This is a genomic window from Pseudomonas tructae, assembly GCF_004214895.1.
Lineage (GTDB): Bacteria > Pseudomonadota > Gammaproteobacteria > Pseudomonadales > Pseudomonadaceae > Aquipseudomonas > Aquipseudomonas tructae.
This window is the reverse complement of the sequence record NZ_CP035952.1, coordinates 625,269-740,611: the sequence shown is the minus strand read 5'-3', so window position 1 is coordinate 740,611 and position 115,343 is coordinate 625,269. Positions and strand designations below refer to the sequence as shown.

At 62.5% G+C, this 115,343-nt stretch carries 103 protein-coding genes and 2 pseudogenes (2 of these 105 cut by a window edge); 57 read left to right on the top strand and 48 right to left on the bottom strand.

Annotated features, from left to right (window positions below):
* From EXN22_RS03440 to EXN22_RS03430, 3 genes are all read right to left on the bottom strand, one after another.
* A protein-coding gene (locus EXN22_RS03440; protein ID WP_130262666.1) for a phasin family protein crosses the window boundary here: on the bottom strand, positions 1 to 404 show its 5' portion. It extends 352 nt beyond the left edge of the window; the window shows 404 of its 756 coding nt (coding positions 1-404); the start codon lies at positions 402 to 404; its stop codon lies beyond the left edge, outside the window.
* 10 nt (positions 405 to 414) lie between these two features.
* Complete coding sequence (locus EXN22_RS03435; RefSeq protein WP_130262664.1) at positions 415 to 834, bottom strand: phasin family protein; 420 nt, start codon at positions 832 to 834, stop codon at positions 415 to 417.
* 181 nt (positions 835 to 1,015) lie between these two features.
* On the bottom strand, positions 1,016 to 1,291 hold the full coding sequence (locus EXN22_RS03430; protein ID WP_130262662.1) for a polyhydroxyalkanoic acid system family protein: 276 nt from the start codon (positions 1,289 to 1,291) through the stop codon (positions 1,016 to 1,018).
* Between the two features lie 124 nt (positions 1,292 to 1,415).
* Here EXN22_RS03430 and ubiE point away from each other — a divergent pair, with 124 nt between their 5' ends.
* The 11 genes and pseudogenes from ubiE (at position 1,416) to EXN22_RS26580 (ending at position 9,385) form a co-directional block, all read left to right on the top strand.
* On the top strand, positions 1,416 to 2,186 hold the full coding sequence (gene ubiE, locus EXN22_RS03425; RefSeq protein WP_130262660.1) for a bifunctional demethylmenaquinone methyltransferase/2-methoxy-6-polyprenyl-1,4-benzoquinol methylase UbiE: 771 nt from the start codon (positions 1,416 to 1,418) through the stop codon (positions 2,184 to 2,186).
* On the top strand, positions 2,186 to 2,809 hold the full coding sequence (locus EXN22_RS03420; protein ID WP_130262658.1) for a ubiquinone biosynthesis accessory factor UbiJ: 624 nt from the start codon (positions 2,186 to 2,188) through the stop codon (positions 2,807 to 2,809). Before ubiE ends, EXN22_RS03420 begins: the two co-directional genes overlap by 1 nt.
* Positions 2,806 to 4,413: a ubiquinone biosynthesis regulatory protein kinase UbiB gene (gene ubiB, locus EXN22_RS03415; protein ID WP_130262656.1), complete on the top strand. Its 1,608-nt coding sequence runs from the start codon at positions 2,806 to 2,808 to the stop codon at positions 4,411 to 4,413. Before EXN22_RS03420 ends, ubiB begins: the two co-directional genes overlap by 4 nt.
* Positions 4,414 to 4,485: 72 nt before the next feature.
* Complete coding sequence (gene hisI / locus EXN22_RS03410) at positions 4,486 to 4,878, top strand: phosphoribosyl-AMP cyclohydrolase (RefSeq protein WP_130262654.1); 393 nt, start codon at positions 4,486 to 4,488, stop codon at positions 4,876 to 4,878.
* Position 4,879: 1 nt separating this feature from the next.
* Positions 4,880 to 5,215 carry a phosphoribosyl-ATP diphosphatase gene (locus EXN22_RS03405; protein ID WP_130262652.1) on the top strand — a complete coding sequence of 112 codons (336 nt, stop codon included), beginning with the start codon at positions 4,880 to 4,882 and terminating at the stop codon, positions 5,213 to 5,215.
* Between the two features lie 25 nt (positions 5,216 to 5,240).
* Positions 5,241 to 5,510, top strand: a complete 270-nt coding sequence (locus EXN22_RS03400; RefSeq protein ID WP_130262650.1) for a twin-arginine translocase TatA/TatE family subunit — start codon at positions 5,241 to 5,243, stop codon at positions 5,508 to 5,510.
* Between the two features lie 4 nt (positions 5,511 to 5,514).
* Positions 5,515 to 5,898, top strand: coding sequence for a Sec-independent protein translocase protein TatB (gene tatB / locus EXN22_RS03395; RefSeq protein WP_130262648.1), 384 nt, complete (start codon positions 5,515 to 5,517; stop codon positions 5,896 to 5,898).
* On the top strand, positions 5,895 to 6,686 hold the full coding sequence (gene tatC, locus EXN22_RS03390) for a twin-arginine translocase subunit TatC (protein ID WP_130262646.1): 792 nt from the start codon (positions 5,895 to 5,897) through the stop codon (positions 6,684 to 6,686). The genes tatB and tatC overlap by 4 nt, the downstream gene beginning before the upstream one ends.
* Positions 6,683 to 7,390 (top strand): 16S rRNA (uracil(1498)-N(3))-methyltransferase, encoded by a 708-nt coding sequence (locus EXN22_RS03385; protein ID WP_130262644.1) that lies wholly within the window; start codon positions 6,683 to 6,685, stop codon positions 7,388 to 7,390. The genes tatC and EXN22_RS03385 overlap by 4 nt, the downstream gene beginning before the upstream one ends.
* 24 nt (positions 7,391 to 7,414) lie before the next feature.
* Positions 7,415 to 8,482: pseudogene (locus EXN22_RS26585) on the top strand (methyl-accepting chemotaxis protein); the annotation flags it as partial.
* Positions 8,483 to 8,512: 30 nt separating this feature from the next.
* On the top strand, positions 8,513 to 9,385 hold the full coding sequence (locus tag EXN22_RS26580) for a methyl-accepting chemotaxis protein (protein ID WP_407691958.1): 873 nt from the start codon (positions 8,513 to 8,515) through the stop codon (positions 9,383 to 9,385).
* Positions 9,386 to 9,448: 63 nt separating this feature from the next.
* Here the strand turns inward: EXN22_RS26580 and EXN22_RS03375 are convergent, their stop codons facing one another.
* The 14 genes from EXN22_RS03375 to hutC form a co-directional block, all read right to left on the bottom strand.
* Positions 9,449 to 10,183: an amino acid ABC transporter ATP-binding protein gene (locus tag EXN22_RS03375; protein ID WP_038999651.1), complete on the bottom strand. Its 735-nt coding sequence runs from the start codon at positions 10,181 to 10,183 to the stop codon at positions 9,449 to 9,451.
* Positions 10,176 to 11,138 (bottom strand): amino acid ABC transporter permease, encoded by a 963-nt coding sequence (locus EXN22_RS03370; protein WP_130262640.1) that lies wholly within the window; start codon positions 11,136 to 11,138, stop codon positions 10,176 to 10,178. Before EXN22_RS03370 ends, EXN22_RS03375 begins: the two co-directional genes overlap by 8 nt.
* Before the next feature lie 79 nt (positions 11,139 to 11,217).
* Complete coding sequence (locus tag EXN22_RS03365) at positions 11,218 to 12,018, bottom strand: transporter substrate-binding domain-containing protein (RefSeq protein WP_165392270.1); 801 nt, start codon at positions 12,016 to 12,018, stop codon at positions 11,218 to 11,220.
* Between the two features lie 198 nt (positions 12,019 to 12,216).
* A complete protein-coding gene (gene mdoH / locus EXN22_RS03360; protein ID WP_130262636.1) occupies positions 12,217 to 14,790 on the bottom strand; it encodes a glucans biosynthesis glucosyltransferase MdoH in 2,574 nt (857 codons plus the stop codon).
* Complete coding sequence (locus tag EXN22_RS03355; protein WP_130262634.1) at positions 14,783 to 16,498, bottom strand: glucan biosynthesis protein G; 1,716 nt, start codon at positions 16,496 to 16,498, stop codon at positions 14,783 to 14,785. Before EXN22_RS03355 ends, mdoH begins: the two co-directional genes overlap by 8 nt.
* Positions 16,499 to 16,759: 261 nt before the next feature.
* Positions 16,760 to 17,197: a D-aminoacyl-tRNA deacylase gene (dtd, locus tag EXN22_RS03350; protein WP_130262632.1), complete on the bottom strand. Its 438-nt coding sequence runs from the start codon at positions 17,195 to 17,197 to the stop codon at positions 16,760 to 16,762.
* Positions 17,194 to 18,165 (bottom strand): prolyl aminopeptidase, encoded by a 972-nt coding sequence (gene pip, locus EXN22_RS03345; protein ID WP_130262630.1) that lies wholly within the window; start codon positions 18,163 to 18,165, stop codon positions 17,194 to 17,196. Before pip ends, dtd begins: the two co-directional genes overlap by 4 nt.
* A 159-nt stretch (positions 18,166 to 18,324) precedes the next feature.
* Positions 18,325 to 19,128 carry an N-formylglutamate deformylase gene (gene hutG, locus EXN22_RS03340; RefSeq protein WP_130262628.1) on the bottom strand — a complete coding sequence of 268 codons (804 nt, stop codon included), beginning with the start codon at positions 19,126 to 19,128 and terminating at the stop codon, positions 18,325 to 18,327.
* Between the two features lie 10 nt (positions 19,129 to 19,138).
* Positions 19,139 to 20,344: an imidazolonepropionase gene (hutI, locus tag EXN22_RS03335; protein WP_130262626.1), complete on the bottom strand. Its 1,206-nt coding sequence runs from the start codon at positions 20,342 to 20,344 to the stop codon at positions 19,139 to 19,141.
* A 15-nt stretch (positions 20,345 to 20,359) separates the two neighbouring features.
* Entirely contained in the window at positions 20,360 to 21,763 is a 1,404-nt protein-coding gene (locus tag EXN22_RS03330; RefSeq protein WP_130262624.1) for an amino acid permease, read from the bottom strand.
* A 130-nt stretch (positions 21,764 to 21,893) separates the two neighbouring features.
* The gene (gene hutH / locus EXN22_RS03325; protein ID WP_130262622.1) at positions 21,894 to 23,426 is read right to left on the bottom strand and encodes a histidine ammonia-lyase; all 1,533 of its coding nucleotides are present in this window, start codon (positions 23,424 to 23,426) and stop codon (positions 21,894 to 21,896) included.
* Between the two features lie 67 nt (positions 23,427 to 23,493).
* Complete coding sequence (gene hutU / locus EXN22_RS03320; protein ID WP_130262620.1) at positions 23,494 to 25,173, bottom strand: urocanate hydratase; 1,680 nt, start codon at positions 25,171 to 25,173, stop codon at positions 23,494 to 23,496.
* Between the two features lie 298 nt (positions 25,174 to 25,471).
* A complete protein-coding gene (locus EXN22_RS03315; RefSeq protein ID WP_130262618.1) occupies positions 25,472 to 26,041 on the bottom strand; it encodes a HutD/Ves family protein in 570 nt (189 codons plus the stop codon).
* Entirely contained in the window at positions 26,038 to 26,748 is a 711-nt protein-coding gene (gene hutC / locus EXN22_RS03310) for a histidine utilization repressor (protein ID WP_177414056.1), read from the bottom strand. The genes EXN22_RS03315 and hutC overlap by 4 nt, the downstream gene beginning before the upstream one ends.
* Before the next feature lie 143 nt (positions 26,749 to 26,891).
* Here hutC and EXN22_RS03305 point away from each other — a divergent pair, with 143 nt between their 5' ends.
* Complete coding sequence (locus EXN22_RS03305) at positions 26,892 to 28,256, top strand: formimidoylglutamate deiminase (RefSeq protein WP_130262614.1); 1,365 nt, start codon at positions 26,892 to 26,894, stop codon at positions 28,254 to 28,256.
* Between the two features lie 38 nt (positions 28,257 to 28,294).
* On the opposite strand, the gene EXN22_RS03300 is transcribed toward EXN22_RS03305, so the two are convergent.
* Both EXN22_RS03300 and bamE read right to left on the bottom strand, forming a co-directional pair.
* Positions 28,295 to 28,870 (bottom strand): lipocalin family protein, encoded by a 576-nt coding sequence (locus EXN22_RS03300; RefSeq protein ID WP_130262612.1) that lies wholly within the window; start codon positions 28,868 to 28,870, stop codon positions 28,295 to 28,297.
* Positions 28,867 to 29,121 (bottom strand): outer membrane protein assembly factor BamE domain-containing protein, encoded by a 255-nt coding sequence (gene bamE, locus EXN22_RS03295; RefSeq protein WP_130262610.1) that lies wholly within the window; start codon positions 29,119 to 29,121, stop codon positions 28,867 to 28,869. Before bamE ends, EXN22_RS03300 begins: the two co-directional genes overlap by 4 nt.
* Positions 29,122 to 29,355: 234 nt before the next feature.
* On the opposite strand from bamE, the pseudogene EXN22_RS26575 reads away from it, so the two are divergent.
* Positions 29,356 to 30,345: pseudogene (locus EXN22_RS26575) on the top strand (cache domain-containing protein); the annotation flags it as partial.
* 72 nt (positions 30,346 to 30,417) lie between these two features.
* Positions 30,418 to 31,248: a methyl-accepting chemotaxis protein gene (locus EXN22_RS26570; protein WP_407691957.1), complete on the top strand. Its 831-nt coding sequence runs from the start codon at positions 30,418 to 30,420 to the stop codon at positions 31,246 to 31,248.
* 74 nt (positions 31,249 to 31,322) lie between these two features.
* Here the strand turns inward: EXN22_RS26570 and EXN22_RS03285 are convergent, their stop codons facing one another.
* The 3 genes from EXN22_RS03285 to EXN22_RS03275 all read right to left on the bottom strand — a co-directional run bounded on the left by EXN22_RS03285 (position 31,323) and on the right by EXN22_RS03275 (position 35,526).
* On the bottom strand, positions 31,323 to 31,919 hold the full coding sequence (locus EXN22_RS03285) for a DUF924 family protein (protein ID WP_130262606.1): 597 nt from the start codon (positions 31,917 to 31,919) through the stop codon (positions 31,323 to 31,325).
* Positions 31,920 to 31,922: 3 nt separating this feature from the next.
* Entirely contained in the window at positions 31,923 to 32,933 is a 1,011-nt protein-coding gene (locus tag EXN22_RS03280; protein WP_130262604.1) for a class 1 fructose-bisphosphatase, read from the bottom strand.
* 142 nt (positions 32,934 to 33,075) lie between these two features.
* Entirely contained in the window at positions 33,076 to 35,526 is a 2,451-nt protein-coding gene (locus EXN22_RS03275; protein ID WP_130262602.1) for a glycogen/starch/alpha-glucan phosphorylase, read from the bottom strand.
* A gap of 199 nt (positions 35,527 to 35,725) precedes the next feature.
* Between EXN22_RS03275 and EXN22_RS03270 the strand changes: the two genes are divergently transcribed.
* Positions 35,726 to 36,133: a YkgJ family cysteine cluster protein gene (locus EXN22_RS03270; protein WP_130262600.1), complete on the top strand. Its 408-nt coding sequence runs from the start codon at positions 35,726 to 35,728 to the stop codon at positions 36,131 to 36,133.
* 137 nt (positions 36,134 to 36,270) lie between these two features.
* Here EXN22_RS03270 and typA read toward each other — a convergent pair whose 3' ends face one another.
* Positions 36,271 to 38,091 carry a translational GTPase TypA gene (gene typA / locus EXN22_RS03265; RefSeq protein WP_130262598.1) on the bottom strand — a complete coding sequence of 607 codons (1,821 nt, stop codon included), beginning with the start codon at positions 38,089 to 38,091 and terminating at the stop codon, positions 36,271 to 36,273.
* A gap of 128 nt (positions 38,092 to 38,219) precedes the next feature.
* Positions 38,220 to 39,674, bottom strand: a complete 1,455-nt coding sequence (gene thiI, locus EXN22_RS03260) for a tRNA uracil 4-sulfurtransferase ThiI (RefSeq protein ID WP_130262596.1) — start codon at positions 39,672 to 39,674, stop codon at positions 38,220 to 38,222.
* 330 nt (positions 39,675 to 40,004) lie between these two features.
* Here thiI and glnA point away from each other — a divergent pair, with 330 nt between their 5' ends.
* From glnA to ntrC, 4 genes are all read left to right on the top strand, one after another.
* Positions 40,005 to 41,411, top strand: a complete 1,407-nt coding sequence (glnA, locus tag EXN22_RS03255) for a type I glutamate--ammonia ligase (protein ID WP_130262594.1) — start codon at positions 40,005 to 40,007, stop codon at positions 41,409 to 41,411.
* 147 nt (positions 41,412 to 41,558) lie between these two features.
* Entirely contained in the window at positions 41,559 to 42,107 is a 549-nt protein-coding gene (locus EXN22_RS03250) for a chorismate mutase (RefSeq protein ID WP_130262592.1), read from the top strand.
* A 256-nt stretch (positions 42,108 to 42,363) separates the two neighbouring features.
* Complete coding sequence (gene glnL, locus EXN22_RS03245) at positions 42,364 to 43,449, top strand: nitrogen regulation protein NR(II) (RefSeq protein ID WP_130262590.1); 1,086 nt, start codon at positions 42,364 to 42,366, stop codon at positions 43,447 to 43,449.
* A complete protein-coding gene (ntrC, locus tag EXN22_RS03240; RefSeq protein ID WP_130262588.1) occupies positions 43,446 to 44,882 on the top strand; it encodes a nitrogen regulation protein NR(I) in 1,437 nt (478 codons plus the stop codon). Before glnL ends, ntrC begins: the two co-directional genes overlap by 4 nt.
* Positions 44,883 to 45,111: 229 nt before the next feature.
* On the opposite strand, the gene EXN22_RS03235 is transcribed toward ntrC, so the two are convergent.
* A complete protein-coding gene (locus EXN22_RS03235; RefSeq protein ID WP_130262586.1) occupies positions 45,112 to 45,549 on the bottom strand; it encodes a hypothetical protein in 438 nt (145 codons plus the stop codon).
* Here EXN22_RS03235 and EXN22_RS03230 point away from each other — a divergent pair.
* Positions 45,548 to 46,003 (top strand): tRNA (cytidine(34)-2'-O)-methyltransferase, encoded by a 456-nt coding sequence (locus EXN22_RS03230; RefSeq protein WP_130262584.1) that lies wholly within the window; start codon positions 45,548 to 45,550, stop codon positions 46,001 to 46,003. The genes EXN22_RS03235 and EXN22_RS03230 overlap by 2 nt on opposite strands.
* A gap of 79 nt (positions 46,004 to 46,082) precedes the next feature.
* Here the strand turns inward: EXN22_RS03230 and secB are convergent, their stop codons facing one another.
* From secB to EXN22_RS03215, 3 genes are read right to left on the bottom strand one after another with little or no spacing between them, the layout of a single operon-like run.
* Entirely contained in the window at positions 46,083 to 46,574 is a 492-nt protein-coding gene (secB, locus tag EXN22_RS03225; RefSeq protein ID WP_130262582.1) for a protein-export chaperone SecB, read from the bottom strand.
* A 40-nt stretch (positions 46,575 to 46,614) separates the two neighbouring features.
* Positions 46,615 to 46,869: a glutaredoxin 3 gene (gene grxC / locus EXN22_RS03220; protein ID WP_130262580.1), complete on the bottom strand. Its 255-nt coding sequence runs from the start codon at positions 46,867 to 46,869 to the stop codon at positions 46,615 to 46,617.
* A gap of 1 nt (position 46,870) precedes the next feature.
* Positions 46,871 to 47,287 (bottom strand): rhodanese-like domain-containing protein, encoded by a 417-nt coding sequence (locus EXN22_RS03215; protein ID WP_130262578.1) that lies wholly within the window; start codon positions 47,285 to 47,287, stop codon positions 46,871 to 46,873.
* Positions 47,288 to 47,504: 217 nt separating this feature from the next.
* On the opposite strand from EXN22_RS03215, the gene gpmI reads away from it, so the two are divergent.
* Positions 47,505 to 49,040, top strand: a complete 1,536-nt coding sequence (gpmI, locus tag EXN22_RS03210) for a 2,3-bisphosphoglycerate-independent phosphoglycerate mutase (protein ID WP_130262576.1) — start codon at positions 47,505 to 47,507, stop codon at positions 49,038 to 49,040.
* Between the two features lie 57 nt (positions 49,041 to 49,097).
* Here gpmI and EXN22_RS03205 read toward each other — a convergent pair whose 3' ends face one another.
* Positions 49,098 to 49,595, bottom strand: coding sequence for a sn-glycerol-3-phosphate transporter (locus tag EXN22_RS03205; RefSeq protein WP_130262574.1), 498 nt, complete (start codon positions 49,593 to 49,595; stop codon positions 49,098 to 49,100).
* Between the two features lie 255 nt (positions 49,596 to 49,850).
* Between EXN22_RS03205 and EXN22_RS03200 the strand changes: the two genes are divergently transcribed.
* The 3 genes from EXN22_RS03200 (at position 49,851) to EXN22_RS03190 (ending at position 53,336) form a co-directional block, all read left to right on the top strand.
* Complete coding sequence (locus EXN22_RS03200; RefSeq protein ID WP_218567658.1) at positions 49,851 to 51,137, top strand: murein hydrolase activator EnvC family protein; 1,287 nt, start codon at positions 49,851 to 49,853, stop codon at positions 51,135 to 51,137.
* An 87-nt stretch (positions 51,138 to 51,224) separates the two neighbouring features.
* Complete coding sequence (locus EXN22_RS03195) at positions 51,225 to 52,553, top strand: S41 family peptidase (protein ID WP_130262570.1); 1,329 nt, start codon at positions 51,225 to 51,227, stop codon at positions 52,551 to 52,553.
* Positions 52,554 to 52,562: 9 nt separating this feature from the next.
* On the top strand, positions 52,563 to 53,336 hold the full coding sequence (locus EXN22_RS03190) for a divergent polysaccharide deacetylase family protein (RefSeq protein ID WP_130262568.1): 774 nt from the start codon (positions 52,563 to 52,565) through the stop codon (positions 53,334 to 53,336).
* A 172-nt stretch (positions 53,337 to 53,508) separates the two neighbouring features.
* On the opposite strand, the gene EXN22_RS03185 is transcribed toward EXN22_RS03190, so the two are convergent.
* Positions 53,509 to 54,246, bottom strand: a complete 738-nt coding sequence (locus EXN22_RS03185) for a substrate-binding periplasmic protein (RefSeq protein ID WP_130262566.1) — start codon at positions 54,244 to 54,246, stop codon at positions 53,509 to 53,511.
* 145 nt (positions 54,247 to 54,391) lie between these two features.
* Between EXN22_RS03185 and EXN22_RS03180 the strand changes: the two genes are divergently transcribed.
* Entirely contained in the window at positions 54,392 to 55,897 is a 1,506-nt protein-coding gene (locus EXN22_RS03180; RefSeq protein WP_165392180.1) for a trypsin-like peptidase domain-containing protein, read from the top strand.
* A gap of 61 nt (positions 55,898 to 55,958) precedes the next feature.
* On the opposite strand, the gene EXN22_RS03175 is transcribed toward EXN22_RS03180, so the two are convergent.
* Positions 55,959 to 57,905 (bottom strand): BCCT family transporter, encoded by a 1,947-nt coding sequence (locus tag EXN22_RS03175; protein WP_233281711.1) that lies wholly within the window; start codon positions 57,903 to 57,905, stop codon positions 55,959 to 55,961.
* A gap of 479 nt (positions 57,906 to 58,384) precedes the next feature.
* Here EXN22_RS03175 and betI point away from each other — a divergent pair, with 479 nt between their 5' ends.
* The 6 genes from betI to selO all read left to right on the top strand — a co-directional run bounded on the left by betI (position 58,385) and on the right by selO (position 69,208).
* Entirely contained in the window at positions 58,385 to 59,050 is a 666-nt protein-coding gene (gene betI / locus EXN22_RS03170; protein WP_130262560.1) for a transcriptional regulator BetI, read from the top strand.
* Positions 59,051 to 59,081: 31 nt separating this feature from the next.
* Positions 59,082 to 60,554 carry a betaine-aldehyde dehydrogenase gene (gene betB / locus EXN22_RS03165; protein ID WP_130262558.1) on the top strand — a complete coding sequence of 491 codons (1,473 nt, stop codon included), beginning with the start codon at positions 59,082 to 59,084 and terminating at the stop codon, positions 60,552 to 60,554.
* Positions 60,555 to 60,632: 78 nt separating this feature from the next.
* Entirely contained in the window at positions 60,633 to 62,330 is a 1,698-nt protein-coding gene (gene betA / locus EXN22_RS03160; protein WP_130262556.1) for a choline dehydrogenase, read from the top strand.
* A gap of 226 nt (positions 62,331 to 62,556) precedes the next feature.
* The gene (locus EXN22_RS03155) at positions 62,557 to 64,299 is read left to right on the top strand and encodes a potassium/proton antiporter (RefSeq protein WP_130262554.1); all 1,743 of its coding nucleotides are present in this window, start codon (positions 62,557 to 62,559) and stop codon (positions 64,297 to 64,299) included.
* Positions 64,300 to 64,338: 39 nt separating this feature from the next.
* Positions 64,339 to 67,689: a mechanosensitive channel MscK gene (gene mscK, locus EXN22_RS03150; protein ID WP_130262552.1), complete on the top strand. Its 3,351-nt coding sequence runs from the start codon at positions 64,339 to 64,341 to the stop codon at positions 67,687 to 67,689.
* 58 nt (positions 67,690 to 67,747) lie between these two features.
* Positions 67,748 to 69,208, top strand: coding sequence for a protein adenylyltransferase SelO (gene selO, locus EXN22_RS03145; protein WP_130262550.1), 1,461 nt, complete (start codon positions 67,748 to 67,750; stop codon positions 69,206 to 69,208).
* Between the two features lie 10 nt (positions 69,209 to 69,218).
* Here the strand turns inward: selO and EXN22_RS03140 are convergent, their stop codons facing one another.
* Positions 69,219 to 69,704: a DUF4265 domain-containing protein gene (locus tag EXN22_RS03140; RefSeq protein ID WP_130262548.1), complete on the bottom strand. Its 486-nt coding sequence runs from the start codon at positions 69,702 to 69,704 to the stop codon at positions 69,219 to 69,221.
* Positions 69,705 to 69,774: 70 nt separating this feature from the next.
* On the bottom strand, positions 69,775 to 70,176 hold the full coding sequence (locus EXN22_RS03135; RefSeq protein ID WP_130262546.1) for a helix-turn-helix domain-containing protein: 402 nt from the start codon (positions 70,174 to 70,176) through the stop codon (positions 69,775 to 69,777).
* A gap of 234 nt (positions 70,177 to 70,410) precedes the next feature.
* Between EXN22_RS03135 and trxC the strand changes: the two genes are divergently transcribed.
* Entirely contained in the window at positions 70,411 to 70,845 is a 435-nt protein-coding gene (gene trxC / locus EXN22_RS03125; RefSeq protein WP_130262544.1) for a thioredoxin TrxC, read from the top strand.
* Here trxC and EXN22_RS03120 read toward each other — a convergent pair.
* A complete protein-coding gene (locus EXN22_RS03120) occupies positions 70,842 to 71,615 on the bottom strand; it encodes a ParA family protein (protein ID WP_130262543.1) in 774 nt (257 codons plus the stop codon). The genes trxC and EXN22_RS03120 overlap by 4 nt on opposite strands.
* 309 nt (positions 71,616 to 71,924) lie before the next feature.
* On the opposite strand from EXN22_RS03120, the gene EXN22_RS03115 reads away from it, so the two are divergent.
* The 22 genes from EXN22_RS03115 to EXN22_RS03010 are packed head-to-tail and all read left to right on the top strand — an operon-like array spanning position 71,925 to position 90,815.
* Positions 71,925 to 72,641, top strand: coding sequence for a beta-ketoacyl synthase chain length factor (locus EXN22_RS03115; protein WP_130262541.1), 717 nt, complete (start codon positions 71,925 to 71,927; stop codon positions 72,639 to 72,641).
* Positions 72,617 to 73,429 (top strand): lysophospholipid acyltransferase family protein, encoded by an 813-nt coding sequence (locus EXN22_RS03110; RefSeq protein ID WP_130262539.1) that lies wholly within the window; start codon positions 72,617 to 72,619, stop codon positions 73,427 to 73,429. The genes EXN22_RS03115 and EXN22_RS03110 overlap by 25 nt, the downstream gene beginning before the upstream one ends.
* On the top strand, positions 73,404 to 73,676 hold the full coding sequence (locus EXN22_RS03105) for a phosphopantetheine-binding protein (RefSeq protein ID WP_130262537.1): 273 nt from the start codon (positions 73,404 to 73,406) through the stop codon (positions 73,674 to 73,676). Before EXN22_RS03110 ends, EXN22_RS03105 begins: the two co-directional genes overlap by 26 nt.
* 9 nt (positions 73,677 to 73,685) lie before the next feature.
* Positions 73,686 to 73,940, top strand: a complete 255-nt coding sequence (locus tag EXN22_RS03100) for an acyl carrier protein (protein WP_130262535.1) — start codon at positions 73,686 to 73,688, stop codon at positions 73,938 to 73,940.
* Positions 73,937 to 74,482, top strand: coding sequence for a COG4648 family protein (locus EXN22_RS03095; RefSeq protein WP_130262533.1), 546 nt, complete (start codon positions 73,937 to 73,939; stop codon positions 74,480 to 74,482). Before EXN22_RS03100 ends, EXN22_RS03095 begins: the two co-directional genes overlap by 4 nt.
* Positions 74,479 to 76,158: an acyl-CoA synthetase family protein gene (locus EXN22_RS03090; RefSeq protein ID WP_130262531.1), complete on the top strand. Its 1,680-nt coding sequence runs from the start codon at positions 74,479 to 74,481 to the stop codon at positions 76,156 to 76,158. The genes EXN22_RS03095 and EXN22_RS03090 overlap by 4 nt, the downstream gene beginning before the upstream one ends.
* The gene (locus EXN22_RS03085) at positions 76,151 to 76,885 is read left to right on the top strand and encodes a glycosyltransferase family 2 protein (protein WP_130262529.1); all 735 of its coding nucleotides are present in this window, start codon (positions 76,151 to 76,153) and stop codon (positions 76,883 to 76,885) included. Before EXN22_RS03090 ends, EXN22_RS03085 begins: the two co-directional genes overlap by 8 nt.
* Positions 76,882 to 77,820 (top strand): LpxL/LpxP family acyltransferase, encoded by a 939-nt coding sequence (locus EXN22_RS03080; protein ID WP_130262527.1) that lies wholly within the window; start codon positions 76,882 to 76,884, stop codon positions 77,818 to 77,820. Before EXN22_RS03085 ends, EXN22_RS03080 begins: the two co-directional genes overlap by 4 nt.
* Positions 77,801 to 79,345 carry an HAL/PAL/TAL family ammonia-lyase gene (locus EXN22_RS03075; protein WP_130262525.1) on the top strand — a complete coding sequence of 515 codons (1,545 nt, stop codon included), beginning with the start codon at positions 77,801 to 77,803 and terminating at the stop codon, positions 79,343 to 79,345. Before EXN22_RS03080 ends, EXN22_RS03075 begins: the two co-directional genes overlap by 20 nt.
* Complete coding sequence (locus tag EXN22_RS03070) at positions 79,338 to 79,763, top strand: acyl-CoA thioesterase (RefSeq protein WP_130262523.1); 426 nt, start codon at positions 79,338 to 79,340, stop codon at positions 79,761 to 79,763. Before EXN22_RS03075 ends, EXN22_RS03070 begins: the two co-directional genes overlap by 8 nt.
* The gene (locus tag EXN22_RS03065; RefSeq protein ID WP_130262521.1) at positions 79,760 to 80,359 is read left to right on the top strand and encodes an outer membrane lipoprotein carrier protein LolA; all 600 of its coding nucleotides are present in this window, start codon (positions 79,760 to 79,762) and stop codon (positions 80,357 to 80,359) included. Before EXN22_RS03070 ends, EXN22_RS03065 begins: the two co-directional genes overlap by 4 nt.
* A complete protein-coding gene (locus tag EXN22_RS03060) occupies positions 80,349 to 82,661 on the top strand; it encodes an MMPL family transporter (protein WP_130262519.1) in 2,313 nt (770 codons plus the stop codon). Before EXN22_RS03065 ends, EXN22_RS03060 begins: the two co-directional genes overlap by 11 nt.
* Complete coding sequence (locus EXN22_RS03055; RefSeq protein WP_130262517.1) at positions 82,658 to 83,818, top strand: sodium:proton antiporter; 1,161 nt, start codon at positions 82,658 to 82,660, stop codon at positions 83,816 to 83,818. The genes EXN22_RS03060 and EXN22_RS03055 overlap by 4 nt, the downstream gene beginning before the upstream one ends.
* Positions 83,805 to 85,052 (top strand): NAD(P)/FAD-dependent oxidoreductase, encoded by a 1,248-nt coding sequence (locus tag EXN22_RS03050; protein ID WP_130262515.1) that lies wholly within the window; start codon positions 83,805 to 83,807, stop codon positions 85,050 to 85,052. The genes EXN22_RS03055 and EXN22_RS03050 overlap by 14 nt, the downstream gene beginning before the upstream one ends.
* Positions 85,049 to 85,792: a class I SAM-dependent methyltransferase gene (locus EXN22_RS03045; RefSeq protein WP_130262514.1), complete on the top strand. Its 744-nt coding sequence runs from the start codon at positions 85,049 to 85,051 to the stop codon at positions 85,790 to 85,792. The genes EXN22_RS03050 and EXN22_RS03045 overlap by 4 nt, the downstream gene beginning before the upstream one ends.
* On the top strand, positions 85,789 to 86,274 hold the full coding sequence (locus EXN22_RS03040; protein WP_130262512.1) for a hypothetical protein: 486 nt from the start codon (positions 85,789 to 85,791) through the stop codon (positions 86,272 to 86,274). The genes EXN22_RS03045 and EXN22_RS03040 overlap by 4 nt, the downstream gene beginning before the upstream one ends.
* Positions 86,271 to 87,470 carry a beta-ketoacyl-[acyl-carrier-protein] synthase family protein gene (locus tag EXN22_RS03035; RefSeq protein ID WP_130262510.1) on the top strand — a complete coding sequence of 400 codons (1,200 nt, stop codon included), beginning with the start codon at positions 86,271 to 86,273 and terminating at the stop codon, positions 87,468 to 87,470. The genes EXN22_RS03040 and EXN22_RS03035 overlap by 4 nt, the downstream gene beginning before the upstream one ends.
* Positions 87,467 to 87,937 carry a hotdog family protein gene (locus tag EXN22_RS03030; RefSeq protein ID WP_130262508.1) on the top strand — a complete coding sequence of 157 codons (471 nt, stop codon included), beginning with the start codon at positions 87,467 to 87,469 and terminating at the stop codon, positions 87,935 to 87,937. The genes EXN22_RS03035 and EXN22_RS03030 overlap by 4 nt, the downstream gene beginning before the upstream one ends.
* Positions 87,930 to 88,658, top strand: a complete 729-nt coding sequence (gene fabG / locus EXN22_RS03025) for a 3-oxoacyl-ACP reductase FabG (protein ID WP_130262506.1) — start codon at positions 87,930 to 87,932, stop codon at positions 88,656 to 88,658. Before EXN22_RS03030 ends, fabG begins: the two co-directional genes overlap by 8 nt.
* Entirely contained in the window at positions 88,658 to 89,884 is a 1,227-nt protein-coding gene (locus EXN22_RS03020; RefSeq protein WP_130262504.1) for a beta-ketoacyl-ACP synthase, read from the top strand. The genes fabG and EXN22_RS03020 overlap by 1 nt, the downstream gene beginning before the upstream one ends.
* Positions 89,885 to 89,909: 25 nt before the next feature.
* Entirely contained in the window at positions 89,910 to 90,353 is a 444-nt protein-coding gene (locus EXN22_RS03015; protein WP_130262502.1) for a hypothetical protein, read from the top strand.
* A gap of 15 nt (positions 90,354 to 90,368) precedes the next feature.
* Entirely contained in the window at positions 90,369 to 90,815 is a 447-nt protein-coding gene (locus tag EXN22_RS03010; protein WP_130262500.1) for an excinuclease, read from the top strand.
* Position 90,816: 1 nt separating this feature from the next.
* Here the strand turns inward: EXN22_RS03010 and EXN22_RS03005 are convergent, their stop codons facing one another.
* Entirely contained in the window at positions 90,817 to 91,716 is a 900-nt protein-coding gene (locus EXN22_RS03005) for a LysR family transcriptional regulator (RefSeq protein WP_130262498.1), read from the bottom strand.
* Between the two features lie 127 nt (positions 91,717 to 91,843).
* On the opposite strand from EXN22_RS03005, the gene EXN22_RS03000 reads away from it, so the two are divergent.
* Entirely contained in the window at positions 91,844 to 93,100 is a 1,257-nt protein-coding gene (locus tag EXN22_RS03000) for an MFS transporter (protein ID WP_407691956.1), read from the top strand.
* Between the two features lie 68 nt (positions 93,101 to 93,168).
* On the opposite strand, the gene EXN22_RS02995 is transcribed toward EXN22_RS03000, so the two are convergent.
* The 10 genes from EXN22_RS02995 to pilM all read right to left on the bottom strand — a co-directional run bounded on the left by EXN22_RS02995 (position 93,169) and on the right by pilM (position 107,751).
* A complete protein-coding gene (locus tag EXN22_RS02995) occupies positions 93,169 to 93,516 on the bottom strand; it encodes a YgiW/YdeI family stress tolerance OB fold protein (protein WP_130262494.1) in 348 nt (115 codons plus the stop codon).
* Between the two features lie 172 nt (positions 93,517 to 93,688).
* On the bottom strand, positions 93,689 to 94,753 hold the full coding sequence (hemE, locus tag EXN22_RS02990) for a uroporphyrinogen decarboxylase (RefSeq protein ID WP_130262492.1): 1,065 nt from the start codon (positions 94,751 to 94,753) through the stop codon (positions 93,689 to 93,691).
* Positions 94,754 to 94,943: 190 nt separating this feature from the next.
* A complete protein-coding gene (locus EXN22_RS02985) occupies positions 94,944 to 96,362 on the bottom strand; it encodes an FAD-dependent oxidoreductase (protein WP_130262490.1) in 1,419 nt (472 codons plus the stop codon).
* Between the two features lie 33 nt (positions 96,363 to 96,395).
* The gene (gene gltB, locus EXN22_RS02980) at positions 96,396 to 100,841 is read right to left on the bottom strand and encodes a glutamate synthase large subunit (protein WP_130262488.1); all 4,446 of its coding nucleotides are present in this window, start codon (positions 100,839 to 100,841) and stop codon (positions 96,396 to 96,398) included.
* 363 nt (positions 100,842 to 101,204) lie between these two features.
* Positions 101,205 to 102,809 (bottom strand): SPOR domain-containing protein, encoded by a 1,605-nt coding sequence (locus EXN22_RS02970; protein WP_130262486.1) that lies wholly within the window; start codon positions 102,807 to 102,809, stop codon positions 101,205 to 101,207.
* A gap of 16 nt (positions 102,810 to 102,825) precedes the next feature.
* Positions 102,826 to 103,923, bottom strand: a complete 1,098-nt coding sequence (aroB, locus tag EXN22_RS02965) for a 3-dehydroquinate synthase (protein WP_130262484.1) — start codon at positions 103,921 to 103,923, stop codon at positions 102,826 to 102,828.
* 99 nt (positions 103,924 to 104,022) lie between these two features.
* Positions 104,023 to 104,541, bottom strand: coding sequence for a shikimate kinase AroK (gene aroK, locus EXN22_RS02960; RefSeq protein ID WP_130262482.1), 519 nt, complete (start codon positions 104,539 to 104,541; stop codon positions 104,023 to 104,025).
* Positions 104,542 to 104,545: 4 nt separating this feature from the next.
* Positions 104,546 to 105,787 (bottom strand): type IV pilus secretin PilQ, encoded by a 1,242-nt coding sequence (locus tag EXN22_RS02955; RefSeq protein ID WP_130262480.1) that lies wholly within the window; start codon positions 105,785 to 105,787, stop codon positions 104,546 to 104,548.
* A 24-nt stretch (positions 105,788 to 105,811) separates the two neighbouring features.
* Entirely contained in the window at positions 105,812 to 106,648 is an 837-nt protein-coding gene (locus tag EXN22_RS02950; RefSeq protein WP_130262478.1) for a pilus assembly protein PilP, read from the bottom strand.
* The gene (gene pilM, locus EXN22_RS02945) at positions 106,645 to 107,751 is read right to left on the bottom strand and encodes a pilus assembly protein PilM (protein WP_165392179.1); all 1,107 of its coding nucleotides are present in this window, start codon (positions 107,749 to 107,751) and stop codon (positions 106,645 to 106,647) included. Before pilM ends, EXN22_RS02950 begins: the two co-directional genes overlap by 4 nt.
* 128 nt (positions 107,752 to 107,879) lie before the next feature.
* Here pilM and EXN22_RS02940 point away from each other — a divergent pair, with 128 nt between their 5' ends.
* The gene (locus tag EXN22_RS02940; protein WP_407691955.1) at positions 107,880 to 110,333 is read left to right on the top strand and encodes a penicillin-binding protein 1A; all 2,454 of its coding nucleotides are present in this window, start codon (positions 107,880 to 107,882) and stop codon (positions 110,331 to 110,333) included.
* 141 nt (positions 110,334 to 110,474) lie between these two features.
* Here the strand turns inward: EXN22_RS02940 and EXN22_RS02935 are convergent, their stop codons facing one another.
* From EXN22_RS02935 to rpmE, 3 genes are all read right to left on the bottom strand, one after another.
* Positions 110,475 to 111,743, bottom strand: a complete 1,269-nt coding sequence (locus EXN22_RS02935; protein ID WP_130262472.1) for a malic enzyme-like NAD(P)-binding protein — start codon at positions 111,741 to 111,743, stop codon at positions 110,475 to 110,477.
* Positions 111,744 to 111,921: 178 nt separating this feature from the next.
* Positions 111,922 to 112,743 carry a thermonuclease family protein gene (locus EXN22_RS02930; protein ID WP_130262470.1) on the bottom strand — a complete coding sequence of 274 codons (822 nt, stop codon included), beginning with the start codon at positions 112,741 to 112,743 and terminating at the stop codon, positions 111,922 to 111,924.
* Positions 112,744 to 112,745: 2 nt separating this feature from the next.
* A complete protein-coding gene (rpmE, locus tag EXN22_RS02925) occupies positions 112,746 to 112,961 on the bottom strand; it encodes a 50S ribosomal protein L31 (RefSeq protein WP_130262468.1) in 216 nt (71 codons plus the stop codon).
* Between the two features lie 171 nt (positions 112,962 to 113,132).
* Here rpmE and EXN22_RS02920 point away from each other — a divergent pair, with 171 nt between their 5' ends.
* Positions 113,133 to 115,343, top strand: partial view of a primosomal protein N' gene (locus EXN22_RS02920; protein ID WP_130262466.1) — the 5' portion only. Its footprint extends 9 nt past the window's final position; the window shows 2,211 of its 2,220 coding nt (coding positions 1-2,211); it begins with the start codon at positions 113,133 to 113,135; its stop codon lies off the right edge, out of view.

The following is a 115,343-nucleotide window of genomic DNA, read 5'->3' as shown; positions in this document are numbered from 1 at the left end:
ACCGATGCACCGGTCAGCTTCTCGATCTGCTTGGTCAGCGTGTCGACCTGCTTGTGCAGGGCGGCGACTTCATTGCGGCTCGGAACACCCAGGCGCGAGATGGCACTGTTCAGGCGCTTGTCGAAAGCCTCTTCGAGTTCGCCCCATTTACCCAGTGCGCGGTCTTTGACATCACTGACCCGAGAGGTCGCCGACTTGGCGGTTGCCGCAGCCGACTTGACCGAACCCTTGGCTTGCTTCTCAGCCTTCTCACCGTCCTTGACCAGGGTGTCGAACAGCTTGCTGCCATCCTGATCGATCTTGGAGTAGATACCCAAACCAGCCAGCCAGATCTTGCGGGAATACTTCTCGATCCCCCCGACCCAGGAGCTGCCTTCTTTCTCAGTAGTCTTCTTGCCAGCCATCCCGCTCTCCTTATTGTTTACGTGCGACACGTTCAAGCAATGCCGTGAGCTCATCGAGCTTGGCAGAGAGTGCCTCCACGTCATGTTTAGACGGAATGCCGATGCGATTCAAGGCACTTGCGACCCGCGTGTCGAAAGCCTTTTCGATTTTGTCGAGTTGAACCTCGACCTTGCCCCTGACACTGGTCAGCTCGCTCTTCACCGAATCGATCTCGGAGTTGGCGGCATCGAGCTCGGCATCCAGGCGCTTCTTGCCGCGTTTTTCTACCGACTCACCGGCCTTGACCAGCTCTTTGAGGTAGTCGGCACCTTCCTGGCCGGCCCGGGTGTAAGCCCCAAGGCCCGCCAGCCAGATCTTGCGCGCGTAGCCGCGCACCTCACCCAACCTGCGTTGGGCGTCGTCTTTTTTCTTCAGGATAATGTTGGCCATGCTCTACACCTCACGCGCTGAACGGAAATGGAGGAACTGCCCAGGAAAGTTGGGCTTGAGCACAAGGTAGGGGGAAAAATTAGAATTCTCACCCTAAGGGCAAGATCAGCTGATCCAAATCAGACCGGCTCACACAAATCCTGTGGGAGCCGGCCTTGCCGGCGATGAGGTCAACGCGCAATCAAGCCAACGCCTTGTCCAGCGCCCGCTCGATCTCGCTCTTGATGGTCGCGCTCATCATCGACAGCATCATGCCCAGCTTCAGCTCGACCTTGATGCTGTCCTCGCCGATCTGCACGCTGCCATTGGCACCGCTGCGCTTGACCTCGACCCGGTCGCCGTTCCAGCTGGCCTTGAGGTCGTATTCGCGGGCCAGCTTGTCGACCAGGGCTTGGGCCTTTTGCCGAGCCGCGTCGCGGCCCAGGTTGTGTTTGCGTTCAACGCTGATCTGGGTCATTCATTCAATCCTGGGTTCGAAGGCATACTTATATTATGCCCGCGCCCCACCTGCGACACACCCCGCCAAGACAAAACCGACCGTACGCCCTAGAATGGCCAGTAATTTTTTCCGGTGAAGCGATATGAACGATCAGCGCAAAGGCGACCACGCCGAACCCACCACCCACTTCGGCTACAAGAACGTGCCGGAAAGCCAGAAGGCCGAGAAAGTCGCCGAGGTCTTCCACTCGGTGGCGGCCAAGTATGACCTGATGAACGACGTGCTCTCCGGCGGCATGCACCGCCTGTGGAAGCGCTTCACCATCGAGCTGTCGGGTGTGCGCCCAGGTAACCGTGTGCTGGACATCGCCGGCGGTACCGGCGATCTGGCCGCCAAGTTCTCGCAACTGGTCGGCCCAAGCGGCCAGGTGGTGCTGGCCGACATCAACGAGTCGATGCTCAAGGTCGGCCGTGACCGCCTGCTCGACCGCGGCGTGGCCGGCAACATCGAGTTCGTCCAGGCCGATGCCGAAAAGCTGCCGTTCCCGGACAACCACTTCGACTGCGTGACCATTGCCTTCGGCCTGCGCAACGTCACCCACAAGGACGAGGCCATCCGCTCCATGCTGCGGGTGCTCAAGCCCGGTGGCCGGTTGCTGGTACTGGAATTCTCCAAGCCGACCAGCAAACTGATGTCCAAGGTCTACGACGCTTACTCGTTCGCCTTCATGCCACTGGCCGGCAAGCTGATCACCAACGACTCGGAAAGCTATCGCTACCTGGCCGAATCGATCCGCATGCACCCCGACCAGGAAACCCTCAAGGCGATGATGGTCGAAGCCGGTTTCGACCGCGTCACCTACCACAACATGACCAGCGGCATCGTTGCCCTGCACCGGGGAATCAAGCCCTGATGCTCCTGGCCGGCCTGCTCGCCAGCGTCGAACACGGCCTCAACCGTGTCCTGCGCCTGGACAGCACAGCGCTGCCGCGCCTGCGCCCGCTCGACGGCAAGGTGATTGCCATCGACTGCCGCCAACCGGCCCTGCAGCTGTTCATCCTGCCCGGCGACGAAGGCCTGATGCTGGCCGCACACTGGGCCAACGAGGCGGACTGCACCTTGCGTGCACCGGCCAGCAGCCTGCTGCGCCTGGCCCTGAGCCAGGACAAGAGCGCCGTGCTGCACAGCCCGCAGGTCGAGCTTGAAGGCGACAGCGCGGTGCTGCTCGACCTGGTCGCAGTGCTGCAGGACCTGGAACTGGACTGGGAGTACGAAGTCTCCCGCTGGCTCGGCCCGGTCGCCACGCAGCTGCTCAGCGGCCACTTGCGCAGCCGCGCCAACTGGACCCGCCAGGGCTTGGCCGCGCTAAACCAGAACCTCTCCGAGTACCTCGCCGAAGAGGCCCGGACCCTGGTCGGCCAGCGCGAAGCCGAAGCCCGCTTCAGCGAACTCGACACGCTCAAAGTCGATATTGAACGCCTTGAGGCGCGCCTCGAGCGCCTTGCCCGATCCCTTGATACCAGCGATAACGCATGAAGCTGCTTGCCGTCCGCCGTCTGTTGCGCATCCAGCGCGTCGTGATCCGTTACCGTCTCGATGACCTGCTGTTCGCCCTGCCCCTGCCCTGGTGGCTCATGGGCCTGCGTTATGCCATGCCCTGGCGCTGGCTGCCGCGCAAGCAGCTTGAACTGAGCCGCGGCGCGCGCCTGCGCCTGGCACTGCAGGATCTGGGGCCAATCTTCATCAAGTTCGGCCAGTTGCTCTCGACCCGCCGTGACCTGTTGCCCGAAGACATCGCCGACGAGCTGATGCTGCTGCAGGACCGGGTGCCACCGTTCGACTCGCAACACGCCATCGCCCTGATCGAAGAACAGCTCGGGGCGACCATCAGCGAGGTGTTCAGCCGCTTCGACGTCGAGCCACTGGCCTCGGCATCGGTGGCCCAGGTCCACGCGGCCAAGCTCAAGAGCGGCGAAGAGGTGGTGGTCAAGGTGGTGCGCCCGGGCCTCAAGCCAATCATTGCCCAGGACCTGGCCTGGCTGTTCCTGATTGCCCGTGGCGCCGAGCGGGTCTCGGCCGATGCGCGCCTGCTGCACCCGGTGGAAGTGGTCAACGACTACGAGAAAACCATCTACGACGAACTCGACCTGTTGCGCGAAGCGGCCAACGCCAGCCAGCTCAAGCGCAACTTCGAAGGCTCGGAGATGATGTACGTGCCCCAGGTCTACTGGGACTGGTGCCGGCCGAAGGTGCTGGTCATGGAGCGCATCTACGGCATCCAGGTGACCGATCTGGCGACCCTGGCCGATCAGCGCACCGACATGAAGATGCTTGCCGAACGCGGTGTGGAGATTTTCTTCACCCAAGTGTTTCGCGACAGTTTCTTCCACGCCGACATGCACCCGGGCAACATCTTCGTCAGCACGATAAAACCGTGGAGCCCGCAGTACATTGCCATCGACTGTGGCATCGTCGGCAGCCTGACGCCCGAGGACCAGGACTACCTGGCGCGCAACCTGTTTGCCTTCTTCAAGCGCGACTATCGCCGCGTGGCGCAGTTGCACATCGATTCGGGGTGGGTACCGGCGCAGACCAAACTGAATGAATTCGAAGCGGCGATCCGCACCGTCTGCGAGCCGATCTTCGAAAAACCGTTAAAGGATATTTCCTTCGGCCAGGTGCTGATGCGCCTGTTCCAGACCGCGCGGCGCTTCAACATGGAAGTCCAGCCGCAGCTGGTTCTGTTGCAAAAAACCCTGCTCAACATCGAAGGCCTGGGCCGCCAGCTGTACCCGGACCTCGACCTGTGGAGCACCGCCCAGCCGTTCCTGGAACGCTGGATGCGCGAGCGGGTCAGCCCCAAGACCCTGCTGCAGAACCTGCATGGCCAGGTCGAGCAGATTCCGCACCTGGCCGGCATGACCCGCGACCTGCTCGAACGCATGTCGCAGCCGCACCTGTCCGACCCACCGGCGCCCTGGCAGCACAAGAGCGATCACTGGGCCCTGCGCCTGCTCGGTGCCGGGTTGCTCGGCGGCGGCGCCACCCTGGCCGCCGGCGCGGTCAGCCTGAGCGCTCCCGCCGCCTGGCCGGCCTGGCTGATGCTCGCCGCCGGCCTCTACCTGATCGTGCGTCGATAGCCAGCCGCGCCGCTGGCTGGCACACTAGCGCAAGGGTTCGGCACAGGCTCGAACCCGGCTTTGGAGTCGAAGATGAAAGACTGGCTGGACGAGATCAACTGGAACAGCGATGGCCTGGTACCGGCTATCGCCCAGGATCACAAAACCGGGCGCGTGCTGATGATGGCCTGGATGAACCGCGAAGCGCTGACCCTGACCGCCGCCGAGCAGCGAGCCATCTACTGGTCACGTTCGCGTGGCAAACTGTGGCGCAAGGGCGAAGAATCCGGCCACGTGCAAAAGCTGCATGAAATGCGCCTGGACTGCGACGCCGACGTAATCATCCTGATGGTTGAACAACTGGGTCATATCGCCTGCCACACCGGCCGCGAAAGCTGCTTCTACCGGGTCTTCGAGCACGGTGAGTGGAAGACCGTCGACCCGGTCCTCAAGGACCCGCATGCCATCTACAGCGCAGGACACTGACATGAGCGACACCCTGACCCGCCTGGCCGAAGTACTCGAAGCGCGCAAAGGCGCCGAACCCGACAGCTCGTACGTGGCCAGCCTGTATCACAAGGGCCTGAACAAAATTCTGGAAAAGCTCGGCGAAGAGTCGGTCGAGACCATCATCGCCGCCAAGGACGCCGCCCACAGCGGCGACTGCAGCGATGTCATCTACGAGACCGCCGATCTGTGGTTCCATAGCCTGGTCATGCTTGCCCAACTGGGCCAGCACCCGCAGGCGGTGCTGGACGAACTGGACCGCCGTTTCGGCCTCTGCGGGCATGCCGAAAAAGCAGCGCGTCAGCCGTCGGCCTAACTGAATTATTTCGAGGGATTGCACCATGGGTATTTTTGACTGGAAACACTGGATCGTCCTGCTGGTCGTGGTGGTACTGGTGTTTGGTACCAAGAAGCTGAAGAACTTCGGCAGCGACCTGGGTGAATCGATCAAGGGCTTCAAGAAAGCCATGAACGAAGAAGAGTCCAAGCCCGACGAGCAGACGCCACCGTCGGTGCAACCCGCCCAACCGCAGGCCGCTTCGCCGCTGAACCAGCCGCAGACCTTCGAAGGCCAGGCCCACAAGGTCGAAGAACCGGCCAAGAAAGAGTAATCACATGTTCGGGATCAGCTTCAGCGAACTGTTGCTCGTGGGCCTGGTGGCCCTGCTGGTGCTCGGCCCCGAGCGCCTGCCGGGCGCCGCGCGCACCGCCGGGCTGTGGATCGGCCGGCTCAAGCGCAGCTTCAATGCGATCAAGCAGGAGGTCGAGCGCGAAATCGGCGCTGATGACATCCGTCGCCAGTTGCACAACGAGCACATCCTCTCCATGGAGCAGGAAGCGCGCAAGATCCTCAACCCCAACAGCGTAACGCCCGAGCCGCCTGCAACCCCGGCGGCCACCAGCGAAAGCGCCCCGGCGCCAGCCCCGAGCGGCAGCCACGCCACGCCGCCGGTCACCAGCGCGCCCACCGAACCGACACAGCCACCGCGAGCCCCATGAGCGAAATTCCGGAAAACGACCAGCCCATGCCGCTGGTTTCGCACCTCACCGAGTTGCGCACACGCCTGCTGCGCTGCGTCGCGGCCATCTTCCTGATCTTCGCCGGGCTGTTTTCCTTCGCGCAGCAGATCTACACCCTGGTCTCGGCACCGTTGCGCGAGCACTTGCCGGCCAATGCGACGATGATCGCCACCGATGTGGCCTCGCCGTTCCTGACGCCGTTCAAGCTGACCATGATCGTCTCGCTGTTCCTGGCGATCCCGCTGATCCTCCAGCAGATCTGGGGCTTCATTGCGCCGGGCCTGTACCGCCATGAAAAACGCATCGCCATTCCGCTACTGGTGTCGAGCATCATCCTGTTCTACGCCGGCATGGCCTTCGCCTACTTCTTGGTGTTCCCGCTGATCTTCGGCTTCTTCGCCAGCGCCACGCCGGACGGGGTGGCGATGATGACGGACATTTCCAGCTACCTGGACTTCGTCATGACCCTGTTCTTCGCCTTCGGCGTGGCCTTCGAGATCCCGGTGGCCGTGGTGCTGCTGGTGTGGATCGGCGTGGTCGACGTGAAGTACCTGAAGAAGATCCGCCCCTACGTGATCATCGGCTGCTTCGTGGTCGGCATGATCCTGACCCCGCCGGACATCTTCTCGCAGACCTTGCTGGCGGTGCCGATGTGGCTGCTGTTCGAGATCGGCGTGCTGTTTGGCGGGCTGATCCGCAAGCGCGGCGATCATCCGCAAGATACGGCCGACGATCATAACGACCAACCGCCAGCGACCCAGCCGTGAACCTGCTGTTACTTGAAGAGGCCGACTTCATCGCGGCCGACCGTGTGGTGCTGGCTGATCGGCGTTTTACCCACATGCAGGAGATCCATCGCGTCGCGGTGGGCGATACCCTGCGCGTGGGTCGTATCGGCGGGCTGATGGGCCAGGCCGTGGTGCTGCGCCTGGAAGGCCATGAAGCCGAGCTCAGCGTCAGCTTCGACCAGCCACCTCCGGCCAAGTTGCCACTGACCCTGGTGCTGGCCCTGCCACGGCCGAAAATGCTTCGCCGGGTGTTCCAGACCGTCGCCACCATGGGCGTACCGAAAGTGATTCTGGTCAACAGCTACCGGGTCGAGAAAAGCTTCTGGCAAACGCCGTTCCTCGAACCCGAGGCCATTCGCGAACAACTGATCCTGGGCCTTGAGCAGACCCGCGATACCGTCCTGCCCGAGGTGATCATCGAGAAGCGCTTCAAGCCCTTTGTCGAAGACCGCCTGCCAGCCATCAGCGCTGGCACCCTCGGCCTGGTCGGCCATCCCGGCCAGCACCCACCCTGCCCGCGCGGGCTGAATGAGCCGGTCACCCTGGCCATTGGCCCGGAAGGTGGCTGGATTCCCTACGAGATCGACCTGCTGGGCAAGGCCGGACTGAACCCGGTACAGCTCGGCGAGCGCATCCTGCGCGTGGAGACAGCGGTCACCGCGCTATTGGCACGCTTGTTCTGACTTCAGTTTTGCCGCTCGCGGCCGATGCATTGGCAACAGAACAATAATCGCCTCTGCCGATCGCAATGGAGTCCCACCATGTACCGTTGGTTAGCCCAGCATCTGGGTAATGTGAGCGTCAACCTCAAACTCGGCATTGGCTTCGGCCTGGTCCTGCTGCTGACCCTGAGCATTACCCTGACCGGCTGGCAGGGCCTGAACGGTATCACCGAGCGCGGCGACACCCTGGGCGGAATCTCCCAGGTGCACCAGGCCACCCTCGAACTGCGTATCGCCCGTCAGGGCTACCAACTCAAGGGCGACGAGGCGGCCGCGCAAAACCTCAGCAACGCCCTGGCGGCGCTGGAACGCCAACTGCAAACAGTCGACCAACGCATCGTCCTGCCCGAGAACCGCCGCCGGATCGAGCAGCAGCACGAAGCCGTGCGCCAGTATCGCCAGGCCCTCGACAGTGCCGACAAGGCCGCCCGGCAGCGTGAAGCCAGCCGCGCCGTGCTTGGCAACAGCGCCGACGAGGCCGCGGCGCTGATCGCCCAGGTCGAGCAACAACTGCTTGGCGGCAGCGACCTGAACCTGTTCAACAGCGTGGTCGGCGCCAGCAAGTTGTTGCAACAGGCGCGCTTCCAGGTTCGCGGCTACACCTACAGCGGCAAGGCCGAATTCCAGCAGACCGCGCTACAAGCCATCGAGCAGGCCACCGCGCAACTCAAGACCCTGGCCGAAGTGCTGCCCGCCAGCTACTCCAGCAACTTCAACCAGGCGGCGCGCGCCCTGGACAACTATCGCGGCGCGGTGATCGAATTCGGCAACGCGCAAAACGCTTCCGAGCAGGCCGCCCAACAGATGGTCGTGCTGGGCCAGAACCTGATCGAGCTCAGCCAGCAACTGTCCACCACCCTCACCGGCCTGCGCGATGAAGAGGCGCAGCACGCCAAGTCGATGCTGGCCCTGGCCACCGCGCTGGCCTTGCTGATCGGCCTGCTGGCCGCCTGGGCCATCACCCGGCAGATCATCATCCCCCTGCGCCAGACCCTCAACGCCGCCGACCGGGTTGCCAGTGGCGACCTGCGCCACGACCTCAAGGTCGAGCGCCGCGACGAACTGGGCCAGTTGCAGCGCAGCATGCAGCGCATGACCGTCAGCCTGCGCGAACTGATCGGTGGCATCGGCGACGGCGTCACCCAGATTGCCAGCGCCGCCGAAGAGCTGTCGGCGGTGACCGAGCAGACCAGCGCCGGGGTCAACAATCAAAAGGTCGAAACCGACCAGGTGGCCACTGCCATGAACGAAATGGCCGCGACCGTGCAGGAAGTCGCGCGCAATGCCGAGGAAGCCTCGGAGGCCGCAGTGATGGCCGACCAGCAGGCCCGTGAGGGTGATCGGGTGGTCGGCGAAGCCATCGCCCAGATCGAGCGACTGGCCAGCGAGGTCAACCACTCCAGCGAAGCCATGGGCCAGCTCAAGGCCGAGAGCGACAAGATCGGCAGTGTGCTCGATGTGATCAAGTCAGTGGCCCAGCAGACCAACCTGCTGGCCCTCAACGCCGCCATCGAAGCAGCCCGTGCCGGCGAAGCCGGGCGTGGCTTTGCCGTGGTGGCTGACGAAGTGCGCAGCCTGGCGCAACGCACCCAGCAGTCCACCGAAGAGATCGAACAATTGATCGCCGGCCTGCAGAACGGCACCCAGCAGGTGGCCTCGGTCATGGACGCCAGCCGTGGTCTGACCGACAGCAGCGTCGAACTGACCCGCCGCGCCGGTACTTCGCTGGAAACCATCACCCGCACCGTCTCGTCGATCCAGGCGATGAACCAGCAGATCGCCGCAGCTGCCGAGCAGCAGAGCGCGGTGGCCGAAGAGATCAACCGCAGCGTGATGAATGTACGTGATGTGTCGGATCAGACCTCGGCCGCCAGTGAAGAGACAGCGGCGTCGAGCGTTGAACTGGCGCGCTTGGGCACCCATTTGCAGACGCTGGTCGGCAAGTTCCAGCTTTAGAAAGCATCGCGGGGCAAGCCCGCTCCCACCTCTGTGGGAGCGGGCTTGCCCCGCGATACGGCCTCAAAGTACCTGACGCAAAAACGCCTGAGCGCGCAGGTCCTTGGGCGAGGTGAAGAACGCCTCAGGCGGCGAATCTTCCAGCAGCTTGCCATGGTCGAAGAACAGCACCCGGTCCGCCACTTCCCGGGCAAAGCCCATTTCGTGGGTAACGCAAACCATGGTCATGCCTTCCAGAGCCAGGGTCTTCATCACATCCAGCACTTCGCCGACCATCTCCGGGTCGAGCGCCGAGGTCGGCTCATCGAACAGCATCACCTTGGGGTCCATGGCCAGGGCGCGGGCGATCGCCACCCGCTGCTGTTGACCACCGGACAGGCGCGACGGGTACTCATTGGCCTTCTGAGCGATACCAACCTTCTCCAGCAAGGCCCGGGCCTTGGCCTCGCGCTCGGCCTTGCCGCGCTTGCGCACAACCTTCTGCGCAAGACACAGGTTCTCCAGCACGGTCATGTGCGGGAACAGGTTGAAATGCTGGAACACCATGCCGACTTCACGGCGGTAGGCGTTGACGTCGGTCTTCGGGTCGGCCAGTTGCAGGCCGTCGATGGCCACGGTGCCTTCATCGAACGACTCCAGGCCGTTCAGGCAGCGCAAAAACGTCGACTTGCCCGAGCCCGAAGGGCCGAGCACCACCAGCACTTCGCCCTTGGCCACGTCGGTGCTGACGTGATCCACCGCGCGCACGACCTGCCCACGGGTGTCGAAGACTTTTACCAGGTCACGGACTTCAATCACTTTGCGCAAGCCTCCGCTCAAGCCGGCTGGCCATGTGCGACAGCGGCAGGTTGATCAACAGGTACAGGCCGGCGACGCAGAACCAGATCTCGAACGTCGAGAACGAGGTGGTGATCGCCTCGCGACCGCTTTTGGTCAGTTCGGTGATGGCGATCACCGAGACCAGCGAGGTGTCCTTGACCAGGCTGATGAACTGCCCGGCCAAGGGTGGCAGCACGCGCTTGAAGGCTTGCGGCAGCACCACGTGGCGCATCGACTGGCCGGCGCTCAGGCCCAGCGAGCGGGCAGCCTCACCCTGACCCTTGGCGATCGACTGCACGCCTGCACGAACGATCTCGGCGACATAGGCACCGGTAAACAGCGCCAGCGCCGCCACCCCGGCAAACTCCCGGGACAGGTTGAGCACGGTACCGATGAAGAAGTAGAAGATGAAAATCTGCACCAGCAGCGGTGTGCCGCGCACCAGCTCGACGTAGACCGTCGACAGGTCACGCAGGGTCGGGTTGTTCGACAGCCGGCAGAGCCCGGCAAACAGGCCGATCAAGAGCCCCAGCACGCCAGAGGCGACCGAGATCCACACCGTGGTCCACAGGCCCCAGGCCAGCGGGCCGGCCGCCCAGTGATGGGTAACGCCGATCAGGTCGCCTTCGGCCACATCGTCGCCGCGCGACAACTGCACGCTGGCTTGCTCGACCTCGAAGACCTGCTCGCCGCCGCTCTCGTCACGTACGGTGACGCTGGCCATGTCGCCCTTGCTGACGATGGCTTCGATGGTGCCGTTTTCACTGATGCGCTGAGCGACTTCCGCCTGGTAGGCGAAGTATTGCGGCACCCGGTTCCAGCGCCACTCGTAGGAAATCATCGAGGTCGCGTAATACAGGCTGATCGCCAGGCCGATCAGGACCAGCGCGGTCAACCCGTGCCAGGGCCACTGGGCTTTCTTGTGTTTGATCACGTGAGGGTACTTCCGTAAAAGCGAACGCGCAGGGCGTAGCCTGCGCGTCGGGTTTCAAGCCAGGCGTGCTGCCGTGGCCTTATTCCATGTCCTTGAGCCAGGCGGTGTCCTTGAACCACTTGTCGTGGATTCGATCGTAGGTACCGTCGTGCTTGATCTGGTGCAGGAAGTTGTTGATGAAGTTGAGGCTGTCGTAGTCGCCCTTCTTCAGGCCGAAGGCCAAAGGCTCGAAGGTGAACGGCTTGTCGAGGAACAGCAGCTTGCCTGCGCCGGCCTTGTTCACCGCCACAACGTTGTAAGGCGCGTCGTAGACGAAGGCGTCGGCCTTGCCGTTGACCACGTCCATCACCGCTTCCTGCTCGTTATCGTAGCCGTGGTACTTGGCCTTGCCGATCAGCTTCTTGGCGACCATCTCACCGGTGGTGCCGAGCTTGGAGGTCAGGCGGTACTTCTCGTTGTTCAGGTCTTTGTAGGACTTGATCTCGCCCGCCAGCTCCTTGCGGATCAGCAGGGTCTGACCGACAACGATGAAGGGTTCGCTGAAGTTCAGCTTGAGGTTGCGTTCCTGGGTCAGGGTCATGCCGCTGCTGATGATGTCGAACTTGTCGGTCATCAGGGCCGGGATGATGCCATCGTAGGAAGTGGAGACCATCTCCAGCTTGACGCCCATGGACTTGGCCATGGCCTTGAGGATATCGACTTCGAAGCCGACGATCTCGCCACGCTTGTTAGTCATCTGGAACGGCATGTAGGTAGGGTCCATACCTGCTCGCAGGGTGCCACGCTTGACTGCCTCATCAATGGCACCGGCCGCCTGGGCGGCATTGACCGCAACAAGCGCCGTGACGCCGACCAGCAGCATCGACAGATACTTCTTAATCATCACCAGATCCCCCAGCAAGAAAGCTCGAATTTTATTTTTAGTGCGAACCGTCCTACTCAGACGGGTGCGAGATATTCGGGGAGGGATGCTAACGCATGGACAGCGTTGTGGGTATCGGAAAAAGGGCTGAAACCAATCGCGGGGCAAGCCCGCTCCCACAGTGTGGACTGTGGGATGGGCTTGCCCCGCGATCAGTCAGGCACTGGCCAGCACAGGCTGCACGGAAGGCTCCGGATGCAGGGGCAGCAACGGCGAGTGCGGATCGTTGGCGATCGACTGACGCCAGACACCCAGCCACGCCTCGTTCTGCTCGGCCCAGACCGCCGTGTGCAGGCGCGCCAGTGCTACTGGATCGCTGAGCAGGGCCAGCCGGGTATTACCGTCCAGGCCGCCAGGGCCAACCTCCAGGGCCTTGGCGATACGCTCGGCACGCAGCGTCTCGATCGGCGCGGCGACACCGTGGCGTGCAGTGGCCAGGGCACATGCCAGGGCGTTCTGCTGCGGGTCGACCACAGCACGCACGAAACCGTCGTGCATGGCATGCCAGCGGTTCTCGTGGGTGTACTGGTCGGTGGCCAGCAGCTCCTGCGGGGTGGCGTATTCCTCGGGAATCAGGAACAGGCTTTCGTCCTTGGCCCGCAGGCCCAGGTGCACGCGGCTGGAGATCACCGAAACCGGGATCGACAGCATCAAGGAACCTACGATCGGTACCAGCCACCACAGGAAGCTTGGGTTCAGCCATGCCACCAGCAACGCCCAGGCCACGCCCAGCAGGGTTTGCGGACCATGGCGGCGTACCGCTTCGCTCCACGGGGTGGAGTCGTCGTCACGCTGCGGCGAGTTCCAGGTCGCGGCCCAGCCGAGGAACGCGGCGAGCACGAAACGGGTGTGGAAGATCATCCGCACCGGTGCCAGGAGCATGGAGAAGAGCATCTCCAGCAGCATCGACACGGTCACCTTGAAGCGCCCGCCAAACTCCTTCGCGCCCTTGGCCCAGATCAGGATGACGCTGAGCAGCTTGGGCAGGAACAGCAGCACGATGGTGGTGGAGAACAGCGCGATGGCCTTCTCCGGGTGCCACTGCGGCCACAACGGATAGAGCTGGCGGGGTTCCAGGAAGTACTGCGGCTCCATCAGGGTGTTGGTCGCCAGCAATGCGGTCGACAGCACCAGGAAGAAGAACCACAACGGCGCCGACAGGTACGACATCACCCCGGTGAGGAACACCGCACGGTGCACCGGGTGCATGCCCTTGACCAGGAACAGGCGGAAGTTCATCAGGTTGCCGTGGCACCAGCGCCGGTCGCGCTTGAGCTCGTCGAGCAGGTTCGGCGGCAGTTCTTCGTAGCTGCCCGGCAGGTCATAGGCAATCCACACGCCCCAGCCAGCCCGGCGCATCAGCGCCGCTTCAACGAAGTCGTGGGAGAGGATCGCACCGGCAAAGGCACCCTTGCCCGGCAACGGCGCCAGGGCGCAGTGCTCGATGAAGGGCTTCATGCGGATGATCGCGTTATGACCCCAGTAGTGCGACTCACCGAGCTGCCAGAAGTGCAGGCCGGCGGTGAACAGTGGGCCGTAGACGCGGGTGGCGAACTGCTGCATGCGCGCATACAGGGTGTCCATGCCCGAGGCTTTGGGCGCGGTCTGGATGATCCCGGCGTCCGGGTTGGCCTCCATCAGGCGCACCAGGCTGGTCAGGCATTCGCCGCTCATCACGCTGTCGGCGTCGAGCACTACCATATAGCGGTAGTCGCCACCCCAGCGACGGCAGAAGTCGTCGAGGTTGCCGCTCTTGCGTTTGACCCGGCGACGACGGCGACGGTAGAAAATCCGCCCGAAGCCCTTGGCCTCACGGCAGACTTCCAGCCAGGCCTGTTGCTCGGCCACGGCGATGTCGGTGTCGTTGGTGTCGCTGAGCACGAAGAAGTCAAAACGGTCGAGGTCACCGGTCGCGGCGACCGACTCGAACGTCGCCCGCAGGCCCGCGAATACTCGTGGCACGTCTTCGTTGCAGATCGGCATGACGATCGCGGTGCGGGCACCGGCTTCGATCGGTTCGTTGCCGGCGCTGCTGCCGGAGATACGGTACTTGTCCCGCCCGGTGAGCAGCTCCAGAAAGCCCATCAATGCGGTCCAGAAACCCGCCGAGACCCAGCAGAACAGGATGCCGAAGAGGACCAGGATGCTGGTCTGCAATGCATACGGCCAGACTTGCGAGGCGGTCTGCATCAACGGTTGGTGCATGACTTCGTCAAGGTCGACGAACGACCAGCCCTGGTACGGCAGGATGCCCTTCATGTACCAGCCGGCGACGATAGTCTGACCAAGCATCAGCGCCAGCAGGATGTAGCGGCGCATCGAGCCGACCCAGCGCCAGCGCGCCTTGGGTAGCTCGCGCTTTTCTGGTGCCGGCGCGTTGGTGCGGCCGGTCAGGCGGCGCCAGGCGCGGATCAGAATATTGGTCCGCCACGGCTCGGGAATGACCCGGGTGCGACGAATTGGCGGGGTGGCCTTGAGGCACACCCGACCGCTGCCATCGACCGCGAGCATCTCGGCGTCTTGCAGTTCTTCAGCGCTGGCCAGGTGCAGGCGCTCGCCCACCGAGGCCTGGACGGCCTCGGCAGCGTTGGCGTCCGGCTGGGCAGACAGATGTTGGTGCAGCTCACTGAACGACGTGCAGCGGGCGAGTTCGGCGCGCTGTTCGTCGCTCAGTGGCAGGTGGGCCAGGTACTCGCTGAGCGATTCTGGCCGGGTTTGAGCATTACTCATCGGCAGGCAACTGATAGCTCCAGGTCTCGGTCAGCACCTGTTCGGTGGTGGCCGGTGCCCCGGTGGTGGACGCCGCGTCGGCGGCAGGTTGCTCGGCAGGCTTTTCAGCCTTGGCGTGTTTGGCCGCAGCCTTGTCCTGCTTGCTTGGTTTGGCAGGCTTGGCCGGCTCGACCGGAACGTCACGCAGCAGGGCAGCGCGCATTTCCACGGACTTGCTCGGATCCTTGACCTTCAACCGCAGGGTCAGGCGCCAGCCTTTGATTTCCGGGTTGTAGCGCAGGTTGTTCTCGACCACCTCGGCGTTGTCGCCGACGCTGACCTGGCTACGCACGGCGGTGTCTGCCGGCAGCTCGCTCAGTACCGGACCTTCGAAGTCGACCAGGAAGGCAACGCTGCCATCGGCCTGACGAATCAGGTTGGACTGCTTGACGTCACCGGTCGAGCGCAGGGTCTGCTTGACCCAGCCCAGTTTCGGCGAGTGCAGCTCGGACTCGTCGATGGTCCAGTGCAAGCGGTAGGCGTATTCGAACGGGGTACCTGGCTCCGGCAGTTTCTCCGGGCTCCAGAACGCCACGATATTGTCGTTGGTTTCGTCGGCAGTCGGGATCTCGACCAGATCGACGGTACCCTTGCCCCAGTCACCGACCGGCTCGATCCAGGCGCTTGGACGCTTCTGGTAGTTGTCGTCGAGGTCTTCGAACTGGCTGAATTCACGTTGACGTTGCAGCAGGCCGAAACCACGCGGGTTCTCGACGCTGAAGTTGCTCACGGCCAGGTGTTTCGGGTTGTTCAGCGGGCGCCACAGCCACTCGCCGTTGCCGGCGTGGATCGACAGGCCTTCGGAGTCGTGCAGGGCCGGACGGTAGTTGAGCACCTTGGACGGCTGGTTGCCACCGAACAGGAACATGCTGGTCAGCGGGGCAATACCCAGGCGGCTGACGTGGTCGCGCAGGAACACCTTGGACTGCACGTCGACAATGGTGTCGCTGCCCGGACGCAGGGTCAGGCGGTAGGCGCCGGTGGAGCGCGGCGAATCAAGCAGGGCGTAGATCACCAGTTGCTTGTCGGTGGCTTTGGGACGCACGATCCAGAACTCGCTGAAGCGTGGGAACTCTTCACCCGACGGCAGCGCGGTGTCGATGGCCAGGCCACGGGCGGACAAGCCATACACATGGCCCTTGCCGACCACGCGGAAATAGCTGGCGCCCAGCAGGGTCATGATTTCATCCTGCTTGTCGGCCTTGTTGATCGGGTAGAGCACGCGGAAACCGGCGTACCCCAGCTTCTCGGTGGCCTTGGCGTCGAACTGCAGGTCGCCGAAGTCGAAGCGGCTCGGGTCGTATTTGATCTCTTTCACGGCTTTCGCGGTGATTTCGTTGATCTTGACCGGCGTGTCGAAATGCATGCCCTGGTGGTAGAAGGACAGCTTGAACGGCGTCTTGTCCTTGGCCCACTCGGCTTTTTCATTGAGGAAGCGGATTTTCTGGTAGTCCGCGTACTTCATGTCACGGAACACCGCCGGCAGATTGCTTTTCGGCGCCTCGTACTTTTGTCCGGCAAGATCCTTTGCCTTGGCCGCGACATCGTCAAGGTTGAACGCCCAGAGCTGGCCTGCGCCGAGCAGGCTTACCAGCGTTGCGCCTGCCAACAGGGCCTTGCGCAACCGAATGCCGGGAGTTCTTGGTGCATTACAGGGACTTACAATCACGAGCAACCCTCGCCGAAAACAGATCATAAAACCAACGGCCAGCGACATATGCCAGGTTGGCGAGCACTGTTCGGACTCCGAAAGGGCGCAATGATTCCCCAAACGGTTCCGGACAGTCTCAAGTCAGAGTGAAACGAACCTGCGAACACAGGCTCACATAGCGCGCGATTATCCAGCAGGCCGCGTTACAACGCATCAGGCGGAACAAACTATTTCTGCTGGAAAACCCCTTGTTTTGCCGCAAACAGGGGTTTTTTGCCATCATATTTGTAACATAAATGTTACCGGGCCATCATTGACCAGGTGCACCTGCATGTCAGCCCCGAACTGACCACTGGCAACCGTCGCGTGCTGCGCATGGGCCTGAGCCAGCAAATAGTCGAAAAGTTCGGCGCCCAGCGCCGGTGGCGCCGCCGTCGAGAAGCTTGGGCGCAGGCCACTCTGGGTATCGGCGGCCAGGGTGAACTGCGACACCAGCAACAGACCGCCGCCGATGTCCTTGAGCGACAGGTTCATCTTGCCCTCGGCATCGCTGAACACCCGATAATTGAGCAGCTTGTGCAACAGTTTGTCGGCATGGACCCGGGTATCGCCAGGCTCGACCGCGACCAGCACCAGCAGGCCCTGGTCGATCGCGCCAACGGTCTTGCCCTCGACATCTACCCGCGCGCCGCGCGCCCGTTGCAGCAAACCCTTCATGCTTCTTCCAGAGGCAGGTCGAGCAGACGCCGGGCCATCTGGTCGGCGGCACGCACCAGCGCATCGGTGATACCCGGCTCGGAAGCCGCGTGACCTGCGTCGCGAATCACCTTCAGTTCACTGTTGGGCCAGGCCTGATGCAGCTCCCAGGCATTGTCCAGCGGACAGATCACGTCGTAGCGGCCATGCACGATCACCGCCGGCAGATGGGCGATCTTCGGCATGTCGCGGATCAGCTGGTTCGACTCCAGGAAGGCATTGTTGGTGAAGTAGTGGCATTCGATGCGGGCGATCGACAGCGCGCGCTGCGGCTCGGAGAAGCGATCGACCACCAGCGGGTTGGGCCGCAGGGTCGCGGTGCGCCCTTCCCAGGTCGACCACGCCTTGGCGGCATGCATCTGGGCAATTTGGTCGTTGCCAGTCAGGCGCTTGTGGAAGGCCTTGACCAGGTCGCCACGCTCTTCGGCCGGAATCGGTGCGATGTAGTCCTGCCAGTAGTCGGGAAACAGGCGGCTGGCGCCAGCCTGGTAGAACCATTCGATCTCTTGCGGGCGGCACAGGAAGATACCGCGCAGGATCAGGCCATGCACACGCTCGGGGTGGGTCTGGGCATAAGCCAGGGCCAGGGTCGAGCCCCAGGAGCCACCGAACAGTACCCATTTTTCGATGCCCAGGTGCTTGCGGATGCGCTCAAGGTCTTCGACCAGGTGCCAGGTGGTGTTGTTTTCCAGGCTGGCATGGGGGGTCGAACGGCCGCAGCCACGCTGATCGAAGGTAATGATGCGGTACAGGTTGGGATCGAAATAGCAGCGGCTTTGGGCATCGCAGCCGGCCCCCGGGCCACCATGGATGAACACCACCGGCAGACCCTCCGGCGAACCGCTTTCATCGACGTACAACACATGCGGTGCTTCCACGGCCAGATCGTGCCGGGCGTAAGGTTTGATCTGTGGGTACAAGGTCTGCATTACGCACTCCGTGTGGGAATTATTCTGCCGTTGGGCATCATAAACCTGAATTGCGCTTTGAGCATGTACCTGTGATGGCTTTGGGGCCTCATCGCGGGTCAAGCCCGCTCCTACATTTCTGTGGGAGCGGGCTTGCCCCGCGATGCAGGCGCCGCAGAATCAGCGTGAATAGCGCTCCTTGCCCCACGCCAATACCGTCTCCAGCAATTGCTTCAACACCACCTGGGTTGGAGCAGCCAGATCCTCGCGATACTTGAACGGCTCGACCTCTTCCATATAGGTACTCTGCGCCAGCTCCAGCTGCACTGCATGGATATGATTGGCCGGGTCGCCATAGTGCCGGGTAATGTGCCCACCCTTGAAACGACCATTGAGTACATGGCTGTACTGGTCAAATTTCGCACACACGCCCTGCAGCCTTTGCGCCAACTGCGGATCACAACTGGCGCCATTGAAGGTGCCGAGGTTGAAGTCTGGCAGCTTGCCGTCGAACAGGTGCGGGATGTGCGAGCGGATCGAGTGGGCATCCCACAGCAAGGCATAGCCAAACTGCTCGCGCAGGCGCTCCAGTTCGTTGCGCAGGGTGTCATGGTAGGGCCGCCAGATCGCTTCCAGGTACCCTGCCCGCTCCTGCTCTGTCGGCACCTTGCCGTCCTTGAACAGCGGCTCGCCCTCGAACAGGGTCGCCGGGTACAGGCCGGTGGTGGCACCGACGTACAGCGGCTTGTCGTCGTCCGGGCGGTTCAGGTCGATGACGAAACGCGAATACTCGGCCGCGACCACGCTGGCACCCAGCGTGCGGGCAAAGTCGTACAGCGTTGGAATGTGCCAGTCGGTGTCCGGCAGGCTTTGCGCCTGCTCGACCAGACCATCCTGCACCATCGAGGTCAGGCGTACGCCGGCGTGGGGCATGCTGATCAGCAGCGGCAGCGTGCCCTGGTGAAAATTCAGTACCTTGTCCATAGGCCCTCTCTTAATTGAATAGTTCATGGCCCAGGCGCACCACCCGCTTGGGCAGGTCGCCACCGAGCCAGTAGGCCAGGTCGGCCGGTCGTTCAATCTGCCAGGCGACGAAATCGGCGACCTTGCCCACCTCCAGCGAACCGTGGCTGTCGCCCAGGCCCAAGGCTGTTGCCGCATGCTGGGTAACACCGGCCAGGGCTTCTTCCGGAGTCATGCGGAACAGGGTGCACGCCATGTTCAGCATCAGGCGCAAGGACAGCGCCGGCGAAGTCCCCGGATTGAGATCACTGGCGATAGCAATCTTCACTCCATGCTTGCGCAGGGCGTCCATCGGCGGCAACTGGGTTTCACGCAGGAAGTAGAAGGCACCGGGCAGCAGCACCGCCACGGTGCCGGCCGCCGCCATGGCGATGGCGTCGTCTTCGGTCATGAACTCCAGATGATCGGCCGACAGCGCCTGGTAGCGTGCTGCCAGGCTGGAGCCGGCCAGGGACGACAGTTGTTCGGCATGTAACTTGACCGGCAGCCCCAACTCACGCGCCTTGATGAATACCCGTTCGACCTGGGCCGGCGAAAATGCCAGGTACTCACAGAAGGCATCGACGGCGTCCACCAGCCCCTCGGCAGCCAGGGCCGGGAGCATTTCATCGCAGATATGGCTGATGTAGTCGTCAGCCCGATCCTTGTACTCCGGCGGCAAGGCATGGGCGGCCAGGCAGGTGCTGCGCACGGTCAATGGCAGCTCCTCGCCCAGGCGGCGGATGACCTTGAGCAGCTTGCGCTCGCTGGCCAGGTCCAGGCCATAACCAGACTTGATCTCCAGCGTGGTGACGCCATCGCGCATCAGCGCCTGCACGCGCTGGCGGGCGCTGGCGAACAATTCGTCCTCGCTGGCTGCACGGGTAGCGCGCACGGTGCTGGCAATGCCGCCACCCTGGGCGGCGATCTCGGCATAACTGACCCCTTGCAGGCGCTGTTCGAACTCGCCGCTGCGGTTGCCGCCGAACACCGCGTGAGTATGGCAGTCGATCAACCCCGGAGTGACCCAGGCGCCGCCCAGGTCCACGGTTCTGTCAGCGACCAGATCCGGCAGCTGCTGGCGCGGGCCGATCCACTCGATACGGCCGGCGCTGGTGACGATCGCCGCATCCTCGATGATCGAGTAGGCGCCTTGCGCCATGCTTGCCACATGGCAATGCTGCCAGAGGGTTTTCATCCAGAATCTCCTTGATCAGAGTTGAGTAGGTTCCTGCACCAGCGGCTGCGCGCTGGCAACCACCTGCGGCTTGCACCAGAGCTTGTAGGCCACCACCAGGAACAGCACCCAGACCACACCCACCAACAGTGCTGCCTGGGTATCAGGGAAGTACCCGAGCACGCCGAAGACGAACAGCATGAAGGCAATCGCTGCGGCCGGGCCATAAGGCCAGAACGGTACCGGGAATTTCAGCTGGGCGACTTCGTCACGGCTCATGCTGCGACGCATGGCGACCTGGGTCACCAGGATCATCAGCCAGACCCAGACGGTTGCGAAGGTGGCGATCGAGGCAATCAGCAGGAAGACGTTTTCCGGGATCAGGTAGTTGAGCACCACGCCGCCGAGCAAGGCTGCCCCCATGACCACTACGGTCATCCACGGCACGCCGTGACGGGAGATCTTGGCAAAGCCTCTAGGCGCCTGCCCTTGCTGGGCCAGACCGTACATCATGCGCCCGGCGCCGAAGATGTCGCTGTTGATGGCCGAGATCGCCGCCGAGATCACCACGATGTTCAGCACGGTCGCCGCCGAGCCGATCCCCAGGTTGCTGAAGATCTGCACGAACGGGCTGCCCTGGCTGCCAATCTGCGGCCATGGGTACAGGCACATCAGCACGAACAGGGTCAGCACATAGAACAGCAGGATGCGCATCGGCACGGCGTTGATCGCCTTGGGGATGACGCGCTGCGGATCCTTCGCTTCACCGGCGGTGATGCCGATGATCTCGATGCCGCCGAAGGCAAACATCACCACGGCAAACGACGCGATCAGGCCACTAACACCGTTGGGCATGAAGCCACCATGCTCGAACAGGTTGCTGACGCCCACGGCGTTGTCGGCACCGGCATTGCTCAGGCCGAAGGCCATGATGCCGAAGCCTGCGAGGATCATCGCGACGATGGCGCCGACCTTGAGCAGCGACAGCCAGAACTCCATCTCGCCGAACACCTTGACGTTACACAGGTTCAGGCCGCCGATCAGGAAGACGATGCCCAGCACCCAGATCCAGCGCGCCACTTCCGGAAACCAGAAGCCCATATAAATGCCGAAGGCGGTGACGTCGGCCAGACAGACGATGATCATTTCAAAGGCATAGGTCCAGCCGAGGATGAACCCCGACATCGGCCCCAGGTAGGTGCTGGCGTAATGACCGAAGGAGCCGGCCACCGGGTTGTGCACGGCCATTTCACCCAGCGCGCGCATAACCATGAACACCGCTGCACCACCGATCAGGTAGGCCAGCAGTACTGCCGGTCCAGCCATCTGGATGGCCGAGGCGGAACCGTAAAACAACCCGGTGCCGATCGCCGAGCCCAGTGCCATGAAGCGAATGTGACGCGCGGTAAGCCCGCGCTTCAAACCTTGAGTTTGTTGCATGTCACGTCCTTATTGTTGTTCTGGTCGTGAAAATGATTGAGCTGCTTCATCGACCATCGCGGGGCAAGCCCGCTCCCACAGTAGGAGCGGGCTTGCCCCGCGAAGTCGCTCGCAGCCACCCCTTGGGGGATTACAGGCTAGGCAGGACCTTGGCCGGCAGCAGGCCGGTCAGTTGGCCTTCGGCCAGCAGGGCGATGGCCGCCTCGATGTCCGGAGCGAAGAAGCGGTCTTTCTCGTAGAAGGCGACCTTGCCACGCAAGGTCTGACGCGCCTGCTCCAGCTTCGGCGAAGTCTTCAGGCCTTCGCGCAGATCCAGGCCTTGCGCCGCAGCCAGCCATTCCACGGCGAGCACACCACGGGTGTTCTCGGCCATTTCCCACAGACGCTTGCCGGCAGCCGGGGCCATCGACACGTGGTCTTCCTGGTTGGCCGAGGTCGGCAGGCTGTCGACGCTGTGCGGATGCGCCAGGGCCTTGTTCTCGCTGGCCAGGGCCGCAGCGGTAACCTGGGCAATCATGAAGCCGGAGTTGACCCCGCCATTGGCAACCAGGAACGGAGGCAGCTGGGACATGTGCTTGTCCATCATCAGCGAAATGCGGCGCTCACTGAGCGAACCGATTTCAGCGATGGCCAGGGCCATGTTGTCGGCAGCCATGGCGACCGGTTCGGCGTGGAAGTTACCGCCGGAAATCACGTCACCTTCGGCCGCGAACACCAGCGGGTTGTCGGACACCGCGTTGGCTTCGACCACCAGTACATCGGCGGCCTGGCGCAGCTGGGTCAGGCAGGCGCCCATGACCTGTGGCTGGCAACGCAGCGAGTACGGGTCCTGGACTTTGCCGCAGTTCTCATGGGAAGCAGACACTTCGCTGCCGTCACCGAGCAGGTCGCGGTAGCAGGCCGCAACATCGATCTGCCCACGTTGGCCACGGGCTTCGTGGATACGGGCATCGAATGGCGAGCGCGAGCCGAGCACGGCTTCCACGGTCAGGGCGCCGATAGAGGCTGCGGCGGCGAACAGGTCTTCGCCTTCGAACAGGCCGCGCAAGGCATAGGCAGTGGATGCCTGGGTACCGTTGAGCAGTGCCAGACCTTCCTTGGCCGCCAGGGTCAGCGGCTCAAGGCCGGCAACCGCCAGGGCTTCGGTGGCCGACAACCATTGGCCGTTGTGGCGGGCCTTGCCTTCACCGAGCAGTACCAGCGACATGTGTGCCAGCGGAGCGAGGTCGCCAGAAGCGCCGACCGAACCCTTGAGCGGAATGTGTGGATAGACTTCGGCGTTGATCAGCGCGATCAGCGCGTCAATCACCTTGCGGCGGATGCCCGAGAAACCACGGCTCAGGCTGTTGACCTTGAGCACCATGATCAGCCGTACCAGGGCATCATCGATTGGTTGGCCAACGCCTGCGGCGTGGGACAGCACCAGCGAACGCTGGAGGTTTTCCAGGTCGTGGCTGGCGATACGGGTCGAGGCCAGCAGGCCGAAACCGGTGTTGATGCCGTAGGCGGTGCGGTTCTCCGCAAGAATCTGCTCGACACAGGCGACGCTGGCGTCGATCTGCTGGTTAGCGCTGGCATCGAGCTTGAGCTTCACCGGCTGCTGGTAGATCGCACGCAGTTGCGCCAGGGTCAGGGTGCCAGGCTTGAGGGTCAATTCAGTCACGTTAATGCTCCGTACTCGTGAGGCGTATGCGCCTGCATAGATATCAGTATCAACTATTTAACGAAGATCAGCCGGTGATCATCGGCAGGTTCAAGCCTTGATCCTTCGCACAATCGATGGCGATCTGATAACCGGCATCGGCGTGACGCATGACACCGGTGGCCGGGTCGTTGTGCAGTACGCGAGCGATACGCTCGGCCGCTTCATCTGTACCGTCGCAGACAATGACCATGCCCGAGTGCTGGGAGAAGCCCATGCCAACGCCACCACCGTGGTGCAGGGACACCCAGGTCGCGCCACTGGCGGTGTTGAGCAGGGCGTTGAGCAGCGGCCAGTCGGAGACGGCATCGGAGCCATCTTGCATCGATTCGGTTTCACGGTTCGGGCTGGAGACGGAGCCGGAGTCCAGGTGATCGCGGCCGATGACGATCGGTGCCGACAACTCGCCGCTGCGCACCATTTCGTTGAACGCAAGGCCAAGCTTGGCACGCAGACCCAGGCCGACCCAGCAGATACGTGCTGGCAAGCCCTGGAAGCTGATGCGCTCGCGGGCCATGTCCAGCCAGTTGTGCAGGTGGGCGTCGTCGGCGATCAGTTCCTTGACCTTGGCGTCGGTCTTGTAGATGTCTTCGGCGTTGCCCGACAGCGCAGCCCAACGGAACGGACCGATACCGCGGCAGAACAGCGGACGGATGTAAGCCGGGACGAAGCCTGGGAAGTCGAAGGCATTGCTCACGCCCTCTTCCTTGGCCATTTGACGGATGTTGTTGCCGTAGTCGAAGGTCGGGATGCCTTGCTTCTGGAAATCCAGCATGGCTTGAACGTGTACGGCCATGGACTGTTTGGCAGCCTTGACCACAGCGGCCGGCTCGGTCTGCGCGCGGTCGCGGTATTGCTCCCAGGTCCAGCCGGCTGGCAGGTAACCGTTGAGTGGGTCGTGGGCGCTGGTCTGGTCGGTGACCATGTCCGGACGCACGCCACGCTTGACCAGCTCAGGCAGGATTTCAGCAGCGTTGCCCAGCAGGGCGATGGAGATGGCCTTGCCTTCGGCGGTGTACTTGGCGATGCGTGCCAGGGCGTCATCCAGGTCCTTGGCTTGCTCGTCGACGTAACGGCTGCTCAGGCGGAAGTCGATACGGCTCTGCTGGCATTCGATGTTCAGCGAGCAAGCACCGGCAAGCGTTGCCGCCAGTGGCTGCGCGCCGCCCATGCCGCCGAGGCCTGCGGTCAGTACCCACTTGCCCTTGAGGCTGCCGTTGTAGTGCTGGCGACCGGCTTCGACGAAGGTTTCATAGGTGCCTTGAACGATGCCCTGGCTGCCGATGTAGATCCAGCTACCGGCGGTCATCTGACCGTACATGGCCAGGCCCTTGGCATCCAGTTCGTTGAAGTGTTCCCAGTTGGCCCAGTGCGGCACCAGGTTGGAGTTGGCGATCAGCACGCGTGGGGCGTTGCTGTGGGTCTTGAACACGCCGACCGGCTTGCCGGACTGCACCAGCAGGGTCTCGTCGTCGTTCAGGTTGGTCAGGCTCTCGACGATCTTGTCGTAGCACTCCCAGTTACGCGCGGCACGGCCGATACCGCCGTAGACCACCAGCTCTTTCGGGTTTTCGGCGACTTCCGGGTCGAGGTTGTTCATCAGCATGCGCAACGGCGCTTCAGTCAGCCAGCTTTTGGCGGTCAGCTTGTTGCCGCGCGCTGCGCGGATTTCGACGTCACGGAATTTCTTGAAATTGTTGTCAGTCACGGAAATAGCTCCTCAGCGATCGGTCCAGAGCAACCCAGGCATTGGGTGGGTCATGGCGCTTATACAAACACATCTTTACTTGTATGTACAAGCATAGGCAATTGAAATGCCAACTCCCCTCCGACGTCGCTAAAGCGCTGCCAAGGCAGGTGCTAGAGCCCCGCAGTGCGCGGGCTGTGGCGCGATAAAAAAATTCAGGGGAGATGAACGGTCAAGTCAAGGGGACCAGTGGCGTTGCACCACTTTGGGTCAATCGGTAACAGCCCCGGCCGCAGTGTGCGGCCGAGGTGTAACAACGTCAGCGCGGGGTCAACTCGATCAGGCAGCAACGCCCCTGAATGTTCAAGGTCCGCAGGCCCTGGTTGCCCTCCAGGTGCAGGCAATCATGACGCCCGAGCAACTGCGCGCTTTCGTCCAGCACCACCTCGACCTGAGCGGCCACGGCGAACAACAGCAGGGTCGAGGCCGAACTGAACACCCGCTGACTACCATCGAGCCACTGCAGGCGAGCACAGTAACGCTCGGGGGAATAGATCAGGTTGAAGTCGCGAATCGAGCCCCCGAGCAGGCTGCAACTGACCTGGCTCTCACCGCTGAAGGCGAAGGCATCGAACGGCAGCAGCGGCCGCGTTGGCTGGCCGTCAACCTGCAGGCGCATGCCCTCGCCCTCCAGCACAGTGATGATCCGCTGATACCCGGCAAAACTGGAAAAACCTCCCGACTCGCTGATATCGGCAATCGACAGGCGCCAACCAAAGCCATCCAGGCCGACTCCGGCATCGCGGGTGATTTCTTCGGTACTGCCACCGCCGTTCTTCCAGGGCATGCGGGGATAGTCTTTGGCGCGTAATACCTGCAACTGGCTCATTTGCTGAAGCGTCCTTCAAGACGATGACGGGATCCGGGGTGAATCAGACGAGCGGCAGTCACCGGCTGACGGCCCGACCAGGTACGGCGGCGGATCAGCAGGCACGGCTCGCCCTGTTCGATTTGCAGCAGGCGGCATTCCTCCGGCTCGGCGAGGATCGCTTCGACCACATGCTCGCCCTCGGTCAGGGGCGCCACCTGTGACAGGTAGGCATAGGGCGTCTGCCGGGTGAAGTCCTGGCGCAGGTAATCGGGCGCCACGGCGGCATTGACGAAGCGGTCTTCGATTTGTACGGCAACGTCGTTCTCGTAATGCACGATCAACGAGTGGAACACCCTTTGACCTTCACGCATGTCCAGGGCCAGGGCCCGCTCGGAGCCCGCGGCCTCTTCGGCGAGAATGACCACCTGGCAAGTATGCTGGTGGCCACGGGCGGCGATTTCATCGGCTATGTTATTGACCTCGAACAAGGCTGAACGGGTCTTGGGCTCGGCCACGAACGTACCGACGCCTTGCATGCGCACCAGCAGACCTTCGGCGGTCAGCTCACGCAGGGCGCGGTTGATGGTCATGCGGCTGAAGCCCAGCTGGTTGACCAGCTCGCTCTCAGACGGCACCCGATGATGCGGCGGCCAGCTGCCATTCTGGATCTGCTGGGCGATCATTTGTTTGACCCGGGCGTACAGCGGCGCCGGACCCTCGCCCATCTGGGCAACCAGCGCGGAGACAGGAGGTGTCGGCACGGAAAATATCCTTGTTCGGTTGAATGAACGGTAGCTTGCCGGAGTTTACCCAGCAGGCAAACGTCTGTATATGTATATACAAATAATCACAACGAGGTGCTGCGCCGATGTCCGTCTTCTTTGCCGAACGTGCTTTGCTGCCTACAGGCTGGGCCGAAAACGTCCGAATCGAGGTCGGCGCCGACGGCCTGCTGACCAGTATCCAGGCCAACGCATCGGCCGCAGGCACCGAGCGCCTGGCCGGGCCATTGCTGCCAGGCATGCCCAACCTGCACTCGCACGCCTTTCAGCGCGCCATGGCCGGGCTTGCGGAAGTGGCCGGCAACCCCAATGACAGCTTCTGGACCTGGCGCGAGCTGATGTACCGTCTGGTCGGCAAGATCAGCCCTGAACAGCTAGAGGTCATCGCCCGCCAGCTGTACATCGAGATGCTCAAAGCCGGCTATACCTCGGTCGCAGAATTCCATTATGTTCACCATGACACCCAAGGCCAGGCTTACGCCGACCCTGCGGAACTGTCCCTGCGCATCAGTGCCGCCGCCCGCGCAAGCGGCATCGGCCTGACCCTGCTGCCCGTGCTCTACAGCCACTCGGGCTTCGGCGGGCAAACGCCCAACGAAGGCCAGCGGCGCTTTATCAACAGCACACAACAATACCTCGACCTGCAGGCGCGTCTGGCGCCGTTGCTCGCCGCGCAGCCCGCACAAGCGCTGGGCCTGTGCTTCCACTCCCTGCGCGCGGTAACCCCGGAACAGATCGCCCAGGTCATGGCTGCCAGCGACCGGGCGTGCCCTGTACATATCCATATCGCTGAACAGCAGAAAGAAGTCGACGACTGCCTGGCCTGGAGCGGGCGCCGACCTTTGCAGTGGCTGTATGAAAACACCGAAGTCGATCAACGCTGGTGCCTGGTGCACGCCACCCACGCCGAGCCCGACGAGGTCACCCTGATGGCCCGCAGCGGCGCAATTGCAGGCCTGTGCCTGACCACCGAGGCCAACCTGGGCGACGGTATTTTCCCGGCGGTGGACTACCTGGCCCAGGGCGGACGCTTGGGTATCGGCTCCGATAGCCATGTGTCATTGAGCGTGGTCGAGGAATTGCGCTGGCTGGAGTATGGTCAGCGCCTGCGCGACCAGCGGCGCAATCGGCTATATCGTGGCGATCAGCCGATGGTCGGCCGTACCCTGTTCGACGCCGCCTTGAGCGGTGGCGCACAAGCGCTGGGGCAGCCGATTGGTGAACTGGCAGTGGGCAAACGTGCGGACTGGCTGGTGCTTGATGGCAACGACCCGTACCTGGCCACAGCCAGTGGCGATGGTATCCTCAACCGCTGGCTGTTTGCCGGTGGTGACCGTCAGGTGCGCGATGTGATGGTCAACGGCCAGTGGGTCGTGCGCCAGGGCCGCCATGCCCAGGAAGAAGACAGCGCTCGGGCATTTGCGCATGTGCTGCGCAGCCTGTTGGGCTGATGGCGCCATCGCGGGGCAAGCCCGCTCCTACAAGGACCTCAGGGCTTGTGCGCAACCATGTCCTTGTCCGCCACCCGCCAGATCAGCCGCTGGGTGTCATAACCCTGCTGGCGCGCCTTGGCCAGTAGGCTTTCGCGCTGCAACGCCGGGATGGTCGGGGTACGCGAAAGTATCCACAGGTACTTTCGATCGGGATTGCCGACCAGCGCGGTCTGGTATTTGTCATCGACATAGAGGATCCAGTAGTCGCCCTTGGCAACCCCCGGCAGCAAGGTCGAGAACCAGTTGTCGAACTCCACCCAGAGCTTGTCGGTCTTGCCCGGCACTTGCGCCGTTGCCGTGCCACTGGCCTCCTGCCATTCACCGGCAAGGGTGCGGCAGCGGTTGAGCACGCCGACGCTACCATCGGGCTTCAAGTTGTAATGGGCTTCGGACTGGGCGCAGTCACGCTGGAAGTACATCGGCAAGCGCGCCAGTTCATACCACTTGCCCTGATAGCGCTTGAGGTCGACCCGCTCGACCGTTTTCGGCGCAAGCGAGCCCGCGCCAGAGCTGGCGCAGCCGCCCAGGATCAACCCGGCACACAACACCAGCAGCAGTTGCAATCGCTTCATTTCAAGCCCTGCCCGGAATACATCAGCACTTTGTCAGCGGCGTACTGGATGCTGATGAAGGATTTCTCGTCGCCCCAGGTGCAGCTGGACATGCCCAGTGCGCCCGAGCAATCGGTCGGCGCGCCCAGCAGTTTCTCGACCTCGACCTTGGTCATGCCGGACTTGAGCTGTGAGTAGTTTTCCTGGTTGATCTTGTTGCACGCAGTAAGGAACACGCACAAGGACAGCAGGGCGAGGGAACGCAACGACATGAAAGGTCACTCCTGGACATGAGGGTGCAGGCGCGATGGCCTACCGACAGCTTAGAAGGGAAAAAGCCCCTCCGGTTCCCGAGCACCAAGGCTTTGTTGACGTCAAACCCCCGCCATTGGTCGACTGGTGGGTTCTGCTATTAATCTTTTGCCCATAACGGACGACATAGGAAGGCGCTGCGACCGATTGCCGCGCCCCACCCGTTGACCCGCCTTGTGCAGACAGACCTCGCAATGACAAAAAACCTGAAGTTCAGCCACAAGATTCTGCTCGCCGCCGCCCTGGTGGTCGCTGTCGCCTTCACCTGCTTCATCCTGTTCAACGACTACCGCCAGCGCCAGACCCTGCGCAGCAACACCGAAGCCTCGATGCAGGAGCTCGGCAGCCTGACCAGCAGCAACATCCAGACCTGGCTGCAAAGCCGCATGCAGCTTCTGCAGTCGTTGTCCCAGCAGGTCGCCGTCGATGGCGCCAACAAAGACAGCCTGACGCGCAGCCTGAACCTGCCGGTCTACGGCAGCAATTTTCTGCTGACCTACTTCGGTGGCCAGGACGGCTACATGCAATCGGTACCGCTGGGTAATCGCGCCGCCGATTACGATCCAAGGGTTCGCGGCTGGTACAAGGCCGCCACCGGTGCTGGCCAGACCATCGTCACCGAGCCCTACATTTCGGTATCCGCCAACAAACTGGTGATCACCCTGGCTACCCCGGTGCAGCACCAGGGCCAACTGATCGGCGTCAACGGCGTGGACACTGACCTGGACAGCATCAGCGCAATCATCAACGCACTGAACTTCGACGGCCACGGCCAGGCCTTCATCGTCAACGGCGCCGGCAAGATCCTCGTGCACCCCAAAGCCGACCTGGTGCTGAAAAACCTCAGCGACGCCTACCCGCAAGCCACCCCGCAGGTCGGCAGCGGCCTGAAGGAAGCCGAACGTGACGGCCACCAGCAGTTCATCACCTTCACCAAGGTCAACGGTGTGCCTTCGGCTGACTGGTACGTGGCGCTGGAGCTTGACCAGGATTTCGCCTTCGCCATGCTCAGCGAACTGCGCACCTCTGCCGTGGTGGCCACAGTCATCGCTGTGCTGATCATCATTGCCCTGCTCGGCCTGCTGATTCGCGTGCTGATGGAGCCGCTGCATGTGATGGGACGGGCAATGCACGACATCGCCGAAGGTGAAGGCGACCTGACCCGACGCCTGCGCATCCATGGCCAGGACGAGTTCGGCAGCCTCGGCCAGTCGTTCAACCGCTTCGTCGAGCGTATCCACGAGTCGATCCGCGAAGTGGCCTCGGCCACCGGCCAGGTCAATGAAGTGGCCCAGCGTGTGGTCAGCGCCTCGAACGCCTCGATCCATAATGCCGACCAGCAGTCGAGCCGCACCAGCAGTGTTGCCGCCGCGATCAACCAACTGGGCGCCGCCGCCCAGGAAATCGCCCAGAACGCCGCCCTCGCCTCGCAGCACTCAAGCGACGCACGCAACCTGGCCGAACAAGGCCAGCAAGTGGTCGAGCAGACCATCGAGGTGATGAACCAGCTGTCGGAGAAGATCAGCGACTCGTGCAGCAACATCGAGACCCTCAATGCCAACACGGTCAACATCGGCCAGATTCTTGAGGTAATCAGCGGGATCTCCCAACAGACCAACCTGCTGGCCCTCAATGCCGCCATTGAAGCGGCCCGCGCCGGTGAGGCCGGACGTGGCTTTGCCGTGGTGGCTGACGAGGTACGCAACCTCGCCCACCGCACCCAGGACTCGGCGCAGCAGGTCCAGCGTATCATCGAAGAACTGCAGGCCGGCGCCCAGGTGGCGGTCAGCACCATGACCCAAAGCCAGAGCCACAGCCAGCACAGCGTCGGCATCGCCAACCAGGCCGGTGATCGGCTGGGCAGCGTGACCCAGCGCATTGGTGAAATCGACGGCATGAACCAGTCGGTGGCCACTGCCACCGAAGAGCAGACAGCCGTGGTCGAGTCGATCAATGTCGACATCACCGAGATCAATACGCTGAATCAGGAAGGGGTAGCGAACCTGCAGACAACCTTGCGCGCCTGCAATGACCTGGAGAATCAGGCCAATCGGTTGAAGCAGCTGGTGGGCAGTTTCAGGATCTGATTTGAAACTGATCGCGGGGCAAGCCCGCTCCTACAGAATATGTGGGAGCGGGCTTGCCCCGCGATGAATTCAACTCAGAACCTTGAGCCCGGCTCCAGCAGAAAATCCATCTCTTTATCGGTACTCGGCCGATTCAGAACCAGGTTGCGATGCGGGAAGCGGCCAAAGCGGGCAATCACTCGCTGGTGCTGCTCGGCGTAGTCGAGGAAACCCTCGAACAAGCGCCGATCGGCTTCGGGCTGGGCATCGAGCAGCAACTGATAACGCTTGACGCTGATGTTCTGCCAGTCCAGCACCTCGGCATGCTCCAGCACCAGCAGGATGAACACCCGCTGGATCGGCAGCAGCTGGAAGTCCCAGGCCTTGTCCAGGCCCTGCATCACCAGCACCTGGGCACGCCGGTCGCCATCGAAGGCGCGCGGTGTGTCGCGGTGGATCATGCGCGGCAGTTGGTCGAGCAGTAACACCAGGCCCAACCAGCCCTGCGGGCTTTGCAGCCACTCATCGAGGCCGCCGGCCAACGCCTGCTCGACCAGGTCGCCGAAGCGCTCGCGCGCTTCGTCGTCGTGGTGCTTGCCGAACCACAAGGTGCTCTTCTCGTCAGCCACATCCTGGGGGCTGGTGCCCCAGCCAAACCACCACTCCAGCAAAGGCTGCCAAGGTGCGAGCATGATTTACTCCTTGTGATAACCGGTAACGCGCTCGACTTCCTGCTTGGAGCCCAGGAACACCGCCACGCGCTGGTGCAGGCTCTCTGGCTGGATGTCGAGGATGCGCTGTTTGCCGTCGGTGGAAGCACCGCCGGCCTGTTCGATGATGAAGGACATCGGGTTGGCTTCGTACATCAGGCGCAGCTTGCCCGGCTTGGACGGCTCACGGGCGTCGCGCGGGTACATGAACAGGCCGCCACGGGTGAGGATGCGGTGCACATCGGCAACCATCGAGGCGATCCAGCGCATGTTGTAGTTCTTTTTCAGCGGACCGGTCTCACCGGCCAGCAGCTCGCCCACATAGCGGGTCACAGGCGCTTCCCAGTGACGCTGGTTGGACATGTTGATGGCGAATTCGGCGGTGGTTTCCGGCACCTGGATGTTCTCGTGGGTCAGCACGAAGCTGCCCAGCTCGCGGTCCAGGGTGAAGCCTTTGACACCGTTGCCCAGGGTCAGGATCAGCATGGTCTGCGGGCCGTAGATCGCATAACCGGCGGCAACCTGCTTGGTGCCTGGCTGCAGGAAGGCCTGCTCGTTGAGGCTTTCGTTCTGGCTCAGGTATTCGTTCGGGCAGCGCAGTACCGAGAAGATGGTGCCGACCGAGACGTTGACGTCGATGTTCGACGAGCCGTCCAGCGGGTCGAATACCAGCAGGTAGGCACCTTTGGGGTATTTGCCCGGGATCTGGTAGGCGTTGTCCATCTCTTCGGAGGCCATGCCGGCCAGGTGACCGCCCCACTCGTTGGCTTCGAGCAGGATGTCGTTGGAGATCACGTCCAGCTTCTTCTGCACTTCGCCCTGCACGTTTTCAGTGCCCATGCTGCCCAGAACACCGCCCAGCGCGCCTTTGGAGACGTTGTGGCTGATTTCCTTGCACGCACGCGCCACCACTTCGATCAGGAAGCGCAGATCGGCAGGGGTACTGTTGCTGCGGGTCTGCTCAATCAAATAGCGACTCAGGGTAACGCGGGACATGTAAGGCTCCGAAGGAAGGGGGTAATAAAAACCCACGCAGTTTACAGGGAGAGTGAAGCGCTAGCGAGCAATCAGACACGCTTGGCCGATCAGACGGCACATCGGCCCGAGAGTTCACCCCTCCCGGGCCGGCCCTTGAAGCTTAGTCGAGGGCTTTCCAGATTTCGGTCGCGTACTCGCGGATGGTCCGGTCCGAGGAGAACCAGCCCATGCGCGCGGTGTTGAGCACCGCCATGCGCCACCACTGCCGGGGCTCCTGCCACAGCGCTTCGACGCGCAACTGCGCCTCCCAATAAGCGTCGAAATCGGCGCACAACAGAAAGCGGTCATAGGCCACCAACGAATCGACCAGGCCGACGTAGCGGGCCGGGTCATCGGGTGAAAACACGCCGCCGCGAATGGCCTGGAGCACATCGTTGAGCCGATGGGAGGCGCCGATCGCGGCACTGGCGCCAAAATCACCGCTGCGCTTGCGCGCCTCCACCTGCTGGGAGGTGAGGCCGAAGATGAACATGTTCTGCGCCCCCACCTGCTCGCACATCTCGACGTTGGCGCCGTCCAGGGTGCCAATGGTCAGCGCGCCATTGAGGCCGAACTTCATGTTGCTGGTGCCGGAGGCTTCGTAACCGGCGGTGGAAATCTGCTCGGAGAGGTCCGCCGCCGGGATAATGCTCTCGGCCAGGCTGACGTTGTAGTTGGGCAGGAACACCACCTTTAGCAGGCCGCGTACGGTCGGGTCGTTGTTGACCACCTTGGCGATGTCGTTGCTCAGTTTGATGATCAGCTTGGCCTGGTGATAGCTGGCGGCGGCCTTGCCGGCGAAGATTTTCACCCGCGGCGCCCAGCCGGTGCCGGGTTCGGCACGGATCGCCTGGTACAGGGCCACGGTGTGCAGCAGGTTGAGCAACTGCCGCTTGTACTCGTGGATACGTTTGACCTGCACATCGAACATCGCTTCGGGGTTGAGGGTGATGCCCAGGCGCTCCTGGATAAGGCTGGCCAGGGCCCTTTTGCTGTGCAGGCGCTGGGCAGCGAACTGCTTGCAGAACGATGCCTTGTCGGCAAACGGTTCAAGGTCGCGCAGCCGCCCTTGCGGGTCATCGAGTACCTCGGCGCCCAGGGCCTCGACCAGCATGCCGGTGAGTTGCGGGTTGGCCTGGAACAACCAGCGACGGAAGGTGATGCCGTTGGTCTTGTTGTTGATCCGCTCGGGGTAGAGCTTGTGCATTTCGGCGAACACCGTGCTGCGCATCAGCTTGCTGTGCAGCGCCGACACGCCGTTGACGCTGTGCGAACCGAGGAACGCCAGATTCCCCATGCGCACCCGCCGGCCGTTGTCTTCCTCGATCAGCGAAACCGCCCGCAACACGTCGAAGTCATGGATGCCCTTGGCGCGCAAGGCATCAATATGAAAGGCGTTGATCAGGTAGATGATCTGCATGTGCCGCGGCAGCATGCGCTCCATCAGGCCCACCGGCCAGGTCTCCAGGGCTTCGGGCAAGAGCGTGTGGTTGGTGTAGGCCAGGGTCTCGACGGTCAGTTGCCAGGCGGTGTCCCACGGCACTTCGTGCTGATCGACCAGCAGGCGCATCAGCTCGGCAACGGCAATCGAAGGGTGGGTATCGTTGAGCTGGATCGCTGCTTGCTGCGGCAGGTTGAGCAGGCTGTCGTGCATGTTCAGGTGCCGGCGCAGCAAGTCCTGAAGCGAGGCAGAAACAAAAAAATACTCCTGGCGCAGGCGCAACTCCTGGCCGGCCTCGGTGCTGTCGGCCGGGTACAGCACCCGCGAGATACTCTCGGCCCGCGCCACTTCGGCCACCGCACCGAGATGGTCGCCGGCGTTGAAACGCTCCAGGTGCAGTTCCTCCAGCGCCCGCGCCCGCCACAGGCGCAAGGTGTTGACGCTGGCGCCGCGCCAGCCGACCACCGGCGTATCGTAGGCCACCGCGCGCACGGTCTCTGCCGGCCACCACACCTGGCGTGGCTGGCCTGCGGTGTCGTGCACGGTTTCGACGCTGCCGCCAAAGCTGATCGGATAGATCACTTCGGCCCGCTCGAACTCCCAGGGGTTGCCAAAGTCCAGCCAGTTCTCGGTCTGCTCCTGCTGCCAGCCATCGACCACCGCCTGGCGGAACAGGCCATGCTCGTAACGAATACCGTAGCCATGGGCGGCAATGCCCAGGGTCGACATGCTCTCCATGAAACAGGCCGCCAGGCGCCCCAGGCCACCGTTACCCAGCGCCGCATCGGGCTCCAGTAGACGGATGCGCTCAAGGTCGACGTTGAGCCCGTCCAGCGCCTCGCGGGCGACATCCAGCAAGCCCAGGTTGCTCAGGCTGTCGTACAGCAGGCGGCCGATGAGGAACTCCAGCGACAGGTAGTACACGCGCTTCTGGCTTTTGCGGTAGATCTGCCGGGTGTGGTCCATCCAGTGATCGACCATGTGATCGCGGGCGGCCAGGGCAATGGCTTCGAACCAGTCGTGGTCGAAGGCGTGCTCCGGGTCCTTGCCGACCGCGTAGGTCAATTTATCCAGCACAGCGGTGCGAAAAGCGGCCACCTCTGCGTCACGAGCGAACGGTTCCTGAGACATGCGACGTCCTCGGGCAAGTTGACGAAAGCGGATGGAGATTTGTCAGCCTAGACCGTTCGACACAGAGCGACAGCGCGGGTTCTGGAGTTTCTGTGCAAAAGCGGCAGCCGTTGGCGTGGCAACCGGCAAATGGTTGTTCACATTTTGACCAACTCCGGTATGATCGCGCGCCAACTAGAACATCTAAAACCTGAGCCTGATGAAACCGACCCTGATTGCCGCCGCCGAAGTCGACCGACTGGAGACCTGGCAGAAGTACCAAAGCCATATGTGCGGGGGCTGCAATTCGACCTGCTGCACATTAGCAACAGAAGTGAAAATCAAAGACCTGATCCGCATGGGTGTAGTGGATGAGTTCGAGCAAGGCGACCCGCCGAAGAACATCGCCAAACGCTTGCAGAAGGACGGGATCATCCAGCGCTTCAACCAGAAGTCGGGCATTTTCACCCTGACTCAGTTGAGCAACGGCGATTGTCTGTACCTGGACCGCAAGAGCCGCCTGTGCACCATTTACGAGACACGCCCGGACACCTGCCGCAACCATCCACGGGTCGGACCGCGGCCGGGCTATTGCGCGTACATCCCAAAACCGGCAGCGCGCCGCTAGAAATCATCGCGGGGCAAGCCCGCTCCCACAGTGCTGAGCCTGTGGGAGCGGGCTTGCCCCGCGATTGTTTTACCAGACAAACAAAAACGCCCCCGGCCTTGCGACCGGGGGCGTTTTCATTCAGCTGGAACTAAGACTCAGTTCTTGGCTTTCTTGGCAGCGCGGGTACGCTCGCCTTCGTCGAGGATCTTCTTGCGCAGACGGATCGACTTAGGGGTCACTTCGCACAGCTCGTCGTCCTGGATGAATTCCAGAGCCTGTTCCAGGGTAAAGCGAACAGGTGGAACCAGGGCGATGGTTTCGTCTTTACCCGAAGCACGCATGTTGTCGAGCTTCTTGCCCTTGGTAGGGTTGACGCCCAGGTCGTTGTCGCGGCTGTTCAGGCCGACGATTTGACCGTTGTAGATCTCCTGACCGTGTTCAACGAACAGCTTGCCGCGCGCCTGCAGGGTTTCCAGGGAGTAGGTCAGGGCCTTGCCGGTTTCGACCGAAACCAGTACGCCGTTCTGACGACCGGACATGTGGCCGGACTTCATCGGAGCGTAGCGATCGAAGATCGAGGTCAGGATGCCTGCACCGTTGGTCAGGGTCAGGAACTGGTTACGGAAACCGATCAGACCACGGGCTGGAATGTTGTATTCCAGACGTACACGGCCCTTGCCATCCGGCACCATGTTGGTCAGGTCGCCTTTACGCAGACCCATTTCTTCCATGACCTTGCCCTGGGAATCTTCAGGGATATCGATGGTGACGTTCTCGAACGGTTCCTGCTTGGCGCCGTCGACTTCACGGATGATCACTTCCGGACGACCAACGCCCATTTCGAAGCCTTCGCGACGCATGGTTTCGATCAGAACCGACAGGTGCAGCTCACCACGGCCGGAAACCTTGAACTTGTCAGCCGAGTCGCCTTCTTCAACGCGCAGTGCAACGTTGTACAGCAGCTCTTTGTCCAGACGTTCCTTGATGTTACGGGAAGTCACGAACTTGCCTTCTTTACCGCAGAACGGCGAGTCGTTGACTTGGAAGGTCATGGAAACGGTTGGCTCGTCAACGGTCAGCGGCTTCATCGCTTCGACCGCGTCCGGGGCGCACAGGGTGTCGGAGATGAACAGCTCGTCGAAACCGCTGATGCAGACGATGTCGCCAGCCTGGGCTTCTTCGACGTCAACGCGATGCAGGCCGTGGTGACCCATCAGCTTGAGGATACGACCGTTACGCTTCTTGCCGTCGGTGTCGATGGCAACAACCGGAGTGTTCGGCTTGACACGACCACGGGCAATACGGCCAACGCCGATAACACCGAGGAAGCTGTTGTAGTCCAGCGCCGAGATTTGCATCTGGAACGGGCCGTCACGGTCAACCGCTGGCGCTGGTACGTTGTCGACGATCGACTGGTACAGCGGGGTCATGTCTTCGGCCATTTCGGTGTGGTCCAGACCGGCAATGCCGTTCAGGGCCGAGGCGTAGACGACTTTGAAGTCCAGCTGTTCGTCGGTAGCACCGAGGTTGTCGAACAGGTCGAAGATCTGGTCCAGAACCCAGTCAGGACGCGCGCCTGGACGGTCGACCTTGTTGATGACCACGATTGGACGCAGGCCGGCTTCGAAGGCCTTCTTGGTCACGAAACGGGTTTGCGGCATAGGGCCGTCTTGGGCATCGACCAGCAGCAGTACCGAGTCGACCATCGACATTACACGCTCAACCTCGCCACCGAAGTCGGCGTGGCCGGGGGTGTCGACGATGTTGATGTGGTAGCCGTTCCAGTTGATGGCGGTGTTTTTCGCCAGAATGGTAATACCGCGCTCTTTTTCCTGGTCGTTGGAGTCCATGACGCGCTCGTCGTTGAGCTCGTTACGCTCCAGAGTGCCGGACTGACGCAGGAGTTTGTCGACCAGGGTGGTTTTACCATGGTCAACGTGGGCGATGATGGCGATGTTACGCAGATTTTCGATCACGTGTGTATCTCGATCAGAGGATTCGGGTTGCCGCCCAGTCTAGGCGGCCAATATGAATGAATGGCGCTCAACGGGCCCGTAGGTCGGGAGGGCGATGGCGGATGCTCCCGCCATATAGCCCCGGCGTCTTATGTCGGACGATAAACGCGCACATTGGCATGTCCCTCACTGAGCAAATGGTGGGCATGCAGGCGACTCATTACCCCCTTGTCGCAATACAGCAGGTACTGGCGCGTGGCATCCAGCTCCTTGAAGCGACTGTTCAGGGCGTAGAACGGCAAGGCCTTGACCTCGATGCCGTCCAGTTCCAGGGGCTGGTCTTCCTGGGCATCGGGGTGGCGAATGTCGATCACCACCTGCCCGGCCAGCGCCTGGCTGACTTCTTCGATCTGAATATCTTCGCTGAGTTCATCGATCACGTGGTCGATGGAGATCAGGCGGGCGCGCTCCAGGGCGCGCTCGAGCACCGCCATGTCGAACTGCTTCTCTTCATAGTCGAGGCGATGACGCTTGGCGCAGGTGGTCGGGTTCACCGAGATCACGCCGCAGTATTCAGGCATGTGCTTGGCAAACTCGGCGGTGCCGATCTGCTGGGCCAGGTCGATGATGTCCTGCTTGTGGCTGGCCAGCAGCGGGCGCAGTACCAGCTTCTCGGTGGCCGAATCGATCACCGCAAGGTTGGGCAGGGTCTGGCTCGACACCTGGGAAATCGCTTCACCGGTCACCAGGGCGTCGATCTGCAGACGGTCGGCGATGTTGGTCGCCGCACGCAGCATCATGCGCTTGAGGGTCACGCCCATGTAGCTGTTGTCGACCTTGCCAAGGATCTCGCCAACCACTTCTTCGAACGGCACGCTGACGAACAAAACGCGCTGGCTGCTGCCGTACTTCTTCCACAGGTAGTGAGCGACTTCCATCACCCCCAGTTCGTGGGCGCGGCCGCCAAGGTTGAAAAAGCAGAAGTGGGTCATCAGGCCGCGGCGCATCATCTGGTAGGCGGCGACCGTGGAGTCGAAACCACCGGACATCAGCACCAGGGTCTGTTCCAGAGCACCCAGCGGGTAGCCGCCGATGCCTTTGTGCTGGTTGTGGATAACGTACAGGCGCTTGTCGCGCACCTCGATACGCACCTCCACTTCCGGGGTACGCAGGTCAATACCGGCGGCGCCGCACTGCTGGCGCAACTGGCTGCCAACGTAGCGGTCAACGTCCATCGAGCTGAAATCGTGGTGGCCGCCGCGCTTGCAGCGTACGGCAAAGCGCTTGCCGGCCAGCAGGTGGCCAAAGTGCTGCTTGCACTTGGCGACGATGTCGTCGAAGTCACCCAGCGGGTATTCGTCGACCTGCAGGAAGTGGGCAATGCCCGGCATGCAGGTCAGACGCTCGGTCATCTCGCGCAGGACTTTCTCGTCCTCGATGTGAGTGATCACTTCGAGGTTATCCCAGACACCATTAACCGCGAGCGCAGGATCGAGGTCCTTGAGCACGTTGCGGATGTTGCGGGCCAGCTGACGGATGAAGCGCTTGCGAACCGGCCGGCTCTTGATGGTGATCTCTGGGAAGACTTTTACGATTAGTTTCATGAAAAACAGCGCGCGCGATGCCGACTAAAAAAGTGGGGCGCGGATTATAGCGGAAATCGCTCACGTTTTGAGCAACTTTTGTACAGAAGGTTTTTCATGCGCCAAAATGGTGCATTATGCCCGCTTGACGCATCTTTAGAGTGCAGAAAAAAGCCGGGAATTGGCGAAATCGACCGCAAACGCTTGGGTTTGAGGCAAAGATTCCAACTCGGGGCACTGGCATGCAATTTGCTCCCTTGTGAGGCAGGTTGCCTTGGCCGACTATTCGCGCCCGGCATCACCCAAATTAAAGGGCTGCACAGGCAAGCTCTACCCCACCCGGAGGACACTATGTCGAAGTCGGTTCAACTCATCAAAGATCATGACGTTAAATGGATTGATCTGCGCTTCACTGACACCAAGGGCGTCCAACACCACGTCACCATGCCTGCCCGTGACGGCCTGGACGAAGACTTCTTCGAAACCGGCAAGATGTTCGACGGTTCCTCCATCGCCGGCTGGAAAGGCATCGAAGCCTCCGACATGATCCTGATGCCGGACGACTCCACCGCCGTGCTCGATCCGTTCACCGAAGAGCCGACCCTGATCCTGACCTGCGACATCATCGACCCTGCCAGCATGCAGGGCTACGATCGCGATCCACGTGCCATCGCCCGCCGCGCCGAAGAGCACCTGAAAAGCACCCTGATCGGTGACACCGTGTACGCCGGTCCCGAGCCTGAGTTCTTCATCTTCGACGAAGTGAAGTTCAAGTCCGACATCTCCGGCTCCATGTTCAAGATCTACTCCGAGCAAGGCTCGTGGATGTCCGACCAGGACGTCGAAGGTGGCAACAAAGGCCACCGTCCAGGCGTCAAAGGTGGTTACTTCCCGGTCCCGCCGTTCGACCACGACCACGAAATCCGTACTGCCATGTGCAATGCACTGGAAGAAATGGGCCAAACCGTCGAAGTTCACCACCACGAAGTGGCAACTGCCGGCCAGAACGAAATCGGCGTCAAGTTCAACACCCTGGTGAAGAAAGCCGACGAAGTTCAAGCCCTGAAATACGTCGTGCACAACGTTGCCGATGCTTACGGCCGCACCGCCACCTTCATGCCTAAGCCGCTGTACGGTGACAACGGCTCGGGCATGCACGTGCACATGTCGATCTGGAAAGACGGCAAGAACACCTTTGCAGGCGAAGGCTATGCCGGCCTGTCCGACACCGCGCTGTACTTCATCGGCGGTATCATCAAGCACGGTAAGGCCCTGAACGGCTTCACCAACCCGGCGACCAACTCCTACAAGCGTCTGGTACCAGGCTTCGAAGCGCCGGTCATGCTGGCCTACTCGGCTCGCAACCGTTCCGCCTCGATCCGCATTCCTTACGTGTCGAGCCCTAAGGCCCGCCGTATCGAAGCACGCTTCCCGGACCCGGCTGCCAACCCGTACCTGTGCTTTGCCGCCCTGCTGATGGCCGGCCTGGACGGTATCCAGAACAAGATCCACCCAGGCGATGCCGCCGACAAAAACCTGTACGACCTGCCGCCTGAAGAGGCGAAAGAGATCCCACAGGTGTGCGGCAGCCTGAAAGAAGCCCTGGAAGAGCTGGACAAGGGCCGTGCGTTCCTGACCAAGGGCGGCGTGTTCTCCGACGACTTCATCGATGCCTACATCGAGCTGAAATCGGAAGAAGAGATCAAAGTGCGCACCTTCGTGCACCCACTGGAATACGAGCTGTACTACAGCTGCTGATTCAGTGACGCCCGCACAAGCGGCGTAGTGTGACAAAGGCCTCCTCCGGGAGGCCTTTTGTTTTTCTGACATTCTTGTCGGCATTGACCGACAGGTAAAAGCCGCGCAAAGCTGCACACTACTGTTTTGCCGCTACGGACCCTCGCCATGCGCACGCCCCTGCTTCCCCTGCTGCTGACGTCAACTCTGCTCTTGCACGGTTGCGCCACAACGCCTGCACCGCCAACTGCCCTGTCACGCCTGCTTGAGAGCGTGAATCAACGCCTGGACATCGCCGAAGCGGTCGCCCTGAACAAGTGGGACTCGGGCCAGCCGGTAGCTGCGCCGGAGCGCGAGCAGCAAGTCATTGCCAATGCCCAGGCGCAAGCCGTGCGCTTTGGAGTGGATGGGCAACGGGCCGCCCGTTTCTTTGCCGACCAGATCGAAGCCAACAAGCTGTTGCAGTACAGCGCCCTGTCTCGCTGGCATGCCGTTGGCAGTGCGCCAGACACACAGCGCATTGACCTCGGAAAACAATTGCGCCCACAACTGGACCGCCTGCAACGCACATTGCTCAGCCAACTGGCGGAGTTTGATCGCAACCGCCCAGTGCAGTGCCAGGCGACCCTCGCCCGCAGCATCGATCAACTGGATAAAAACCCGCAGCAATCCCTGGCCCTGATCCGCGCCACCACGCATTTGTGCTCGCCGCTGTAATCCTTCCTCTATGCTCTATATTGGTGCACGCATCTGCCTGCACTTGAGCAACTCAGCCCATTTTGGTTCACACAAAGCGCTACCTCAGGACTTTGTAGGTATTTCTCGCGCAAATACAGGTCTTAATCCGGAAATTTCGCTTCTTTTCGGAGCCTTGGTTTGCTTTTTGCATTTTCTTCATATCAGCGGATTACCAGCGACCGCGACTTGGGCCCAGGCCGAGGTTGTATGAGCCAAAAGAGGTCACCGACGCCCCATGACCATCAGCGATGCACTGCACCGACTGCTACTGGACAACCTGACCACCGCCACCATCCTGCTCGACGCCCAGTTGCGTCTCGAATACATGAACCCGGCGGCGGAAATGCTCCTGGCCATCAGCGGCCAGCGCAGCCATGGGCAGTTCATCAGCGAGCTGTTCACCGAATCGCCCGAGGCGCTGAACTCCCTGCGCCAGGCGGTGGAACAGGCGCACCCCTTCACCAAGCGTGAAGCCCAGTTGACCTCGCTGACCGGGCAGACCCAGACCGTCGACTACGCGGTGACGCCGATCCTCAGCAAAGGCTCGACCTTGCTGCTGCTGGAAGTGCACCCGCGCGACCGACTGCTGCGCATCACCAAGGAAGAGGCCCAGTTGTCCAAGCAGGAAACCACCAAGATGCTGGTGCGCGGCCTGGCTCACGAAATCAAGAACCCGCTCGGCGGCATTCGCGGCGCCGCCCAGTTGCTGGCCCGCGAGCTACCCGAAGAAGGCCTTAAGGATTACACCAATGTGATCATCGAAGAGGCCGATCGCCTGCGCAACCTGGTGGACCGCATGCTCGGCTCGAACAAGCTGCCGTCGCTGGCCATGACCAACATTCACGAAGTGCTGGAGCGGGTCTGCAGCCTGGTCGATGCCGAAAGCCAGGGTGGGATCACCCTGGTGCGCGACTACGACCCGAGCCTGCCGGATGTACTGATCGACCGTGAGCAGATGATCCAGGCGGTACTGAACATCGTGCGCAACGCCATGCAGGCGATCAGCGGCCAGAACGAGCTGCGCCTGGGGCGCATCAGCCTGCGCACCCGGGCCATGCGCCAATTCACCATAGGCCACACCCGTCACCGCCTGGTGGCCCGCATCGAGATCATCGACAACGGCCCCGGCATCCCTGCCGAGCTGCAGGAAACCATCTTCTACCCCATGGTCAGCGGCCGTCCGGACGGTACCGGGCTGGGCCTGGCCATTACCCAGAACATCATCAGCCAGCACCAGGGCCTGATCGAATGTGACAGCCACCCTGGCCACACCACTTTCTCGATCTTCCTGCCGCTGGAACAAGGAGCCAACGCCTCATGAGCCGAAGTGAAACTGTCTGGATCGTCGACGATGATCGTTCCATTCGCTGGGTACTGGAAAAGGCCCTGCAGCAGGAAGGCATGACCACCCAGAGCTTCGACAGTGCCGACGGGGTCATGAGCCGCCTGGCCCGGCAACAGCCGGACGTGATCATTTCCGATATCCGCATGCCCGGCGCCAGCGGCCTGGATTTGCTGGCGCAGATCCGCGAGCAGCACCCGCGCCTGCCGGTGATCATCATGACCGCCCACTCCGACCTGGACAGCGCGGTGGCGTCCTATCAGGGCGGTGCCTTCGAATACCTGCCCAAGCCGTTCGACGTTGACGAGGCGGTATCGCTGGTCAAGCGCGCCAACCAGCACGCCCAGGAGCAACAAGGGCTGGACGTGGCACCCAGCCTGACCCGCACTCCGGAGATCATCGGCGAAGCACCGGCGATGCAGGAGGTGTTCCGCGCCATCGGTCGCTTGAGCCACTCCAATATCACCGTGCTGATCAACGGCGAATCCGGTACCGGTAAAGAACTGGTGGCCCACGCCCTGCACCGCCACAGCCCGCGTGCGGCATCGCCGTTCATCGCCTTGAACATGGCGGCTATTCCGAAGGACCTGATGGAGTCGGAGCTGTTCGGCCATGAGAAAGGCGCCTTCACCGGCGCCGCCAACTTGCGCCGCGGCCGTTTCGAGCAGGCCGATGGCGGCACCCTGTTCCTCGACGAGATCGGCGACATGCCGGCCGACACCCAGACCCGTTTGCTGCGGGTATTGGCCGATGGCGAGTTCTACCGGGTGGGCGGGCATGTGCCGGTCAAGGTCGATGTACGGATCATCGCCGCCACCCACCAGAACCTGGAAACCCTGGTGCAAGCCGGCAAATTCCGCGAAGACCTGTTCCACCGCCTGAACGTGATCCGCATCCACATCCCGCGCCTGGCCGACCGTCGCGAAGACATCCCGACCCTGGCCCGGCACTTCCTCGGCCGCGCCGCCCAGGAGCTGGCAGTGGAGCCCAAGTTGCTCAAGGCGGAAACCGAAGAATTCATCCGCAACCTGCCGTGGCCGGGCAACGTCCGGCAGTTGGAAAACACCTGCCGCTGGATCACGGTGATGGCCTCGGGACGTGAAGTGCACATCGGCGACCTGCCGCCCGAGTTGCTCAACCTGCCGCAAGATGCCGCACCGGTGACCAACTGGGAACAAGCCCTGCGCCAATGGGCAGACCAGGCCCTGGCCCGCGGCCAGTCGAGCCTGCTCGACAGCGCCGTGCCGAGCTTCGAGCGGATCATGATCGAGACTGCACTCAAGCACACCGCCGGCCGCCGCCGGGATGCCGCAGTACTGCTGGGCTGGGGACGCAACACCCTGACGCGCAAGATCAAGGAGTTGGGGATGAAGGTCGATGGCGGTGACGAGGACGGCGACGAAGAGGCCTAAGCATCAGCCCGCCCCCACTCTGCGGGAGCGGGCTTGCCCCGCGATGCTTTTTGCACCGATGCTGTGCCGTGCGCACCGCAGCAAGGCACAAATCCCCTCAAAAACCCTACCCACCCCCTCAAAACCTGCCATTTTGCGCACTGCAATAAAACTGGCACACACCCTGCCTTAGTATCAGTACTTCCAGTTTTGGGGGCCTTGGTACAGGCAGGCCGGGGAATCCCCTCTTTTATTCACGCAGCTTCACCTGCACCCGCCAGCGTCCGCCCTCCTCTGCACCGATCCACTCGCCGTGCAGGGGGCGGGCCGCGACCAGGGTCACGAGCAAGCCGCCATCGCTGTGCTGCACCCGCCAGCTCACCGGCTTACCCTGCAACTGCAACTGCCCGCGCGCAGCCTTGCCCTCGGCCTCGAACAACAGCGCCAGGGTGCCTTCGACCTCTTCGCCGTGCAGCTTGGGCTCTTCGTTGAACCACAGGTTCAACCCCGCCTCGAACACCTCTACCTGCTCCAGCACCCGCGGCTCGGGAGCAGTAATACGACCGATCATCAGCCCCACCAGCATGCCGAACAGCGCCAGGGAAAACAGTACGCGCGGCCATAGCTGCGAACGCGGGTCCGGTTCAGGAGTAGAATGCTCACCATCTTTATGTTCGGAGCCGTGCATGTTTCACGTCATCCTCTTTCAACCAGAGATTCCGCCGAATACCGGCAACATCATCAGACTGTGTGCCAACAGCGGCTGCCACCTGCACCTGATCGAGCCGATCGGCTTCGAACTGGACGACAAGCGCTTGCGCCGGGCCGGTCTGGACTACCACGAGTATGCCACGCTCAAGCGCCACGTAGACCTGTCCAGCTGCCTGGAAAGCCTGGGCCAGCCACGCGTGTTCGCCTTCACCACAAAAGCCTCGCACCCGTACCATGAAACCGCTTTCCAGCCGGGTGACGCCTTTCTGTTCGGCCCGGAAAGCCGCGGTTTGCCTGCCGACGTGCTGGACAGCCTGCCCACCGAGCAACGCCTGCGCCTGCCGATGCGCCCGGGCTGCCGCAGCTTGAACCTGTCCAATACTGTCGCGGTGACGGTGTATGAAGCGTGGCGTCAGCAGGGCTTTGCCTGAGCCAAGCCCACAGCCGCTCCCACAGACTCCCAAGAAAAAAGCGCCCCTGAGGGCGCTTTTTCATTACATCGCAACAGGCTTATTGCAGCGAAGGCGCTTCGCCAGCTTCCTGCATGCGTTGCATTTCCTGAGCGTACAGGGCGTCGAAGTTGACCGGCGAGAGCATCAGCGCCGGGAACGAACCACGGGTCACCAGGCTGTCCAGCGTTTCACGGGCGTACGGGAACAGGATGTTCGGGCAGAACGCGCCCAGGGTGTGGCTCATCGATGCCGCGTCGAGGTTCTTGATCAGGAAGATACCGGCTTGTTGCACTTCAGCGATGAAGGCTACTTCGTCGCCGTTCTTCACGGTCACCGACAGGGTCAGCACGACCTCGTGGAAGTCGCCTTCCAGGCCTTTCTGCTTGGTGTTCAGGTCCAGGGCAACGCTCGGTTCCCACTGCTGACGGAAGATCGCCGGGCTTTTCGGCGCTTCGAACGACAGGTCGCGCACATAGATGCGCTGCAGGGAGAATTGCGGAGTGTTGTCGTCGGCTGCTGCGGCGGCATCGTTGTTCTGTTGATCAGTCATGACAGATCCTTCTTTCCAGAGTCTTTAACGGGTTTCTGATTCAGGCCTTGAGCAGCGCGTCGAGCTTGCCGGCGCGCTCCAGGGCATACAGGTCGTCGCAACCGCCGACGTGGGTGGAGCCCACCCAGATCTGCGGCACCGAAGTACGGCCGGCCTTCTGGCTCATTTCGGCGCGCAGCTGAGGCTTGCCATCGACCTTGATCTCTTCGAAGGCCACGCCTTTGCTGGCAAGCAGGTGCTTGGCCCGCGAGCAATAAGGGCAGTAGTCGCTGGAGTAGACGATGACCTGGCTCATGTCACTTCACCAGCGGCAGATTGTCGGCCTTCCAGCTCGACACGCCGCCCGAAAGCTTGGCAGCGGTGAAGCCGGCCTTGAGCAGTTCGCGAGCGGTGGTACCGGCGTGCTGGCCCATGGCGTCGACGATGATCAGGGTCTTGTTGGCCTTGTGCTTCTCCAGCTCGCCGACGCGTGCGGCGACTTTATCCTGGGGAATGTTCACGGCGCCAACGATATGACCTGCGGCGTAGTCCTTGCTCGAACGGATGTCGATCACCAGGCCTTTGTCGGCGTTGACCAGCGCAGTCAGCTCGCCGGTGCTCAGGCTGCGGCCGCCCTTGCGCGCTTCGGTGACGATCAGCAAAACCAGCAGAACGACGAAGATACCGACCAGCAGATAGTGATTTGTTGCGAATTCAATCAGGTGAGCAACCATCGGAGGGTGTTCCAGGCCATTAAAAATGTTGGCCAGTATACACAGCCCCCAAGGTCGGCCAAAGCCCGCCGGGCAGGGTTATCGCCAGTAATTCTCATTGCCGGCTTGCAGCCCGTCGGCCAGCGCCGCCGGGCGCGCAAGGTTAATTCGTCATTCGTGGCCAATTTGCCCTAAAATGCGTGTCTTTATCATCTGAACAACCGTGAGTGTGGGATTGATGACGAGCACGCCAAAACCCTTGGTCCTGATCATCCTGGATGGTTTCGGTCACAGCGAAAGCCACGAATACAACGCCATCTATTCGGCCAACACGCCGGTCTACGATCGCCTGCGTGCTACCCAGCCGCATGGCTTGATCTCCGGTTCGGGCATGGATGTCGGCCTGCCGGACGGGCAAATGGGCAACTCCGAAGTCGGCCACATGAACCTGGGTGCCGGCCGCGTGGTGTACCAGGACTTCACCCGGGTGACCAAGGCGATCAAGGACGGCGAGTTCTTCGACAACCCCGTACTGTGCGGCGCGGTCGACAAAGCCGTCGGTGCCGGCAAGGCCGTGCACATCCTCGGGCTGCTCTCCGATGGCGGCGTGCACAGCCACCAGGACCATCTGGTAGCCATGGCTGAACTTGCCGCCAAGCGCGGTGCCGAGAAAATCTACCTGCACGCCTTCCTCGATGGCCGCGACACCCCGCCCAAAAGCGCGCAGTCGTCGATCGAACTGCTCGATGCCACCTTTACCAAACTCGGTAAGGGCCGTATTGCCAGCCTGATCGGCCGCTACTACGCCATGGACCGCGACAACCGCTGGGACCGCGTATCGGCAGCCTACAACCTGATCGTCGACAGCAGCGCCGAGTTCAGCGCCGACACGGCCCTTGCCGGCCTTGAAGCAGCCTACGCCCGCAACGAGAGCGACGAATTCGTCAAGGCCACGCGCATTGGCGAGGCGGTCAAGGTCGAAGACGGCGACGCGGTGATCTTCATGAATTTCCGCGCCGACCGCGCCCGCGAGCTGTCGCGGGTGTTCGTCGAGCCGGACTTCAACGAATTCCCACGGGCACGCCTGCCAAAGCTCGCCGCCTACATCGGCCTGACCCAGTACTCGGCAAAAATCCCCGCCCCGGCGGCGTTTGCCCCGGGCAGCCTGGACAACGTGCTCGGCGAATACCTGGCGAAAAACGGCAAGACCCAGCTGCGCATCGCCGAAACCGAGAAGTACGCCCACGTCACCTTCTTTTTCTCCGGTGGCCGTGAAGAGCCGTTCGAAGGCGAAGAGCGCATCCTTATCCCGTCACCGAAGGTCGCCACTTACGACCTGCAGCCGGAGATGAGCGCGCCGGAAGTGACCGACCGCATTGTCGAGGCCATCGAGCAGCAGCGCTACGACGTGATCGTGGTCAACTACGCCAACGGCGACATGGTCGGCCACAGTGGTGTGTTTGACGCGGCGGTCAAGGCGGTCGAAGCACTGGATGGCTGCGTCGGGCGCATCGTCGAGGCGCTGGACAAAGTTGGCGGCGAAGCGCTGATCACCGCCGACCACGGCAACGTCGAGCAAATGGAAGACGAATGCACCGGCCAGGCGCACACCGCGCACACCACCGAGCCGGTACCGTTCATCTATGTCGGCAAGCGCAAGGTGCAGGTCCGCGAAGGCGGTGTACTGGCCGATGTGGCACCGACCATGCTCAAGTTGCTGGGCCTGGAAAAACCCGCCGAAATGACCGGCATCTCGATTCTGCTCGACGCCTGAGTCACGCTACGCGAAAAAGCCCGATGCCATGACATCGGGCTTTTTCATTCGGCAGGCTTACTTGAAGCGATAACCGGCGTTCACCATCATTGCATTGCCCCCCAGCAGCACAGCTTCCAGGCCGACAGGCCCCAGGCGTATACCCAGCGACGGAATGATCGATGGCGCCACACCGAAGCGGTTGAGCAGAATATTGTCGCGATAATCTCCGCGATAACCGTGCAGCAATCCGCCGCTGACCTTGGCATAGACAGGCCAGTGGCCATGATTCCAAACTTTGCCGCCATAGGCATACACCGAGCGTTGGCGGTACGAGTTGCGAAAGGTCGCCGCGCCATAGAGCAGGCCATCGGCACGATTGCGCTCCAGGCCGATCAGCTCCTGACGCTCGAGGTGCTCGGGCTTGGGATTGAAATGCCGGGTGTAGAGGCTGGTCTGTAGATACCAACTGCCCTCCTCAGCCACGGCGGCAGATACCGGGGCTATAGCGGCGACTGTCAGCATGGCGCGGAACAGCCAGCGGCATGGCAGGTTGAAGCGTTTGAATATTGGCATGCATGGGGTCTCGTACAGCTATTTTCGGGCTGTGACCGTCCCGACAAGCCTTTGCCGGACGGACAGGAGGACAGTACAAGGGTAATGAACAGTCCCTAGGCAACCAGGTAGTACGTTTCTCGTTTTTTCAGGGTTAAATCCGGTTTTCCATAGGACTTCCTGACAAACGCTGGCCCCGAAGCGCCCGGAGGCGTTTTTTTTGCATGCTCAGGCGGGCATACTAGGCCAGTCTCCATCCTTGGTACGCTCGATTCCATGCGCCGCGCCCTTATGCTTCTAGCCCTGTCATGCCTGCTCAGTTCGGTGTTCGCCGACGAGCGCGCGCAAACCCAGCAGCAACTGGACGCCACACGCCAGGACATTGCCGAGCTGAAAAAAATGCTTGGCAAGCTGCAGGAAGAAAAATCCGGCGTGCAGAAAGACCTGCGCTCGACCGAAACCGACATCGGCAAGCTGGAAAAGCAGGTGGAGGCCCTGCAACACGAACTAAAAAAGACGGAAGGCGAACTGGAGCGCCTTGATACCGAGAAAAAAAAACTCCAGAGCGCCCGCATTGAACAACAACGACTGATCGCCATCCAGGCCCGTTCGGCCTATCAGAACGGTCGCGAGGAATACCTCAAGCTGCTGCTCAACCAGCAGAACCCGGAAAAATTCGCCCGTACCCTGACCTATTACGATTACCTGAACCAGGCGCGCCTGGAACAGTTGCGCAACTTCAATGAGACGTTGCGCCAATTGGCCAATGTGGAAAAAGACATCAGCCTGCAGCAAGCCCAGTTGCTGGCGCAGCAAGGCACCCTCGACACTCAGCGCCAGGAGCTGGAGAAAGTGCGCACCGAGCGAACACAGGTGCTGGCCAAGCTCAACAATGACGTCAAGGCCCGCGACCAGAGGTTGCTGGCCCGTGAACAGGATCAGGCCGACCTGAGCAAGGTGCTCAAGACCATCGAGGAAACCCTCGCCCGCCAGGCTCGTGAAGCCGAAGAGGCACGACAGAAGGCTCTGCTCGCCGCTCAAGAAGCGGAAAAACAGCGCCAGCGCGAGGCCCTGGCTGCCAGCGACAGCGACGAACCGAAGAAGCCTCGGGCGATGCCCGGCCCGCTGGTTTCCAGCAGCGGCGAAACCTTCGGCGGGGCCTTTTCTGCCGCACGGGGAAAACTTCCATGGCCGGTCAATGGTCGATTGCTGGCACGCTTTGGCGAAACCCGTGGCGGCGACGCCCGGGCCAAGTGGGATGGGGTGATGATCAGCGCCTCGCCGGGCAGCCAGGTGCACGCCGTGCATGGTGGCCGCGTGGTATTTGCCGACTGGTTGCGCGGCGCTGGACTTCTGGTCATTCTCGACCATGGTAATGGTTACCTGAGCCTGTACGGCCACAACCAGAGCCTGCTCAAGAGCGCCGGCGACGTGGTCAAGGCCGGTGAGGCCATCTCCACCGTCGGCAACAGCGGTGGCCAGGACAGCTCCGGGCTGTATTTCGCCATCCGCCAGCAGGGCCGCCCCAGCGACCCCGCACAATGGTGCCGTGCCCAGGGATAGGCACTACCCCCTATTTGACGGCGCAGCGTGACTTCAAGCTGCGCCGATGCTCTACGGAGCGCTACCAGGATCAGGAGTTCGTTCGACATGCTGCAATCGCCTCGCCTCACCTCGCTGGCACTGACCATCGCCATGGTCCTTGGCGCGCCCCTGGCCCGCGCGGCCGAGCCGGCCAAGCCCGCAGCGATTCCAGCGACGACGGTCTCGGCACCGTCGGCCAAGGCGCCGTTGCCGCTGGAAGAGCTGCGCACCTTTGCCGAGGTCATGGACCGCATCAAGGCCGCCTATGTCGAACCGGTAGACGACAAGACCCTGCTGGAAAACGCCATCAAGGGCATGCTCAGCAACCTTGATCCGCACTCGGCCTACCTCGGCCCGGAAGATTTCCTCGAACTGCAGGAGAGCACCAGTGGCGAGTTCGGCGGCCTGGGCATCGAAGTCGGTATGGAAGACGGCTTCATCAAGGTGGTTTCGCCGATCGACGAGACCCCGGCCTCGCGCGCCGGCATCGAAGCCGGCGACTTGATCGTCAAGATCAACGGCCAGCCGACCCGCGGCCAGACCATGACCGAAGCGGTCGACAAGATGCGCGGCAAGGTCGGTGAAAAAATCACCCTGACCCTGGTGCGCGACGGCGGCAACCCGTTTGATGTGACCCTGGCCCGCGCGGTCATCCAGGTCAAGAGCGTCAAGAGCCAGATGCTCGAAGACGGCTACGGCTACATCCGCATCACCCAGTTCCAGGTCAAGACCGGTGAAGAAGTCGGCAAGGCCCTGGCCAAACTGCGCAAGGACAACGGCAAGAAACTGCGCGGCCTGGTCCTGGACCTGCGCAACAACCCGGGTGGTGTACTGCAGTCGGCGGTGGAAGTGGCCGACCACTTCCTGACCAAGGGTCTGATCGTCTACACCAAGGGCCGCATCGCCAACTCCGAGCTGCGCTTCTCCGCCGACCCGGCCGATGCCAGCGAAGGCGTGCCACTGGTGGTGCTGATCAACGGCGGCAGTGCCTCGGCCTCGGAAATTGTCGCCGGCGCCCTGCAAGACCAGAAACGCGGCGTGCTGATGGGCACCGACAGCTTCGGCAAGGGCTCGGTGCAGACCGTCCTGCCGCTGAACAACGACCGCGCGCTGAAAATCACCACCGCCCTGTACTTCACCCCTAATGGCCGCTCGATCCAGGCCCAGGGCATTGTCCCGGACATCGAGGTGCGCCGCGCCAAGATCACCGCCGAGCAGGACAGCGAGAACTTCAAGGAAGCCGACCTGCAGGGCCACCTGGGCAATGGCAACGGCGGCGCCGACCGACCGTCGGGCAAAGGTGGCAGCGCCAAGCCACGCCCACAGGACGATGATTACCAGCTCAGCCAGGCGCTGAGCCTGCTCAAGGGCCTGAGCATCACCCAGGGCAAGTAAGGCCAGCCAATGCGTTACCTGCTATTGACCCTGTTGTACCTGATGAGCGGCGTCGCCCTGGCGGCGCCGGCTCAAGCGGGCAAGGCCTACCTGACGCTGATCATCGATGACCTGGGGCAAAGCCCCGGGCGTGATGCACGCACCCTCGCCCTGCCTGGCCCGGTGACCCTCGCAATCATGCCCGACACCCCCCATGCCAGCGACTTCGCCCGCCAGGCGCACCGTGCCGGCAAGACCGTGATCCTGCACATGCCCATGGACCCGGCCACCGGCCCCTACGCCTGGCACCCCGGCGCACCGCTGCCGGAGCTTGCGCAACGGCTTGACGCGGCACTCGCCAAAGTCCCCTACGCGGCCGGCATCAACAACCACATGGGCAGCCGCATGACCGCCGAGCCTGTGGCCATGGCCTGGCTGATGGGCGAGCTGCAGCGCCGCGGCCTGTTTTTCGTTGACAGCCGCACCAGCGCAGCCACCGTGGCTGCCGCCAAGGCCCAGGCGATTGGCCTGGCGCATGTCTCACGGGATGTATTTCTCGACGATGTGCGGACCAGCGAAGCCATTGCCGGCCAGCTGCAACAGGGCATTGCCCTGGCCCGTAAGCAGGGCTCGGCGGTGCTGATCGGCCATCCTTATCCACAGACCCTGGACGTACTCGAACGCGAACTGCCCAAGCTCAAGGCTCAGGGCATCGAATGGATCGAGATCCGTCAGATGATCGCCCAGCGCGGCAACCGGGCGATGCAGAACCATGGCAAGGCGGGGCTGTACAGCCCCCGCTAGCACCCTCAAGGCTGGAAGTTGAGGATAGGCTCGACGTGCGCCAACTTAAGGTCGGCACGATAGACCTTGATCAATGCCTGATTATTATTTTTGCCGCTTCCAACTCTGCCTTTCGCCCCTGCCCCCGTTGTGCCCACAGTTTGTTCATGGCTGCGCCGATAGTTGGCAGACGCTAAAGGTAGCGGGCAAACACCGCCTCGACGAAACCATCGGCACGCATCTGTTCCAACGCCCCCTGCAAGCGCGCCACCACCTCGTCAGGCACCTGCCGGTTGAGCGCCAGGTACAGTTCACTGCCGTGAAAGCGCAGCACAGTCATGAGCCCGTGGATATTGTCCTGGCGTGCCAGGTAACGTCCAGCCGGATCGCCGCTGGCCCAGAGGTCGATCTCGCCGCGCTGCAGCTTTCTGGCATTGTCGCGGTCGCGCAGCATCAGTTCGGGGGCGAATCCCTGGGACGTCAGGTAAGCGGCGATGGCATCGCCCTTATAGGCACCGATACGCAGACCTTTGGCCTGCTCCAGATGCTCCAGGCGCAAGGTGCTGCCCGCCGGCGCCAACAGAATCCAGTCATCCGGGCCAATCGGACCGACCCATTTGAACAGAGCCTCACGCTCCGGCTCGCGAGCAAGTACGAAAATCCCGTGATCGGGCGTATCCAGCGCCTTTTGATAACTGCGCGCCCACGGAAAGCGCAACGTAATGCTGTAGGGCACTTCAGCTCGCCGAAACATCTCGCGCACGATGTCGGTTGCAATTCCGTTGATGCCTTCGTCGCGGGCAAAGCTTTTGCCGTTTTTGGCCATGTTGTATGGCGGGAAATTCTCGGTCAGCAGTACCAACGGCTGCGCGGCATGCGCCAAGGCACCACAAAGCATGAGCAGGCTCGAGAGGACGATACGCTGGAACATGAGCAACACCGGTTTCCTGGATTGGCCAGGCCAAGAGTGCCGAGGCCTGCGAGGGCTGTCCAGGCTTTGTGCAATAGCACTATGTACCACCCACCCTGAAACCTCCCGCCCGATAGTAGCGCCTATTCAAACAAGGAGGTTCACTATGTTCAAACCCTTCGAGTCGTGCCTGGCCGCCACCCTCGCCGGCATGGCGTTTCAAGTGCTGGCAATCGACCAGGGCCAGGGACTGCCAAGCCCATCGGAACCGCTCACGCTAGCCAACGCCAATGGCCAGAATGCGCACTGGAGCGGCGTGGGCCGCCTGCTGGATGACCTGCAGTGCATGGCTTCGTTGATCGATAGCCGCGACCCCTGGAATCCATCCGATGGACCTGCCTACGTCGTCACCAGCGGGCATTGTGTTGATAAGCGCAATGGGGTGATCGGCCATGACCTGCCACTGACTGGAAAAATTGCCTTCAACTACTTCGCCGACACCCTCGAACAACGCCGGGAGTTCCCGCTCAAGCGACGGGTCTGGAGCAGTATGCAAGGTGTGGATCTGGCCCTGCTGGAGCTGGATGCCAGCTTGAAGGAGGTAATGGCACAAGGTGTCGAACCGCTGAAGCTGGGCAACGTTACCGAGTCCGGCGTCGAGGTATTGGTGCTGGGCGACCCGATCAACCCTGGGCAAGGCCTGCGTCTTGCCACCTGCACACAACACAACGCAACTCAGGTAATCGAGTATCCCTGGGTCTGGCGCAACGTGAAGAGCAATGATTGCAGAGGTATTGACTCTGGATCATCGGGAAGCCCGGTGATCGAGCGTTCGAGCAACCAGATCGTCAGCGTACTCAACACCACGACCGACACGCGCTTCGGCACGCCCGCCTGTGGTCTCAACAATCCTTGCCAACAAGTCGACGGCAAGCGTGTCAGTGTGGAAAACCTGAATTACGCCATACCGGTGCAGCGGCTGGCAGGGTGTTTTCGTGAAGGGCACGCCGACCTGCGCTTGAACAGCTGCCAACTACTGCCGGGCTTCCAACTCGAGCAACAGGAGCTCTACTCCCTTAAACCGATCAACAAGATCGCAACAAAAGCCGATGGCAGTGAAGAGCTACCCCTATGGAACTTCACTTTCACGCTGGATACACCCAGATATCGGTACAAAACAGTCCGCGATCCATTGGCTTGCGAGAACCCCGTGGGTTACAGCGGCACCATAGCGGCCACCGATAACCACATCAATGATTCGATTGGCCCGCAGACCGGCTGGCACTTTCTCTGCCTGGTCGGTGTCGACTCCGCCGCACAGCGCCCTTCGCTGGCACTGATGGGCAACAGCCTGAGCATTGCCGTTGAACTGTTGCCCGCAGCCGCAGTGCCTGAGCCGGATATCTCGATCAAATATCAGGACAATGGCGACATCAAAGTCACCTGGCATATCGACCCGCCCAACCTGGAAGGCTACCGGGTCAAACGCGGCCCACCCGGCACCACCGACTGCGACGACGACAAAGGCTACGGCAACTTCCACCATGATCGGACCTTCACCTTCAAAGCCGCCAAGCTGCCGCTCACCTTGTGCAGTCAGGCCCAGGATGTCATAGGCCAACGTTCGGCGGTGCGCAACGACTTGCTCCAGGCGCCGGAAACATCAGGCTGAAGGCTCAAACAAAAAGGGCCCCGTTGTCGCCAACGGAGCCCTTGTTGTCACTCAGACAGGATCAGCTGTAGACCCGGCCAAGCAACTGCCGGTGGCTTTCGAACTGATCGAGTACATCACGGGTGATCTGCTCCGGGGTGAAGCCCATCAGGTCGTACTCCTGGCTGCCGTTGTGCAGGTACACCTCGGCGCGGTAGAAGCGTTGACGCACTTCCGATTCGCCTTCCACCGGTGCCTCGCTCGGCGCCGCCAGGTAGCCGTCCAGGCTCACTTCGTAGACGAAAGGATTACCCTCTTCCATCATCACCCGCAGGCCCATGGTCGAGCGCGACTGACCGACGCGTGTCTCCACCTCAACACCCAGGTTGCGCAGTTGTCCAGCAGCTTCCTTGAGCGCCGGGCTGACCTGCTTGTCCATGAAACGCTGGACGATCGCCTGGGTCGGCTGCAGGTCCAGCTGGCTCAGGCGCTCGCTGAAGCCGCGACGGCCGCGGGCGGCCAGCTCGGCTTGCTCCTGCTCGACCTGGCTGTCCTGCTTCATGGCCTTGTACAAGCCGAACATGAACAGCACCAGCACTACCGAGAACGGCAGGCCAGCCAGCACTACCATGGTCTGCATGGCGGCGAAGTTGCCGGCGAACAGCAGACCGATGGTCACCAGCGTGATCACCACCGACCAGAACACCACCATCCAGTGCGGCGCGTCCTCGTCGACCTGGCCGCCTTTGCACGACAGGTTGGCCATCATCACCGCGCCCGAGTCGGCCGGGGTGAGGAACAGCACGAAGCCGACGAACACTGCCACGCCAATGACAATCTTGGCCGCCGGGAAGAATTCCAGCAGTTGGTAGATCGACATCGACGGCTGCTCGAGCGCGGTCTTGCCCAGCTCCACGGCGCCATGATTCATTACCAGGTCCAGCGCGGTGTTGCCGAAGATCGACAGCCAGGCCAGGGTGAAGCCCAGCGGGATCAGCAGCACGCCGGCAACCAGTTCACGCACGGTGCGGCCTTTGGAGATACGCGCGATGAACATGCCGACGAACGGCCCCCAGGAAATCCACCAGGCCCAGTAGAACACGGTCCACAGGCCCAGCCAGCGCTCGGACTTGCCCGCCTCGCTTTCGTAGACGTAGAGATCGAAGGTCTTGAGCACGATACCGTTGAGGTAGTCGCCGATGTTCTGTACGAAGCCGTTGAGCAGGTGCAGGGTGTCACCTGCCAGCAGGACGAAGATCAACAGGCCGCTGAACAGAATGATGTTCAGGTTCGACAGGCGACGGATACCGTTCTCCACGCCGGAGACTGCAGCCACAGTGGCCACTGTGGCCATGACCAGGATCACGATCAGCAGGTTGGTCTTGCTGTGGTCCATGCCGAACAGGTATTCCAGGCCCGAAGACACTTGCATCGAGCCGATACCGAGGTTGGTCACCAGCCCCAGCAGCGTCACGAACATGCCGAAGATGTCCACCGCATGACCGGCGCCACCCTTGACCCAGCGCTCACCCATCAGCGGGTACAGCGCCGAGCGCAGTGCCAGCGGCTGGTTGTGACGGTAGGCGAAGTAGCCAACGGCCAGACCGACCAGGGCATAGATCGCCCAACCGTGCAGGCCCCAGTGCAGGAAGGTCAGTTGCAGGCCCTGGCGCGCAGCCTCGGCACTGGCCGATGCGCCTTCTGGCGGGTTGAAGTAGTGATCCAGTGGCTCGGAAGCGCCGAAGTACAGCAGCGAGATACCGATACCCGAAGAGAACAGCATGCCGGCCCAAGCGCCGTAGCTGAAGTCGGGTTTGTCGTCCTTGCCGCCAAGCTTGAGCTTGCCGAAATTGGAGAAGGCCAGGACGACCACGAATACCAGATAGCCGCCGATCACCAGCATGTAATACCAGCCGAAGCTGCGTGTCAGCCAGGTCTGGGCGAGGTTGAGCACTTCGCCGGCTTTTTCAGGTACAGCGATAAGCAAGGCAGTCAAAACGAGGATCAGCAACGCCGAGGTGAAGAACACCGTGCGGTTGACCCGGACCCTCTCGGTGGGGGTCTTGGTAAGGGAGGCAGAACTCATTGCACATTTGCTCCGGGCAGTGCGAGAGAAACACGAAACGACCTATCCCTGCGCAAATGGTGCAATAGCCCCACTGCCACAGGTGTTATAAAAGCACCTTGAAAAAACCGTGATCCCGAATCGATTGCATTGAAAAAAACAGGCCGAAAACCCCGTCCCGAGGGTTGTCCGCGCGGTGTGATGCCGCTCGGCAGATCTGTTCAACGCGCCGTTTACACCCGCCAACACCTTGTATTACGGGGGTTTCACGTCTTTTTGGGGTGCCAATTTGTGTCAACCGCAGGTAAGAAAAACCTGTCAATGGCACAGATTGTCGCAGAGGATATTCTTTGTTGATTGAACGTTCAATCAAAACAAAATAGACTGGCCTTCGCCGAGGCAGCCGCTCGTCGACTGCTCGCAGGCCTGAGGAGATTTGCAAGATGCCCAAGGTCGGTATGCAACCCATCCGCCGCCAGCAGTTGATCGAAGCCACGTTACTGGCCATCGACCAGGTCGGCATGGGTGACGCCAGCATTGCGCTGATCGCCCGTTTGGCCGGTGTGTCGAATGGCATCATCAGTCACTACTTTCAGGACAAGAACGGCCTGATCGCAGCGACCATGCAGTACTTGATGAGCGTGCTGAGCGAGAACGTCGCCGCCAACCGGCAGACGCTCAAGGACAACAGCCCGCGTGCCCACCTGCAGGTGATCATCGAAGGCAACTTCGACGCCAGTCAGGTCAACGGCCCGGCAATGAAAACCTGGTTGGCCTTCTGGGCCTCCAGCATGCACCAGCCGTCTTTGCACAGGTTGCAGCGGATCAACGATCACCGCTTGTATTCCAACCTGTGCTGCCAGTTCCGCCGCACCCTGCCGTTGCCCGAGGCACGTAGCGCGGCCCGGGGACTGGCAGCGTTGATTGACGGTCTGTGGCTGCGCGGTGCGCTGTCAGGAGACGCTTTCGACACCGACCAGGCGAAGCAAATCGCTTACGAATACATGGATCTACAACTGGCTAAACAGACGAGCCCGGACATGCAAATCCGGGCCTCTGAACCACCGCGCGCCGCGATTGCCCAAAAAGCAGGAGCGCTGCACGGATAGCCAAACACACATATGCACTTGCGAGGACACTATGGCCCGTTTCGAACTGCAAAAACTCTACATTGATGGTGGTTATGTCGACGCTTCCAGCGACGCTACTTTCGACGCCATCAACCCGGCCAACGGCGAAGTCCTCGCCCAGGTGCAACGTGCTACCCAAGCTGACGTCGAGCGTGCGGTAGAAAGCGCCGAACGTGGCCAGAAAGTCTGGGCTGCCATGACCGCCATGCAGCGTTCGCGCATCCTGCGCCGCGCTGTCGACATCCTGCGTGAGCGCAACGATGAGCTGGCCGCCCTGGAAACCCTGGACACCGGCAAGTCCTACTCCGAAACCCGCTACGTCGACATCGTCACCGGCGCCGACGTGCTGGAATACTACGCAGGCCTGGTACCGGCCATCGAAGGCGAGCAGATCCCGCTGCGTGACAGCTCGTTCGTCTACACCCGCCGCGAACCGCTGGGCGTGACCGTCGGTATCGGCGCCTGGAACTACCCGATCCAGATCGCCCTGTGGAAATCCGCACCTGCCCTGGCGGCCGGTAACGCGATGATCTTCAAGCCGAGCGAAGTCACCTCGCTGACCACCCTGAAACTGGCCGAGATCTACACCCAAGCCGGCCTGCCGGACGGCGTGTTCAACGTCCTGACCGGCAGCGGCCGCGAAGTCGGCACCTGGTTGACCGAGCACCCGCGCATCGAGAAAATTTCCTTCACCGGCGGCACCACCACCGGCAAGAAGGTCATGGCCAGCGCCTCGAGCTCGACGCTCAAGGAAGTCACCATGGAACTGGGCGGCAAGTCGCCACTGATCATCTGCGACGACGCCGACCTCGACCGCGCCGCCGACATCGCCATGATGGCCAACTTCTACAGCTCGGGCCAGGTCTGCACCAACGGTACCCGCGTGTTCGTCCCTGCCTCGATGAAAGCGGCTTTCGAAGCCAAGATCGCCGAGCGCGTTGCCCGCATCCGCGTTGGCAACCCTGAGGACGAAAACACCAACTTCGGCCCACTGGTCAGCTTCGCCCACCTGGAAAGCGTGCTGGGCTACATCGCCAAGGGCAAAGAAGAAGGTGCTCGCGTGCTGTGCGGCGGCGAGCGTCTGACCGAAGGCGAATTCGCCAAGGGCGCGTTCGTCGCGCCGACCGTCTTCACCGACTGCCGTGACGACATGACCATCGTCAAGGAAGAAATCTTCGGCCCAGTGATGAGCATCCTCTCCTACGAGAGCGAAGAAGAAGTCATTCGTCGCGCCAACGACACCGAGTACGGCCTGGCTGCAGGCGTGTGCACCAACGACATCAGCCGTGCCCACCGCATCATCCACCAGCTCGAAGCCGGTATCTGCTGGATCAACGCCTGGGGCGAGTCGCCGGCCGAAATGCCGGTCGGCGGTTACAAGCAGTCTGGTGTCGGCCGTGAGAACGGTGTCAGCTCGCTGGCTCAGTACACTCGCATCAAATCGGTACAGGTCGAGCTGGGCAACTACAACTCGGTGTTCTAAGCACCCCTTGTAGACACGCCCGTGCCCTTGTGCACGGGCGTTCCCGCTCCCTGCTCACTGCCAATGAGGGTACTTAACATGTCCCATGAATTCGATTACATCATCGTCGGTGCCGGCTCTGCCGGTAATACCCTGGCGACCCGCCTGACCGAAGACGAAGGCGTTACCGTCCTGCTGCTCGAAGCCGGTGGCCCTGACTACCGCGCCGACTTCCGCACCCAGATGCCGGCCGCCCTGGCCTTCCCGCTGCAGGGTCGCCGCTACAACTGGGCCTACGAGACCGATCCGGAGCCGCACATGGACGGCCGCCGGATGGAATGCGGTCGCGGCAAGGGCCTGGGCGGCTCGTCGCTGATCAACGGCATGTGCTACATCCGCGGCAACGCCATGGACTTCGACGGCTGGGCACAACTGCCGGGCCTTGAGGACTGGACCTACCTGGACTGCCTGCCGTACTTCCGCAAAGCGGAAACCCGCGACATCGGCGCCAACGACTTCCACGGCGGCGAAGGCCCGGTCAGCGTGACCACGCCTAAAGCCGGCAACAACCCGCTGTTCCACGCCATGGTCGAAGCCGGCGTGCAAGCCGGTTACCCGCGCACCGAAGACCTGAACGGCTACCAGCAGGAAGGTTTCGGCCCGATGGACCGTACCGTCACGCCAAAAGGTCGTCGCTCCAGCACCGCCCGCGGCTACCTGGACACCGCCAAGAAGCGCTCGACCCTGACCATCGTCACCCACGCCCTGAGCGATCGCGTGCTGTTCGACGGCAAACGTGCCGTAGGCGTGACTTACCTGGTTGGCGCAAGCGAAGAGCGCGTCGAAGCCCGTGCACGCAAGGAAGTCATCGTCTGCTCTGGCGCCATCGCCTCGCCGCAATTGCTGCAGCGCTCCGGCGTCGGCCCGCGCGCCCTGCTTGAAGGTCTCAACGTCCCGGTGGTCCACGACCTGCCAGGCGTCGGCGAAAACCTGCAGGACCACCTGGAGCTGTACCTGCAGTACGCCTGCACCCAGCCGGTCTCGCTGTACCCGTCGCTGCTCTGGTACAACCAGCCGGCCATCGGTGCCGAGTGGCTGTTCAAGGGCACTGGCATCGGCGCCAGCAACCAGTTCGAAGCCGGTGGTTTCATCCGTACTCGCCCTGAATTCGAGTGGCCGAACATCCAGTACCACTTCCTGCCGGTAGCGATTAACTACAACGGCAGCAACGGCGTACAGGAACACGGCTTCCAGGCCCACATGGGTTCGATGCGCTCGCCTAGCCGCGGCCGTATCCAGCTCAAGTCCAAGGATCCGCGCCAGCACCCGAGCATCCTGTTCAACTACATGGCTACCGATCAGGACTGGCAGGAATTCCGCGACGGCATCCGCCTGACCCGCGAAATCATGGCCCAGCCTGCGCTGGACGCCTACCGTGGCCGCGAGATCAGCCCGGGCGCAGACGTGCAGACCGACGAGGAACTGGACAAGTTCATCCGCGAGCACGCCGAAACCGCGTTCCACCCATCCTGCTCGTGCAAGATGGGCGACGACGACATGGCGGTAGTTGACGGCCAGGGCCGCGTGCACGGCATGCAGGGCCTGCGTGTGGTCGATGCCTCGATCATGCCGATCATCATCACCGGCAACCTCAACGCCACCACGATCATGATCGCCGAGAAAATCGCCGACAAGATCCGCAACCGCCAGCCGCTGCCACGCAGCACTGCCAAGTACTACGTGGCCAACGGCGCGCCGGTGAAAGGCAAAGCGATGCGTGAAGTGAAGCAGGCGTAAGCCTTTTCGCGGGGCAAGCCCGCTCCCACAGCAATTGCACATAACCTGTAGGAGCGGGCTTGCCCCGCGATAGCTTCAACAGCAAAAAGGCACCTTGCGAGGTGCTTTTTTTGTACCCGCGATTAACCCTTTACAGCCCGCCAACCCCTCAGGTTAGAATCCTTGGCACGCGACCTGCTTATCGAAAAGCTCACCGCCCCTTCCTGTTTTTCCCGGAGTACTGCCTTTGGATGCGTCCACCATCAATAGCCTGTTCTTGATCGGCGCATTGCTGGTAGGTGCAAGTATTCTGGTCAGCTCGCTGTCTTCACGCCTGGGCATCCCGATCCTGGTCATCATCCTGGCGGTCGGCATGATCGCCGGTGTCGATGGCGGCGGTATCATCTTCAACAATTACCCGACCGCCTACCTGGTGGGCAACCTGGCGCTGGCGGTCATCCTGCTCGATGGTGGCTTGCGCACCCGCGTGGCAAGTTTCCGTGTAGCCCTGTGGCCGGCGCTGTCGCTGGCGACCGTCGGCGTGCTGATCACCACCGGGCTGACCGGCATGGTCGCCGCCTGGCTGTTCGACCTGAGCCTGATCCAGGGCCTGCTGATCGGCGCCATCGTTGGTTCCACCGACGCCGCAGCAGTGTTTTCGCTGCTCGGTGGCAAGGGCCTGAACGAGCGGGTGACGGCAACCCTGGAGATCGAGTCGGGCAGCAACGACCCGATGGCGGTGTTCCTTACCGTAACCCTGATCGAGATGATCGCCAGCGGCCAGACCGGCCTGCACTGGAGCCTGCTCACCCACTTGCTGCGCGAGTTCGGCATCGGCGGCCTGCTGGGTCTGGGCGGCGGCTGGTTGATGCTGCAACTGGTCAACCGGATCAACCTCGCCGGCGGCCTGTACCCGATCCTGGTGGTGGCCGGCGGCCTGGTGGTGTTCTCGCTGACCAACGCCTTGCACGGCAGCGGCTTCCTCGCCGTGTACCTGTGCGGCCTGGTGCTGGGCAACCGGCCGATCCGCAGCCGCCATGGCATCCTGCACATGCTCGACGGCATGGCCTGGCTTGCGCAGATCGGCATGTTCCTGGTCCTCGGCCTGCTGGTAACGCCGCACGACCTGCTGCCGATCGCTCTGCCGGCGCTGGGCCTGGCCCTGTGGATGATCGTCGTGGCCCGGCCGCTGTCGGTGGTCGCCGCCTTGCTGCCGTTCAAGGCCTTCCATGGCCGCGAAAAAGCCTTTATTTCCTGGGTTGGCCTGCGCGGCGCGGTACCGATCATTCTTGCGGTATTCCCGCTGATGGCCGGGCTGCCCGATGCCCAGCTGTTCTTCAACCTGGCGTTCTTCATCGTGCTGGTCTCGCTGCTGGTGCAAGGCACCAGCCTGCCGTGGGTGGCCAAGCTGCTGAAAGTAACGGTACCGCCCGACCCCGCGCCCATTTCCCGTTCGGCCCTGGAAGTGCACGTCACCAGCGAGTGGGAGCTGTTCGTCTATCGCCTGGGCGCGGAAAAATGGTGCATCGGCGCCGCCCTGCGGGAACTGAAAATGCCCGAAGGCACCCGCATCGCGGCACTGTTTCGCGGCCAGCAACTGCTCCATCCGTCGGGAAGTACCACCCTGGAAGTCGACGATCTGCTCTGCGTGATCGGCCACGAACACAACCTGCCGGCCCTCGGCAAGCTGTTCAGCCAGGCACCGCAGCGTGGCCTGGACCTGCGCTTCTTTGGTGACTTCGTGCTCGAAGGCGACGCAGAACTGGGGGCTGTAGCGGCGTTGTACGGTTTGAAGCTCGACGGCCAGGACCCGCACATGCCGCTCAGCCGCTTCATCACGCAGAAGGTTGGCGGCGCGCCAGTGGTCGGCGACCAGATCGAATGGAACAGTACCTTGTGGACGGTTGCGGTGATGGAAGGGAACAAGATCAACAAAGTGGGCGTCAAATTCCCCGAAGGTACTCGACCCGGCCCAGGGTTGTTCCTTTAAACTCCGTTCTTCGCCTCTGCCTGTACGAATTTTCTGCCTATGTCCCTGCGTACTTTTTTAAGCGCAGCCCTCTTCGGGCTGTGCCTGTCACTCTCCCCGGTCTGGGCGGCGGAGCCGCCAAGCACCGCATCGATCCAGCAAAGCCTGGACAAGATCGCCGAACGCAAGCTGCCCGAGGCTGAGCAGAAAGCCCTGCAGCAGGTGCTCGAACAGACCCTGACCTTGCTCGGCAACAAAGAGGACAGCGAAAAAAAGCTCACGGCCCTCAAGCATCAGCTCAATGACGCGCCGCGCCAGACCAGCGAAAACCAGCGCGAGCTGGTCAAGCTGCAAAACAGCAAGGTCATCCCCGTCGCCCAGCGCTATGCCGCCTCCAGCGTGCCACAGCTGGAGCAACTGCTGGCCGAGCGCACCACCGAGCAGGGCGCACTGCAAAAGGCGCTGTCCGAGGCCAACAGCCTGACCATCACCGCGCAGACCCGGCCCGAGCGGGCCCAGGCAGAAATCAGCGCCAACCAGACCCGTGCCCAGCAGATCAACACCAGCCTGAAGATCGGCAAGGACGGCGGCAAGCCGCTGAGCGCCGATCAGCGCAACCAGCTCAATGCCGAACTGGCCGCGCTCAATGCCCTGACCCTGCTGCGTCGCCAGGAACTGGCCGGCAACAGCCTGTTGCAGGACCTGGGCAACAGCCAGCATGACCTGCTGATCGAGCGCGCCGCGCGCCTGGAACAGGAAATCCAGGACCTGCAGACGCTGATCAACCAGAAGCGCCTGGCCCAGTCCCAGCAAACCGTCACCGAGCAGTCGATCGAAGCGCAGAAGGCCGGCGGCAGCACCCTGCTGGCTACCGAAAGCGCTGCCAACCTCAAGCTTTCCGACTACTTGCTGCGCAGCACCGACAGCCTCAACGATCTGACCCAGCAGAACCTCAAGACCAAGCAGCAGCTGGACACCCTGACCCAGAGCGATCAGGCCCTGGACGAGCAGATCAGCGTGCTCAAGGGCAGCCTGTTGCTGTCGAAGATCCTCTACAAGCAGAAGCAGGCGCTGCCGCACCTGAAGCTCGACCGCGACCTGGCCGACCAGATCGCCGATATCCGCCTGTACCAGTTCGAGATCAACCAGCAGCGCGAGCAAATCAGCAGCCCGAGCAGCTATGTCGACAAGCTGCTCACCGCGCAACCGCCCGAGACCGTCACCCCGCAACTGCGCAAGGCCCTGCTGGAAGTGGCGATCACTCGCAGCGACCTGCTTGAACGTCTTAACCGTGAACTGAGCGCACTGCTCAATGAATCGATCACCCTGCAACTGAACCAGAAACAACTGTTCAGTACCGCCCAGAACCTGCGCGCGACCCTCGATGAACAGATGTTCTGGATTCCCAGCAACAAGCCGCTGGACCTGGAATGGCTGCGCACCGTGCCCGAGCGCCTGCAGAAGCAGGTGGTCAGCCTGCCCTGGGGTTCGGGCCTGAGGGAGCTGACCGACGGTCTGGGCCAGCGGCCGCTGCTGTTCCTGCCCTTGCTGTTGCTGATCGGCGCCCTGCTGTGGCGGCGCAAGTACCTGTATGCGCGCCTGACCAAGGTTCACCAGGATGTCGGCCACTTCAAGCGTGACAGCCAGTGGCACACGCCCCAGGCAATTCTGGTCAATATCCTCCTGGCCATGCCGCTGAGCCTGGGCCTGGCTTTGTGCGGCATTGCCTTGCAGATCGATGCCCGCGGCCAGAACGCCAACCTCGGTTCCGCCCTGTTCCAGGTCGCCCAGGCCTGGCTGGTGTTCTACACCGCCTACCGGATACTGGCCCCGGGCGGCGTGGCTGAACTGCATTTCCGCTGGGAAAAACCCCAGGTCGAATTCCTTCGCGGCTGGATCCGCCGCCTGGGTACCGTGGTCCTGGCACTGGTAGGTGTGGTAGCGGTAGCCGAGCATCAACCTTCGGCACTGGCGGAAGACGTGCTCGGCATCGGCGTGGTGCTGACCTGCTACGCGCTGATGGCCTGGTTGCTCAGCCGCCTGCTGTTGAGCAGCCCCACCCACCGCAACACTTCACTGTTTCGCAAGGCCGTGGGCGTGGCGTTCACCGTGCTGCCGGTAGCGCTGTTCATCGCCGTCTGCTTTGGCTACTACTACACCGCGCTCAAGCTCACTGATCGTCTGATCGACACCCTGTACCTGCTGATGTTCTGGCTGGTGATCGAGGCCGCCTTCGTCCGCGGCCTGGCCGTGGCCGCACGGCGCCTGGCCTACCAGCGGGCGCTGAGCAAGCGCCAGGCTGCCAAGGAGGGCCTGGATGGTGAAGTGGTGGTGGAAGAGCCGACCCTGGACATCGAGCAGGTCAACCAGCAGTCCCTGCGCCTGATCCGCCTGGCCCTGCTCGGTGGCTTCATCGCCGCCTTGTACTGGGTCTGGTCGGACCTGATCAGCGTGTTCGCCTACCTCGACAACATCACCCTGTACGAGTACACCAGCGGCACTGGCGCGGCCATGAGCATGGTGCCGATCAGTCTGCGCGACCTGCTGGGCGCACTGGTGATCATCGGCATCACCATCGCCCTGGCCGGCAACTTGCCGGGCCTGCTCGAAGTGCTGGTGCTGTCACGCCTGAACCTGGCCCAGGGCAGCGCCTACGCCACCACCACTTTGCTGTCCTACGTGATTGCCGGGGTCGGCTTTGTCTCCACCCTGTCAGCCCTGGGCGTGAGCTGGGACAAGCTGCAATGGCTGGTGGCGGCGCTGTCGGTGGGCCTGGGTTTCGGCATGCAGGAGATCTTCGCCAACTTCATCTCCGGGATCATGATCCTGTTCGAGCGTCCGGTGCGTATCGGCGACACCATCACTATCGGTAACCTTTCGGGCACGGTCAGCAAGATCCGTATCCGTGCCACCACCATCACCGACTTCGATCGCAAGGACATCATTGTCCCGAACAAGACCTTCATCACCGGGCAATTGATCAACTGGTCGCTGACCGACACCATCACCCGGGTGACCCTCAAGCTGGGCGTCGACTACGGCTCGGACCTGGACCTGGTGCGTACCCTGTTGCTCAAGGCGGCCAACGACAACCCGCGAGTGCTCAAGGAGCCGGCACCGATCGTCTACTTCCTCAACTTTGGCGAAAGCACCCTGGACCACGAACTGCGCATGCATGTGCGTGACCTTGGCGACCGCAACCCGGTGCTGGACGAGATCAACCGTTACATCAACAAAGAGTTCAAGAAGCAGCACATCAACATCTCCTTCCGGCAGATGGAGATCTACCTGAAGAACATGCAGGGCCAGGAGTACAAGATGGTCCCGGTAGAAAACCTCGACAAGACCGTGCTGCCAACCACCGCCAACGGCGCCAAGCCCGACGACGAGGCCACGGGCAAACCGGCCTGACTGGACGTCAACGGCCATACCCTTGCAGAATACTCAGGTTTTCTTCAGGAGATGGCCGTTGAAAGCCCTCGACGAACTGACTTTCGATAACCGTTTCGCCCGTCTGGGCGACGCCTTCTCCACCTCGGTGCTGCCCGAGCCGATTGCCGAGCCACGCCTGGTGGTGGCCAGCGAAGCGGCCATGGCGCTGCTTGACCTGGAGCCTACCCAAGCCCACTCCCCGGTGTTTGCCGAACTGTTCAGCGGCCACAAGCTGTGGGCCGAGGCCGAGCCACGGGCGATGGTCTATTCCGGGCATCAGTTCGGCTCCTACAACCCGCGCCTGGGCGATGGCCGTGGCCTGCTGCTGGGCGAAGTGCGCAACGATGCTGGCCAATCATGGGACCTGCACCTCAAGGGCGCCGGGCAGACGCCGTACTCGCGCATGGGCGATGGCCGCGCGGTACTGCGCTCCTCGATCCGCGAGTTCCTCGCCTCCGAAGCCCTGCCAGCCCTGAGTATCCCCAGCAGCCGGGCGCTATGCGTGATCGGTTCGAGCACGCCGGTTTGGCGTGAAACCCAGGAGCGCGCGGCCATGCTGCTGCGCCTGGCGCCAAGCCATGTGCGCTTTGGTCATTTCGAGTATTTCTATTACACCCGCCAGCCCGAGCAGCAGCGCATCCTTGCCGAGCATGTACTCAACACCCACTTTGCCGAATGCCGCGACGCGCCAGAACCATACCTGGCGATGTTTCGCAGCATTGTCGAGCGCAATGCCGACCTGATCGCCCGCTGGCAGGCTTATGGCTTCTGCCATGGGGTGATGAACACCGACAACATGTCGATCCTGGGCATCACCTTCGACTTCGGCCCCTATGCGTTCCTCGACGACTTCGACGCCAATTTCATCTGCAATCACTCCGATGACCAAGGGCGCTACAGCTACAGCAACCAGGTACCCATCGCCCACTGGAACCTCAGCGCCCTGGCCCAGGCCCTGACGCCGTTCATCAGTGTAGAAGCGTTGAAGGAAACCCTTGGACTGTTCCTGCCGCTGTACGAGGCCCATTACCTGGACCTGATGCGTCGGCGCCTGGGCCTGACTCAAGCTGAGGAAGACGACACGCAGCTGATCGAACGTCTGCTGCAGTTGATGCAACCGGGTGCGGTGGACTACACCCTGTTCTTCCGTCAACTGGGCGACCAGAGCGCCGAGCAGGCGCTGCAGGTGGTGCGCGACGACTTCATCGACCTGGCCGGTTTTGATCTGTGGTCAGCAGACTACCTGGCACGCCTGCAGCGCGAGCCCGGCAACGCCGAGGGCCGCCGCGAGCGCATGCATGCGGTCAACCCGCTGTACATCCTGCGCAACTACCTGGCCCAGCGCGCCATCGAGGCTGCCGAGGGTGGCGACTACGAGGAAGTACGCCGCCTGCACCAGGTACTGAGCAAGCCGTTCGAGGAGCAACCGGGGATGCAGGCCTATGCCCAGCGGCCACCGGAGTGGGGCAAGCATCTGGAGATCAGTTGCTCGTCCTGATGGGCACGGCTCAACTGTCGAGCCACCAGTCGAGCAGGGTTTCGTCTTCACTGTCGTCAAGGTTGCGGTAGATGTTGGCGTAATACCATTCGACGCCAGTGGCCTCGCGAAACCGGTCAAACACTGGGCGGATGGCAGCAAAACCGTTGCGCGCCGGAATGGCCAGAGTCAGGTTGCCCTTGTAGCGACCGTCCAGGGTACCGCCGAGCAGCGTCTGTACCTGGTCTTGCAGCGAATCGACGGCGTCCTGGGGCAGGTCGTCGGCATAGATATGGATGCAGAAGTTGCCGCCACGCTGCAACACCTCGGCGCGTTGCTCCGGGTGGTTGATGCGAATGGTGTCGCCACGGGCCAGGTCAAGGGCTAGCCCGGGCGACGACAGCAACTCGTATGTGTTCGCGTCGATCTCGCGTACCGGCACGGTCTCGAACACCGGCTTGCCATTCTTCCGGGTGTCGATATAAATGCGAATATGCGCTGAATGCTGGCAATCCATCGGGCACTCCATGGCCTGTTTATGAAGTGCACATCCTAAACCATTCATGGTGCGGGAACGGCCCTGGCTTTCAGCAGAACACATCCGCGGGTACGCAAAAGCGTCGAGCCAGCTCGCGTACCTGACGCAGGTTGAGCTGACGCTTGCCCGCCAGTATCTCCGACACCACCGATTGCGAACCGACCTCCGGCAGGTCGCTTTGCTTGAGACCATGCTCCTGCATCAGGTAGCGCAAGGTGTCGACCCCACTGGCTCGGGGCAAAGGCCGATGAACATGGTCATAGGCCTGCAACATATCCCCCAGATGTACGGCGAGGCTTGCCAGGGGATGGCTTTCATCCTCGCCGACCACCAACAGCAGTTCATCCAGCGATTGGACCAACGCGTCGTAGTCCGCTTCGCTGGCCGGCTTGCGCAGCAACGGCGAAACGAACTGCCAATGCGCTGCTGCTTGTTTGATCAGTGGGCTCATCGCCTTCACTCCTTCCACTTGCCTTTGTCGTACTCGCCATGATCGAGCACGTGCTTGATGTACAGGCGCTGCCTTCTTGTAATGCACTACGAAGAGCGTGGGAGCAGCACGCAAATATAGCAATATGCGATATTTATAAAAAAATTCCGGACGGTCGGCAAGCCGTCGCGGTATTTGTCTTTGCCGGAGAATGTTCTTAGTGTTGCAACAATCTCACCTTTCACAGGAACTCAAATGAGCGAGCCACTACTCATCCCCTGCCCCCACTGCAACGGCCTCAACCGCATCCCCGGCGAGCGCCTGGGCGACAGTCCGAAATGCGGCCGCTGCAAGAAGCCGGTCCTGCTGAGCACGCCGTTCGATTTGCAACAGGGTGATTACGCCAGCCAGATCAAGGGCGACCTGCCGCTGCTGGTCGATGTCTGGGCCGACTGGTGCGGGCCATGCAAGTCGTTTGCACCGATCTTCGCCCAGGCGGCCAGCCAGCTCAACGGGCGCTGCCGCCTGGCCAAGCTGGACAGCGAGGCCAACCCGCAACTGGCCGGACAATTGGCGATTCGTTCGATTCCCAGCCTGATCCTGTTCAGAAACGGCCGGGAAGTGGCGCGCCAAAGTGGTGCATTCCCACTCCAGCAACTGTTGGAGTGGCTGCGCAGCCAGGGCGTCTAGGCGTTTTCTTCGAGAAGGGCATGCAGTTCAACGAACTGCAGGGTCAGCTTGTGCCGAGGTTCAAGGTGAATCAGCGGCAGGCTGGCCTGGTGTGATTCGCGCATTTTCACCGAGCTGTTGAGGTACACCGGCAGTACCGGCAAGCCCTCGGCGATCAACTCGTCGAGCATTTGCTGGGGCAGACTGGCGCGGGCCTGGAACTGGTTGACGACGATACCTTCGACTTGCAGTTCGTCATTGTGATCCTCCTTGAGCTCGTCGATCTCGGCCAGCAGTCCGTACAGTGCCTGGCGAGAAAAACTGTCGCAATCGAAGGGAATCAATACACGATCAGCAGCAATCAGCGCCGAAACCGCATAGAAGTTGAGGGCTGGCGGGGTATCCAGGTAGATCCGGTCGTAGTCCTCGTCCAGTTCATCGAGCAGTTTGCGCAGCTTGTTGATCTTGTGCTTGGCCTCAAGCTTGGGCTGCAGGTCTGCAAGCTCCGCGGTGGCGGTCACCACATGCAGGTTGTCGAAGGGTGTTTCGTAGATATCGACCTTGTTCTTCTTGGCAAACGGCCCGGTGGACAGGGTCTGCTTGAAGAAGTCGGCAATGCCCATGGGAATGTCCTCGCCGGTCAGGCCGGTGAGGTACTGGGTCGAGTTGGCCTGGGCATCCAGGTCGATCAACAGGGTCCGATAGCCTTCATTGGCACTCACCGCTGCCAGGTTGCAGGCAATGCTCGACTTGCCAACGCCACCTTTCTGATTGAACACCACGCGCCGCATGGAATGACCTCCGTGTGTCAGGGGAAGTCCGAGTATGTGTGCCACGGCACGGCTTGACCAGCACCGTCTGGCTCAAGTTTGCCAGCAGGCGGCCGACAACCGCCACTGGTCGGGAAACCTCGGACTGATCCGACGAACTTTCAGGATCGCTGTCTGTTGCAGACGGCAATCCATACAACCAATATTTGCTACACATCCATTCCGACGGGATAATGCGCGCCACTCGGCGTTTGCGCCACACCCCTGTCAGGTCGATGTTCCGAGTCATTCCCTCGGCAAGGAAGTCCCTCAGGGCGGGAAGTACAGCAAGTGATCACATTCAACATCAGCCAGTGGCGCGCCTGGGCACCAGGCCTGCAGACGGCTGCCGACTGGCAAGCCTGGAGCCAGGCAGCCCAGCTGCCGGCCGTGGCCGAACAGGCACCGGATGTGTCGTTTTTACCGGCCATGCAACGCCGCCGTTTGAGCCGCCTGGCGCGCATGGCCTTTGCCGTGGGCTGGCCATTGGCCGAAGGTCTGCAGGACTTGCCGCTGGTGTTCGTCTCCCGGCACGGCGAAACCCCGCGCACCTTTGAAATCCTCAGCGACCTGGCCAATGAACAGCCGCTGTCGCCCACCCAGTTCAGTTTGTCGGTGCACAACGCGGTCATCGGCCTGTGGTCGATCATGCGCGGCGAAACCAGTGAAATGACCGCCCTGGCCGCAGCCGGTGACGGTTTTGAACTGGGCGTGATGGAAGCCGCCTGCCTGTTGGGCGAAGGCGCCCCTGCGGTGTTGCTGATTGTCACTGAAGAACAACCGCCCGCAGCCTACGAGCCATGGATCGATGACGTGCCCTTTGCCTATGCCCTGGGCCTGTTGCTGACCCCGGGCGACGACTGGCAGTTGGCCCTGGGCACAGCCGAGGCCGTCCTACCTGCAAGCGAACCCCATGCCTTGAGCTGGTTGCGTTGCCTGCTCGAGGGCAACAGCACCTTGACCCACACCTGGAAGAGCCGCACATGGAACTGGCAACACAAGCCATAGACAGACCGCGCGACGCCTATTGCTGGCGCCTGCTTGCTACCGCCGTCAGCTTTGTGCTGTTCGGTATTGGCGGCCTGTGCCTGCGCGTACTGGTGTTCCCGCTGCTGGCCTGCCTGCCCGGCAATGCCGTGCGCCATCGGCAACGAGCCCGGCACACCATCAGTTGGCTGTTCTGGCGTTTCATTCGCTTCATGGCCGCCAGCGGTGTACTTACTTACGAAGTACAGGGCGCCGAAAAACTCGGCCGCCCAGGGCAGATGATCATCGCCAACCACCCGTCGCTGATCGACGTGGTGTTCCTCATCGGCCTGGTGCGCCAGGCCAACTGCGTGGTCAAGCAGAGCCTCTGGCACAACCCCTGTACCCGCGGCCCGGTGCGTTCGGCCGCGTACATCAGCAACGACGGCAGCATGGACATGCTCGACAGCGCTGTCACCGCGCTACAAGGCGGCCAGACCCTGATCATCTTCCCCGAAGGCACGCGCACCCAACCGGGCCAGGCACCTGCCTTTCATCGCGGCGCGGCGGCCATCGCCCTGCGCGGTGCGAAAATCATTACCCCAGTCACCATCAAAGTCTCCCCCAGCACCCTGACCAAGGCCGAACCCTGGTACCGCATTCCCCAGCGCCGGGTGCATTTCAGCCTGCAGGTCGGTGCCGACATTGCCCCCCAGGCCTTTGCCGCCCAGGGTCCGGCACCACTGGCCTCACGCAAACTCAACGATTACCTGCATCAGCACTTCATCAAGGAGCTCGCCGAAGATGAGCGATCCACAGAACACCCTTAACCACGACATCAAACTGTTGATCATCGACGCCCTGGGCCTTGAAGACATCAGCGCCCAGGACATCGGCGACGAGCAGAGCCTGTTCGGCGAGGGCCTGGGCCTGGATTCGGTAGACGCCCTCGAGCTCGGCCTGGCGATTCAGAAAAAGTACGGCATCAAGATCGATGCCGACGCCAAGGACACCCGTAACCATTTCACCAGCGTGGCCAGCCTTGCGGCTTTCGTCACCGCCAAACAGGCAGCCTGAGACAGCCCCATGCAAACCCGCGAAGACATCTTCAACACCCTGCGCGACGCCCTGGTCGAACTGTTCGAACTGGAGCCGGCCAGCATCAGCCTGGACTCGAACCTGTACCAGGACCTGGAAATCGACAGCATCGACGCCGTCGACCTGATCGACCACATCAAGCGCCAGACTGGCAAGAAAATCGCCGCTGACGAGTTCAAGGCAGTGCGTACGGTCAATGACGTGGTCGAGGCGGTCTACCGCCTGGTCAACCCCGCGGCATGAAACGCCTGATCGGCCTCGGCCTGCTGCTGGCCGGTCTGCTGTACCCCTTTGCGGTGCATTTTGGCATGGCCCACTTTGCCCCTTGGCAATTCGGCCTGCTGCTTGGAGGCCTATGGCTGGGGCGCGCGCTGAGCGAACCGAGGCGGCCCGGTGGGCACTGGATGGCCGTGGCGGCAATCGCCTTCTGCGCATTGCTGGCGCTGTTCAACAGCCCGCAACTGCTGCGTTGGTACCCGGTGCTGATCAGCGCGTTCATGCTGGGCCTGTTCGGCCTGAGCCTGAAGTTCGGGCCGCCCGTGGCGGAGCGACTGGCACGGCTGCATGAACCGGAGCTGCCCGCCGTGGCGGTCCGCTACACGCGCCAGGTGACCAAGGTCTGGAGCCTGTTCTTCCTGGCCAATGGCCTGGTCGCCGCCGCCCTGACCCTGTGGGCGCCACTGAGCTGGTGGACCCTGTACAACGGCCTGATCGCCTACGGCTTGATGGGCCTGCTGTTTGCCATTGAATGGCTGATAAGACAACGCGTGCGAGGACGCTCATGAAATGGATTGCCCTTGAGCAACTGCTGCACCCGGCCAGCGCGCCGCGCCCGGTAAGCGTCGCCCCGGCGCTGGAGCACGCCACCTTGTGCGAACACGCTCTGCAACTTGCCGCAGGCCTTCAGCTTCGCGGCCTCAAGCGCATCGCCGTGCACCTGGAAGACGCCGCCCAGCTGGCCGTGGCCCTGCTCGGCGCCTGGCGCGCCGGGGTGCAGATACTGCTGCCGGCCGACCTGCAAACCCAAACCCGTCAGCGCTGGCTGGGCGAGGTGGAGCTGTGGCTCAGTGACCAACCCCAAGACACGGCGCTGCAAACCCTGTTCGAAGCGCCCCTTCCAGCCGCGGACCTTGACCTGGACAACTGCGGGCTGAGCCTATGCACCTCCGGCTCCAGCGGCGAACCCAAGCGCATCGACAAGACCCTGCGCCAGCTGGCCAATGAAGTTCAGGCCCTGGAGCAACTGTGGGGCGCCGAGCTGGGCAACGCCTGCATCATTGGCAGCGTCGCCACCCAGCATATCTACGGTCTGCTGTTTCGTGTGCTCTGGCCGCTGTGCGCCGGACGCCCGTTCGTGCGCCGCCAGTTGCCCTTCCCCGAGGACCTGCAACGCGCCAGCCGCGAACATCCTGCGTTTGCCTGGGTGGCCAGCCCGGCCCTGCTCAAGCGCATGGGCGACAACCTCGACTGGCCGGCCCTGAGCCAAGTCCGTCAGGTGTTCTCCTCGGGTGGCGAGCTACCAGCCAGCGCCGCCCAGGCCTTGCAGCAGCGCCTGCAGCAATGGCCAACGGAAATCCTCGGCAGCTCGGAAACCGGCGGCATTGCCTGGCGCCAGGGTGACAACCTGTGGCAACCCTTTGCCGAAGTACGCCTGAGCCAGAACGACCAAGGTGCACTGTGCATCGAGTCGCCGTATTTGCCGCCGAACCATATCGAACACAGCGCCGATGCCGTCGCGTTCAGCGCCGATGGTCGCTTTCGCTTGCTCGGGCGACTGGACCGCATCGTCAAACTGGAAGAAAAACGCATCTCGCTACCTATGCTGGAACACGCCCTGGTCGAGCATGCCTGGGTCGAGGAAGCCCGCCTGGCTGTGATCCAGGAAAACCGCGCCAGCCTCGGTGCCCTGCTGGTGCTCAGCGCGGCTGGCTTGCACGCCTTGCGCAACCAGGGCCGCCGCGCGCTGACCGAGGGCTTGCGTGAGCATCTGAGCCAGCACTGCGAAGCCCTGGCCCTTCCCCGACGCTGGCGCCTGCTGCGCCAACTACCGTTCAACGCCCAAGGCAAGCTGCCCCAGGCCGAGCTTCAGGCGCTGCTGCTTGCACCCCGGCCAAAAGGCCCGGAAGTCCTGAGCCAGACCGAGGTCGACGGCGAACTGCAGTTGCAACTGGCCGTGTCGGCGGATCTCGCCTACTTCAACGGCCACTTCCCGCAGACGCCGGTACTGCCGGGTGTGGTTCAGGTCGACTGGGCATTGGCCCTGGGCCAACAGCTACTCGACCAGCCGCGCCAGTTCGCCGGCATGGAAGTGCTGAAGTTCCAGCAACTGGTGCGCCCTGGCGACCCGCTGCAATTGACCCTGCGTTTCGATGCCGAGCGCGGCAAACTGTATTTCGCCTTCAGCAACGCCGGGGTACCCTGCTCCAGCGGTCGTATCGTGCTGGAGGCCATCGGTGAATAAGCCCTGCGCGGTAATCCCGGTGTACAACCACGAACTGGCCGTACCGGCGGTGGTTGCCGACCTGCTTGCCGCCGGCCTTCCCTGCGTGCTGGTCGATGACGCCAGCAGCCCCGCCTGCGCCACCGTGCTAGGCCAGTTGGCCGAACAGCAGCAGGTGTACCTGGTGCAACTGCAGGTCAACCAGGGCAAGGGCGGCGCGGTCATGGCCGGCCTGCGCGAAGCCTCTCGCCTGGGCTTCAGCCATGCCTTGCAGGTGGACGCCGACGGCCAGCATGACCTGGCCGATGTCAGTCGCTTTCTTGACCAGTCGCAGGATTATCCACAGGCACTGATCTGCGGTTATCCACAGTACGACGCCAGTGTACCCAAGGGCCGCCTGTATGCACGTTACCTGACCCACGTGTGGGTGTGGATCAACAGCCTGTCGCTGCAGATTCCCGATTCCATGTGCGGTTTTCGCATTTACCCATTGCCGCCGACCCTGGCGCTGATCGATGCGGTCAACCTCGGCAAACGCATGGACTTCGACCCGGAGATCCTTGTGCGCCTGGCCTGGCGCAACCAGCCAATGCGCTGGCTGCCAACCAAGGTGCATTACCCGGCCGATGGCCTCTCGCACTTTCGCCTGTTCCACGACAATGCGCTGATCTCGAAGATGCACACCAAGCTGTTCTTCGGCATGTTGCTGCGCGCCCCGGCCATCCTCTGGCGGCGGTGGCAGGCATGAGCCAGGGCGAGCAACACTGGGCCCAGCGCCAGGAGCGTGGCAGCTTCTGGCTGATGAAGCTCACCGCCCTGGGTATCAAGCTACTGGGCCGACGCCTGCTCAGCCCAGTGCTGTATGGCATCGTCCTGTACTTCTTCATCTGTGGCAGAAGGGCCCGGCAAAGCATCTGGCAGTACCAGCAGAACCTGGCCGACTGGAGCGGGCAAGCCAGCCTGCGTCCGAGCCTGCGGCGCGTGTTCGGCCAGTTCATGGCCTTCGCCGATGCCCTGCTGGACAAGCTCGATGTCTGGAACGGCAAGCTGCGCCTGGAGCAGATCGACATCATCGATCCGGGGCACCTGCACACCCAGCTGCGCGCCGAGCGCGGGCAGATGCTGGTCGGTGCCCACCTGGGCAACCTCGAAGTCTGCCGCGCCCTCGCCGAACTTGGCGAGCAAGTGACCATGAACGTGCTGGTGCATACCAAGCATGCCGAACGCTTCAATCGCCTGCTCGGTGAATCGGGGGCGACCAACCTGCGGCTGATCCAGGTCAGCGAGCTGGACCCGGCGATCATGCTGCAACTGAGCCAGCGCCTGGAACGCGGCGAGTGGCTGGCGATCGCTGGCGACCGCGTGCCATTGCAGGGCGCGCGCACCGTGGAGGTCGACTTCCTCGGCCACCGCGCCGCGTTCCCCCAAGGCCCATGGCTGTTGGCCGGGCTGCTCAAGTGCCAGCTCAACCTGTTCTTCTGCCTCAAGCAGCAAGGCCGCTACCAGGTGATTCTCGAACCCTTTGCCCAGGCCATCGAATGGCGCCGCGGCCAGCGCGATCAGGTGATCGCTGACTGGGCCGGGCGCTATGCCGAACGCCTGGGTCACTATTGCCTGCAAGCGCCGCAGCAATGGTTCAATTTCTACCCTTTCTGGAAGACCGATGACGATGCATCTGCATAAGCCCGTGACCTTCGGCGCGCTGCCGCTGGCAATCGAAGACGTCCTCGCCCTGGCCAACCGCCAGGCCGAAACCCGCCTGCAGGACGATGCCCAGTATCGCGCACGGATTGCCCGTGGCGCTCAGTTCCTCGACTCGCTGCTGGACAAGGAAGGGGTGATCTACGGGGTGACCACTGGCTACGGCGACTCGTGCGTGGTGGCAGTACCGCTGGAACATGTCGAGGCGCTACCCAAACACCTGTACACCTTCCATGGCTGCGGCCTGGGCCAATTGCTCGATGCACCGGCCACTCGCGCCGTGCTGGCCGCCCGTTTGCAGTCACTGTGCCATGGTGTCTCTGGCGTGCGCATCGAGTTGCTCGAGCGCCTGCAGGCGTTTCTCGCCCATGACATCCTGCCGCTGATTCCCCAGGAAGGCTCTGTAGGCGCCAGCGGCGACCTGACGCCGCTGTCCTACGTGGCCGCGACCCTGTCCGGCGAGCGTGAGGTCATGTACCGCGGCGAGCGCCGCAGCGCCGCCGACGTGCATCGTGAACTGGGCTGGCAGCCACTGGTGTTGCGGCCCAAGGAAGCCCTGGCGCTGATGAACGGCACCGCCGTAATGACCGGCCTGGCCTGCCTGGCATTTGCCCGCGCCGATTACCTGCTCAAGCTCGCCACACGCATCACCGCGTTGAACGTGGTCGCCCTGCAAGGCAATCCGGAGCATTTCGACGAGCGCCTGTTCGCCGCAAAGCCCCATCCAGGGCAAATGCAGGTGGCCGCCTGGTTGCGCCAGGACCTGGCCATTGACGCGCCGACCGCGCCACTGCACCGCCTGCAAGACCGCTACTCGCTGCGCTGCGCCCCCCATGTGCTGGGCGTGCTGGCCGACAGCCTGGGCTGGCTGCGCGGCTTTATCGAGACCGAACTCAACAGCGCCAACGACAACCCGATCATCGACGCCGACGCCGAACGCGTGCTGCACGGCGGGCACTTCTACGGCGGCCATATCGCTTTCGCCATGGACAGCTTGAAAAACCTGGTGGCCAACGTCGCCGACCTGCTCGACCGCCAGCTCGCGCTGCTGGTCGACACCCGCTACAACCACGGCCTGCCAAGCAACCTGTCGGGCGCCAGCGCCGAGCGGGCGATGCTCAACCACGGCTTCAAGGCGGTGCAGATCGGCGCCAGCGCCTGGACCGCCGAAGCGCTGAAAAACACCATGCCCGCCAGCGTGTTCTCGCGCTCCACCGAGTGCCACAACCAGGACAAGGTAAGCATGGGCACCATCGCCGCCCGCGATGCCCTGCGCACGCTGGAACTGACCGAACAGGTCGCCGCCGCAACCTTGCTGGCGGCGAACCAGGGTGTCTGGCTGCGCGGCCGCCAAGCCGACGCCCGCGAGCTGCCGCCGGCGTTGGCCCAGATGCACGCTGCGCTGCTCGAAGACTTCGCCCCGGTCATCGAAGACCGCGCCCTGGAAGGCGACCTGCGCCTGTGCCTGAGCCGAATTGCCGAACAACACTGGAGGCTGCATGCGTAGTCAGGGAGCGCTGCACGTCGATACCCAAGTGCTGGTGCCATTCTTCGATGTCGACAGCATGCTGGTGGTCTGGCACGGCCATTACGTCAAATACCTGGAAGTGGCGCGCTGCGCGCTGCTCGACCGCCTCGAGCACAACTACCTGCAAATGCAGGCTTCGGGTTTCGCCTGGCCGGTGATCGACCTGCAGCTGCGCTATGTGCGTGGCGCCACCTTCGGCCAGCGCCTGAACGTGCGCGCCAGCCTGGTGGAGTGGGAGAACCGCCTGAAGATCAACTACCTGATCAGCGATGCCGCGACCGGCCAGCGCATGACTCGCGCAAGCTCCGTGCAGGTCGCGGTCGAGATCGCCAGCGGCGAGATGCAACTGGCCTCGCCGCAGGTGATGCTCGACGCCGTGAACAAGGTGCTGCCATGAAGACGCTGCTGCGTGGCCTGCTGTGCCTTGGCCTGCTGGCCAGTTGTACCCTGGCCCAGGCATTTGGTCTGGATGACCTGAGCAAGCAACTGGGCGAACCTGCGGTCATCAAAGGCCCGTTCATCCAGGAGAAACACCTGCGCGCCCTGCCGCAGCCTCTGGTCAGCAAAGGCCAGTTCGTTCTGGCCCGCGACCATGGCTTGCTCTGGCTGCTGCAAACACCGCTCAAGCAGGACTACCGCCTCAACGCCCTGGGTATCGCCCGCCGCGACCCGTCCGGCTGGCAGATGCTGCCGGGCAAGAGCGCCGGTGCCGAACAAAACCGTCTGTTCTTCGCCGTGCTGCAAGGCGACAGCAGTGGTCTGCAGCGTGACTTCGAGCTGAACCTGCAAGGCGACACCGCGCACTGGCAACTGCGCCTGACCCCACGCTCGCTGCTGCTCAAGCAAGTGTTCAGCCAGATCGATATCGAGGGCGGGCGCTACGTCGAACGCATCCAGTTGCTGGAAACCCAGGGTGACAGCACCGTACTGCGCATGCCATCGAGCAACAGCGCCAGCCTGACCGACACGGAGCGCCACGATTTTGCCGAGTGAGCGCCTGATACTACGGCTGTTTCTGCTCCTGCTGATCGCGGTGCTGGCGCTGGCCGGCTGGCAGTGGCACCGCACTGCGCCCTTGTCTGCCGACCTGATGACACTGGTCCCCGGCGCCACCCAGGACCCACTGGTGCAGCGCGCCGAACAACGCATGCAAGAGCCGCTGAACCGCGAGATGCTGGTACTGGTCGGCCATCCCCAGCGGGATCAGGCCATCGCCCTGGCTCAACGCCTGGCGCAGCAATGGCAGGCCAGTGGCCTGTTCGAGAAGGTCCAGTGGAGCCTGCAGACCGACCTGCAGGCACTGCGCGAGCAGTTGCTGCAAGGGCGCCTGGCGATGCTTTCGCGCGCCGACCGAAGCGACCTGATCGACAACCCGCAAGGTTTCATCGAGCAGCGCGTGCAGAACCTCTACGACCCCTTTGCAGGGTTTAGCCTGGTGCCCAGCCAGGATGACTGGCTGGGCCTGACCGGGCGTATCCAGAACAGCCAGCCACGCCCTGCCGCCGTGCAGCTGGACACCGCCAGCGGCGCGCTGGTGGCCGAAGCGGATGAGCACAACTGGGTGCTGCTGCGCGCCCGCAGCCTAGGCAATGCATTCGACATGCAACTGCCGCTGCAGGTAGCCGACCTGCTCGCTCACAGCCGGATTGAAGCCGGGCAGAACGGCGCCCGCCTGCTGGCCGCCAGCGGCCTGCTGTACGCGGCCAACGGCCAGCGCCAGGCCAGTCAGGAAATCACCTGGGTTGGCGGCGGCGCCACAGTCGGCATCTTGTTGCTGTTGCTGCTGGCCTTCCGCCGTTTGCGCATCCTCCTGGCCTTCGTCCCGGTGCTGGTCGGCATGCTGTTCGGTGCGGTGACTTGCGTGGCGCTGTTCGGTCAGATGCATGTGATGACCCTGGTGCTGGGCTCAAGCCTGATTGGCGTGGCCGTCGATTACCCGCTGCACTACCTGTCGAAAAGCTGGAGCCTGCGTCCCTGGCAGGCCTGGCCGGCCGTACGGCTGACCCTGCCGGGTCTGAGCCTGAGCCTGGCCACCAGTTGCATCGGCTACCTGGCCCTGGCCTTCACGCCATTCCCGGCCCTGACCCAGATCGCCGTGTTTTCCGCCGCTGGCCTGATCGGCGCCTACCTCAGCGCCGTGTGTCTGTTGCCGGCACTGCTCAAGGGGATTGAACTGCAGCCTGCGCAATGGCCCCTGCAGATTGCCCAGTGGCTGGTGGACCTGCGGCAGAAGCTGTTGAGCAAGGTGCCCAGTCCGGTCTTGCTCGGTTTGCTGATCCTGTTCTGCGCAGCCGGCCTGTGGCAGTTGGACAGCCGCAACGACATCCGCCAGTGGGTCGGCAGCCCGCCACAACTGCTCGAAGAAGCCCAGGCGGTGGCACGCATTACCGGCTACCAACCCACCAGCCAGTTCTATCTGGTGCGTGGCGCCGACCAGGCCCAGTTGCTGGCACGCCTGCAAAACCTCGGCACGCGCCTTGATGAACTGGTCGCAACCGACAAGCTCAAGGGCTACATGGCCCTCAGCCAGCTGGTCGCCAGCGCCACCGAGCAGCAACAGGTACGCGATGCGCTCGGCAAGCTGCCGTTGCAACCGCTGCAGGCCCTGGGCGTACCGCAAAGCGCGCTACAGGCTGAACTGGCAAAGGTGCAGGCGCTGCCAACCCTCGACATCGATCAAGCCCTCAGCGGTCCGCTGGGCGAGCCCTGGCGCACCCTGTGGCTGGGCGCGGACACTCAGGGGGTCGCCGCCATCGTCAGCCTGCAGGGCTTGAACGACCCGGCGTTGCTGCGCCTGCAAGCCGACGACCTCGACGGCGTGCAACTGGTCGATCGCCTCGGTGACCTCAACCGGGTATTCGCCGCGACCCAGGTCAGTGCTGCCGAGCTCAAGCTGCTGTCGTGCGCGCTGATCGTGGTGCTGCTGATCCTGCCCTTCGGCCTCGGCGGCGCCTTGCGCATCGTCGCCCTGCCGCTGCTCGCCGCGCTGTGCAGCCTGGCCTGCCTCGGCTGGCTGGGCCAGCCGCTGACCCTGTTCAGCCTGTTCGGCCTGCTGCTGGTCACTGCCATCAGTGTCGACTACGCGATTCTCATGCACGAACAGATTGGCGGCGCTGCCGTCAGCCTGCTCGGCACCCTGCTCGCAGCGACCACCACCTGGTTGTCATTCGGCCTGTTGGCGGTGTCGAGCACTCCAGCGGTGAGCAACTTCGGCCTGGCGGTCAGCCTCGGCCTGGCCTTCAGTTTTGTCCTGGCGCCCTGGGCGGCAACGGCCGACAAGGAGCAGGTGGCATGAGCATTGTGCTGTTCTGGGCCCTGGCCCTGGCGCTGTTCTGGATTGCCAGTGAGCTGGGCCGGCGTCTGGGGTTGATCCCGATTGTCAGCCAGTTGTTGCTGGCGACCCTTGGCCTACCGTTGCTGATGCTGTTCTGGGTCGAGCCGCACTGGCAGCTCAGCGGCGCCGCGCTGGTGGCGCCGTCCTGGCTGAAAACCCTGTATGGCCTGAGTTTCGCCCTGCTGCTGGGGCACATTCTGGCTGATGTGGTGGAGCTTGCGTTCGACCGCCAGAGCCTGAAGATCGCCCTGCCGAGCTTTCTCGTACCCTTCGCCTGTGGCCTGGCCTGCGGCGCGTTGTTGTTGCCCGAGCAACCCTGGCTGAGTACCCTGGCGCTGGGCCTGGTGTTCGCTATTACCGCTATTCCGGTGCTGTACCTGTACCTGCGCAACATCGACTACCCGCCCGCCGCGACCCGCCGTCTGATGCAGTCGGCCATCCTCATCGACCTGACCTGCTGGCTGCTGTTCGGCCTGGGCAAGGGCAGCCTCGAACCGCTGAGCCTGTTGCTGCCACTGCTCGGCGCCTGCCTGCCGCTGGCGTTGTACGCCCTTGGTCTGCGTCGGCCCTGGGTCTACAGCCTGGGTTTCTTCGGCTTGCTGTTCGTTGCCGAGCACTACCGGCTCAACGCGTTGATCTTCGGCATTGGCTACCTGTGCTGCCTGGCCTGGCTCAAGATGCCGCTGCACATGCCGCTACCACCGCTGTGGATAAAGCGCCTGCAAAATGGCATTGCCATCCCGTTGATCCTGACCTTCGGCATCATCCAGATCGATGTCCACAACGTCCTGCAAGGTTTCGATGCCCTCCAGTTGAGTGCCTTGGCGCTGTTGCCGATCGTCAGCAAGCTGCTCGGCAACTGGCTGGGCCTGTGCTGGGCGACGCCGTCGTTCGCCGGCGCGAGCAAATGGCGGGAGAGCCTGCTGCTCAATATTCGCGGCTTGAGCGAGATCGTCTTTCTCAACCTGCTGCTGCAACAACAACTGATCAGCCCGGCGCTGTACTTCGCGCTGATGCTGATGAGCCTGGTCGCCACGCTGATGCCCGCGCTGGCCGGCCTGCACCGGATTCCATTGAAGACTGCCCAACCGCCAAGGAGGCCTTATGCCGAACACTGAACTGCAACAACGGCAGGTGCTGATCATCGGCGCCGGCCCGTCCGGCGCCATCGCTGGCGCCTTGCTCAAGCGCAACGGCCACGACGTGCTGATCATCGAGCGCCAGCGCTTCCCGCGCTTTTCCATCGGCGAGAGTCTGTTGTCGCACTGCATCGACTTCGTCGAAGAAGCCGACATGCTCCCGGCCCTTGAAGCTGCAGGGTTCCAGCGCAAGAACGGCGCAGCCTTCGCCTGGGGCGAGGAGTACAGCGCCTTTGACTTTGGCGACACCTTCAGCAACGGCAAGCCGAGCACTTTCCAGGTCCAGCGCGCCCAGTTCGACCAGTTGCTGGCCGACCAGGCCGCGGCCCAAGGCGTGGAAATTCGCTACGAAGAAGAGATCATCGCCGCCGACTTCGAGCGCGACCGCCCGCAGGTAGGGGTACGTCGCCTGGATGGCAGCGAGTACCGCGTCGAAGCCGAGTTTGTCCTCGACGCCAGCGGCTATGGCCGCGTGCTGCCGCGCCTGCTGGACCTTGAAGCGCCGTCGAACTTCCCGGTGCGCCAGGCAGTGTTCACCCATATCGAAGACCGCATCGACCACCCGGCTTTCGACCGGGAAAAGATCCTCATCACCACCCATCCACAGCACCGCGACATCTGGTTCTGGACCATTCCGTTCAGTAATGGCCGCTGCTCCCTGGGCGTGGTCGCCGCCGCCGAGCACTTTGCTGCAGCACCGGCTGACCTGGATGCCTGCTTGAAGGACTTCGTCGCCCAGACCCCAAGCCTGAGCAAGGTGCTGACCAACGCTGTGTGGGACACCCCGGCGCGGACCATCGGCGGCTACTCGGCCAACGTCAAGACCCTGCACGGGCCGGGCTTTGCCCTGCTGGGCAACGCCGCCGAATTCCTCGACCCGGTGTTCTCCTCCGGGGTAACCATCGCCATGCGCTCGGCGAGCATGGCCGCCAGCGTGCTGCACCGCCAGCTGCAAGGTGAAAGCGTCGACTGGCAGAGTGAGTTCGCCGAGCCGCTCAAGCGCGGCGTCGATACCTTCCGCGCCTATGTTGAAGGCTGGTACAACGGCAGCTTCCAGGATGTTATCTACCACCCGGCCAGCTCGCCCGAAATCCGCGCGATGATCAGCTCGATCCTTGCCGGCTACGCCTGGGACCAGCGCAACCCGTTCGTCAGCGAGCCCAAGCGGCGCCTGCGCATGCTTGCCGAAATCTGCGCCAGGACGGCGGCATGAGCCAGCAGCCCTTCCTCAGCGACAGCTACGTCGAGGAAACCCGCTTCGGCTTCTGGTTCCTGCGCAGCCACACCTGGCAGCACCATGTGCTGCGGGTGGCGATCAACGACCTGCGGCGGCTGTTCGACACGCCGTTGCCGCAAGCACCGGTGCTGCTCGATGCCGGCTGCGGACAGGGCAAGTCGTTCCAGTACTTGCAGCAGGTGTTCGCCCCCGGCCAGTTGCTGGGCACCGACGCCGACCCGCACAGCCTTGAACTGAGCCAGGCCGAAGCGGTGCGCCTGGGTCTGAATGTCGAGCTGCGTGGCAGCGACTGCGCATCCTTGCAGTTCGCTGACAACAGCGTCGATATCCTCTTCTGTCACCAGACCTTCCACCACCTGGTCGAGCAGGAACAGGCCCTGGCCGAGTTCTACCGGGTACTCAAGCCCGGTGGCTACCTGCTGTTCGCCGAATCCACCGAAGCCTACATCGACACCTGGGTGATCCGCTGGCTGTTCCGTCACCCCATGCACGTGCAGAAAAGTGCCGCGCAGTACCTGCAGATGCTTCGCGACCAGGGCTTCGAATTCGACGCGCAGAATGTCTCTTACCCTTACCTGTGGTGGAGCCGCTCCAGCGACTTCGGCTTGCTCGAACGCTTTGGCCTGCGCCAGCCGCCACCGGTTGGCCAGCGCGAAGAAACCCTGGTCAACGTGGTGGCCCGCAAACCCCTGAACGCCGCCGAGCCATGTGCATGAAACGCCTGTTGCTGATTCTCGCCTTCGCCTTGCTGAGCGCCTGTGCCAGCCGCCCACCGCTGCCTGCGCAGTTGCCGACACTGACGCTGCCAATGCAGTTGCATATCCAGCGCGAACAGGCCGGGCAGCATCAGGACTGGTTGCTGGTGATCCAGCGCGAAGACGCCAGCCTGCGCTGGTCATTGCTGGATTTGCTCGGTATTCCACAAGCTCGGCAGTTGCTTAACGACGGGCAGTGGCAAGCCGATGGTCTGCTGCCACCCAATCCGGCAGCACGAGAGCTGTTCGCCGCCGTACTCTTCGCCCTGACCCCGTCCGAGCAGTTGCAACCGCTCTACTCCGGCGCCCGCCAGCAAGGCCAACAGCGCTGGCTGGGTGAGCGCTGGCGTGTCGACTACCGACAAGCCGACGACTTCACCTTGAACCTGGGCCAGGGCCTGCGTTATCTAGTCAGCCCACTGCCCAGCGAGAACACGCCATGACCGCTTACCTCAATGCCCTGGGCCTGGTCTGCGCCCTGGGGCGCGGCCAGGCTGAAGTTGCCCGCAAGCTGTTTGCCGGTGACTGTTCGGGGATGCGTGTGGAGGGTGGCTGGGTACCCGAGCGTAGCCTGCCAGTAGCGGCCGTGCCAGGTGAGCTGCCTGCCTTGCCAGCCGCGCTGCAAGCCCATCACAGCCGCAACAATCAGTTGCTGTTCGAGGCCTGCTTGCAGATCGGCGCCGCGATCGAAGCAGCCATCCTGCGTTTTGGCCGCCAGCGCATCGGTATCGTCCTGGGCACCAGCACCTCGGGTATCAAGGAAGCCAGCGACGGCATTGCTCACTACCTGCGCGAACACCAGTTCCCGCCCAACTACGACTATGCCCAGCAGGAGCTCAGCGCGCCGGCCAATTTCCTCGCCGACTGGCTGCAACTGAGCGGCCCGACCTATGTGATTTCCACCGCCTGCACCTCCAGTGCCCGGGCCTTGATGAGTGCCCGGCGCCTGCTGGATCTCGGCGTTTGCGATGCCGTGATCTGTGGCGGTGTCGACAGCCTGTGCAAGCTGACCCTCAACGGCTTCAGCGCCCTGGAGGCGGTCAGCGCCGAGCGCTGCAACCCGTTCTCGGCCAACCGTAACGGCATCAATATCGGCGAAGCCGCGGTGCTGTTCCTGATGACCCGTGAAGCCAACCACGAAGGTACCAGCATCGCCTTGCTCGGTGCCGGCGCCAGCTCCGATGCGCACCATATCTCGGCGCCGGAGCCCGGCGGCAAAGGCGCCTTGCAGGCCATGCGCAAAGCGCTGGACAATGCCCACCTGCAAGCGCAACAGATCGACTACCTGAACCTGCACGGCACCGCCACCCGACACAACGACGCCATGGAAAGCCTGGCCGTGCATGAGCTGTTCGGCGGCCAGCTGGCCTGCTCGTCGAGCAAGCCGATGACGGGTCACACCCTGGGTGCGGCCGGCGCGCTGGAAGCAGCGTTTTGCTGGCTGAGCCTGGCCGCCGACAATGTCGACGGGCGCCTGCCGCCGCATGTCTGGGATGGCGTCGATGACCCGCAATTGCCGGCCCTGAACCTGGTCGAAACCAGCCAGCGCCTGCCGGCCAACGGCCCGCGGCACCTGATGAGCAACTCGTTCGCCTTCGGTGGCAACAACGTCAGCCTGATTCTCGGAGACACCCCATGATCACCTGGCCATTGGCCGAACTGCTGCCTCATGCTGGCGACATGATCCTTATCGATCAGGTCGAAGCCTTCGATGAGGAGCAGATCCACACCCACCTGACCGTGCGCCCCGGTGGCCTGTTCAACCGCGCGGACGGTAGCCTGCCGGCCTGGGTCGGCATCGAGCTGATGGCCCAGAGCGTGGCCGCCTATGCCGGTTGCCGCGCGCGTCAGCAAGGCCTGCCGGTGGAGCTGGGCTTTTTGCTCGGCACGCGCAAATTCGAATGCAATGTCGAACATTTCCCTGCCGGTGCCCACTTGCGCATCCATGCCCTGCGCTCGCTCGAAGACGACAACGGCATGGGTGTGTTCGAGTGTCACCTGCGCGGCCCGGGCATTCATGCCATGGCCCGTTTGAACGTTTTTCGCCCGCCGCAGGTCGCCAGCTACCTGGCCGAAGCGGGCCCAGAGGAGTCCCCCCATGACTGATACCATCCTGGTCACCGGTTCCAGCCGTGGCATTGGCCGGGCCATTGCCCTGCGCCTGGCGCGCGCCGGTTTCGACCTGGTCCTGCATTGCCGAAGCGGGCGCAGTGAAGCCGACGCCGTTGCAGAAGAAGTCCGGGGCCTGGGCCAGCAAGCCCGCGTGCTGCAGTTCGACGTCGCTGATCGCGCCGCCTGCGCCGCCATCCTCAGTGATGACGTGCAAACCCATGGCGCGTACTACGGTGTGGTCTGCAACGCCGGCCTGACCCGCGACGGCGCCTTCCCGGCGCTGAGCGAAGAAGACTGGGACCAGGTGCTGCGCACCAACCTCGACGGCTTCTACAACGTTCTGCACCCACTGATGATGCCGATGATCCGCCGGCGCAAAGCCGGGCGCATTGTCTGCATCACCTCGGTGTCGGGCATGATCGGCAACCGTGGCCAGGTCAACTACAGCGCCTCCAAGGCCGGGGTGATCGGCGCGGCCAAGGCCCTGGCGATCGAGCTGGGCAAGCGCAAGATCACCGTCAACTGCGTCGCCCCGGGGCTGATCGATACCGCCATGCTCGACGAGCACGTGCCAGTCGAAGAGTTGCTGAAGATGATTCCGGCGCAGCGCATGGGCACCCCGGAAGAAGTCGCCGGCGCGGTGAACTTCCTGATGTCGGCCGAAGCCGCCTACATCACCCGCCAGGTACTGGCAGTCAACGGAGGCCTGTGCTGATGAAACGTGTGGTCGTCACCGGCATGGCCGGTATCACCTCGCTGGGCAGTGACTGGCAAACCATCGCCGGCAACTTTGCCAGCAACCGCAGCGGCATCCGCCGCATGGATGAATGGGACCGCTTCGAAGAACTCAACACGCGCCTGGCTGGCCCCATCGATGACTTCAAAGTGCCCAGCGGCTGGACCCGCAAGCAACTGCGCAGCATGGGCCGGGTCTCGCGCCTGGCCGTGGCCGCAGCGCAAAACGCCCTGCGCGACGCCGGCCTGCTCGATGACCCGTCGATCCGCGACGGACGCATGGGCGTGGCCTGCGGCTCGTCCACCGGCAGCACCGACGAAATCAAGGCGTTCGGCAACATGTTGCTCAACTCGGTGGCCGAAGGCCTCAATGCCAATTCCTATGTACGGATGATGCCGCACACCACTGCGGCCAACATCAGCATCTTCTTTGGCCTGACCGGGCGCCTGATCCCCACCTCCAGCGCCTGCACCAGTGGCAGCCAGGGGATTGGCTACGCCTATGAGGCGATCAAGTTCGGGCGCCTGCCGTTGATGCTCGCCGGCGGCGCCGAGGAGCTGTGTCCGACCGAGGCCATGGTCTTCGACGCGCTGTACGCCACCAGCCTGAAAAACGACACCCCGCACAAGAGCCCGAGCCCCTATGACAGTGGCCGCGACGGCCTGGTGATCGGCGAAGGTGGCGGCATGCTGGTGCTTGAAGAACTCGAACACGCTGTCGCTCGCGGCGCGCACATCTATGCCGAGATCGTCGGTTTTGGCAGCAACGCCGACGGCCAGCACACCACCCGCCCGGAACAGGCGACCATGCGCCGGGCCATGGAGCTGGCGCTGGAAGACGCAAGCCTTGCGCCCGATGCCATCGGTTATGTGAACGGCCACGGCACCGCCACCGAGCAGGGCGATATCGCCGAAACCCTGGCCACCAGCAGCTTGTTCGGCCCACGCATGCCGATCAGCTCGCAAAAGAGCTTCCTGGGCCACACCCTGGGTGCTTGTGGCGCGCTGGAGTCCTGGTTCAGCATCGAAATGATGAACAGCGACCGCTATGTGCACACCCTCAACCTTGAGCACATCGACCCGCGCTGCGGTGAGCTGGACTACTTGAGCTGCGAGTTTCGCAGCATGAGTCACGACTACGTGATGAACAACAACTTCGCCTTTGGCGGGGTCAACACCTCGCTGATTTTCCGACGCTGGACCTGACCTAAAACTTGCTGGAGAGAAAGGAATGTCTTCATTGATTCGCGCCGCTGTCCTCGGCCTGGCCCTCGCGGGCCTCGCGGGCTGTACTTCGAAACCGGTACTGACCCCGCAAGAACAGCTTGTGGTCGGCCACAACTACAGCAACCAGCAAGTCCAGCAGGCCATCCTCAAGGCCGTGGCCGAGCGTGGCTGGACTGCACGCACGATCACCCCGAACCTGATCCAGGCCGACATCCTGGTGCGCAACACCTTCTACGCCGCCGTCGACATCCGCTACAGCGTCAGCAACTTTCGCATCAACTACCGCGACAGCCGCGAGATGGGCTACAAGGACGGCAAGATTCACCGCAACTACAACCGTTGGGTGAACAACCTCGACAAGAGCATCCTGCAAGAACTGAAGCGGGTGGAAGCGCAAAACATCGTGCAACGCGCCCTCAACGAACAGCATTCGAACACTGTTGAATAATCAAGGAACGACATAATGCGTCTTAAGACCTGGACCGCCACCACCGCCCTGCTGCTCTGTGCCCTGCCGGGTCTCAGCCAGGCACGTGACACTACCCACTACCTGCCGTTCGAGAAAGTCGTGGCGCAGATGACCGCCGAGCACAAGCTCGACGGTTCGGTGAAGTTCTACCTGGCCGGTGTGCAGCCCAAGGGCAAGGTCACCGTGATCAGCCCGGCGGCGATCACCAACAAAAAGACCAACGCCTTCAACAAGACTGACGAAGCGGCCTGCGAATGGGTCCTGCAATCGGCGCTGCTGAGCATGCAGGATGCCGCACGCAAGGTCGGCGCCAACGCCGTGACCAACATCAGCAGCTACTACAAGCGTAACGAACGCAAGGACGCCAGCACCTATGAATGCCACGCCGGCGCGGTCATGGCTGGCGTTGCGCTCAAAGGCGACCTGGCCAAGGTCCAGTAACTTAGGCGCGCTCCAGGGCCTGCCGGGTCAGCAACTCGGCAAAGGCCCTGGCCATCGCTGACGGCGCATCGCGGCGCTGCACCAGCCACACGGCAGTCACCGCATCGTCGTCGAGCAGGGTCCGGTACACCACCCCGTCGATGCGCATGCGCTGGAACGAGGCCGGCAATACCGACACCCCCAACCCTGCCGCCACCAGGCCGATGATGGTCATCGCCTCCCCCGCCTCCTGGGCAAAATGCGGACTGAACCCGGCTTGCCGTGCCAGGCTCAACAACTGCGCATGCAAGCCACTGCCGTAGCTGCGTGGGAAGAACACGAACGGCTCATGAGCCAGGGCCGCCATGTGCACCCCGGTTGCGCTGCCTTGGGCCAACGGGTGATCAGCATTGATCACCGCCACCAACGGCTCGCGAAACAGCTCGACGACATTCAGGCTCTCAGGCAACGCCAATGGCCGCATCAGGCCGACTTCGATCGACTCGTCGAGCAAGGCATCGGCCACATCGCGGCTGCTCATTTCCTTGAGGTTCAGGTGCACAGCCGGAAAACGCTGGCGAAAGGCGTGAATCGCCTTGGGAATACTCGAATTGAAGGGCGCCGAGGAGGTGAAGCCAATCTTCATCTCGCCCAGCTCACCCAATTGCGCACGCCGCGCCACATCGGCAGCCTTGTCCACTTGTGCCAGCACCAGCCGTGCCTCCTCAAGGAACAAGCGCCCGGCCTCGCTGAGCTCGACCCGCCGATTGGTCCGCTCGAACAAGCGCGCGCCAAGCTCCTGCTCCAGGGCCTGGATCTGCTGGCTCAACGGTGGCTGGGAGATCCCCAGGTTCTGCGCCGCGCGGCCAAAATGCAGCTCTTCGGCAACAGCGATGAAGTAGCGCAGGTGACGCAATTCCATGGCGGCTCCAATAGGTCGTAAAACCTCTTAAACAGGTCGAACAATATATTGGAAATGATCATTAGCCAGCTATATGCTTTTTTCACTGCCTGACAGGCCGTAGTGCCCACCGAGGTTCCCTGTGAAAATTGCTGTTGCGCCACACACCCACGAACTGCCCCCCGCTCCTCTCGACGAGATTGTCGCCACCCTCAACGAAAGCTGGATCGAAAAAGGCACCCCGGCCTTTTTACGCACGGTGCTGGCACTGTTCTGCGGCGGTTTTGCCACCTTTGCCTTGCTGTACTGCGTGCAGCCGATGATGCCGCTGCTGTCCCAGGAGTTCTCGATCAGCGCTGCGCAGAGCAGCCTGATCCTCTCGGTTTCCACTGGCACGCTGGCGTTCGGCCTGCTGATCACCGGGCCGATCTCCGACCGTATCGGGCGCAAGCCGGTGATGGTTTTCGCCCTGTTTTGTGCCGCGTTGTGCACTATCGTCAGCGCACTGATGCCCAGTTGGCACGCTGTGCTGCTGTCCCGCGCGCTGCTCGGGCTGTCGCTGAGCGGCCTGGCGGCGGTGGCCATGACTTACCTGAGTGAAGAGATCCATCCTCAGCACATCGGCCTGGCGATGGGCTTGTACATCGGTGGCAATGCCATTGGCGGCATGAGTGGACGGTTGATTACCGGGGTACTGATCGACTTTGTCAGTTGGCACACGGCGCTATTGGTGATCGGCGGCCTGGCGCTGATCGCTGCGGCGGTGTTCTGGAAAATCCTCCCGCAATCACGCAACTTCCGCCCGCGCTCGCTGCACCCGCGCAGCCTGCTCGATGGTTTTACCCTGCACTTTCGCGATGCCGGCCTGCCGTGGCTGTTCCTTGAAGCCTTCCTGCTGATGGGCGCATTCGTCACCCTGTTCAACTACATCGGCTATCGCCTGCTAGCCGAGCCCTATCACATGAGCCAGGCGCTGGTCGGCTTGTTGTCGGTGGTGTACCTGTCGGGCATCTACAGTTCGGCGCAAATCGGCGCCCTGGCCGACAAACTGGGTCGACGCAAGGTGTTCTGGGCAACGATTGTGCTGATGTTCAGCGGTTTGCTGATGACTTTGCTCAGTCCGTTACTGGTGATTATCGTCGGCATGCTGGTGTTCACCTTTGGCTTTTTTGGCGCTCATTCGGTGGCCAGTAGCTGGATTGGCCGCCGGGCGATAAAGGCCAAGGGCCAGGCATCGTCCTTGTACCTGTTCAGTTACTACGCAGGGTCGAGTGTGGCGGGGACTGCGGGTGGGGTGTTCTGGCATCAGGCGGGGTGGAACGGCATCGGGCTGTTCATTGGCAGCCTGCTGCTGGTGGCTTTGCTGGTGGCGTTGCACTTGAGCCGGTTGCCGGCCAAGGCCTGAAATGCAAATCGCGGGGCAAGCCCGCTCCCACAGATCCTGTAGGAGCGGGCTTGCCCCGCGATGCTTTATCAGTTGATTACTTCAACCCGATCAACATCCACTTCACGGCTCATCAGGTGCTTCTCGACTTCACCGGTCAGCTTGACCTTGGTCTTGTCGTTGAAGGCCACGGGCGGCAGGTCTTCATTGTCGATCTCGACGGTGATGGTGCCGGTGGTGTCCTTGAACTCGTACTTGTCATCGTTGTTCACCTTTTTCACCACGTAGCCTTGCAACACAACCGGGGTGTCATCAGCAGCGTCGTGGGCGGCGGCAACCGTGGTCACCGGCTGGGCGCCAGGGCCGGTGTAGCCGGTGGCCAGGGCAGCGGTGCTGAACAGCGGGGCAAGCAGCAGAGCGAGGTAGCGAGTTTTCATGGTGAAGATCCTGTCTGGGTTTCGATGGAGCCAGATTACCCGGGCAGGCTGAATTGAACCTTAACGACTGTGGGAGCGGCGGTGCGACGCCTCGACTTGCCCCGCGATGCGGTGGGGCTGATAGCCCCAAATCGCGGGGCAAGCCCGTTCCCACCGTACCGTGTAGCACTGTTTACTGGTGATACTGCGCCGACAGCTCGTGCACGGCGTTGATGAACGCGCCAGCGTGCTCCGGATCGACCTCCGGGGTGATGCCATGGCCAAGGTTGAACACGTGACCGGTGCCATGCCCGTAGCTGGCGAGGATGCGTCCGACTTCGGCGCGAATGGCCTCTGGCTTGGCATACAGCACGGTTGGGTCCATGTTGCCCTGCAGGGCGACCTTGCTGCCGACGCGCTGGCGCGCTTCGCCAATCTCGCAGGTCCAGTCCAGACCCAGGGCATCAGCGCCAGCGTCGGCAATGCTTTCCAGCCACAGGCCGCCGTTCTTGGTAAAGAGGATGACCGGCACCTTGCGCCCTTCGTGCTCGCGGATCAGGCCGCTGACGATCTTGCGCATGTAGGCCAGGGAGAACTCCTGGTATGCCGCCGCCGACAGGTTGCCGCCCCAGGTGTCGAAGATCTGCACTGCTTGCGCACCGGCGAGGATCTGCCCGTTGAGGTAGCTGATGACCGACTGCGCGAGCTTGTCGAGCAGCAGGTGCATGGCCTGCGGGTTGTCGTAAAGCATGGCCTTGGTCTTGCGGAAGTCTTTCGACGAGCCGCCTTCGACCATATAGGTGGCCAGGGTCCAGGGGCTGCCGGAGAAGCCGATCAGCGGCACGCGGCCGTTGAGCTCGCGGCGGATGGTGCTGACCGCGTCCATGACATAGCCCAGGTCCTTTTGCGGATCGGGGATCGGCAGCGCCTCGATGTCGGCCAGGGTGCTGATGACCTTCTTGAAACGTGGGCCTTCGCCGGTTTCGAAGTACAGGCCCTGGCCCATGGCATCAGGAATGGTGAGGATGTCCGAGAACAGGATCGCGGCATCCAGCGGGTAGCGGTCCAGTGGCTGCAGAGTAACCTCGCAGGCGAACTGCGGGTTCATGCACAGGCTCATGAAGTCGCCGGCCTTGGCACGGCTGGCGCGGTACTCCGGCAGATAGCGGCCGGCCTGGCGCATCATCCACACCGGGGTGACGTCTACGGGTTGCTTGAGCAGGGCGCGCAGAAAACGATCGTTCTTCAAGGCAGTCATGTCGGCATCCGGAAAAAAAGTGGGGGCATTTTCTCAGAGCCCAACGTAAAAGGCACGGTATCAACCGTGCCTTTTGTCTATCGACTTGTGACAGGTCAATAGATTTTGCTGAATTCATCGCGGGGCAAGCCCGCTCCCACAGAGATTGCATTGAACCTGTGGGAGCGGGCTTGCCCCGCGAAAAGTCTTGTCAGACTTCCAGGTAATCCAGAATCCCCTCAGCAGCATTGCGCCCCTCGAAGATCGCCGTCACCACCAGGTCAGAGCCGCGGACCATGTCGCCACCGGCGAAGATCTTCGGGTTGCTGGTCTGGTGCTTGTAGGTGTTCTTCTCCGGTGCCACCACGCGGCCCTGGCTGTCGGTCTGGATGCTGAACTGCTCGAACCACGGCGCCGGGCTTGGACGGAAGCCGAAGGCGATAACCACGGCATCGGCCGGGATGATCTCTTCGGAGCCCGGGATCGGCTCGGGGCTACGGCGACCCCGGGCGTCGGGCTCGCCGAGACGGGTCTCGACCACCTTCACACCCTCAACCTTGTCTTCCCCGACAATCGCAATTGGCTGACGGTTGTAGAGGAACTTCACCCCTTCTTCCTTGGCGTTCTTCACCTCTTTGCGCGAGCCCGGCATGTTCGCCTCGTCACGACGGTAGGCACAGGTCACGGCCTTGGCGCCCTGGCGGATGGAGGTGCGGTTGCAGTCCATCGCCGTGTCGCCGCCACCGAGCACCACGACCTTCTTGCCCTTCATGTCGACGAAATCTTCCGGCGACTTTTCAAAGCCCAGGTTGCGGTTGACGTTGGCCACCAGGAAGTCCAGGGCATCGTGCACGCCTGGCAGGTCTTCACCCGGGAAGCCACCCTTCATGTAGGTGTAGGTGCCCATACCCATGAACACCGCGTCGTACTCCTCGAGCAGCTGTTCCATGCTGACATCTTTACCCACCTCGGTATTGAGGCGGAACTCGATGCCCATGCCAGTGAAGACTTCGCGGCGATTGCTCAGCACGGTCTTTTCCAGCTTGAACTCGGGGATGCCAAAGGTCAGCAGGCCACCGATTTCCGGGTTGCGGTCGAACACCACCGGAGTTACCCCGCCGCGCACCAGCACGTCGGCACAACCCAGGCCCGCCGGGCCGGCACCGATAATGGCAACACGCTTGCCGGTCGGCTTGACCTTGGACATGTCCGGGCGCCAGCCCATGGCGAAGGCGGTGTCGGTGATGTACTTCTCCACCGAACCGATGGTCACCGCGCCGAAGCCGTCGTTGAGGGTGCAGGCACCCTCGCACAGGCGATCCTGTGGGCACACCCGGCCGCAGACTTCCGGCAGGGTGTTGGTCTGGTGCGACAGCTCCGCGGCGGCGAGGATGTTGCCTTCGGAGACCAGCTTCAACCAGTTGGGGATGAAGTTGTGCACCGGGCATTTCCACTCGCAGTACGGGTTGCCACAGCCCAGGCAGCGGTGGGCCTGTTCGGCCGACTGCTGGGGTTTGAAGGGTTCGTAGATTTCCACGAACTCTTTCTTGCGTTGACGCAACAGTTTCTTCTTCGGATCCTTGCGCCCGACCTCGATGAACTGGAAGTCATTACTCAGACGTTCAGCCATGTTCAAAACCTCATCAAACTCTTCAGGCGCATATCACTGCGGGTTGGCACGGGTGCTGGACAGCAGGTTCTTCAGGTTGGCCGCCTTGGGCTTGACCAGCCAGAAGCGCCGCACGTAGTCGTCCAGGTTTTCCCAGAGCTCACGACCCCATTCGCTGTTGGTTTCTTCGACGTATTCAGCCAGCACGCGCGACAGGTGGCTGCGATAAGCCTCCATGGCCTCGCCGCTGATGCGCTGGATCTCGACCAGTTCATGGTTGAGCTTGTCGACGAAGCTGTTGTCCATGTCCAGTACGTAGGCAAAACCACCGGTCATGCCCGAGCCGAAGTTGTAACCGGTCTTGCCCAGAACGCAGACAAAGCCACCGGTCATGTACTCACAGCAGTGATCGCCTGTGCCCTCGACAATTGCGTGGGCACCGGAGTTGCGCACGGCAAAGCGCTCGCCCGCGGTACCTGCGGCGAACAGCTTGCCGCCAGTGGCACCGTACAGGCAGGTGTTGCCGATGATGGCGCTGTGCTGGGTGGCGAACGGGCTGCCCACAGGCGGCACGATCACCAGCTTGCCACCGGTCATGCCTTTACCGACGTAGTCGTTGGCATCACCTTCGAGGTACAGGTTCAGGCCACCGGCGTTCCACACCCCGAAGCTCTGCCCTGCAGTGCCCTTGAAGCGGAAGGTGATCGGTGCCTTGGCCATGCCCTGGTTGCCGTGCAGGCGGGCGATTTCGCCGGATATCCGCGCGCCGATGGAACGGTCGCAGTTGCAGATATCCAGGGCGAACTCGGCGCCCGCCAGATCGCGGATGGCAGGCAGCGCCATGTCGACCATCTTCTCGGCCAGCACGCCTTTGTCGAACGGGGGGTTGCGCTCGACTTCACAGAACTGCGGCTTGTCAGCAGGTACGTGCGGGCTGCCCAGCAGCGGGCTGAGGTCCAGGTGCTTCTGCTTCTCGGTTTCGCCGGGGAGCATTTCCAGCAGGTCGGTACGCCCGATCAGCTCGCCGAGGCTGCGCACGCCCAGCTTGGCCAGCCATTCCCGGGTCTCTTCGGCGACGTAAGTGAAAAAGTTCACCACCATGTCGACGGTGCCGATGTAGTGATCCTTGCGCAGCTTGTCGTTCTGGGTGGCAACGCCGGTGGCGCAGTTGTTCAGGTGACAGATACGCAAGTACTTGCAGCCCAGGGCGATCATCGGTGCGGTGCCGAAGCCAAAGCTTTCGGCGCCGAGGATCGCCGCCTTGATTACGTCCAGGCCGGTTTTCAGGCCGCCGTCGGTCTGTACCCGGACCTTGCCGCGCAAATCGTTGCCGCGCAGGGTCTGATGGGTTTCAGCCAGGCCCAGCTCCCACGGCGCGCCGGCGTACTTGATCGAGGTCAGCGGCGAAGCGCCAGTACCACCGTCGTAGCCGGAGATGGTGATCAGGTCAGCATAGGCCTTGGCCACACCGGCGGCGATGGTGCCGACACCCGCTTCTGCCACCAGCTTGACCGAGACCAGCGCCTGCGGGTTGACCTGCTTGAGGTCGAAGATCAGCTGCGAGAGGTCTTCGATCGAGTAGATGTCATGGTGCGGCGGTGGCGAGATCAGCGTCACGCCAGGCACGGCATAGCGCAGCCGGGCGATCAGGCCGTTGACCTTGCCGCCAGGCAGTTGCCCGCCTTCACCGGGCTTGGCGCCCTGGGCCACCTTGATCTGCAGCACTTCGGCGTTGACCAGGTACTCGGGGGTAACGCCAAAGCGGCCGGTAGCCACCTGTTTGATTTTCGAGCTCTTGATAGTGCCATAGCGGGCCGGATCTTCACCGCCCTCACCGGAGTTGGAGCGCGCGCCCAGGCGGTTCATCGCCTCGGCCAGGGCTTCGTGAGCTTCCGGTGACAGCGCGCCGAGGGAGATACCGGCGGAGTCGAAACGCTTGAGGATGGCTTCCAGCGGTTCGATCTCGCTCAGCTCCAGCGGCTGCTCCAGGGTTTTCACCTTGAGCAGGTCGCGGATCATCGACACCGGGCGCTTGTCGACCAGCGCAGTGTATTCCTTGAACTTGGCATAGTCGCCCTGCTGCACGGCGGCCTGCAGGGTGTTGACCACATCCGGGTTGTAGGCGTGGTATTCGCCACCGTGGACGAATTTCAGCAAGCCACCCTGCTGGATCGGCTTGCGCGCGCTCCAGGCTTCGGCGGCGAGCAGCTTCTGCTCGTTTTCGATGTCGACGAAACGTGCGCCTTTGAGGCGGCTGGCAACGCCACGGAAGCTCAGCTGGACGACTTCCTCGGACAGGCCGACGGCCTCGAACAGTTGCGCCCCCCGATAAGAACCCACGGTCGAGATACCCATCTTCGAGAGGATCTTCAACAGGCCCTTGGAGATGCCCTTGCGGTAGTACTTGAACACCTCATCCAGGTCACCGAGCACTTCGCCAGTGCGGATCAGGTCGGACAGTACTTCGTAGGCAAGGTACGGATAGACGGCCGACGCACCGAAACCGATCAGTACGGCGAAGTGATGCGGGTCGCGGGCAGTGGCGGTTTCTACCAGGATGTTGCTGTCGCAGCGCAGGCCCAGCTCGGTCAGGCGGTGATGCACGGCACCCACGGCCAGCGACGCATGCACCGGCAGTTTGCCCGGGGCGATATGACGGTCGCTCAGTACCAGCTGGGTCTTGCCGCTGCGCACCGCTTCTTCAGCCTGGTCGGCGATGTTGCGTACCGCAGCTTCCAGGCCAAGGCCTTCGGCATAGTTGAGGTCGATCAGCTGACGCTCGAAGCCGGGGCGGTCGAGGTTCATCAGCGAGCGCCACTTGGCCGGCGAGATCACCGGCGAGCTGAGGATAACCCGCGAGGCGTGCTCGGGAGATTCCTGGAAGATGTTGCGCTCGGCACCCAGGCAGATCTCCAGCGACATGACGATCGCTTCACGCAGCGGATCGATCGGCGGGTTGGTGACCTGGGCGAACTGCTGGCGGAAGTAGTCGTAGGTCGAACGCACGCGCTGCGAAAGAATCGCCATCGGTGTGTCATCGCCCATCGAGCCGACTGCTTCCTGACCTTGCTCACCGAGCGGACGCAGGACCTGGTCGCGCTCTTCGAAGGTGACCTGGAACATCTTCATGTATTGCTTGAGCTGGTCAGCATCGTAGCTGGCCACGCCCTGGTCGTCGCTGAGGTCGGCCTGGATGCGCAAGGCATTCTGGCGCAGCCAGCGCTTGTACGGGTGGCGCGACTTCAAGCGGTTGTCGATGGCATCGGTATCGAGGATCTGCCCGGTTTCGGTGTCCACGGCGAAGATCTGCCCCGGTCCGACACGGCCCTTGGCGATCACATCTTCGGGCTTGTAATCCCATACGCCGATTTCCGACGCCAGGGTGATGTAGCCGTTCTTGGTGGTGACCCAGCGCGCCGGACGCAGACCGTTACGGTCGAGCAGGCACACCGCGTGCCGACCTTCGGTAAGAACCACGCCAGCCGGGCCGTCCCACGCTTCCATGTGCATGGAGTTGTATTCGTAGAAGGCACGCAGGTCGGCGTCCATGGTCTCGACGTTCTGCCACGCCGGCGGAATGATCATGCGCACGCCACGGAACAGGTCGATGCCGCCGGTGACCATCAGTTCGAGCATGTTGTCCATGCTCGAGGAGTCGGAGCCGACGCGGTTGACCAGCGGGCCGAGCTCTTCCAGATCCGGGATCAGGTCGTTGGCGAACTTGGTGCGACGGGCCTGAGCCCAGTTGCGGTTGCCGGTGATGGTGTTGATCTCGCCGTTGTGGGCGAGGAAGCGGAACGGCTGCGCCAGCGGCCATTTCGGCAGGGTGTTGGTCGAGAAGCGCTGGTGGAACACGCAGATCGCGGTTTGCAGGCGCTCGTCGCTCAGGTCCGGATAGAAGGCGGTGAGGTCCGCCGGCATCATCAGGCCTTTGTAGATGATGGTCTTGTGCGAAAAGCTGCAGATGTAGTGCTCGGTATCGGCGGCGTTGGCCACCGAGGAGCGCCGACGGGAGCTGAACAGCTTGATGGCGAATTCCTGATCGCTCAGGCCGTCGCCGCCGATGAACACCTGCTCGATTTGCGGCAGGCGCTCCAGGGCCAGGCGGCCGAGAACGCTGGTGTCGATCGGGACTTTGCGCCAGCCCACCAGTTGCAGGCCGGCGGCGAGGATCTCGCGGTTCATGTTGTCGCGCGCCGCTTCAGCCTTGGCGTTGTCCTGATTGAAGAACACCATGCCGACCGCGTACTGCTTGGGCAGTTCATTGCCGAACTGTTCGCGGGCCACGGCGCGCAGAAACTGATCGGGCTTCTGCATGAGCAGACCGCAACCGTCGCCGGTCTTGCCGTCGGCGTTGATCCCACCACGGTGGGTCATGCAGGTCAGGGCCTGGATGGCCGTTTGCAAAAGGTGGTGGCTGGGTTCACCCGTCATATGGGCGATCAGGCCGAAACCACAGTTATCCTTGAATTCTTCGGGATGGTACAGACCTGTTTTCATAGACACTTTCTCACCAGGTTCGCCTCTCACCAAGGCAAATCTTTTTTTAGTACAACCACTTACCATCCACGCCGAACGAATGCCAGCTTTGCGGGGGCAATAGGGGAGCCATTGTTGCACAGCGACAGGGAAGCCCACAAATTTACGACGAAATGTCGCAAATCCATGTCGCATTTTTGAATGTTTTTAAGCGTGCGCCGTGGTAACGGCATGGCTTGAGTCTGAAGCGTTTCAGCCTGGACTGCAAGATGGGCTTGTGGCCGGCAGTCTGGGACAGAAAAGCCTGCCGCGCAGTACGCAGCAGGCTTGACCGATGTTCAGGAGTCGCTCAGCAGGTGGCGGGGGTAGTGCCACCAGGCTAGGTCAGCGGGTCGAGGCCAGTTCTTGTTGGACGCTGGCGACGGTACGTGGCCAAGGTTTACCAGCCTGGACCTTGGCTGGCAAGGCTTTGATTGCAGCCAGGGCGGCATCACGGCTGGCGAAGTTGCCGTAGGTGATGACATACAGCGGCTTGCCCTGCAGGGTTTTCTTGAAGTAGCGATAGTCGCCACCTTGAGCCTTCACGTAGGCCTGAGCCGACGCTTCGGAACTGGTGCCGAGGATTTGCACGACATAATTGCCCGGCTTCTGTCCGGCATACCAGGTACCACCGGCTGCTGGCTTGGCTGCCGGCTTCTCGGCAGGCTTGGGTGCAGGCTTGGCAGTTGCAACCTGGGTTGGCGCAGGCTTGGCAACAGGTGCAACCGGCTTACTGACTACAGGAGCAACCGGCTGCGGCGCAGGTGCAACCGATTGCACCGGAGCAACAGGCTGTGCAGGTGCTGGCGCCGGGCCTGCGGCGACACCCGCTGGCGGTGCAATGGTCGTAACGGTCGGCGGCTGCAGCGCAGTTTCACCCGCCGGCGTAGACTCTTCGCCTTCGCCCATACCGGTCGATTCAGCCAGCGGGCCACGCATGACCGGTTGCGACTGGCCTACCAGCGGCAACGGCATCGGTTGCGAGTTGCCGGCAAATTCGATGGCCGGGCCGCCATTGTTTGACTGGGCGGCGCCCGGTTGGCCCTGGCCCAGCGGCAGTTGCGCCTGCTCGGCAGGAGCCGTTGGCGCCTGATCGCCCTTCTTCGGCATCAGCACGGCCGCCGCGACAGCGACCACGACAACTGCAGACAGCGCCAGCACATGTTTCTTTGGCATATTGAACCCCATAGATGGTCGCTTCGCCGTGGTCCGGCTGGCGATCATGGCTTCGATCAAGGTATCGCGGGCGACCTGGTTGATTGCCCCAGGCCAGCCGTCAGAGTTTTGGTGAATATCGACGATCTGTTCGTTGGTAAACACCTCGATGCCCCGCCCGGCACCTTCCAGGCGCTGCTCGAGGTACTCACGGGTTTCTTCTTCGCTGTAGGGCTCAAGCTCGATGACATGGAAGCGCTCCTGCTCGGCATTGAGCTCGTCCAGCCCGGCGATCAGCGATGACTCGCCAAACAGGAACACGTGCGGACGTCCTTCCGGGGTGCCCGCCGCCAACTCCAGCAAGGCTTGGAGTGCCGACTCGCCCAGTTGTTCCGCATCGTCAACCAGCAGATAGACTTCCTGCCCGGTCAATGCCAGTTGCACCACCTGGGCAAGGATCTCCGGCACTTCAGGCTGAGCCACGCCCAGCGACTGGGCGACCTGGCCGAGCACGGCGGCCGCATCGCTGGCGCCACGGGCGGAAACCACCACGCTCTGCACCGACTGCTTGTTGGTGCTGGCCACCAGAGCCTGGCGCAGCAAGGTCTTGCCGCTGCCCTGCGGGCCGGTAACCACCAGCAGCAAATGGCTGTAACGGGCCAGGTGATGCAGTTGGCCCAGCACCGGCTTGCGCTGGGCGGGGAAAAATTTGAAACCTGGCACCCGTGCAGCGAAGGGGTCATGGTTCAACTGGTAATGGCCGAGAAAGGCCTCGTCGGCATGCAAACTAGTCATCGGACGCTCATCAACCTCAAAGCTGGGCCACGATTGCGCGGTAATCCGCCGCCAACGTGGCCTGAAGAATCTCTTTCGGATAGTCGTCGGTGATCACCGCTTCGCCCATGCGGCGCAGCAGGACCAGACGCAGACGACCGTCGAGTACCTTTTTATCTACTGCCATGTGCTCCATGAACTGCGCCGGGGTCATTTCCTCTGGCGGCACCACCGGCAGGCCTGCGACCTGGAACAGACGGATACCACGGTCACGCTCCTGCTGGCTGATCCAGCCCAGGCGCGCGGACATTTCCAGGGCCATGACGGTGCCGGCCGCAACGGCCTCACCGTGCAGCCAGACACCATAGCCCATGTGGGTCTCGATGGCGTGGCCAAAGGTGTGGCCCAGGTTCAGGGTGGCACGCACCCCCGACTCGCGCTCATCGGCACCCACCACGGCAGCCTTGGCTGCGCAGGAACGGCAGATGGCCTCGGTCAGTGCTACCTGGTCGAGGCCGCGCAGGGCCTGCATATTCGCTTCGAGCCAGGTGAGGAAGGGTTCGTCACAGATCAGGCCGTACTTGATCACCTCGGCCAGGCCCGCCGACAGCTCGCGCGGCGGCAGGGTATTGAGGCTGCGGGTATCGATCAGCACCGCATTGGGCTGGTAGAAGGCACCGACCATGTTCTTGCCCAGCGGATGGTTGATGCCGGTCTTACCCCCCACCGACGAATCGACCTGAGACAGCAAGGTCGTCGGCACCTGGATGAAGTCCACACCGCGCTGATAGCAGGCCGCGGCGAAGCCGGCCATGTCACCGATCACTCCGCCGCCAAGGGCGACGACGGTCGTGCGGCGATCGTGACGGGCAGTCAGCAGCGCATCGAAGATCAGTTGCAGGGTTTCCCAGTTCTTGTGCGCTTCACCATCTGGCAACACCACTGGCAGCACCGAATAGGCACCCAGGGTCTTGCTCAGGCGTTCAAGATAGAGGGGCGCGACAGTCTCGTTGGACACGATGGCGACCTGCCGGCCAGCGATATGCGGCGCCAGCAGTTCCGGTTGATCCAGCAGGCCTTCGCCAATGTAGATCGGGTAGCTGCGTTCGCCCAATTCGACCTTTAGTGTCTGCATGTATCCCCACAATGAACTAAGCGCGGCATCGATGGTTCGAGCCGCGCGATAACGGTGTGCCCTGTCACGGCATGACTGGTCGCCGAGGATAGTCCTGGCTTAACGGGGCGGCAACTTCTGCAAGCGTTCGAGAATATCCAGCACCACCATCCGCGGTGGCCGTTCGTCGGTTTCCACCACCAGATCGGCAATCTCACGGTACAGCGGGTCACGAACCTCCAGCAGCGCCCGCAAGGTCGCCTCCGGATTGGCCGTGCGCAGCAGCGGCCGGTTGCGGTCGCGCGAGGTTCGCCCGACCTGCTGCTCGACCGAGGCGTGCAGGTACACCACGCGCCCGCCGGCATACAAAGCCTGGCGATTGGCATCGCGCATCACCGCGCCGCCACCGGTAGCCAAAACCAAGCCATCGAACGCGCACAGCTCGGCGATCATCGCCTGCTCGCGGTCACGAAAGCCCGGCTCGCCTTCCTTATCGAAGATCCACGGGATATTGGCGCCCGTGCGCAATTCAATTTCCTTGTCGGAATCCTTGAACGGCAGGCGCAGCTCTTTGGCCAGCAGGCGGCCGATGGTGCTTTTGCCTGCACCCATGGGCCCCACAAGTATCAAATTTCGCACAGAATCAACGACTCACAGCAATCGCCTGGTCACTCATGATACGCGGAGTCAGGAAGACCAGCAGCTCGGATTTTTTCTCTTGTAGAACATCGCGACGAAACAGCCGCCCAACATACGGCACATCGCCGAAAAATGGCACCTTGTCGACAACTTTACTTTGCACCGTCGAGTACACGCCGCCGATAACGATGGTCTGTCCATCTTCAATGCTCACCTTGGCATTGACCTCGTTCTTGCGGATCGCCGGCACATGCTCCAGGGCATTGAGATAGTCCGGCTCATCCTTGGTCACCTTAACCGCCATGATCACCCGGTTGTCCGGCGTGATTTGCGGAGTGACTTCCAGAGACAGCGATGCTTCGCGGAACGTCACGGATGTGGCACCGCTACCACTGGTTTCCTGGTAAGGCACCTCGGTACCCTTGAGGATCCGTGCGGTTTCCTTGTCGGCGGTGACCACCTTGGGCTGGGAGATAATCTCGCCATTGCCGGTCTTTTCCATGGCACTGAGCTCCAGATCGAGCAGCACGTTGTTGCGCACCAGGCCCACGCCGATGCTGGCCGCCGCCCGATCGACTCCGAGGTCGACGAAGGTATCGCCACTGCCCAGGCTCAGTCCCTTGCCCAACTGCACCGCCCCACCCCAGCGTACCCCCAGGGCCTTCTCGAAATCGACATTGGCCTCAACGATGCGCGCCTCGATCATGACCTGACGCACCGGCACATCCAGCTCACCGATCAGCCTGCGCAGCTCTTCCAAACGTTCCGGCGACTGGCTGGCGACCAGTGTATTGGTGCGCTCGTCGACACTCAGCGAGCCATGGCTGGCCCCACCCGCGTCGTGGGCCATCAGGGTATGAAAGAGCTCGGCAATATCAGCGGCCCTGGCGTGATGGATCGGAATCAGTGCACGCCGCGACGGTACTGCTCCAGCCATTTCGGCAAGCGGTGCGACCAGCAACACATTACCGTCCTTGCGCTGCTCCAGACCCTTGCTGCGCAGCACCAGATCCAGGGCCTGATCCCAGGGCACATCCTCCAGGCGCAGGGTCACGGTGCCCTGCACCGCGTCACTGGCCACCAGGTTGAAGCCGGAAAGGTCCGCCAGCACCTGCAGCACTGTGCGCACTTCGACATCCTGAAAGTTCAACGACAACGGCTCGCCACCGTACAACTGCTTGCCGGCAACAGCACCTGCAGACAGACAACCCCACAACAACACTGCAATGACAGCTCCCTTGCCCATCGATGACCTCCCTGGTCAGCACCTTCAACGCAGTGCGAGTGTTCGCCGCCGCGCTTGCCAGCCGTGGCCGGCAACAAAAACCTGCTCGACGACTGCGAGCTGCCGCTCACTGATCTCGATAACCTGGCCCTGATCACGCCCCAACCCATCGCCGACCTGCAGCCGATGCACCCGGCCTTGCGCCTGAACCAGTGCGTAGTAAGTCCCACCACTGGCAAGGCTGCCGACCATCTCGAACTGCTCCAGCGCCAGACGTTGCAGCACATCGACAGATGCCTGCGGTGCGCCTGGCACGAAAGGATTACGCAGCGCGGCAACAATCCGTCGCTCGGCAGGCTCTGGTGGCGGGCCCTGCGCCAGGGCATGCATTGCATGAGGGCGGTAGGACCTGGCTTGCAGCTCCACCAGAATCAGTCCCGCATCGGTCGGTTTGAACGAAAGTCCGTGCACGGTGACCAACTGCGGCTGGCCGGCCAGATCAGCAAAAAATCCAACCAGGGCCGCAAAGGTCCCACGCAGATGCAACTGAAGGGGCAGCCTCTGGTAATACTCCGTGGGCACCGCGTCGAGCAGCTGTAACTGCTCGATGGCCACTGCATGGGCCTCAGCCAGTCGGGACAGAGTTTCGAACACCTCGGGTTCGTCAGCCCCACCCCACAACTGCCAGCGCGCCTGGGGCAAACGATTGTGCAAGGTTGCAGCGCCCTCCAGCGACAAGTGATCGGCGCCCTGACCGGCCTGCATCAGCAGTGGCCGCAATTGCAGGGGGTAGGCCAAGCCCATCAGCAATGCCAGCAACACCATCAGTGCCGTGACCTGCAAGGGCCAGGCGCCTCTGGCAATAAGATTCCAGCCGTTCACGGCACAGTCTCCAGGGTTACCTGCAACTCGAATTCATAGCCGTGCTCGAGTGCGCTCATGCGCTGCAATGTTGCAGCACCAACCAAAGCAGAAGACGAAAGGCCGGCTGCCAGTTGTGCCACCGCAGAGGCGGACGGTGCCATCCCGATGAGCTTCAGCGCGGTCGATTCCTGGTCAAAGGCGGTGAAATACACGCTGTCCGGCAGGGCCAGATCAAGCTGCTCGAGTATCTCCACGACGAAATAGCGGCCAGCCTGCAAGCTTTCCAACTCAAGCAGTTCACGCATCAAGGCCTCAGGCTGCCCAGTCACGTCCTTTATCGCAGCCAGGCTGTGTGCCTGCTCGTGTAATGCACTGCGAGCATGCCGGTCGACCCACCAGGTGACAACAGCCGCCAGCAGCACAACACTCGCACAACCAACCTGAAACCTTCGAATACGCAGTTGGTCGCGCCGTTCACGCCATGGCAGCAGGTTCAGCCGCCCGCCACCCATGGCCAGGCCACAGGCGACGGTCAAGGAAGAGGCCAGCGCCTCGTCGACCTGCGGCATTGCCACATCGCCCGTGGTTGCTCGCTGTAAAGCCTGGCTATCGACCTCCAGCACCCTTGCGCTCAGCCCGGCGACTTCGAAAGCGGCCTCCAGCGCATCCAGCACGCCGCGATGACAGGCCACAACCGCCACCTGGGTACCCGCTGCAGCGCCGGTAGCCGGCTCCAGCACCTTGTAGTCCAGCGCGATGTCTTCGAGATCGAAGGGGATGAACTGCTCGGCGGCATCACGCACGCTGGCAGCTACTTCGGCATCAATCAGGCCTGCCGGCAGCGCCAACTGCTTGTTGATAGCACGGCTCGCCGGCAATCCCACGGCGGCCAGGCGACAGCGGCTGCCACTGCGTTTCAGCGCACGCTTCAAGGCCTGACCGACGGCCTCAGCGTCAGCAATCCAGCCGTCGAGCATGGCTCCCGCTGGCAGCGCCTCGATCGCCCAGGCCTGCACACACCAGGCATCTTTGCGACGGAGCAACTGCACCAGCCTGATGGACGGCGAGGCGATTTCTATCCCCAGGAGTGAACCGGCATCCTTGCCCAAGCGTCCAAGCATTGGTTTTTTCCTTGCAGCCGCGCGCATAACGCGGCGAGTTGAAAAATGCTTATAATGCCCAGCGTTTATCCTTTGTCCGCTGGCCCCGCGCGCAACCCACTCTTCTATCTGGACGCCCAAAAGCCTTGATACGCCTGCTGAAGTTTTTCTGGTGGTCTTTCGTCGCAGTCATCTGCGCGCTCGTGCTCGGTCTGAGCGGCGCATTTCTGTATCTTAGCCCCAGCTTGCCCTCGGTAGAGGCCCTCAGAAGCATCCAGTTGCAGATCCCTTTGCGGGTCTACAGCAGCGACGGCAAGCTGATCGCCGAGTTTGGCGAAATGCGCCGCTCGCCCATCCGTTTCGCCGATATTCCGCCGCATTTCATCCAGGCTTTGCTCTCGGCCGAAGACGACAATTTCGCCAATCACTACGGCGTCGACCCCAGCAGCCTGATGCGCGCTGCAACACAATTGCTCAAGTCCGGGCACATCCAGACCGGCGGCAGCACCATCACCATGCAGGTGGCGAAGAACTTCTTCCTCAGCAGCGAACGCAGTTTCTCGCGCAAGACCAACGAAATTCTCCTGGCCCTGCAGATAGAACGCGAACTGACCAAGGACGAGATTCTTGAGCTGTACGTCAACAAGATCTACCTGGGCAACCGCGCCTACGGGATCGAGGCGGCCGCCCAGGTGTACTACGGCAAATCGATCCGCGAGGTGAGCCTGGCGCAGATGGCGATGATCGCCGGCCTGCCTAAAGCGCCATCGCGCTTCAACCCGCTGGCCAACCCGGTACGCGCCAAGGAGCGTCGTGACTGGATCCTCGGACGCATGTACAAGCTCGGCAAGATCGACGAAGCCAGCTATCAGGCTGCACTGGCCGAGCCGATCAACGCCAGTTATCACGTACCGACGCCAGAAGTCAGCGCCCCGTACATCGCCGAAATGGCCCGCGCCGAAATGGTCGGCCGCTACGGCAGCGATGCCTACACCGAAGGCTTCCGCGTCACCACCACGGTACCAAGCGATCTGCAGGAAATCGCCAACAAGGCCGTACTCGATGGCCTTAGCGCTTACGACGAACGCCACGGCTACCGCGGCCCCGAATCGCGCTTCCCGGGCAAGACCCACGACGCCTGGCTGCAGGAACTGAGCAAGCAACGTCCTCTGGGCGGCCTGGAACCGGTAATCGTCACCGAAGTAACCAAAGCCGGCCTGCAGGTGCTGACCCGCGCCGGCAACCAGGAGTCCGTGGCCTGGGACACCATGAAGTGGGCCCGCCCATTCCTCAATACCAACAGCCAGGGACGCGCACCACAGCAGCCCTCGGATGTTGCCCAGATCGGCGACCTGATCCGCGTGCAGCGCCTGGACGATGGCAACCTCAAGTTCAGCCAGGTGCCGGGCGCGCAGAGCGCCCTGGTGTCGCTGGACCCGAACAGTGGCGCGATTCGCGCACTGGTCGGCGGCTTCTCGTTCGAGCAGAGCAACTACAACCGCGCCATGCAGGCCAAGCGCCAGCCAGGTTCAAGCTTCAAGCCATTCGTCTACAGCGCCGCGCTGGACAATGGCTATACCGCCGCGACCCTGGTCAACGATGCGCCGATCGTGTTCGTCGACGAGTACCTGGACAAAGTCTGGCGCCCGAAGAACGACACCAATACCTTCCTTGGCCCGATCCGCATGCGTGAGGCGCTGTACAAGTCGCGCAACCTGGTGTCGATCCGCCTGCTGCAGGCCATGGGGGTCAGTTCGACCATCGACTACATCAGCAAGTTCGGCTTCAACAAGCAGGACCTGCCGCCCAACCTGTCCCTGGCCCTGGGCACCGCGACCCTGACACCCATGGAAATCGCCACGGGCTGGAGCACCTTTGCCAACGGCGGCTACAAGATCAGCCCGTACCTGATCGAACGCATCGAGAGCCGCAACGGCGAGACCCTGTTCACCGCCAATCCGCCGCGGGTACCACAAGCCGAGCAGGTCGAGGAAGGCATTGCCGCACCCGAGCAGCCGATCAGCACGCAAATGCCAGGCGAAGCCCCAAGCAGCGTTGCCAGCAACCCGGCCGCCGCGATTGCTCAGCCACCAGCCGTAGCCGAGCGCATCGTTGACGGGCGCACCACCTATATCCTCACCAGCATGCTGCAGGATGTGATCAAACGCGGCACCGGGCGCCGCGCCTTGGCCCTGGGGCGTACTGACCTTGCGGGCAAGACCGGTACCACCAACGAGTCCAAGGACGCTTGGTTCTCCGGTTACAACGCCGATTACGTGACTACGGTATGGAGTGGTTTCGACCAGCCGGAAACCCTCGGCCGTCGCGAGTACGGCGGCACCGTGGCGCTGCCGATCTGGATGAACTTCATGGGCGCCGCGCTCAAGGACAAGCCCAACCATGCACCGGCCGAGCCCGAAGGCATCCTCAGCCTGCGTGTCGATCCGGTCAGCGGCCGGGCGGCTACACCGAGCACGCCCAATGCCTACTTCGAGCTGTTCAAGGCCGAGGACACGCCGCCGTCGGTGAACGAACTGGGTAACGGCAGTGCGCCAGGCAGCCCGCTGCCAGCGGATGAGGCGGCACCGATCGACCTGTTCTGATGGCGGCAAACCCGCTCCAACTGCAGGAGCGGGCTTGCCCCGCGATGAAGTTGACACCAACCACAAAAAAGCCCCGACTCTCACGAGCCGGGGCTTTTTACTATGCGTTGCAGCTAATCGCGGGACAAGCCCGCTCCAACATTAGCCGTTGAACACATCATCCACGCTTTTGAGCGGGTAGTTCTTCGGATACGGCAGGGTTGCCACGCCGGTCTCGATCGCGGCCTTGGCTACGGCGTCGGAAACGACAGTGATCAGACGGGCATCCATTGGCTTGGGAATGATGTACTCACGACCGAATTCCAGGGCATCGACGCCATAGGCTGCGCAGACTTCCTTAGGCACTGGCAGTTTGGCCAGGTCTTTCAGGGCGTTGGCGGCAGCGATCTTCATCTCTTCGTTGATGCGCTTGGCGCGAACGTCCAGGGCACCGCGGAAGATGAACGGGAAGCCCAGGACGTTGTTGACCTGGTTCGGGTAGTCGGAGCGACCAGTGGCCATGATCACGTCGCTACGGGTGGCGTGAGCCAGTTCCGGGGCGATCTCTGGATCAGGGTTGGAGCAGGCGAACACGATCGGGTTCGGCGCCATCGACTTCAGGCCTTCAGGGCTCAGCAGGTTCGGGCCGGACAGGCCGACGAACACGTCAGCGCCTTTCAGGGCGTCTGCCAGGGTGCGCTTGTCGGTCGCGTGAGCGAACACCGCCTTGTACTGGTTCAGGTCGTCACGGCCAGCGTGGATCACGCCAGTGCGGTCAACCATGAAGATGTTCTCGATCTGCGCGCCCATGCTCACCAGCAGCTTCATGCAGGAGATGGCGGCTGCACCGGCACCCAGGCAGACGATCTTGGCGTCAGCCAGGGTTTTGCCAGCGATTTCCAGGGCGTTGATCATGCCGGCGGCGGTCACGATCGCGGTGCCGTGCTGGTCATCGTGGAAAACCGGGATATCGCACTGCTCGATCAGGGTGCGCTCGATCTCGAAGCACTCTGGCGCCTTGATGTCTTCGAGGTTGATGCCACCGAAGGTGATGGAAATACGGCGGACGGTATCGATAAAGGCTTGCGGGCTTTCCGATTCGACTTCGATGTCAAACACATCGATACCGGCGAAACGCTTGAACAGAACGCCCTTGCCTTCCATGACCGGCTTGGAGGCCAGTGGGCCGAGGTTACCCAGGCCAAGGATGGCGGTGCCGTCGGAAATGACTGCTACCAGATTACCCTTGCCGGTGTACTTGTAGGCCAGTTCCGGATCGCGACCGATTTCGCGAACCGGCTCAGCCACGCCAGGGCTGTAGGCCAGCGCCAGGTCGCGTGCAGTCGCGGTAGGTTTGGTGAGCTCGACGCTCAGTTTCCCCGGACGAGGCTGAGCATGGTATTCGAGAGCGGCAGTTTTCAAATCTGACATGGTGGGCATTCCGCTATTTACTGTTCTGACGGACCGCCGAGGATACGCAAAGAGCAAAGGGCCGACAAGACTGCCCGGTCACTTGTGTCAAGGGCTTTAACCTACGACTTTCCGCCAAGAGCCGCAGCCTGCAAGGCTTTCGATGTGTACAATCGAAATAAAAAATGTAGACAATATTTTATCTTTCGACCCTTTCCAGCATCGAAGGATCAGTCAATGGCAGCAGCCAGCGCTGTTGCCCAGGTTTCAAGCCGCCTTTGCGGGAACGATCCAGCACCCAGCCGCGCGCTTCGATGGATCGACCTTTCAGATCGGTGAGGAACGAGGAGGGGAAGTTGCGCTGCAGGCGCGCCGGTACCTGAAGCACCAGGGAGTCGTCGATTTCGATCCAGATACCCCCGCGATTGCGCTCGATATCCATCACCTTGCCACTTATCAGCGCAAAACCAGACTGACGTATTTCCCTCGCCGGCGTCAGTTGAGATTGCCGCCAAAGGCCTTTGCCGGCCTGACGAGCGGCGCGCTCGGCCTGTTCCTGACAGCTCGTCAGCGAGATGTTTGGCGCCACCGCGACACGGTAGCCAAGGCCTTCACTGAGCAGTTGTGCTTCAAAATTGTCGCCAGAGCGGCTGTAGACGTGCGCCAGGGTACGGCCGTATTTGTCCCGCGACTCGACACCCGGAACCAGGCTGACCTGGCCACCACTGGCCTTGACCAAGGCCTGCAAGCGCTGGCGAGCGGCCTCGGCGAAGGCCTCACTGGTGCGACCTTTGCGCCCCATCTCCGGCGCATTGATGCCGATCAGGCGAACGCTACGGCCGTCACTCAGCCGCAACGTATCGCCGTCGACCACCTGGCGCACGCTGACCACTTGCGCATCGACCGGCGCTGCGCAGAACGCCTGGGCCGGGAACTGCCAAATCGCACCCATAAAAAAGGCGCCCACGAGGGACGCCTTTTTCAGCAGCAATGCCAAACCCATGGGGCCAGCGTCGCGCAATCTTACTTCTTGGCACCGAACATGCCGAAGCGATCTGCGAACTTCTGTACGCGGCCGCCGGTGTCCAGGACCTTCTGCTTACCGGTGTAGAACGGGTGGCAGAGGTTGCAAACGTCGATCGGCAGTGGCTTGGCCAGAGTCGAACGAGTTACGAATTTGTTACCGCAGCTGCAGGTAACGTCTACAGCTTCGTATACCGGATGGATATCGGCTTTCATGGTGTTTCCTCAGTGCTGACGTGCCGCCACTCAACACCATTGTTGAATACCGCACGCAAAATAGGGTCCGAATGATACCAGAGCAAACAGCCAACGCAAGTTGTCGCTTACACCGGCGGTCGTCTGCTAGGCTCGCCGAGTCTTGGAATCCCCCTGCAGAGAACCTTTCGCGTGTCCGACGTCATTCTACGCCTTGCCCTGCCCTCGCCCCTGCGGCGGCTGTTCGACTACAGGGCACCGGCGAGCATGGCGCGCCAGGCACTGACCCCGGGCATGCGTATCCGCGTACCGTTCGGTCGGCGCGAGATGATCGGCATCCTCATCGAGATTAGCGACACCAGCGAGGTCCCGGCCGACAAACTGAAACCGGCAATCGCCTTGCTCGACCCGGTGTCGCCGCTGCCAACGGCGCTGTTCAAGCTGTGCCTGTGGACAGCGCAATATTATCAGCACAGCCTCGGCGACACCCTGAGCTGGGCCCTGCCGGTGCTGCTGCGCCAGGGTGAACCGGCGCAAGCGCGCCAGGAACGCTTTTGGCAAGTAGTACCGGGCGCCCGCCTGGACGACCCACGCATCGCCCGCGCGCCGCGTCAGCGCGAGGCCCTGGCAACCCTGGCGCAGCACCCCCACGGCGTTGCCCATGGCGTGTTGAGCAAACTGATGCTGAGCAAGGACAGCCTCGACCTGCTGCTGGCCAAGGAACTGGTGCAGGTCGAAGTGCGCCGCCACCTGCCCCAGGAGCGCCACGAACGTTGGCTGGCGCAGCCGGAGCTGCCCCTTAATGATGAGCAGCGCGCCGCGTTCAATGCGGTGCGTTCAGGTTTTGACAGTTTTCATGCCTTTCTCCTGGCCGGGGTCACTGGCAGCGGCAAGACCGAGGTCTACCTGCAACTGATCCGCGAAACCCTCGAAGCCGGCAAGCAGGCGCTGATCCTGATTCCGGAAATCAATCTGGGGCCGCAAACCCTGGCGCGCTTCGAACAACGCTTCAACGCCCGCATCGCCTTGCTGCACTCGGCGGTCAACGATCGAGAGCGCCTGGATGCCTGGCTGGCTGCTCGCGATGGTGAAGCCGACATCATCATCGGCACCCGCTCGGCGCTGTTCACGCCGATGAAAAACCCCGGGCTGATCATCATCGATGAAGAACACGATGGTTCTTATAAACAGCAGGAAGGCCTGCGCTACCACGCCCGCGACCTGGCGCTGGTACGCGCGCGCCAAGAAAACATTCCGATCCTGCTGGGTTCGGCCACGCCGTCACTGGAGAGCCTGCACAATGCCCACAGCGGTCGCTATGGCCTGTTGCGCCTCAATCAGCGGGCCGGCGGCGCCCAGCAGCCGCGCTTCTTGCGCCTGGATGTAAAAAGCCGGCCACTGGACAGCGGTATCAGTGGGCCGATGCAGCAAGCCATTGGCCAGACCCTGGCGGCGGGCCAGCAGGTGCTGGTGTTCCTCAACCGTCGCGGCTTTGCCCCGACACTGCTCTGCCATGACTGCGGCTGGATGTCCGAGTGCCCCCGCTGCGATGCACGAATGACCGTGCATCAGCGTTCCAATGAACTGCGTTGCCACCACTGCGGCTATGACGAGCGGGTGCCACGCCAGTGCCCGCAGTGCAACAAGGTCGACCTGCGACCCGTCGGCGCCGGCACCGAACGCGCCGAAGAACGCCTGAGCATTCTTTTTCCGGATTACCCGGTGCTGCGCGTCGACCGCGACAGCACCTCGCGCAAGGATGCAATGAATCAACTGTTCGCCACCATCCAGCGCGGCCAGCCGTGCATCCTGGTCGGCACCCAGATGCTCGCCAAAGGGCACCACTTTCCGCGAGTGACCCTGGTGTCGATCCTCGATGCCGACGGCGGGCTGTTCTCGGGGGACTTTCGCGCCAGCGAGCGCATGGCACAGATGATTGTCCAGGTTGCCGGGCGCGCCGGCCGCGCCGAAGAGCCGGGTAAAGTGATCATTCAGACCCACCTGGCCGACCATCCTTTGTTGGTGCAACTGACCGAGCAGGGTTACTTCGCCTTTGCCGAGCAAGCCCTGAGCGAGCGCCGCGCCGCCGGCCTGCCGCCGTTTGCGCACCTGGCCTTGTTGCGCGCTGAAGCGCACAAGCCGGGGCAAGCCGAAGGTTTTCTCGATGAGGCCTGCAGCGCCGCCGAGCAGTTGCTGGCCGAACAAGGCCTGCACGGTATCGAACTGCTCGGTCCGGTGCCCGCGCCCATGGAGCGCCGTGCAGGGCGCTTTCGCGCGCAATTGTTGCTCCAGGCCAATGCCCGGGCACCTTTGCATCGACTGATCAGCGCCTGGTTGCTAGTGTTGGAGCAGATGCCGTCCGGGCGCCAGGTGCGTTGGTCGCTGGATGTCGATCCGGTGGAC

Bases quoted from the DNA above. Each gene is read 5' to 3' on its own strand.
- EXN22_RS03435 (WP_130262664.1), bottom strand. From the start codon at position 834: ATGGCCAACATTATCCTGAAGAAAAAAGACGACGCCCAACGCAGGTTG.
- EXN22_RS03430 (WP_130262662.1), bottom strand. From the start codon at position 1,291: ATGACCCAGATCAGCGTTGAACGCAAACACAACCTGGGCCGCGACGCG.
- ubiE (WP_130262660.1), top strand. From the start codon at position 1,416: ATGAACGATCAGCGCAAAGGCGACCACGCCGAACCCACCACCCACTTC.
- EXN22_RS03420 (WP_130262658.1), top strand. From the start codon at position 2,186: ATGCTCCTGGCCGGCCTGCTCGCCAGCGTCGAACACGGCCTCAACCGT.
- ubiB (WP_130262656.1), top strand. From the start codon at position 2,806: ATGAAGCTGCTTGCCGTCCGCCGTCTGTTGCGCATCCAGCGCGTCGTG.
- hisI (WP_130262654.1), top strand. From the start codon at position 4,486: ATGAAAGACTGGCTGGACGAGATCAACTGGAACAGCGATGGCCTGGTA.
- EXN22_RS03405 (WP_130262652.1), top strand. From the start codon at position 4,880: ATGAGCGACACCCTGACCCGCCTGGCCGAAGTACTCGAAGCGCGCAAA.
- EXN22_RS03400 (WP_130262650.1), top strand. From the start codon at position 5,241: ATGGGTATTTTTGACTGGAAACACTGGATCGTCCTGCTGGTCGTGGTG.
- tatB (WP_130262648.1), top strand. From the start codon at position 5,515: ATGTTCGGGATCAGCTTCAGCGAACTGTTGCTCGTGGGCCTGGTGGCC.
- tatC (WP_130262646.1), top strand. From the start codon at position 5,895: ATGAGCGAAATTCCGGAAAACGACCAGCCCATGCCGCTGGTTTCGCAC.
- EXN22_RS26580 (WP_407691958.1), top strand. From the start codon at position 8,513: ATGCAGCGCATGACCGTCAGCCTGCGCGAACTGATCGGTGGCATCGGC.
- mdoH (WP_130262636.1), bottom strand. From the start codon at position 14,790: ATGAGTAATGCTCAAACCCGGCCAGAATCGCTCAGCGAGTACCTGGCC.
- dtd (WP_130262632.1), bottom strand. From the start codon at position 17,197: ATGAAGGGTTTGCTGCAACGGGCGCGCGGCGCGCGGGTAGATGTCGAG.
- pip (WP_130262630.1), bottom strand. From the start codon at position 18,165: ATGCAGACCTTGTACCCACAGATCAAACCTTACGCCCGGCACGATCTG.
- hutG (WP_130262628.1), bottom strand. From the start codon at position 19,128: ATGGACAAGGTACTGAATTTTCACCAGGGCACGCTGCCGCTGCTGATC.
- hutI (WP_130262626.1), bottom strand. From the start codon at position 20,344: ATGAAAACCCTCTGGCAGCATTGCCATGTGGCAAGCATGGCGCAAGGC.
- EXN22_RS03330 (WP_130262624.1), bottom strand. From the start codon at position 21,763: ATGCAACAAACTCAAGGTTTGAAGCGCGGGCTTACCGCGCGTCACATT.
- EXN22_RS03315 (WP_130262618.1), bottom strand. From the start codon at position 26,041: ATGAGCCAGTTGCAGGTATTACGCGCCAAAGACTATCCCCGCATGCCC.
- hutC (WP_177414056.1), bottom strand. From the start codon at position 26,748: ATGGGCGAGGGTCCGGCGCCGCTGTACGCCCGGGTCAAACAAATGATC.
- EXN22_RS03305 (WP_130262614.1), top strand. From the start codon at position 26,892: ATGTCCGTCTTCTTTGCCGAACGTGCTTTGCTGCCTACAGGCTGGGCC.
- EXN22_RS03300 (WP_130262612.1), bottom strand. From the start codon at position 28,870: ATGAAGCGATTGCAACTGCTGCTGGTGTTGTGTGCCGGGTTGATCCTG.
- bamE (WP_130262610.1), bottom strand. From the start codon at position 29,121: ATGTCGTTGCGTTCCCTCGCCCTGCTGTCCTTGTGCGTGTTCCTTACT.
- EXN22_RS03285 (WP_130262606.1), bottom strand. From the start codon at position 31,919: ATGCTCGCACCTTGGCAGCCTTTGCTGGAGTGGTGGTTTGGCTGGGGC.
- EXN22_RS03280 (WP_130262604.1), bottom strand. From the start codon at position 32,933: ATGTCCCGCGTTACCCTGAGTCGCTATTTGATTGAGCAGACCCGCAGC.
- EXN22_RS03275 (WP_130262602.1), bottom strand. From the start codon at position 35,526: ATGTCTCAGGAACCGTTCGCTCGTGACGCAGAGGTGGCCGCTTTTCGC.
- EXN22_RS03270 (WP_130262600.1), top strand. From the start codon at position 35,726: ATGAAACCGACCCTGATTGCCGCCGCCGAAGTCGACCGACTGGAGACC.
- thiI (WP_130262596.1), bottom strand. From the start codon at position 39,674: ATGAAACTAATCGTAAAAGTCTTCCCAGAGATCACCATCAAGAGCCGG.
- glnA (WP_130262594.1), top strand. From the start codon at position 40,005: ATGTCGAAGTCGGTTCAACTCATCAAAGATCATGACGTTAAATGGATT.
- EXN22_RS03250 (WP_130262592.1), top strand. From the start codon at position 41,559: ATGCGCACGCCCCTGCTTCCCCTGCTGCTGACGTCAACTCTGCTCTTG.
- glnL (WP_130262590.1), top strand. From the start codon at position 42,364: ATGACCATCAGCGATGCACTGCACCGACTGCTACTGGACAACCTGACC.
- ntrC (WP_130262588.1), top strand. From the start codon at position 43,446: ATGAGCCGAAGTGAAACTGTCTGGATCGTCGACGATGATCGTTCCATT.
- EXN22_RS03230 (WP_130262584.1), top strand. From the start codon at position 45,548: ATGTTTCACGTCATCCTCTTTCAACCAGAGATTCCGCCGAATACCGGC.
- EXN22_RS03235 (WP_130262586.1), bottom strand. From the start codon at position 45,549: ATGCACGGCTCCGAACATAAAGATGGTGAGCATTCTACTCCTGAACCG.
- secB (WP_130262582.1), bottom strand. From the start codon at position 46,574: ATGACTGATCAACAGAACAACGATGCCGCCGCAGCAGCCGACGACAAC.
- grxC (WP_130262580.1), bottom strand. From the start codon at position 46,869: ATGAGCCAGGTCATCGTCTACTCCAGCGACTACTGCCCTTATTGCTCG.
- EXN22_RS03215 (WP_130262578.1), bottom strand. From the start codon at position 47,287: ATGGTTGCTCACCTGATTGAATTCGCAACAAATCACTATCTGCTGGTC.
- gpmI (WP_130262576.1), top strand. From the start codon at position 47,505: ATGACGAGCACGCCAAAACCCTTGGTCCTGATCATCCTGGATGGTTTC.
- EXN22_RS03205 (WP_130262574.1), bottom strand. From the start codon at position 49,595: ATGCCAATATTCAAACGCTTCAACCTGCCATGCCGCTGGCTGTTCCGC.
- EXN22_RS03200 (WP_218567658.1), top strand. From the start codon at position 49,851: ATGCGCCGCGCCCTTATGCTTCTAGCCCTGTCATGCCTGCTCAGTTCG.
- EXN22_RS03195 (WP_130262570.1), top strand. From the start codon at position 51,225: ATGCTGCAATCGCCTCGCCTCACCTCGCTGGCACTGACCATCGCCATG.
- EXN22_RS03190 (WP_130262568.1), top strand. From the start codon at position 52,563: ATGCGTTACCTGCTATTGACCCTGTTGTACCTGATGAGCGGCGTCGCC.
- EXN22_RS03185 (WP_130262566.1), bottom strand. From the start codon at position 54,246: ATGTTCCAGCGTATCGTCCTCTCGAGCCTGCTCATGCTTTGTGGTGCC.
- EXN22_RS03180 (WP_165392180.1), top strand. From the start codon at position 54,392: ATGTTCAAACCCTTCGAGTCGTGCCTGGCCGCCACCCTCGCCGGCATG.
- betI (WP_130262560.1), top strand. From the start codon at position 58,385: ATGCCCAAGGTCGGTATGCAACCCATCCGCCGCCAGCAGTTGATCGAA.
- betB (WP_130262558.1), top strand. From the start codon at position 59,082: ATGGCCCGTTTCGAACTGCAAAAACTCTACATTGATGGTGGTTATGTC.
- betA (WP_130262556.1), top strand. From the start codon at position 60,633: ATGTCCCATGAATTCGATTACATCATCGTCGGTGCCGGCTCTGCCGGT.
- mscK (WP_130262552.1), top strand. From the start codon at position 64,339: ATGTCCCTGCGTACTTTTTTAAGCGCAGCCCTCTTCGGGCTGTGCCTG.
- EXN22_RS03140 (WP_130262548.1), bottom strand. From the start codon at position 69,704: ATGGATTGCCAGCATTCAGCGCATATTCGCATTTATATCGACACCCGG.
- EXN22_RS03135 (WP_130262546.1), bottom strand. From the start codon at position 70,176: ATGAGCCCACTGATCAAACAAGCAGCAGCGCATTGGCAGTTCGTTTCG.
- trxC (WP_130262544.1), top strand. From the start codon at position 70,411: ATGAGCGAGCCACTACTCATCCCCTGCCCCCACTGCAACGGCCTCAAC.
- EXN22_RS03120 (WP_130262543.1), bottom strand. From the start codon at position 71,615: ATGCGGCGCGTGGTGTTCAATCAGAAAGGTGGCGTTGGCAAGTCGAGC.
- EXN22_RS03110 (WP_130262539.1), top strand. From the start codon at position 72,617: ATGGAACTGGCAACACAAGCCATAGACAGACCGCGCGACGCCTATTGC.
- EXN22_RS03105 (WP_130262537.1), top strand. From the start codon at position 73,404: ATGAGCGATCCACAGAACACCCTTAACCACGACATCAAACTGTTGATC.
- EXN22_RS03100 (WP_130262535.1), top strand. From the start codon at position 73,686: ATGCAAACCCGCGAAGACATCTTCAACACCCTGCGCGACGCCCTGGTC.
- EXN22_RS03095 (WP_130262533.1), top strand. From the start codon at position 73,937: ATGAAACGCCTGATCGGCCTCGGCCTGCTGCTGGCCGGTCTGCTGTAC.
- EXN22_RS03090 (WP_130262531.1), top strand. From the start codon at position 74,479: ATGAAATGGATTGCCCTTGAGCAACTGCTGCACCCGGCCAGCGCGCCG.
- EXN22_RS03080 (WP_130262527.1), top strand. From the start codon at position 76,882: ATGAGCCAGGGCGAGCAACACTGGGCCCAGCGCCAGGAGCGTGGCAGC.
- EXN22_RS03075 (WP_130262525.1), top strand. From the start codon at position 77,801: ATGACGATGCATCTGCATAAGCCCGTGACCTTCGGCGCGCTGCCGCTG.
- EXN22_RS03070 (WP_130262523.1), top strand. From the start codon at position 79,338: ATGCGTAGTCAGGGAGCGCTGCACGTCGATACCCAAGTGCTGGTGCCA.
- EXN22_RS03065 (WP_130262521.1), top strand. From the start codon at position 79,760: ATGAAGACGCTGCTGCGTGGCCTGCTGTGCCTTGGCCTGCTGGCCAGT.
- EXN22_RS03055 (WP_130262517.1), top strand. From the start codon at position 82,658: ATGAGCATTGTGCTGTTCTGGGCCCTGGCCCTGGCGCTGTTCTGGATT.
- EXN22_RS03050 (WP_130262515.1), top strand. From the start codon at position 83,805: ATGCCGAACACTGAACTGCAACAACGGCAGGTGCTGATCATCGGCGCC.
- EXN22_RS03045 (WP_130262514.1), top strand. From the start codon at position 85,049: ATGAGCCAGCAGCCCTTCCTCAGCGACAGCTACGTCGAGGAAACCCGC.
- EXN22_RS03040 (WP_130262512.1), top strand. From the start codon at position 85,789: ATGAAACGCCTGTTGCTGATTCTCGCCTTCGCCTTGCTGAGCGCCTGT.
- EXN22_RS03035 (WP_130262510.1), top strand. From the start codon at position 86,271: ATGACCGCTTACCTCAATGCCCTGGGCCTGGTCTGCGCCCTGGGGCGC.
- EXN22_RS03030 (WP_130262508.1), top strand. From the start codon at position 87,467: ATGATCACCTGGCCATTGGCCGAACTGCTGCCTCATGCTGGCGACATG.
- fabG (WP_130262506.1), top strand. From the start codon at position 87,930: ATGACTGATACCATCCTGGTCACCGGTTCCAGCCGTGGCATTGGCCGG.
- EXN22_RS03020 (WP_130262504.1), top strand. From the start codon at position 88,658: ATGAAACGTGTGGTCGTCACCGGCATGGCCGGTATCACCTCGCTGGGC.
- EXN22_RS03015 (WP_130262502.1), top strand. From the start codon at position 89,910: ATGTCTTCATTGATTCGCGCCGCTGTCCTCGGCCTGGCCCTCGCGGGC.
- EXN22_RS03010 (WP_130262500.1), top strand. From the start codon at position 90,369: ATGCGTCTTAAGACCTGGACCGCCACCACCGCCCTGCTGCTCTGTGCC.
- EXN22_RS03005 (WP_130262498.1), bottom strand. From the start codon at position 91,716: ATGGAATTGCGTCACCTGCGCTACTTCATCGCTGTTGCCGAAGAGCTG.
- EXN22_RS02995 (WP_130262494.1), bottom strand. From the start codon at position 93,516: ATGAAAACTCGCTACCTCGCTCTGCTGCTTGCCCCGCTGTTCAGCACC.
- hemE (WP_130262492.1), bottom strand. From the start codon at position 94,753: ATGACTGCCTTGAAGAACGATCGTTTTCTGCGCGCCCTGCTCAAGCAA.
- EXN22_RS02985 (WP_130262490.1), bottom strand. From the start codon at position 96,362: ATGGCTGAACGTCTGAGTAATGACTTCCAGTTCATCGAGGTCGGGCGC.
- gltB (WP_130262488.1), bottom strand. From the start codon at position 100,841: ATGAAAACAGGTCTGTACCATCCCGAAGAATTCAAGGATAACTGTGGT.
- EXN22_RS02970 (WP_130262486.1), bottom strand. From the start codon at position 102,809: ATGACTAGTTTGCATGCCGACGAGGCCTTTCTCGGCCATTACCAGTTG.
- aroB (WP_130262484.1), bottom strand. From the start codon at position 103,923: ATGCAGACACTAAAGGTCGAATTGGGCGAACGCAGCTACCCGATCTAC.
- EXN22_RS02955 (WP_130262480.1), bottom strand. From the start codon at position 105,787: ATGGGCAAGGGAGCTGTCATTGCAGTGTTGTTGTGGGGTTGTCTGTCT.
- pilM (WP_165392179.1), bottom strand. From the start codon at position 107,751: ATGCTTGGACGCTTGGGCAAGGATGCCGGTTCACTCCTGGGGATAGAA.
- EXN22_RS02935 (WP_130262472.1), bottom strand. From the start codon at position 111,743: ATGTCAGATTTGAAAACTGCCGCTCTCGAATACCATGCTCAGCCTCGT.
- rpmE (WP_130262468.1), bottom strand. From the start codon at position 112,961: ATGAAAGCCGATATCCATCCGGTATACGAAGCTGTAGACGTTACCTGC.